This is a genomic window from Pseudomonas sp. WJP1, assembly GCF_028471945.1.
In the GTDB taxonomy this organism is placed as follows: Bacteria; Pseudomonadota; Gammaproteobacteria; order Pseudomonadales; family Pseudomonadaceae; genus Aquipseudomonas.
Genome location: NZ_CP110128.1, coordinates 4,428,216 through 4,542,505, shown reverse-complemented (window position 1 = coordinate 4,542,505; position 114,290 = coordinate 4,428,216). Strand labels below are relative to the sequence as shown.

At 61.6% G+C, this 114,290-nt stretch carries 99 protein-coding genes and 1 tRNA gene (2 of these 100 cut by a window edge); 47 read left to right on the top strand and 53 right to left on the bottom strand.

Translation table 11 applies throughout. The features are described 5' to 3' along the window. Positions 1-273, bottom strand: the 5' portion of a protein-coding gene (locus OH720_RS20290) for an NUDIX hydrolase (protein ID WP_272602649.1). Its footprint begins 90 nt before the window's first position; only the first 273 of its 363 coding nucleotides appear in the window; its start codon is at positions 271-273; its stop codon lies beyond the left edge, outside the window. Positions 274-488: 215 nt separating this feature from the next. On the opposite strand from OH720_RS20290, the gene OH720_RS20285 reads away from it, so the two are divergent. Continuing rightward, positions 489-686, top strand: a complete 198-nt coding sequence (locus OH720_RS20285; protein WP_272602648.1) for a DUF2188 domain-containing protein — start codon at positions 489-491, stop codon at positions 684-686. A 323-nt stretch (positions 687-1,009) separates the two neighbouring features. Here OH720_RS20285 and OH720_RS20280 read toward each other — a convergent pair whose 3' ends face one another. Then, the gene (locus OH720_RS20280) at positions 1,010-2,068 is read right to left on the bottom strand and encodes an IS110 family transposase (protein WP_272606494.1); all 1,059 of its coding nucleotides are present in this window, start codon (positions 2,066-2,068) and stop codon (positions 1,010-1,012) included. Between the two features lie 948 nt (positions 2,069-3,016). Here OH720_RS20280 and OH720_RS20275 point away from each other — a divergent pair. From OH720_RS20275 to OH720_RS20260, 4 genes are all read left to right on the top strand, one after another. Then, the gene (locus OH720_RS20275) at positions 3,017-3,958 is read left to right on the top strand and encodes a fatty acid desaturase (protein WP_272602647.1); all 942 of its coding nucleotides are present in this window, start codon (positions 3,017-3,019) and stop codon (positions 3,956-3,958) included. Positions 3,959-3,966: 8 nt separating this feature from the next. Then, positions 3,967-4,758, top strand: coding sequence for a phosphate/phosphite/phosphonate ABC transporter substrate-binding protein (locus OH720_RS20270; RefSeq protein WP_272602646.1), 792 nt, complete (start codon positions 3,967-3,969; stop codon positions 4,756-4,758). A gap of 117 nt (positions 4,759-4,875) precedes the next feature. After that, the gene (locus OH720_RS20265) at positions 4,876-5,418 is read left to right on the top strand and encodes a sigma-70 family RNA polymerase sigma factor (protein WP_272602645.1); all 543 of its coding nucleotides are present in this window, start codon (positions 4,876-4,878) and stop codon (positions 5,416-5,418) included. Further along, entirely contained in the window at positions 5,415-6,440 is a 1,026-nt protein-coding gene (locus OH720_RS20260; RefSeq protein WP_272602644.1) for an ABC transporter substrate-binding protein, read from the top strand. The genes OH720_RS20265 and OH720_RS20260 overlap by 4 nt, the downstream gene beginning before the upstream one ends. Here OH720_RS20260 and osmE read toward each other — a convergent pair. Beyond that, positions 6,434-6,784: an osmotically-inducible lipoprotein OsmE gene (osmE, locus tag OH720_RS20255; protein ID WP_272602643.1), complete on the bottom strand. Its 351-nt coding sequence runs from the start codon at positions 6,782-6,784 to the stop codon at positions 6,434-6,436. The genes OH720_RS20260 and osmE overlap by 7 nt on opposite strands. A gap of 13 nt (positions 6,785-6,797) precedes the next feature. Continuing rightward, positions 6,798-7,037 carry a hypothetical protein gene (locus OH720_RS20250; RefSeq protein ID WP_008066717.1) on the bottom strand — a complete coding sequence of 80 codons (240 nt, stop codon included), beginning with the start codon at positions 7,035-7,037 and terminating at the stop codon, positions 6,798-6,800. A 169-nt stretch (positions 7,038-7,206) separates the two neighbouring features. Between OH720_RS20250 and OH720_RS20245 the strand changes: the two genes are divergently transcribed. Continuing rightward, positions 7,207-7,425: a hypothetical protein gene (locus OH720_RS20245; RefSeq protein WP_272602642.1), complete on the top strand. Its 219-nt coding sequence runs from the start codon at positions 7,207-7,209 to the stop codon at positions 7,423-7,425. Between the two features lie 73 nt (positions 7,426-7,498). Further along, on the top strand, positions 7,499-7,837 hold the full coding sequence (locus tag OH720_RS20240; protein ID WP_272602641.1) for a hypothetical protein: 339 nt from the start codon (positions 7,499-7,501) through the stop codon (positions 7,835-7,837). A gap of 3 nt (positions 7,838-7,840) precedes the next feature. Here the strand turns inward: OH720_RS20240 and OH720_RS20235 are convergent, their stop codons facing one another. Continuing rightward, positions 7,841-8,404, bottom strand: a complete 564-nt coding sequence (locus tag OH720_RS20235; protein ID WP_272602640.1) for an RrF2 family transcriptional regulator — start codon at positions 8,402-8,404, stop codon at positions 7,841-7,843. 300 nt (positions 8,405-8,704) lie between these two features. Here OH720_RS20235 and OH720_RS20230 point away from each other — a divergent pair, with 300 nt between their 5' ends. Continuing rightward, complete coding sequence (locus tag OH720_RS20230) at positions 8,705-9,907, top strand: NAD(P)/FAD-dependent oxidoreductase (protein WP_272602639.1); 1,203 nt, start codon at positions 8,705-8,707, stop codon at positions 9,905-9,907. A gap of 199 nt (positions 9,908-10,106) precedes the next feature. Further along, the gene (locus tag OH720_RS20225; protein WP_272602638.1) at positions 10,107-11,192 is read left to right on the top strand and encodes an RHS repeat-associated core domain-containing protein; all 1,086 of its coding nucleotides are present in this window, start codon (positions 10,107-10,109) and stop codon (positions 11,190-11,192) included. A 36-nt stretch (positions 11,193-11,228) separates the two neighbouring features. Here OH720_RS20225 and OH720_RS20220 read toward each other — a convergent pair whose 3' ends face one another. After that, positions 11,229-11,834 (bottom strand): helix-turn-helix domain-containing protein, encoded by a 606-nt coding sequence (locus OH720_RS20220; RefSeq protein ID WP_442967206.1) that lies wholly within the window; start codon positions 11,832-11,834, stop codon positions 11,229-11,231. A gap of 267 nt (positions 11,835-12,101) precedes the next feature. On the opposite strand from OH720_RS20220, the gene glnT reads away from it, so the two are divergent. The 5 genes from glnT (at position 12,102) to OH720_RS20195 (ending at position 18,028) form a co-directional block, all read left to right on the top strand. Further along, complete coding sequence (glnT, locus tag OH720_RS20215; protein ID WP_272602636.1) at positions 12,102-13,436, top strand: type III glutamate--ammonia ligase; 1,335 nt, start codon at positions 12,102-12,104, stop codon at positions 13,434-13,436. A gap of 75 nt (positions 13,437-13,511) precedes the next feature. Next, a complete protein-coding gene (locus OH720_RS20210; protein WP_272602635.1) occupies positions 13,512-14,417 on the top strand; it encodes a class II glutamine amidotransferase in 906 nt (301 codons plus the stop codon). Between the two features lie 11 nt (positions 14,418-14,428). Continuing rightward, a complete protein-coding gene (locus tag OH720_RS20205; protein ID WP_272602634.1) occupies positions 14,429-15,112 on the top strand; it encodes a protein glxC in 684 nt (227 codons plus the stop codon). A gap of 20 nt (positions 15,113-15,132) precedes the next feature. Beyond that, entirely contained in the window at positions 15,133-16,455 is a 1,323-nt protein-coding gene (locus OH720_RS20200) for an FMN-binding glutamate synthase family protein (protein ID WP_180206324.1), read from the top strand. Between the two features lie 247 nt (positions 16,456-16,702). Beyond that, a complete protein-coding gene (locus OH720_RS20195; RefSeq protein WP_272602633.1) occupies positions 16,703-18,028 on the top strand; it encodes an ammonium transporter in 1,326 nt (441 codons plus the stop codon). Positions 18,029-18,159: 131 nt separating this feature from the next. Here OH720_RS20195 and OH720_RS20190 read toward each other — a convergent pair whose 3' ends face one another. From OH720_RS20190 to OH720_RS20165, 6 genes are all read right to left on the bottom strand, one after another. After that, a complete protein-coding gene (locus tag OH720_RS20190; protein WP_272602632.1) occupies positions 18,160-19,110 on the bottom strand; it encodes a bifunctional 5,10-methylenetetrahydrofolate dehydrogenase/5,10-methenyltetrahydrofolate cyclohydrolase in 951 nt (316 codons plus the stop codon). 183 nt (positions 19,111-19,293) lie between these two features. Next, complete coding sequence (locus OH720_RS20185) at positions 19,294-20,655, bottom strand: purine-cytosine permease family protein (protein WP_272602631.1); 1,362 nt, start codon at positions 20,653-20,655, stop codon at positions 19,294-19,296. Positions 20,656-20,660: 5 nt separating this feature from the next. Beyond that, positions 20,661-21,338: an isochorismatase family cysteine hydrolase gene (locus OH720_RS20180; RefSeq protein ID WP_272602630.1), complete on the bottom strand. Its 678-nt coding sequence runs from the start codon at positions 21,336-21,338 to the stop codon at positions 20,661-20,663. A gap of 95 nt (positions 21,339-21,433) precedes the next feature. Continuing rightward, positions 21,434-21,583 carry a hypothetical protein gene (locus tag OH720_RS20175; RefSeq protein ID WP_272602629.1) on the bottom strand — a complete coding sequence of 50 codons (150 nt, stop codon included), beginning with the start codon at positions 21,581-21,583 and terminating at the stop codon, positions 21,434-21,436. Between the two features lie 63 nt (positions 21,584-21,646). Beyond that, entirely contained in the window at positions 21,647-22,690 is a 1,044-nt protein-coding gene (locus OH720_RS20170) for an LLM class flavin-dependent oxidoreductase (RefSeq protein WP_272602628.1), read from the bottom strand. A 222-nt stretch (positions 22,691-22,912) separates the two neighbouring features. Beyond that, positions 22,913-23,398, bottom strand: a complete 486-nt coding sequence (locus tag OH720_RS20165) for a flavin reductase family protein (protein ID WP_008061453.1) — start codon at positions 23,396-23,398, stop codon at positions 22,913-22,915. Between the two features lie 322 nt (positions 23,399-23,720). On the opposite strand from OH720_RS20165, the gene OH720_RS20160 reads away from it, so the two are divergent. Next, a complete protein-coding gene (locus OH720_RS20160; protein WP_272602627.1) occupies positions 23,721-25,127 on the top strand; it encodes a purine-cytosine permease family protein in 1,407 nt (468 codons plus the stop codon). Positions 25,128-26,166: 1,039 nt separating this feature from the next. On the opposite strand, the gene OH720_RS20155 is transcribed toward OH720_RS20160, so the two are convergent. The 5 genes from OH720_RS20155 to ribBA all read right to left on the bottom strand — a co-directional run bounded on the left by OH720_RS20155 (position 26,167) and on the right by ribBA (position 31,544). Beyond that, the gene (locus OH720_RS20155; protein ID WP_272602626.1) at positions 26,167-27,321 is read right to left on the bottom strand and encodes an ABC transporter ATP-binding protein; all 1,155 of its coding nucleotides are present in this window, start codon (positions 27,319-27,321) and stop codon (positions 26,167-26,169) included. A 15-nt stretch (positions 27,322-27,336) separates the two neighbouring features. Next, positions 27,337-28,146 carry an ABC transporter permease gene (locus tag OH720_RS20150; protein WP_008059566.1) on the bottom strand — a complete coding sequence of 270 codons (810 nt, stop codon included), beginning with the start codon at positions 28,144-28,146 and terminating at the stop codon, positions 27,337-27,339. 6 nt (positions 28,147-28,152) lie between these two features. Beyond that, positions 28,153-29,085 carry an ABC transporter permease gene (locus tag OH720_RS20145; protein ID WP_272602625.1) on the bottom strand — a complete coding sequence of 311 codons (933 nt, stop codon included), beginning with the start codon at positions 29,083-29,085 and terminating at the stop codon, positions 28,153-28,155. Beyond that, positions 29,082-30,107: an ABC transporter substrate-binding protein gene (locus OH720_RS20140; RefSeq protein ID WP_272602624.1), complete on the bottom strand. Its 1,026-nt coding sequence runs from the start codon at positions 30,105-30,107 to the stop codon at positions 29,082-29,084. Before OH720_RS20140 ends, OH720_RS20145 begins: the two co-directional genes overlap by 4 nt. A 327-nt stretch (positions 30,108-30,434) precedes the next feature. Further along, positions 30,435-31,544, bottom strand: a complete 1,110-nt coding sequence (gene ribBA, locus OH720_RS20135) for a bifunctional 3,4-dihydroxy-2-butanone-4-phosphate synthase/GTP cyclohydrolase II (protein WP_272602623.1) — start codon at positions 31,542-31,544, stop codon at positions 30,435-30,437. A gap of 71 nt (positions 31,545-31,615) precedes the next feature. On the opposite strand from ribBA, the gene OH720_RS20130 reads away from it, so the two are divergent. Further along, positions 31,616-31,912, top strand: a complete 297-nt coding sequence (locus tag OH720_RS20130) for a DUF1330 domain-containing protein (RefSeq protein WP_272602622.1) — start codon at positions 31,616-31,618, stop codon at positions 31,910-31,912. A gap of 155 nt (positions 31,913-32,067) precedes the next feature. Here the strand turns inward: OH720_RS20130 and OH720_RS20125 are convergent, their stop codons facing one another. From OH720_RS20125 to OH720_RS20085, 9 genes are all read right to left on the bottom strand, one after another. Further along, on the bottom strand, positions 32,068-32,631 hold the full coding sequence (locus tag OH720_RS20125) for an NUDIX hydrolase (protein WP_272602621.1): 564 nt from the start codon (positions 32,629-32,631) through the stop codon (positions 32,068-32,070). A 2-nt stretch (positions 32,632-32,633) separates the two neighbouring features. Further along, the gene (locus OH720_RS20120; RefSeq protein ID WP_046817510.1) at positions 32,634-33,386 is read right to left on the bottom strand and encodes a GntR family transcriptional regulator; all 753 of its coding nucleotides are present in this window, start codon (positions 33,384-33,386) and stop codon (positions 32,634-32,636) included. Between the two features lie 87 nt (positions 33,387-33,473). Further along, positions 33,474-33,863, bottom strand: coding sequence for a carboxymuconolactone decarboxylase family protein (locus OH720_RS20115; protein WP_008059553.1), 390 nt, complete (start codon positions 33,861-33,863; stop codon positions 33,474-33,476). Positions 33,864-33,973: 110 nt separating this feature from the next. After that, entirely contained in the window at positions 33,974-35,425 is a 1,452-nt protein-coding gene (locus tag OH720_RS20110; protein ID WP_272602620.1) for an NAD-dependent succinate-semialdehyde dehydrogenase, read from the bottom strand. Positions 35,426-35,537: 112 nt separating this feature from the next. Then, positions 35,538-36,023, bottom strand: coding sequence for a flavin reductase family protein (locus OH720_RS20105; RefSeq protein WP_180204215.1), 486 nt, complete (start codon positions 36,021-36,023; stop codon positions 35,538-35,540). Between the two features lie 12 nt (positions 36,024-36,035). Next, positions 36,036-37,517, bottom strand: coding sequence for an aldehyde dehydrogenase (locus OH720_RS20100; RefSeq protein ID WP_272602619.1), 1,482 nt, complete (start codon positions 37,515-37,517; stop codon positions 36,036-36,038). Next, on the bottom strand, positions 37,514-38,347 hold the full coding sequence (locus OH720_RS20095; RefSeq protein ID WP_272602618.1) for an alpha/beta fold hydrolase: 834 nt from the start codon (positions 38,345-38,347) through the stop codon (positions 37,514-37,516). Before OH720_RS20095 ends, OH720_RS20100 begins: the two co-directional genes overlap by 4 nt. Positions 38,348-38,389: 42 nt before the next feature. Further along, positions 38,390-38,980: an amino acid synthesis family protein gene (locus OH720_RS20090; protein WP_007978708.1), complete on the bottom strand. Its 591-nt coding sequence runs from the start codon at positions 38,978-38,980 to the stop codon at positions 38,390-38,392. A 470-nt stretch (positions 38,981-39,450) separates the two neighbouring features. Continuing rightward, complete coding sequence (locus OH720_RS20085; protein WP_272606462.1) at positions 39,451-40,509, bottom strand: IS110 family transposase; 1,059 nt, start codon at positions 40,507-40,509, stop codon at positions 39,451-39,453. A 911-nt stretch (positions 40,510-41,420) separates the two neighbouring features. Between OH720_RS20085 and OH720_RS20080 the strand changes: the two genes are divergently transcribed. Then, entirely contained in the window at positions 41,421-42,479 is a 1,059-nt protein-coding gene (locus OH720_RS20080; protein ID WP_272606420.1) for an IS110 family transposase, read from the top strand. Positions 42,480-42,895: 416 nt separating this feature from the next. On the opposite strand, the gene OH720_RS20075 is transcribed toward OH720_RS20080, so the two are convergent. From OH720_RS20075 to pdxR, 4 genes are all read right to left on the bottom strand, one after another. Next, a complete protein-coding gene (locus tag OH720_RS20075) occupies positions 42,896-43,963 on the bottom strand; it encodes an alpha/beta fold hydrolase (protein ID WP_272602617.1) in 1,068 nt (355 codons plus the stop codon). A 167-nt stretch (positions 43,964-44,130) separates the two neighbouring features. Next, complete coding sequence (locus tag OH720_RS20070) at positions 44,131-45,396, bottom strand: MFS transporter (protein ID WP_272602616.1); 1,266 nt, start codon at positions 45,394-45,396, stop codon at positions 44,131-44,133. 38 nt (positions 45,397-45,434) lie between these two features. Further along, positions 45,435-46,505 carry a sugar phosphate isomerase/epimerase family protein gene (locus OH720_RS20065; RefSeq protein WP_272602615.1) on the bottom strand — a complete coding sequence of 357 codons (1,071 nt, stop codon included), beginning with the start codon at positions 46,503-46,505 and terminating at the stop codon, positions 45,435-45,437. A gap of 111 nt (positions 46,506-46,616) precedes the next feature. Further along, positions 46,617-48,125, bottom strand: coding sequence for a MocR-like pyridoxine biosynthesis transcription factor PdxR (gene pdxR / locus OH720_RS20060; protein ID WP_272602614.1), 1,509 nt, complete (start codon positions 48,123-48,125; stop codon positions 46,617-46,619). 210 nt (positions 48,126-48,335) lie between these two features. On the opposite strand from pdxR, the gene OH720_RS20055 reads away from it, so the two are divergent. The 7 genes from OH720_RS20055 to OH720_RS20025 all read left to right on the top strand — a co-directional run bounded on the left by OH720_RS20055 (position 48,336) and on the right by OH720_RS20025 (position 54,711). Continuing rightward, entirely contained in the window at positions 48,336-49,316 is a 981-nt protein-coding gene (locus OH720_RS20055) for a quinone oxidoreductase family protein (RefSeq protein WP_272602613.1), read from the top strand. Between the two features lie 13 nt (positions 49,317-49,329). Next, on the top strand, positions 49,330-50,178 hold the full coding sequence (locus tag OH720_RS20050; RefSeq protein WP_180207010.1) for a TauD/TfdA dioxygenase family protein: 849 nt from the start codon (positions 49,330-49,332) through the stop codon (positions 50,176-50,178). An 86-nt stretch (positions 50,179-50,264) separates the two neighbouring features. After that, positions 50,265-51,317: a 3-keto-5-aminohexanoate cleavage protein gene (locus tag OH720_RS20045; RefSeq protein ID WP_180207009.1), complete on the top strand. Its 1,053-nt coding sequence runs from the start codon at positions 50,265-50,267 to the stop codon at positions 51,315-51,317. Between the two features lie 88 nt (positions 51,318-51,405). Beyond that, positions 51,406-52,722, top strand: a complete 1,317-nt coding sequence (locus tag OH720_RS20040; RefSeq protein WP_272602612.1) for an MFS transporter — start codon at positions 51,406-51,408, stop codon at positions 52,720-52,722. Beyond that, a complete protein-coding gene (locus OH720_RS20035) occupies positions 52,719-53,381 on the top strand; it encodes a DsbA family oxidoreductase (protein ID WP_272602611.1) in 663 nt (220 codons plus the stop codon). The genes OH720_RS20040 and OH720_RS20035 overlap by 4 nt, the downstream gene beginning before the upstream one ends. Continuing rightward, on the top strand, positions 53,378-53,704 hold the full coding sequence (locus OH720_RS20030) for a Rieske (2Fe-2S) protein (RefSeq protein WP_008066685.1): 327 nt from the start codon (positions 53,378-53,380) through the stop codon (positions 53,702-53,704). Before OH720_RS20035 ends, OH720_RS20030 begins: the two co-directional genes overlap by 4 nt. Then, positions 53,701-54,711, top strand: a complete 1,011-nt coding sequence (locus OH720_RS20025; RefSeq protein WP_272602610.1) for a YeiH family protein — start codon at positions 53,701-53,703, stop codon at positions 54,709-54,711. The genes OH720_RS20030 and OH720_RS20025 overlap by 4 nt, the downstream gene beginning before the upstream one ends. 986 nt (positions 54,712-55,697) lie before the next feature. On the opposite strand, the gene OH720_RS20020 is transcribed toward OH720_RS20025, so the two are convergent. Continuing rightward, positions 55,698-56,741 (bottom strand): AraC family transcriptional regulator, encoded by a 1,044-nt coding sequence (locus OH720_RS20020; RefSeq protein WP_272602609.1) that lies wholly within the window; start codon positions 56,739-56,741, stop codon positions 55,698-55,700. A 356-nt stretch (positions 56,742-57,097) separates the two neighbouring features. Between OH720_RS20020 and OH720_RS20015 the strand changes: the two genes are divergently transcribed. The 9 genes from OH720_RS20015 (at position 57,098) to OH720_RS19975 (ending at position 72,019) form a co-directional block, all read left to right on the top strand. Then, a complete protein-coding gene (locus OH720_RS20015; RefSeq protein ID WP_008064052.1) occupies positions 57,098-57,664 on the top strand; it encodes an RBBP9/YdeN family alpha/beta hydrolase in 567 nt (188 codons plus the stop codon). A 126-nt stretch (positions 57,665-57,790) separates the two neighbouring features. Next, on the top strand, positions 57,791-59,794 hold the full coding sequence (locus tag OH720_RS20010) for a DUF1302 domain-containing protein (RefSeq protein ID WP_272602608.1): 2,004 nt from the start codon (positions 57,791-57,793) through the stop codon (positions 59,792-59,794). A gap of 41 nt (positions 59,795-59,835) precedes the next feature. Continuing rightward, entirely contained in the window at positions 59,836-61,194 is a 1,359-nt protein-coding gene (locus tag OH720_RS20005) for a DUF1329 domain-containing protein (protein ID WP_272602607.1), read from the top strand. Between the two features lie 209 nt (positions 61,195-61,403). Further along, on the top strand, positions 61,404-62,492 hold the full coding sequence (locus tag OH720_RS20000; RefSeq protein WP_272602606.1) for a WD40/YVTN/BNR-like repeat-containing protein: 1,089 nt from the start codon (positions 61,404-61,406) through the stop codon (positions 62,490-62,492). A 16-nt stretch (positions 62,493-62,508) separates the two neighbouring features. Beyond that, positions 62,509-65,028 carry an efflux RND transporter permease subunit gene (locus tag OH720_RS19995; protein ID WP_272602605.1) on the top strand — a complete coding sequence of 840 codons (2,520 nt, stop codon included), beginning with the start codon at positions 62,509-62,511 and terminating at the stop codon, positions 65,026-65,028. Between the two features lie 6 nt (positions 65,029-65,034). Beyond that, positions 65,035-66,813 carry an acyl-CoA dehydrogenase C-terminal domain-containing protein gene (locus OH720_RS19990; RefSeq protein WP_272602604.1) on the top strand — a complete coding sequence of 593 codons (1,779 nt, stop codon included), beginning with the start codon at positions 65,035-65,037 and terminating at the stop codon, positions 66,811-66,813. A gap of 19 nt (positions 66,814-66,832) precedes the next feature. Further along, positions 66,833-68,476 carry a fatty acid--CoA ligase gene (locus OH720_RS19985; RefSeq protein ID WP_272602603.1) on the top strand — a complete coding sequence of 548 codons (1,644 nt, stop codon included), beginning with the start codon at positions 66,833-66,835 and terminating at the stop codon, positions 68,474-68,476. 238 nt (positions 68,477-68,714) lie between these two features. Further along, positions 68,715-70,040 (top strand): OprD family porin, encoded by a 1,326-nt coding sequence (locus OH720_RS19980; protein WP_272602602.1) that lies wholly within the window; start codon positions 68,715-68,717, stop codon positions 70,038-70,040. 920 nt (positions 70,041-70,960) lie between these two features. Further along, positions 70,961-72,019 (top strand): IS110 family transposase, encoded by a 1,059-nt coding sequence (locus OH720_RS19975; protein ID WP_272606470.1) that lies wholly within the window; start codon positions 70,961-70,963, stop codon positions 72,017-72,019. Positions 72,020-72,425: 406 nt separating this feature from the next. Here OH720_RS19975 and OH720_RS19970 read toward each other — a convergent pair whose 3' ends face one another. From OH720_RS19970 to lldD, 5 genes are all read right to left on the bottom strand, one after another. Further along, positions 72,426-76,520 carry a bifunctional nitrate reductase/sulfite reductase flavoprotein subunit alpha gene (locus OH720_RS19970; RefSeq protein ID WP_272602601.1) on the bottom strand — a complete coding sequence of 1,365 codons (4,095 nt, stop codon included), beginning with the start codon at positions 76,518-76,520 and terminating at the stop codon, positions 72,426-72,428. Between the two features lie 399 nt (positions 76,521-76,919). After that, positions 76,920-78,626, bottom strand: coding sequence for an amidase (locus tag OH720_RS19965; protein WP_272602600.1), 1,707 nt, complete (start codon positions 78,624-78,626; stop codon positions 76,920-76,922). 84 nt (positions 78,627-78,710) lie between these two features. Next, on the bottom strand, positions 78,711-79,229 hold the full coding sequence (locus OH720_RS19960; RefSeq protein WP_272602599.1) for an HIT family protein: 519 nt from the start codon (positions 79,227-79,229) through the stop codon (positions 78,711-78,713). Positions 79,230-79,449: 220 nt separating this feature from the next. Continuing rightward, a complete protein-coding gene (locus OH720_RS19955; RefSeq protein ID WP_272602598.1) occupies positions 79,450-80,217 on the bottom strand; it encodes a metallophosphoesterase in 768 nt (255 codons plus the stop codon). Positions 80,218-80,254: 37 nt separating this feature from the next. Further along, positions 80,255-81,400, bottom strand: coding sequence for an FMN-dependent L-lactate dehydrogenase LldD (gene lldD, locus OH720_RS19950; RefSeq protein ID WP_272602597.1), 1,146 nt, complete (start codon positions 81,398-81,400; stop codon positions 80,255-80,257). Between the two features lie 172 nt (positions 81,401-81,572). Here lldD and OH720_RS19945 point away from each other — a divergent pair, with 172 nt between their 5' ends. Then, on the top strand, positions 81,573-81,788 hold the full coding sequence (locus tag OH720_RS19945; RefSeq protein WP_180207137.1) for a hypothetical protein: 216 nt from the start codon (positions 81,573-81,575) through the stop codon (positions 81,786-81,788). A 39-nt stretch (positions 81,789-81,827) separates the two neighbouring features. Here the strand turns inward: OH720_RS19945 and OH720_RS19940 are convergent, their stop codons facing one another. Next, on the bottom strand, positions 81,828-82,046 hold the full coding sequence (locus OH720_RS19940; protein ID WP_272602596.1) for a DUF4287 domain-containing protein: 219 nt from the start codon (positions 82,044-82,046) through the stop codon (positions 81,828-81,830). Between the two features lie 1,186 nt (positions 82,047-83,232). Between OH720_RS19940 and OH720_RS19935 the strand changes: the two genes are divergently transcribed. Together OH720_RS19935 and OH720_RS19930 are read left to right on the top strand one after the other, a co-directional pair. Then, the gene (locus tag OH720_RS19935; RefSeq protein WP_272602595.1) at positions 83,233-83,643 is read left to right on the top strand and encodes an NUDIX hydrolase; all 411 of its coding nucleotides are present in this window, start codon (positions 83,233-83,235) and stop codon (positions 83,641-83,643) included. Positions 83,644-83,662: 19 nt separating this feature from the next. Continuing rightward, on the top strand, positions 83,663-84,184 hold the full coding sequence (locus OH720_RS19930) for a GNAT family N-acetyltransferase (RefSeq protein WP_272602594.1): 522 nt from the start codon (positions 83,663-83,665) through the stop codon (positions 84,182-84,184). Here the strand turns inward: OH720_RS19930 and OH720_RS19925 are convergent. Genes OH720_RS19925 through OH720_RS19910 form a run of 4 tightly spaced genes read right to left on the bottom strand, consistent with a single transcriptional unit; the run spans position 84,171 to position 87,759 of the window. Further along, positions 84,171-84,506, bottom strand: coding sequence for a hypothetical protein (locus OH720_RS19925; protein WP_272602593.1), 336 nt, complete (start codon positions 84,504-84,506; stop codon positions 84,171-84,173). The genes OH720_RS19930 and OH720_RS19925 overlap by 14 nt on opposite strands. A gap of 1 nt (position 84,507) precedes the next feature. After that, positions 84,508-85,074 (bottom strand): SCO family protein, encoded by a 567-nt coding sequence (locus tag OH720_RS19920; protein WP_272602592.1) that lies wholly within the window; start codon positions 85,072-85,074, stop codon positions 84,508-84,510. Between the two features lie 3 nt (positions 85,075-85,077). Continuing rightward, entirely contained in the window at positions 85,078-86,214 is a 1,137-nt protein-coding gene (locus OH720_RS19915) for a hypothetical protein (RefSeq protein WP_272602591.1), read from the bottom strand. Between the two features lie 12 nt (positions 86,215-86,226). After that, a complete protein-coding gene (locus tag OH720_RS19910) occupies positions 86,227-87,759 on the bottom strand; it encodes a multicopper oxidase family protein (RefSeq protein ID WP_272602590.1) in 1,533 nt (510 codons plus the stop codon). Between the two features lie 363 nt (positions 87,760-88,122). On the opposite strand from OH720_RS19910, the gene OH720_RS19905 reads away from it, so the two are divergent. Continuing rightward, positions 88,123-88,527, top strand: a complete 405-nt coding sequence (locus tag OH720_RS19905) for a DUF488 domain-containing protein (RefSeq protein WP_272602589.1) — start codon at positions 88,123-88,125, stop codon at positions 88,525-88,527. 9 nt (positions 88,528-88,536) lie between these two features. On the opposite strand, the gene OH720_RS19900 is transcribed toward OH720_RS19905, so the two are convergent. The 6 genes from OH720_RS19900 to OH720_RS19875 all read right to left on the bottom strand — a co-directional run bounded on the left by OH720_RS19900 (position 88,537) and on the right by OH720_RS19875 (position 95,868). Further along, positions 88,537-89,706, bottom strand: a complete 1,170-nt coding sequence (locus OH720_RS19900; protein WP_272602588.1) for a GGDEF domain-containing protein — start codon at positions 89,704-89,706, stop codon at positions 88,537-88,539. A 124-nt stretch (positions 89,707-89,830) separates the two neighbouring features. Further along, on the bottom strand, positions 89,831-90,616 hold the full coding sequence (otnI, locus tag OH720_RS19895; protein ID WP_272602587.1) for a 2-oxo-tetronate isomerase: 786 nt from the start codon (positions 90,614-90,616) through the stop codon (positions 89,831-89,833). Between the two features lie 1,013 nt (positions 90,617-91,629). Beyond that, a complete protein-coding gene (otnC, locus tag OH720_RS19890) occupies positions 91,630-92,268 on the bottom strand; it encodes a 3-oxo-tetronate 4-phosphate decarboxylase (protein ID WP_272602586.1) in 639 nt (212 codons plus the stop codon). Continuing rightward, positions 92,265-93,557, bottom strand: coding sequence for a 3-oxo-tetronate kinase (otnK, locus tag OH720_RS19885; protein ID WP_272602585.1), 1,293 nt, complete (start codon positions 93,555-93,557; stop codon positions 92,265-92,267). The genes otnC and otnK overlap by 4 nt, the downstream gene beginning before the upstream one ends. 10 nt (positions 93,558-93,567) lie before the next feature. Next, positions 93,568-94,542, bottom strand: coding sequence for a D-erythronate dehydrogenase (gene denD / locus OH720_RS19880; protein WP_272602584.1), 975 nt, complete (start codon positions 94,540-94,542; stop codon positions 93,568-93,570). A 15-nt stretch (positions 94,543-94,557) separates the two neighbouring features. Continuing rightward, a complete protein-coding gene (locus OH720_RS19875; RefSeq protein ID WP_272602583.1) occupies positions 94,558-95,868 on the bottom strand; it encodes an MFS transporter in 1,311 nt (436 codons plus the stop codon). A gap of 162 nt (positions 95,869-96,030) precedes the next feature. Here OH720_RS19875 and OH720_RS19870 point away from each other — a divergent pair, with 162 nt between their 5' ends. Continuing rightward, complete coding sequence (locus OH720_RS19870; RefSeq protein ID WP_033043139.1) at positions 96,031-96,816, top strand: FadR/GntR family transcriptional regulator; 786 nt, start codon at positions 96,031-96,033, stop codon at positions 96,814-96,816. 158 nt (positions 96,817-96,974) lie between these two features. Here the strand turns inward: OH720_RS19870 and OH720_RS19865 are convergent, their stop codons facing one another. Further along, positions 96,975-99,101: a TonB-dependent receptor family protein gene (locus tag OH720_RS19865; RefSeq protein ID WP_272602582.1), complete on the bottom strand. Its 2,127-nt coding sequence runs from the start codon at positions 99,099-99,101 to the stop codon at positions 96,975-96,977. A 180-nt stretch (positions 99,102-99,281) separates the two neighbouring features. Next, the gene (locus tag OH720_RS19860) at positions 99,282-100,235 is read right to left on the bottom strand and encodes a LysR family transcriptional regulator (protein ID WP_272602581.1); all 954 of its coding nucleotides are present in this window, start codon (positions 100,233-100,235) and stop codon (positions 99,282-99,284) included. A gap of 150 nt (positions 100,236-100,385) precedes the next feature. Between OH720_RS19860 and OH720_RS19855 the strand changes: the two genes are divergently transcribed. The 5 genes from OH720_RS19855 to OH720_RS19835 all read left to right on the top strand — a co-directional run bounded on the left by OH720_RS19855 (position 100,386) and on the right by OH720_RS19835 (position 105,531). Then, positions 100,386-101,219, top strand: a complete 834-nt coding sequence (locus OH720_RS19855) for an amidohydrolase family protein (protein ID WP_272602580.1) — start codon at positions 100,386-100,388, stop codon at positions 101,217-101,219. 61 nt (positions 101,220-101,280) lie between these two features. After that, the gene (locus tag OH720_RS19850) at positions 101,281-102,627 is read left to right on the top strand and encodes an MFS transporter (protein WP_272602579.1); all 1,347 of its coding nucleotides are present in this window, start codon (positions 101,281-101,283) and stop codon (positions 102,625-102,627) included. Beyond that, entirely contained in the window at positions 102,627-103,367 is a 741-nt protein-coding gene (locus OH720_RS19845) for an SDR family NAD(P)-dependent oxidoreductase (RefSeq protein WP_272602578.1), read from the top strand. Before OH720_RS19850 ends, OH720_RS19845 begins: the two co-directional genes overlap by 1 nt. Continuing rightward, complete coding sequence (locus OH720_RS19840) at positions 103,364-104,170, top strand: sugar phosphate isomerase/epimerase family protein (RefSeq protein WP_272602577.1); 807 nt, start codon at positions 103,364-103,366, stop codon at positions 104,168-104,170. Before OH720_RS19845 ends, OH720_RS19840 begins: the two co-directional genes overlap by 4 nt. A 323-nt stretch (positions 104,171-104,493) precedes the next feature. Beyond that, entirely contained in the window at positions 104,494-105,531 is a 1,038-nt protein-coding gene (locus OH720_RS19835; protein ID WP_272602576.1) for an RHS repeat-associated core domain-containing protein, read from the top strand. Between the two features lie 435 nt (positions 105,532-105,966). Here OH720_RS19835 and OH720_RS19830 read toward each other — a convergent pair whose 3' ends face one another. The 4 genes from OH720_RS19830 to OH720_RS19815 all read right to left on the bottom strand — a co-directional run bounded on the left by OH720_RS19830 (position 105,967) and on the right by OH720_RS19815 (position 111,670). Continuing rightward, entirely contained in the window at positions 105,967-107,520 is a 1,554-nt protein-coding gene (locus OH720_RS19830; RefSeq protein ID WP_180204645.1) for an amino acid permease, read from the bottom strand. Between the two features lie 210 nt (positions 107,521-107,730). Then, on the bottom strand, positions 107,731-108,894 hold the full coding sequence (locus OH720_RS19825; protein ID WP_272602575.1) for an iron-containing alcohol dehydrogenase: 1,164 nt from the start codon (positions 108,892-108,894) through the stop codon (positions 107,731-107,733). Between the two features lie 3 nt (positions 108,895-108,897). Continuing rightward, complete coding sequence (locus OH720_RS19820; protein ID WP_272602574.1) at positions 108,898-110,289, bottom strand: aldehyde dehydrogenase family protein; 1,392 nt, start codon at positions 110,287-110,289, stop codon at positions 108,898-108,900. 7 nt (positions 110,290-110,296) lie between these two features. Then, complete coding sequence (locus OH720_RS19815; RefSeq protein ID WP_272602573.1) at positions 110,297-111,670, bottom strand: glutamine synthetase family protein; 1,374 nt, start codon at positions 111,668-111,670, stop codon at positions 110,297-110,299. Positions 111,671-111,886: 216 nt separating this feature from the next. Between OH720_RS19815 and OH720_RS19810 the strand changes: the two genes are divergently transcribed. The 4 genes from OH720_RS19810 to OH720_RS19795 form a co-directional block, all read left to right on the top strand. Then, complete coding sequence (locus OH720_RS19810) at positions 111,887-112,279, top strand: GFA family protein (protein WP_272602572.1); 393 nt, start codon at positions 111,887-111,889, stop codon at positions 112,277-112,279. A 108-nt stretch (positions 112,280-112,387) separates the two neighbouring features. Beyond that, positions 112,388-113,386, top strand: a complete 999-nt coding sequence (locus tag OH720_RS19805) for a bile acid:sodium symporter family protein (protein ID WP_272602571.1) — start codon at positions 112,388-112,390, stop codon at positions 113,384-113,386. Between the two features lie 122 nt (positions 113,387-113,508). Beyond that, positions 113,509-113,583: transfer RNA gene (locus OH720_RS19800), tRNA-Gln, on the top strand. A 327-nt stretch (positions 113,584-113,910) separates the two neighbouring features. Beyond that, positions 113,911-114,290: the start of an MFS transporter gene (locus OH720_RS19795; protein WP_272602570.1), read on the top strand. It continues 1,297 nt past the right edge of the window; the window shows 380 of its 1,677 coding nt (coding positions 1-380); the start codon lies at positions 113,911-113,913; the stop codon falls past the right edge of the window.

Here is a 114,290-nt window from a genome sequence, read left to right as displayed (position 1 = left end):
ATCGAAAATCTCGTTCTGCGGCCGCGCCTGATCGGGATCCGGCAACGATGCTTCGTAGACATGGTGTCGGGTGCTCCCTGTTTCCAGCTCCATCAGGTACAGCATGTCGTCGGCGCCCAGTCCGGTTTCTTCCTGTAACTCGCGCAGGGCGGCATCCTGCGCGGTTTCGCCGCGTTCCACCTTGCCGCCGGGCAACATCCAGCGGCTCCTGGTCTTGCGTACCAGGAGGACGTGCCGGTCGTGCTCGCAAATGACGGTTGCGCGTACTTTCATGGGTCTTTCAATCCAGGTTGTCACAAGACTGTAACAAAAATGCAATATTCGGGCCGCAACCCATTGCAGGTTTCCTGGACATTTTGAACAGCACAGGTGTCTAAAAGTGCAATCCCGCTGCGCCAGCCCGACTCGACGTCCGGTCGGCATCTTCACGGCAGGGGGTGTAAGGTAGGCAAGTCAACCCTGTGATCACTGCCAAGATGGAGGTGACTATGAGCGTTCCGATGTTGAACAAGATGCACATGAACGGTTATGACGTACTCAGTGTGAACAACGGCCCGTGGCGGGTCTGCACCCAAGGAGACCGGCTTGGCTCATTTGCCAGTCGTGAGGAGGCGTTGGCCTTTGCGGCGGCGTTGCCTGGTTACAAGGCCCGTGCTGGCAAGCCTCGTAATCAGCAAGCCACTTGAAGGCACGTTCAACAGGATTGGGTGTATATCCATTGCTGTGGTAACGGCGTCTGGCGGTTTCGCTCTTATGTATGGACTCGCCCCCACTGGCCACCTGTTTTTCAAACACTGCTACCCGGTTGCATCTATGTATAAGGCCTGTTCGAGGAAGCCCTGTCTGCGGCTTCTGGCCGACATTGGTTGAGCTCGCGGTATGCCGATTACATGCAGGCCTCGAAGGCCGGTAAGAGCGCAGGCATCGATCCGCGACGGTCTGACCTGGGGTCAATGTTTTCTAGCAGGGGCTGAAGCGCCGTGGCGCCCCGGTGGCAGAACGCTTTTGTTCAGTGACTTGGCGCAGCTGGCCGGCCATGGGCCGGTTGGCTGCGGTAAGTCTGCTCATTTTGTAGCAGCACCCAAACGATTCGCAGGTTGCGGTTCGCCAAGCGTATCGCCGCTTCCTTGCGCCCCAGCCGGGCCTGCCACCGTTGCAAGCGACGATCGTCGGGCAGCTCCGAATCCGCGCGCAAATGCCTCAATACCGCGTGAGCACCTTGAACCATCAGGCTGCGCACATAGCTGTCGCCGCGTTTGCTTATCCGGCCCAGGCGAATTTTCTGCCCACTGCTTTTCTGCTCAGGCACCATGCCGAAGTAGGCGGCGAACTGGCGTGCATTGGCGAAGCGCTCAGGGTCGGTCTGCTTGGCCAAAAGCGCAGTGGCGATGATCGGGCCGATCCCGCGCACGGTCATCAGCCGTCGGGCCGTTTTGTCCTCGTTCGCGGCCTTCTCCAGGCGACCGGTCAGGACGTTGACCCGTTCGCCCAGTTGGCGCCACTCACCCAGCAGCTCGTCGATCAGTTCACGCAACATCTCCGGCAACGGTTGAGTGGCATCTTCCAGCACCCGAGGCAGGGTCTGGTTGATCGCCGCATCACCCTGTGCCAGGACAACGCCATGCTCCATCAGCAAACCGCGCATCTGGTTACTCATGGCTGTGCGCCGACGGACATAACCCTGGCGGGCCCGGTGCAAGGCCTGCATGGCCAGTGCGGTGGCGCTTTTGATGGGGACCGCGGCAATTTTGCTGTCGCGCCCGGCACGCAATATGGCCAGTGCATCATTTCGATCATTTTTGGCGCCGCTGCGGTGCAGGGCCACAAGCTGTGCCGGAAGAATCCGCGCCAGATTGCCCTGAGCCTGTAGTTGGCGCGCCCATGCTTGAGCGCCTGGACCTGTTTCCACGAGCACTACTATGCTTGGCGGCAGTTGGCGCAGAAAGGCATGAAAGGCTTCACGCGACTTGATGCGTTCTTCGTAAAGCACTTGGCCAAGAGCGTCTTCGCCTGCCACCTGAAAGACCTGCTTGGCCAAATCGACCGCCACTGTCGTGCAGGCCGACAGATCGCTGGAAGACAAAGACTGTTTAACCGTCGTATGCTTTTTCATGGATTCGCCCTCGCTGTCGGTGGCTTCTTAGACTGCCCCCGTGGCGCATTGACGCCTCGGCGCGGGCGAGTCCATCCAATTACAGCGAGTCACTTGGAAAAGCCCCAAGTAACCAAGGGCTCTTGCCCCTGGCGTTCGGTGGCTCGCTAAGGCTCGCCATACCCTCGCTCCGGTCCTGCTCCGTGGGTCGCCGCGATGGGCCATCCATGGCCCAGCGCGGCTAAACCGGCATCCATGCCGGTTTACCCACTGCGCAGAACCTCCTCTCGGCCTCTCGATGGGGCAAGAAAATCAAAAGCAAAGCAAAAGCGAGGCGGCCTTAAAGCCGACCTGATCGGAAGCCGTACGCATTCCCCTTGTAGGAGCCAGCGGTGCGGCGATCCGACTTGCCGGCGAAGAACGATAACGCGGTACAACAGACACACCGCAGCGCCTGGTTCGCCGGCAAGTCGGATCGCCGCACCGCTGGCTCCTACAGAGGATTGGGGGTATGTGCAAAAGTCAGGTCGGCTTTAAGGCCGCCTCGCTTTTGTTTTTGATCTGGGTGCCCCGTTAACCACGATGGCCGAACGCAGGCATTGCGCAGTGGGGAAACCGGCAGGACGCCGGTTTAGCCGCGCTGGGCCATGGATGGCCCATCGCGGCGACCCACGGAGCAATGCCGGAGAGAGGGCATGCCGAGCCCTAGCGAGGCACCGAGTGGTGGGGCAAGAGCGCTTTGGTTACTTTCGCGCTTTTCGAAAGTGACTCGCCGTAAGGGCGAAACCCTAGGTGGCCGTTACCGCAGCAATGGATATCCCCCCAATCCAGTCGCCACTAGGCCAGTTCGACAAACAAAATAATCTGCAAGAAAACCCGACGCCGTTGCACAGAAGGGGACTGGTCCCCGATCCGAGCAACGCCATGCCCCATTACTTCGATACCGCCCACCGTGTAGAAATCGAAACCTTGCGCCAACGCCTGACCGCTCGCACCGAGTGGCCGACCTGGTTGTTGCTGGTCAGCGTGTATGCCGGCTGGTTCGGCATCGTACTGGGCAGTGACGGGTTGGGCCTGTGGTGGAGCACATTGCTGTTGATCCCACTGGTGGTGCTCTGGTTGTCGCTGCAGCACGAATTGCTGCACGGTCATCCCACCCGCTGGGCGTCGCTGAACAAGCTCCTCGGCTACGCACCGTTCGCCGTCTGGTATCCCTACACCCTGTATCGCGACAGCCATTTGCTGCATCACCGCGATGAAGACCTGACGCTGCCGGGTCGCGATCCGGAAAGCCGTTACCTGAGCGCCGAGCAATGGCAGGGCAGTTCACTGTTCGAACAAGGCCTGCACTGGCTGAACAAAACCGTGCTGGGTCGTTTCATCCTTGGCGCTCCGCTGGCCTTGCTGGCGCTGGCCCAGGAAGAGCTGCAGCGCCTGAAAACCGGTGAGCGACAGGCCTGGTTGATGTGGCTGAGCCACGGCACCTTGACCCTGCTGATGCTGCTGTTTATCGCCCGCTACAGCGTCGTGCCCGTCTGGCATTACCTGTTGCTGATCAGCGTGCCGGCGCTATCGATTGCCATGATCCGCTCCTACTATGAACACCGTCCCCATGCCCAACCCGAGCAAAGGACGGTCATCAATGAAGCCGCCTGGCCGTGGCGCTGGCTCTTCCTGAACCTCAACCTGCACCTGGTGCATCACGACTTGCCGGGGCTGCCTTGGTATGACTTGCCCCGCGCTTACCGCGCGCGTCGCGAGCAATGGCTGGCGCGCAGCGGCGGGTTTTTGGTGCAGGGTTATGGCCAGTTATGGCGCCGGCACGGGGTGAAGGCCATCGATAGCCCGCGGCATCCGTTCAGTTGAGAGAACCCATGACTTCAGCCTACGCAGAGCTTTTGATGTACGTCGCCCCCGAACCGGTCCGCCAGGCCAACGAGCGCTGGCTGAGCCGCATCCTCGAGCGCCTTGGAGCTACACGCCGCAACGCCGAAGGACTTTCGCTGATGGACCTGTGGTTGTCCCCGCACTTGCTGCTGACGCAGACCTGCGGTTATCCGCTGATGACGGCATTGCGCGGTCGGGTGCGGATCATCGGCCGTCCTCGTTATGAATTGCCGGACGCCAGCGGCGGCAACCATTGCAGCCTGTTGCTGAGTCGCGCCGATGACCCACGGCGCAGCTTGTCGGCCTTCGGAGGCAGCCGCGGTGTGATCAATGGCGAAGATTCCAACAGCGGCATGAATCTGCTGCGGCACCGACTGGCGCCGCTGCAGCGAGAGGGGCAGTTTTTTGCCAGTGTCGGTATCAGCGGCAGTCACCGCGAAAGTCTTCGCTGGTTGCGTGAAGATAAAGCGGACCTGGCGGCCATCGACAGCGTGACCTTTGCCTACCTGGCGCGACACGCCGAAGACGAAGTGGCCAACCTGCGGATCATCGGTCGCAGCGCCTTCAGTCCGACGTTGCCCTACATCATCGCGGCTACCGTCACCGAACAGCAGGCCAGGCACCTTCGGCAGGTGATGAATCAGACGTTGCAGGAGCTGCCGGACGTCGCCGAAATCCTCGGTTTGCAAGAGATCCTGCCGGCTAGCGAAAGCGACTATCAAATCGTTCTCGACTACCAGCGAGAGGCCGAGGATCTGGGGTTCGGACGATTACGTTAAAATTTCTTATTGGAATATAAAAATGCTTTATAAGTATTATTAATGAATAAGGCTCCTTGCTAGGATCGCGTCACCGGATCACCGGACATTCAGCGACCCCTGACCTTTGGAGCCTCTATGTCCGGCACCGACTTTTCCCATCGCAACGACGTGGGCGGATTATTCCGCGCGCATTACCCCTGGCTCTGCACTCGGTTACGCCGGTATCTGGGGGCCAGCCCCAGCGTCGAAGACATTGCTGCCGAGACCTTTGTGCAGTTGCTCGAATCGCCGGGGCTGACCCCGATCCGAGAACCTCGCGCCTTGCTCACCACCATTGCCCATCGGTTGATCTATCAGCTCTGGCGCCGTCGTGACCTGGAACGTCAGTACCTCGAACATTTGCAGAACGTTGATCGGCATCAAGCGATCTCGCCCGAAGAACAGGTGCAACTGACCCAGGCGTTGCATGGCCTGGCGCGCACGCTCGAACGCTTGCCGGGCAAGGTCCGGGCAACCTTCCTGTTGTCGCGGATCGACGGCCTGACCTACCCGCAAATTGCCGCCCGACTGGGCATTTCCCAACGTTCGGTGAGCGATTACATGACTCGCTCCCAAGCCCTGTGTGCACGGCACAGCGCCAATCAATCCCTGAATTCCCTGACCTGGAGGTCCGCATGAGATCGTTGAAAACCCTGCTCGGCAGTTCGCTGCTGGCCCTGAGCCTTGTGGCGACTCAGGCTCCCGCTGCAGAAAAAGTCGCGCCGATCCACTTCGGCGACATCACCTGGGAAAGCGGTAGCCTCATCACCGAAATCCTTCGGGTGATTGTCGAGAAAGGTTACGGTTACCCGACAGACACCTTGCCGGGCAGCACCGTCAGCCTCGAAGCAGCGTTGGCCAAAAACGATATCCAGGTGATCGGCGAGGAGTGGGCAGGGCGCAGTCCGGGGTGGGTCAAGGCCGCTTCCGAAGGCAAAGTGTTTGGCCTAGGCGACACGGTCAAGGGCGCCACCGAAGGCTGGTGGGTGCCGGAATACGTGATCAAGGGCGACCCGGAACGAGGCATCAAGCCCGTGGCCCCGGAACTGAAATCCGTCGCCGACCTGGCCCGCTACAAGGACGTGTTTCGCGACCCGGAAGACCCAAGCCGTGGGCGCTTCCTCAACAGCCCGACCGGCTGGACCTCGGAGATCGTCAACAGTCAGAAACTCAAGGCTTACGAGCTAACCGACAGCTTCGTCAACTTCCGCACGGGATCGGGTGCGGCACTGGATGCCGAAGTGGCTTCCTCGATCCGCCGTGGCAAGCCGGTGCTGTTCTACTACTGGTCGCCGACGCCGCTGCTGGGGCGTTTCAAACTGGTGAAACTTGACGAGCCGGCGTTTGACGCCGAAGCCTGGAAGACCCTGGCCGACGCCAACAACCCGCACCCAAAGGGCACCCGGTCGATGCCGGCCAGCCTGGCGATCGGCGTGTCCGCACCGTTCAAGGCGCAGTACCCGGACCTGGTGGCGTTCTTCGAAAAGGTCGACTTGCCGATCGACCTGCTCAACCATACCCTCGGCCAGATGAGCGAAAAGCGCCTGCAGCCGCGTCAGGTGGCGGAAGCTTTCCTGCGTGACCAGCCGCAGATCTGGAAGGGTTGGGTGCCGGGGGAGGTGGCTGAGCGTGTCGCCACGCAATTGTTAGCGGCTCAGTAGCCTCCACCGCCGCTGCGGGTCGGTTCCCTGGCCTTTTGCTGCGCGTTACTCCATTCGGCACAGGTCATGAAGCTTGTATGATCGACCCTGCCCCGGCTATCGAAGCTGACGTTGTACCGTTGCTGATGACCAGGCTGGGTCAGGTTGTAGTCAAAACAGGTGCCGGGCTCGACCGTGCGGTTGGAGATCGACAGGGGTGGGCCGCCGATTTTCTCGACTTGCTCCTTGCTCATCCCGGTCTCGACTTTTGCCACCAGTGGTTGATCCCGATAAATCTGTGAGTCGGTGCTGCAGCCCGCCAGCACCATGATCAGGGTGGCAAGCGTGTAGAGGGACTTGTTCACGGCTCGACTCCCGCTATTCAGGCTTGTTTCGACTGATGATCTTGGCCTTCACTTCCTCGGCATAACCCGCCAGCCGTTGTTCATCGCCCTGGAACAGATCGCACAGCCGCCTCACGGCCTCTGCATCGACATCGTTCCCCGACAGGCGCAATTGTTCGGCGATGCGCAATAGCTCTACCGCCGACCATCGCAGGTCCGATGCAAGCCCTTGCAGGTCACGTCGAAGCGTCTGTTCATGTTCGTTAAGCCACATGATGATCTCCCGTAACTTCGTGCTACGAAATTTTAGACCCATTCGCGTGATGCGGCGTTGTGTTCGTCTGATGCCAAAGGGCTTCCATTGGTCGGGAAATTTGCGCGTTTCGCAAAATTCGCTGTCGTAGTGAAGTGCCGAAATTTCAGCAGGGCAGGGTGCGTTCAAAATGACCACAACCGATGACTTCAGGGCGCATGCCCAGGAACTGATCGCCGATCTGGATGCCGCCACCAGCGAAATGATGAAACTCATCTCCGAGCATCAGCTCAGCGGGCCGGAATGGGAGCGGGTCAGTCAATGGCAACACGAAGCCTACGAGCGATGGACGACTTATCTGAACGAGCGCTCCTACCCCGGTCCCGGCGATCACAACATCAGCCCTTGAGGCTCGATGCAACAAAATGGCTGTCAGTGCGGCAACAGGCTACATTTTATTTTTTCAGGTTTAAGGATGCTTCATGAGTCGAATGTTGATGGGGGGAGTGGTGATGGCGTTGTTGGCGGGGTGTTCGTTGCCTGCGTCCCTGGTACCGGGAGAGCCGAACTACAACAAACCGAGCGACAAAATACCCAAGGATGTGGCGGCGTGTGTATTGCCGGCCTGGCAAAAGGAGATCGCCAAGACCACCCAGACTTCGATTTCCAACGGCTACCGGATCACCGCGCCGAGTGTCATAACCGCCGATGAAGTGCTGGATATCGTGAAGTACAAGGAAGGCAGCCGGGTCTCGCTGTACCAGGGGCCGCCCTGGGCAAAATCAGGGGCCATGCGCCAGGCCGTACGCGACTGCCTGTAGGGCTCAGCCTTCGATCTCGGTGACCTGGATCAGTTGATCGACCTGGGCACTGGCGGTGCCTTTTTTCTCCCGGCGATCACTCATCCAGCTGTCGACCTGCGCATTGAACTGCGCAGGCGCCTTGCGCCCGACCTTTCTGGCGATGTCCAGGATGGTCTGCTGGGCCAGGGCTTCCTCCATGCGCTTCTGCGCAGTCAGCATGGCCCCATGCACCGAGCAATGGCCGTCCAGCGCCCACTCAGGCACCTCGCCTTCGAACAATGCACAGCGACCGCGGATTTCCCGGCATTCGAAAATGGCCTTGCGCCCGTCGATGGCGTTGACGATGTCCAGCAGGCTGATCTCATCGGCCGGCCGCGCCAGCTTGAAACCCCCACGCACACCTTCGGTGGCAACCACCAGTTTTGCCTTGGCCAGTTTGGTGAAGATTTTTGCCAGATAGTCCAACGGCACGCCTTGCAGCTCTGCCAGGTCACGCACGCTCGCCTCGCGGGTCTCGCCACCATTGCCCACCAGGAAAATCAGGCAGTGAATGCCGTACTCGACGCCCGCGCTATAAAGAGACATATCAATCTCCGACTAATGTTGTCGTAAATATTAGCAGCTGACCCTTAGCCAGGCAACGATTGCGATTTTTCCCAACGCGCTGGAAAGGCCTTGAAAACATCGGATTTGGCAGGGTTTGGCCGGTCTATCGATGGCATCGATTCGAACCATTGAGAAAAATACCTTGCTCGAATTAACTACGATCAATAAAGTCGTAGTTGTCAGGTCGGGAGCGGAAGGCCCTTTCAGCAGAGAGCGAGTGCCGACCTCCTGACTCCTTAACCCAATTCACTGCCTGGTTTTTTTCCCCTGGAGTTAAAAATGAAACAACGCATCCTGGTAATTGGCGCAGGTTTCGGTGGCATGTGGAGCGCTTTGAGCGCCACCCGCCTGTTCGATATCCATGGTCACAATGACGTTGACGTAACGGTACTGGCGCCCCAGGCCGAACTGCGCGTGCGTCCACGCTTCTACGAGCCGAATGCCCACCAGCTGGCGGCGCCCATCGGCGAGCTGTTCGATGCGGTCGGCGTCAAGTTCATCAAGGGGGCTGCCGAGACCATCGACGTCGAGCAAAAGCGTGTGGGTTACCTCGACGCTTCGGGCGAAAAACAAGTGTGCATCTACGACAAACTCGTTCTGGCCACCGGTAGCGGTCTCGCGCTGCCGGACACCCCGGGTGTGGCTGAACATGCGTTCGACGTCGATCAGATCGAACAGGCCATACGCCTGGAAGCCCACCTCAAATCCCTGGCCAACCAGCCGCAGAGCCAGGCACGCAACACGGTGGTGGTGGCCGGTGGAGGCTTCACGGGTATCGAAACCGCCACTGAAATGCCCACCCGTTTGCGCGCCATCCTCGGCGAGGGTGCGGACATCAAGGTGATCATCGTCGATCGTGGCGCTGAGGTAGGCGGCTCCATGGGCCCGCAAATCGCCGAGAAGATTGCCGAAGCCAGTGAGGAAACCGGGGTCACATGGCACCTTAACGCCTCGGTTGTCGCCGTCGATGAAAACGGCGTGAGCTTGTCTGACGGCCAGCGCATCGACGCCAAAACCGTCATCTGGACCACCGGCGTGCGTGCCAGCTCGCTGACCGAACAGATCCCGGCCGAACGCGACCACCTGGGCCGCCTGCATGTCGACGCGCACCTGCAAGTCATTGGCCAGCCAGACATCTTCGCCACCGGCGACGTTGCCTATGCGGCCAGCGATGACATTGGCAACCATGCGCTGATGACCTGCCAGCACGCGATTGTGCTGGGTCGTCATGCCGGTAACAACGTTGCCGCGCAGATCCTCGGGGTGGACCCGACGCCGTATAGCCAGCCGAAATACGTGACCTGCCTGGACCTGGGAGCCTGGGGCGCGGTCTACACCGAAGGTTGGGATCGCCAGGTCAAGCTGACCCGTCAGGAAGGCAAGTCGCTGAAGACCCAGATCAACACGGTGTGGATCTACCCGCCGGCGGCCAATCGTGAAAGCGCGTGGGCGGCAGCGGATCCGTTGATTCCGATTGCCTGAATGGGCTGAGGTTGTGTGATTCAACAAATCCTGCCCGGAGAATTCCGGGCGGGATTTTTTTTAGGCCAATTCGACGTCAATCCGGCTGAGTTGAATCGTGGTGAGGACTGTGTACCTAACAGTTCTGCTAGTAGGCAAGAACTGAAAAACAGCCGAAGCTCAAGATCCGGCTTTATGGACCTTGCTCGGAGCGCAACCCATGCCTACGTCACCTCGCGAAACCGTATTATGTCGCTATCACTACGATCCACTGGATCGCTCGATCGAATGGACGCCAGACGAGCAGGCCGGCATTCAGCGCTTTTACTGCAAAACCCGCCTGGCGACTGAAATCCAGGGTGCCACGAAGCGCAACGTCTTCCAGCATGACGACCAGCTATTGGCGCAACTGCGGCACGAGGATTTAACAGTCGACACCCTCCTGCTGGCGACCGATCAGCAGCGTTCGATATTGAATGCGCTCGACGCAAACCAACCTCATCCCTTCGCCTACACACCCTACGGCCACCGCTCACCAGGAAATGGCTTGTCCAGCTTGCTCGGCTTCAACGGCGAACGACCGGACCCGGTGACCGGGCATTATCATTTGGGTAACGGGTATCGGCAGTTCAACCCGATGTTGATGCGGTTCAACAGTCCTGACAGCTTGAGCCCGTTTGGCGAAGGTGGGGTGAATGCCTATGCGTACTGCCAGGGCAACCCGGTGAATCAAGATGATCCAACAGGACATAGGGTGCGTCGGGTTGCTCTCTTGGGAGGGGCATCCGGAGGCCTTATCATGATAGGAGTAGGAGTTCTTGCCTGGGCTATTGAGTCTGATAATGGACCATTAATGGCATTGGGAGCCATACCCATAGTTGTTGGAGGCGCCTTGGGATTCGGAGCTTACAAGATCGCCAAACGGGGCTTGCGAACGTCGCGAAATCCGCAAATTCATGCGCCGGGTGCGCAAATACAGGGGCGGGGGACGAGATTTCTTAATCCTAATCTTGATAATGGTATCGGTTTTTCGACGCAACGAAGTCTTAACAGTAGGTTTAATGAGTTTGAGTTTGAACTGGCAGTACGTGAATTTGAGCAATTCCAGACGCGTCGCGCTTTTAGTTTTTCCGAATCAGTTCAATCATCAAGACCGACAACACCTCCACCATCAAGATCGATGAGCCCTTCACAATCAGGATCGGAATCGTCTCTATCGGCATATCAATCAGGATCGGAATCGCCCCCACCGTCATATTATGAAGCGATTGATGAAGCGACTAGAATTCGCCGACAAAGTCATTGATCGCATGGCTTGGACAGGTAGGCAGATCCTTCTGAATCATTCCTTGTCGCTACCGTAATTCATGATCGACAACAACCGGATCGGCACCTGCACCAACTCCTCGGGCCCATGGGGTATTTCCCCTTCGAAGGTCAGGCTGTCGCCGGCTTCCATGCGATACAGCTGGTTGCCATGCCGGTAAATCAGCTCGCCTTCAAGCAAATGCAAAAACTCGGTGCCGGGGTGGGAGAAGGTCGGGAATTCTTCGCTGGCGTCATCCATGCTGACCATGTAGGCCTCGAAACTCTTCTTCGGGCCGCGGGTGTGATTGAGCAAATGGTAGGTATGGCCTTTCTCTGTGCCCCGGCGCACCACCTCCATGCCCTGGTCGGCCTTGACCAGTAGTGCGCTACCGTCCTGCTGGTCGTACTCACTGAACAACTTCGACAGCGGCAGGCCCAGCACGTCACACAGGCGGCTGAGGGTGTCGAGGCTGGTGGAGACCTGGGCGTTTTCGATCTTGCTCAACATGCCCTGGCTGATATCGGCGATCTTGGCCACGTCAGACAGTTTCAAGTCCTGGGCCAGGCGCTGGCGCTTGATCTGCAAACCCAGGTATTGCTCGAGCTTGAGGCGTGGGGCGGTTTCGGTCGGCATAGTCATCGGATCCTGCACACTTTCCGTTCAGTAATATTAGTTTCGCACTGAGAAAGTGCAAGTCGCGGCGTCAGGCGCGTGTCCATTGAGCAATATTCCCATGGGGAAAAGATTTTTCCCATATAAACAGCACCCCAGGTGTTTTTCACGCGTCACTCGCGAAGCTGGCAAGGGCCTTGCATTCCTATTGGGAAACAAACTTTCTTTTCAGGAATAAAAAGAAAGTCAGGGCCAACCCACAACAGATTTGCCTTTCGCGAGGAGTGACGAGCAATGTTGCCAGCAGAAACCCAGCGCATCATCGACAAGCACGGGATCAAGTACGTGCTTGCGCAGTTTGTCGATATCCATGGTGCGGCCAAGACCAAATCGGTGCCGATCTGTGGGCTCAAGACCGTGGCCGAAGAGGGCGCCGGTTTTGCCGGGTTCGCGATCAGTGGCATGGGCATGGAGCCCCACGGTCCGGACTTCATGGCCCGCGGCGACCTGGCCACGCTGACGCCCGTGCCCTGGCAGCCGGGGTATGGCCGGGTGGTGTGCGTCGGTCATGTCGATGGCAAGCCGCATCCCTATGACAGCCGTTATGTCTTGCAGCAGCAGGTCCGGCGCCTGGAGGACAAGGGCTGGACCCTCAATACCGGTCTGGAGCCGGAGTTCAACCTGATGCGTCGCGACGAGCAGGGCAAGTTGCAACTGGTCGACCTCAGCGACAACCTGGACAAGCCTTGCTACGACTACAAGGGCCTGTCGCGCTCCCGGGTGTTCCTCGAACGCTTGACCGAAGCCTTGCAGGCGGTGGATTTCGAGGTCTATCAAATCGATCACGAGGACGCCAACGGCCAGTTCGAGATCAACTACACCTACAGCGATGCCATGACCTCGGCGGATCGCTTCACCTTCTTTCGCATGGCCGCCGGCGAGATCGCCAATGACCTGGGCATGATCTGTTCGTTCATGCCCAAGCCCGACCCGAAACGCGCCGGCAACGGCATGCACTTTCACCTGTCGATCAGCAGCTCAGAGAACAAGAACCTGTTCCATGATGCCAGCGACCCCAGCGGCATGGGCCTGTCGAAAATGGCCTATCACTTCGCTGCCGGTTTGCTGGCCCATGGCCCGGCGCTGTGTGCCTTCGCCGCGCCCACGGTCAACTCCTACAAGCGGCTGGTGGTGGGCAACTCGTTGTCCGGCGCGACCTGGGCGCCGGCGTTTATCGCCTTCGGTGCCAACAACCGTTCGGCGATGGTCCGGGTGCCTTACGGCCGCCTCGAATTCCGTCTGCCGGACGCCGGTTGCAATCCCTATCTGGTCAGCGCCGCGATCATCGCCGCCGGCCTTGACGGCATCGACCGCCAACTGGAAATCGACCACGTCTGCAACGAAAACCTCTACAGCCTGAGTCTTGCGCAGATCGCCGCGCGCGGCATCAAGACCCTGCCGCAATCGCTCAAGGAAGCCTGCGACGCGCTGGAGGCCGATCCGTTGTTCGCTGAAGTGCTGGGCCCGCAGATCGTCGGCGAATTCATCAAGCTCAAGCGCATGGAGTGGGTGGAGTACAGCCGCCACGTCTCCGACTGGGAAGTGCAGCGCTACACCGAGTTTTTCTAAGCGCCATCGGGCGCGCTCAAACGAACCATTTCGCCGCTGAAACTGGCGGCTGCCGAACGTAGTGAGGACTGTTTTATGTGTGGAATCGTAGGTCTTTACCTGAAAAACCCGCAGCTGGAATCCCGGCTCGGCCAGCTTTTCGAGCCAATGCTGCAGGCCATGACCGACCGTGGCCCGGACAGTGCCGGCTTTGCCATCTATGGCGATGAAGTGGCCGATGGCTGGGTCAAGCTGACCCTGCAGGCAACCACCGAAAGCTTCGACTGGACAGCCCTGATGGGTGAACTGGAAGGTCGTCTGGGCTGCTCGCTGGATTGGTTCCAGAACGCGAGCGCCGCCGTATTGAAGATCCACGCGCAGGAGGCGCCGGTACGCCTGGCCCTTGCCGAACTGGCGCCGGGCGTACGCATCATGAGCGCCGGGCAGAGCATCGAGATCCTCAAGGGCATGGGCTTGCCTCAGGAGATTTCCCAACGCTTCGGCCTGGCCGGCATGCAGGGCAGCCACATCATCGGCCATACCCGTATGGCCACCGAAAGCGCGGTGACCATGGAAGGCAGCCACCCGTTTTCCACCGGTGCCGACCTGTGCCTGGTGCACAACGGCTCACTGTCCAACCACTTCCGCCTGCGCCAGGAGCTCAAGCGCGAAGGCATCCAGTTCGAAACCGACAACGACACCGAAGTGGCCGCCGGTTACCTGACCTGGCGCCTGCAGCAGGGCGACTCCCTCAAGGACGCGCTGGACCATGCGCTGGAGGACCTCGACGGTTTCTTCACCTTTGCCATCGGCACCCGCAACGGCTTTGCGGTGATCCGCGACCCGATCGCCTGCAAGCCGGCGATCCTCGCCGAGACCGACGACTACGTCGCCATGGCCTCGGAATACCAGGCGCTGTCGAGCCTGCCGGGCATTGAAAACGCCAGAATCTGGGAGCCGGCACCGGCCACCTTGTACATCTGGGAACGCGAGTCAGCTTAAGGAGCGCACACATGAAAACCATCGATCTTTCCACTGCCACTGTGCGCGACCTCAATCAGGCGCTGCATGACCAGGTGCATACCGTAGAAGACCGCGAATGGGTGGTGACCCATTCCAACGGCAAGCACAACCTCGCCGTCGGGGTGAACCAGGCCGTGTCCATCGATATCCAGGGGCACGCCGGTTACTACTGCGCGGGCATGAACCAGAAAGCCAGCATCACCGTGCACGGCAACGCCGGTGTCGGTGTCGCGGAAAACATGATGTCAGGCTACGTGCGGATCAAGGGCAGTGCGTCCCAGGCTGCGGGCGCCACCGCCCATGGCGGGTTGCTGGTGATTGAAGGGGATGCCGGGGCCCGTTGCGGGATTTCCATGAAAGGCATCGACATCGTGGTCGGCGGCAGCATTGGCCACATGAGCTGCTTCATGGGCCAGGCCGGGCGTTTGGTCGTCTGCGGCGATGCCGGTGATGCCCTGGGCGATTCGCTGTACGAAACGCACATTTACGTGAAGGGCAGCGTCGCGTCGCTGGGGTCGGACTGCATCGAGAAAGAGATGCGCGCCGAACACCTGGAGGAACTGCAAGTGCTGCTCAACCGCGCCGGATTCGAGCATAAGGCAGCTGACTTCAAGCGCTATGGCTCGGCCCGTCAGTTGTACAACTTCAAAGTCGATAACGCGTCCGCGTACTGATCCACGCAAGGAGAATAGCTATGAGTGAGAAGAATCCTCCGGTACTGCGCGAGTCCGCGACCTTCGACCGCCTGACCATCCAGGAAATCCAGCGCGCCGCCGAGACCGGCATCTATGACATTCGCGGCGGTGGCACCAAACGCAAGGTCCCGCACTTCGATGACTTGCTGCTGCTCGGCGCCAGCGTGTCGCGCTACCCGCTGGAAGGCTATCGGGAAAAGTGCGGCACCGATGTGATCCTCGGCAACCGCTTCGCCAAGAAGCCGATCCACCTGAAGATTCCGGTGACCATCGCCGGCATGAGCTTCGGTGCGTTGTCGGCCAATGCCAAGGAAGCCCTGGGCCGCGGCGCGACCATCGCCGGTACCAGCACCACCACCGGTGACGGCGGCATGACCCCGGAAGAGCGCGGGCAGTCGCAGCATCTGGTCTATCAGTACCTGCCATCGCGCTACGGCATGAACCCGGATGACCTGCGCAAGGCCGACGCCATCGAAATCGTCCTGGGGCAGGGCGCCAAACCCGGTGGTGGCGGCATGTTGCTGGGCATGAAAGTCACCGAGCGAGTCGCTGGCATGCGCACGCTGCCGATCGGTGTCGACCAGCGCAGCGCCTGCCGGCACCCGGACTGGACCGGTCCGGATGACCTGGCGATCAAGATCGCCGAGATCCGCGAAATCACCGATTGGGAGAAGCCGATCTACGTGAAGATCGGCGCCAGCCGCCCGTACTACGACGTCAAGCTGGCGGTGAAGGCCGGGGCCGACGTGATCGTGCTCGATGGCATGCAAGGGGGCACGGCAGCGACCCAGGAGGTGTTTATCGAACACGTGGGGATTCCGATTTTGCCGGCCATCCCGCAAGCGGTACAGGCTTTGCAAGAGATGGGCATGCATCGCAAGGTTCAACTGATCGTTTCGGGAGGGATTCGCAACGGTGCCGACGTGGCCAAGGCCATGGCGCTGGGCGCGGACGCGGTGGCCATTGGCACGGCGGCGCTGATTGCGCTGGGGGACAACCATCCGCGCCTGGACGAAGAGCTGCACAAGATTGGTTCAGCCGCAGGCTTTTATGACGACTGGCAGAACGGCCGCGACCCGGCCGGGATCACCACCCAGGACCCGGAGCTGTCCAAGCGTCTGGACCCGGTGGAAGGCGGTCGCCGCCTGGCCAACTACCTGCGGGTGTTGGTGCTGGAAGCACAAACCATGGCCCGGGCGTGCGGCAAGTCGCACCTGCACAACCTGGATCCGGAGGATCTGGTGGCGTTGACTGTGGAATCGGCGGCCATGGCGCGGGTGCCGCTGGCGGGAACCAGCTGGATTCCGGGTTCAGGTTACTGACACCTGTCGGACGCAGTGACCTCTGTAGCAGCCAGGCTTGCCGGCGAACAAGACGACGCGGTGTTCCAGATAGAACGCGTCATCGTTCTTCGCCGGCAAGCCTGGCTCCTACAGGCGAAGGCGTCCGAAGATCGTTTTCGCCGGCAGGAGCCAGGCGTTCAGATATTTGAAGAGGCCACCAAGGCCCGTTGATTTGCTACTTGCTTGCTGCCCGACACTTCCGATTTCCATTGCAGGAGCTTTGAACATGGTCAATCGTCTTCTCGGCAAATCCCTTGTTGGCTTACTGGCGAGCGGTGCGCTGGTGCCCTTGGCGCAGGCAGCCGATGCACCAGTATTGAACACCGGCAGCACGGCCTGGATGGTCATGGCGGCGGTGCTGGTGTTGTTCATGTGCCTGCCGGGCCTTGCGCTGTTTTATGGCGGCCTGGTGCGGGCGAAAAACATGTTGTCGCTGTTCACCCAGTGCTTCGGCATCGCCGGATTGGTGGGCGTGTTGTGGGTGATCTATGGCTACAGCATGGTGGTCGACACCACGGGCATGGTCGAGGGCGAGGTGACCTTCAACAGTTTTGTCGGCGGCATGAGTCGGGCCTTCCTGGCCGGGATGACGCCGGAAAGCCTGGTCGGCGAGATTCCGGAAGGGGTGTTCGTGACCTTCCAGATGACCTTCGCCATCATCACCCCGGCGCTGATCGCCGGTGCCTTCGCCGAACGCATGAAATTCTCGGCGGCGCTGCTGTTCATGGCGCTGTGGTTCACCCTGGTGTATGCCCCGGTGGCGCACATGGTCTGGGGTGGTGCGGGGGCCTTGATGCATAACTGGGGTGTGCTCGATTTTGCCGGCGGCACCGCCGTGCACATCAATGCTGGCGTTGCCGCGCTGGCCGCGTGCCTGATCCTGGGCAAGCGCAAGGGTTATGAAAACACCCCGATGCCGGCGCACAACCTGAGCCTGACCATGGTCGGTGCAGCGATGCTCTGGGTCGGCTGGTTCGGTTTCAACATCGGCTCCGGCGGCGGCCTCAGTGGCACGTCCGGCATCGTCATGCTCAATACCCAACTGGGGGCGTGCGCCGGGATTCTTGGCTGGATGTTCACCGAGTGGTTCAAGGTCGGCAAGCCGAGTGCGCTGGGCCTGGCCAGCGGTGCGTTGGCAGGGCTGGTGGGGATCACGCCAGCGTGCGCCTATGTGGGCGTGGGCGGTGCCCTGGCCATCGGCTTGTTGTGCGGGGTGTTCTGCTACTTGAGCGTCACCGTGCTCAAGCGCCGCTTCGGTTATGACGACAGCCTGGATGTGTTCGGCCTTCACGGCATCGGCGGGATGATCGGCGCGGTGTTGACCGGTGTGTTTTGCGTGCCGTCCCTGGGCGGGCTGGTGGAAGGCGTGAGCATGGGTGGTCAGGTGCTGGCGCAGATCAAGGGTGTAGCGCTGACGACGGTGTACTGCTTCGTCATCAGCTGGCTCATTCTCAAAGTGGTGAATGTCGTGGTTGGCCTGCGTGCCGATGAGTCGGTAGAGGAGATGGGCCTGGACATGGGCGAGCACAATGAGCGTGCCTACAACCATTGATCGACAGTGATCTACCTGTAGGAGCGAGCCTGCTCGCGATGGTCTCAATAGCGCCGTGTTCAGCCAGATTGCACGCGTTATCGTTGACGTCCATCGTCGGAACGCCGCCCGGAGCCTGCTCGCTCCTACAGTTACAGGGGCATCGGTTGGCCAGTCAGGGCCGCACGCTGCAACTGGCTGGCAATCAGGGTGTTCTTCAGCAGATAGGCAATGGTCATCGGCCCGACACCACCGGGCACCGGTGTGATTGCCCTGGCGACGGTGCGTGCACTGGTGTAATCGACATCGCCGACCAATCGATCTCCCGACTCGCTGGTAATACGATTAATCCCCACATCAATCACCACCGCTCCAGGCTTGAGCCAGCTGGCATCGATCAGCTGTGGACGACCTACCGCTGCCACCACGATGTCCGCCAGCCTGCACAATGCCGGCGCATCGACGCTGCGCGAATGCACCACGCTGACCGAACAGTCGGCCTGCAACAACAGCGTCGCCATGGGTTTACCGACAATGTTCGAACGGCCGATGACGACTGCGTGCAAGCCACTCAAGTCACCGCAGGTTTCGTGCAGCAGGCGCATGCAGCCGCTGGGGGTGCAGGGTGTCAGTACTTCGATGCCCTGGACCAGCCCACCGACGTTTTCCCGATGAAAACCGTCCACGTCCTTGATCGGGTCAATGGCATGGATCACCGCGGCTTCATCGATGTGGTCCGGCAGTGGCAATTGCACCAGGATCCCGTTCACCGTGACGTCGGCGTTCAGTTGCGCGATCAGTTCCAGCACCTCGTCCTGGCTGGCACTTTCCGCCAGGCGGTACTCCAGTGAACGGATGCCGACCTCCTTGGCCCGCAGCAGCTTGTTGCGTACATACACCTCGCTGGCCGGGTCTTCACCCACAAGCAGTACGGCCAGGACGGGGTAGATCTGTTGTCGGGCCAGGACCTGAACCTCTTCTCGAACCTCGTCGAGCACTCGGGCCGAGATGGCTTTGCCGTCGATATCGCGGGCAAGTGCGGGGGTGGCGTTGAGCAAAATAGTCACCGTTGTCTGGATTGAGTGGAGAGCTGAAGCGATCATCGAGGCACCATTGCGCCCCGATGATTGATCAGGTACCTGCGGGCAAGGAAGCTCAGGCTACCAGTTGATGGCAGCCATATACCACCAGTACGCCGGCGATCAGCGTCGCATAGGGCAACCAGCCTGAACCTTGCACGAGAAACGCCGGGCATTGCGCCCGACGTTGTGCTGTCCAGGGATGGATCAGGACAGTTCGCCGACTCGCTCGGCCCGCTTGCCGAGTTTCATCAGCCAGTAATAACTCAAGGCCGGCACCAGCAAGCCGACCAGCCAGGCCAGGTCCACGCCATCGAGCGCCGTGGCGACCGGACCGACATAGAACGTGGTGTTCATGAACGGAATCTCCAGGGCAATCGCCAGCACGAAACTGCCGCAGGCGATCCAGTTGACCCGCCCATATATCCCGTTGAGGTCGAAGATGTCGTCGATCCGGTATTCACCTTTGCGCAGGCAATAGAAGTCCACCAGATTGATCGCCGTCCAGGGGATCAGGAAGTAGCTCATGAAGAAAATGAAGTTGAGGAAGAAGGTGATGAAGTCGTCCTGGTTGATGGTGCACAGGCCGGTCGCTACCACGCTGATCACCAGCATGAACAGGCCGCGTACCCGTGGCGTCACCTTCAATCGAGCGAAAGGCTCGATCACTGTGATGGTCGACATGAACGCCCCGTACAGGTTGAACACGTTGATCGACACCTGTCCGTAGACGATGAAGGCGAACAGCAGGACCGCGCCGCTGCCGAACAGCCCGGCGACATGGCCGCCGACATTGCTGGAAAAGTCGCCGATGCCGACGCTCAGGATCGCCCCGAGAATCATCATCCATGCACCGCCGCTGACCGTGCCGGCGTAGCTGTACCAGAACACCTGTGCGGCGCTCGTGCGGCTCGGCAGGTAACGTGAATAATCGGCAACGTACGGTGCATAGGACAGCTGCCAGGTCACGGCAATGCTCACCGCCACCAGGAATTTCGACAGCGAGAAGCCCGTCGGCAGCCATTGCTCGGCCGGGATCGGCAGTTGCAAGGCCAGCAGCGTGGCGGCGGCGAATATCAGCAGCGAAAGGATCGACAGCAGTTTCTGCAAACGGTGAATCAGGCGGTAGCCATACAGCGCCACCACGAAGCACAGGGCGCCGATCAGGTAGATGTTGCCGCTGGCCGGCAACGGGCTGACCGACTCCAGCGCCTGGGCCGCCAGCAGGGTGTTGCTGACGAAGAACCCCAGGTAGATCAGCATCACGAACAACAGCGGCAACACCGCCCCGAGCACGCCGAACTGCGCGCGGCTCTGGATCATCTGCGGGATGCCCAGCTTCGGCCCCTGGGCGGAATGGGAGGCCATGAATATCGCGCCCAGCAACGAGCCGACGAAAATTGCCAGGGCGCTCCAGAACAGGTTGAGCCCCATCACCACCGGCAGCACTCCGGAGGCGATGGTGGTGATGTTCATGTTGGCGCCGAACCAGATGAAGAACAGCGACCCCGGCCGGCCATGGCGTTCGGCTTCAGGGATGAAATCGATGCTTCTTTTTTCGACTTGCATGGCGATTACTCCTGAGTCCGCACGAGGTGGGTGTGCAGCCGGGCGATGGTGCCTGGCAGCTCATGGGGCTGGTGGGCGAACAGGTCCGGGTGCTCCGGATTGAGGCTCAGGTAGTCAAGGTTTTGCAGGGCGCGCTGGCATTCGCCGCTGGTGAGGATTTCCAGGGAGTAGACCCAGTTGGCCATGATCAACAGCGCCGAGTAGTGTCCGGCCTGGGTGGTCGTGGTGCAGGCGTCGCTGACCAGGCGAATGTGATAACCCAGGGCGAAGGCATCGAACACCGTGGTCAGCACGCAGACATCGGTGAGCACGCCGCAGATGATCAGTGTGTGGACGTCCAGCGCCTTGAGCCGGGCATCCAGAGCGGTACGGTGGAAGGCGCTGTAGCGGCCTTTGTCGACGATGGCTTCATCGGGCCGCGGCGCCAGGCTGTCGATGATCTCCACCTGGCGGGTGCCGGCGCGGTAGCCGCTCGGGCCGCCGTCGCACGCGCGGGGTTCGCCGCGTGGCAGGTCGCTGCCATCGGCTTGATTGATATGGCGGGTATAGAGGATCGGGACCCGTTGCTGGCGAGCGGTGTCGAGCAGTGCGGCGGTGTTGGCCAGCACCGATTCGAAGTGTTCGAGGACGAAACCGTCCTCCTGTTGCATGTCGATGATCAACAGAGCGTTTTTATTGTTCATGGGGCAAACCTGATCATGAGCCGAAGCACAATGCACAGTGCATACCGCGCAATGAAGCGGTATGGCGTGCGTGACTTTCTATTCGGGCAGGCTCATTAAACGGGTTGCCAGAAGCCATTCTGCTTGGCGGAAACGCTGGCGCGCAGGCGCTTGAAATGGATATGCGAAGCGGTCCATTCGCCGCGCAGGTAAGCCTGCTCGGCGCCGGACGGAGGGGCAAGTGATGGGCGGCGATCGTTCAGCATGGGAATCGACCCTACACATGAATCAACCCCTCGGCTTCGCATCCGAGGGGCAGGGAAGTGGGCTCAGCGGAACGCCGGCACCACGTGCTTGATAAACAACTCCAGGGACTTTTTCTTCTCGGCATGCGGCAGGCTGTTGTCGCACCAGAAGCTGAACTCGTCGACACCCAGCTCCTGATAGTACTTGATGCGCGGGATGATTTCTTCCGGGGTGCCGATCATGGCGGTCTTGTGCAGGCTCTCCAGTTCGAACTCTGGACGGCCGGCGAATTTCTCTTCCGGACTTGGTGCCAGGAAGCCGTTGACCGGGGTTTCCTTGTTGCCGAACCAGGCATCGAAGGTGCGGTAGAATTTGGCGATCGCCTTGGCCCCGACTTTCCAGCCTTCGGGATTGTCGACCGAGTGCACGTGGGTATGACGCAGCACCATCAATTGCGGGCGTGGCACGTCCGGGTTGTTGTCCAGGGCGGCCTGGAATTTGTTCTTCAGGTCGAGGACTTCTTCGTCGCCTTTCATCAGCGGCGTGACCATCACGTTGCAGCCGTTGGCGACGGCGAAGTTGTGCGAGTCCGGGTCACGGGCTGCGATCCACATCGGTGGATTCGGTTTCTGGATCGGCTTGGGCACGCTGGTGGAGGTCGGGAATTTCCAGATGTCGCCGTCATGGGCGTAGTCGCCTTGCCATAGGGCGCGAACCACCGGAACCATTTCCCGCAAGGCCTGGCCGCCGGAGGAGGCTGGCATGCCGCCGGCCATGCGGTCGAATTCAACCTGATAGGCGCCACGGGCCAGGCCCACTTCCATGCGACCGTTGCTGATCACATCGAGCAGGGCGCATTCACCGGCGACCCGGATGGGGTGCCAGAACGGCGCGATGATGGTGCCGGCGCCGAGGTGAATGGTGGTGGTCTTGCCGGCGAGGTACGCCAGCAGCGGCATCGGGCTTGGCGAAATGGTGTATTCCATGGCGTGGTGTTCACCGATCCATACGGTGCTGAAACCACCGGCCTCGGCCATCAGCGTCAGTTCGGTCAGGTCCTCGAACAGCTGGCGGTGGCTGACGCTTTCGTCCCAACGTTCCATGTGTACGAACAGGGAAAATTTCATGACGCTACCTCGAATCTCTTGTGGTCGACCCGTCGACTGCGGGGCTGTTGATTATTGGTATACCATAATACGATAAATCTGCAAATATTTTCGATTTGCTGCTTTTCTGTAGGAGCGAGCCTGCTCGCGATGGTCGTTAACGATAACGCGTAGAACCTGATGCCCAGCGGTGCCTGGTTTTTTTCGCGAGCATTCGAGCGTCGACCGGCTGCTCCTACAGGGTCAGGCCAGGACGGGCAGGGCGCCCATCTTGCCGTGGCAATACACCAGTGGCCCGGCATTGTGCTGGGGCACGATCAGGTTCTTCACCGCGCCGACCATGATCGCGTGGTCGCCCCCTTCATACTCGCGCCACAGCTCGCATTCGATGACCGCCGTGGCGTTGGCCAGGATCGGGTTGCCCAGCTCGCTCAACGTCCACTCGATGCCTTGCGCCTTGTCCTTGCCCTTGCGTGCGAAGGCATAGGCTTCGCTCTGCTGGCCGCCGGACAGCACATGAATGGCAAAGCGCTTGTTCCTGATCAGGACCGGGTAGGAGTCCGAGCTGTAGTTGGGGCAGAACAACACCAGGGCCGGGTCCATCGACAGCGAGCTGAAGGCGCTGGCGGTCAGGCCGACGACCTGCCCGTCGTCATCGAGCGTGGTGATGACGCAGACGCCGGACGGGAACGAGCCCATGACTTGTTTGTAGATGGCGGCATCGATCATTGGACTGTCCTCGGGAGTGGAACGTGGTTTTTATGAGTTTGTAGGTCTGATGGTATACCGTAATACATCGTTTGCAAGAGCTTTTTTGGTCGTCCGATAAACGTATGCCTTTGGTCTGTAAGTCAGTGTTTACGGGGCTTTCAGCTAGGCACTGGGTGCAGGTTTGCGGCAGGATGCCGGATCAGATGGGCTCGCAAAGACCGAATCAGTCTTGTGGAAATGTTGGAATACCATAATATGGTGCGCATCTGAGGGGCGGCCAGAAAGTCCCCCGGTTTGACTTCATACAAAGATAAGAACAGACAAACTCGAGTTCATGCATATGTCCCAGATGTCCCGGCAAGACCCGTTGATCGAGAATCACACGGTCGACTACGTTCCACTCGCAGAGCGCCACGGGAAGGCCCGCGATCTTTTCACCCTGTGGTTCAGTACCAACATTGCGCCGCTGCCGATCGTCACCGGTGCCATGGTGGTCCAGGTGTTCCATCTCGACCTGTTGTGGGGGTTGCTGGCGATTGCCCTCGGGCACATGGTCGGCGGGCTGGTGATTGCCCTGGCGTCGGCCCAGGGCCCGCGCATGGGCATTCCACAAATGGTCCAGAGCCGCGGCCAGTTCGGCCGCTATGGCGCGTTGCTGATCGTGTTTTTTGCCGCACTGATCTACGTCGGCTTCTTCATCTCCAACATCGTGCTGGCGGGCAAGTCGATTGTCGGCATCGCACCCTCGGTGCCAGTGCCGGCGAGCATCCTGATCGGTGCCCTGAGCGCCACGGCGATCGGCGTGATCGGTTACCGCTTCATCCATTCCCTCAACCGCATCGGCACCTGGGTCATGGGCAGCGCCTTGCTCGCCGGGTTCCTCTACATCTTCGCCCACGACCTGCCGGCGGACTTTTTCACCCGCGGTGGTTTTAACCTGACCGGCTGGTTGGCCACCGTGTCCCTGGGGATCATCTGGCAGATCAGCTTTTCGCCCTACGTGTCGGACTATTCGCGCTACCTGCCGGCCGATATCGGCATAGCCAAACCGTTCTGGGCCACCTACCTGGGGGCAACCCTGGGCACGATCCTGTCCTTCACCTTCGGCGCGGTCGCGGTACTGGCGACCCCGGAAGGCACTGAGGCGATGGCCGCGGTGAAGCAATCCACCGGCTGGCTGGGACCGATCCTGATGGTGCTGTTCCTGCTCAACATCATCAGCCACAACGCCTTGAACCTGTATGGCGCGGTGCTGTCGATCATCACCTCGATCCAGACCTTCGCCAGCCAGTGGACGCCGAGCATCAAGGTGCGCGTGGTGCTGTCGAGCGTGGTGCTGGCGGGCTGCTGTGTGGTGGCGCTGGGCGCTTCGGCGGACTTCATCTCGCAGTTCATCGGGCTGATCCTGGCATTGCTGCTGGTGCTGGTGCCATGGGCGTCGATCAACTTGATCGACTTCTATGTGATCAAGCGTGGGTTTTATGACATTGCCTCGATCTTTCGTGCGGATGGCGGGATCTATGGGCGTTTCAACCTGCATGCGATCGTGGCGTATTTCATCGGGATCATCGTGCAGCTGCCGTTTGCCAATACGTCGTTGTATGTGGGGCCTTATGCCAACCTGGTCGAGGGGGCGGACCTGTCGTGGCTGGTGGGGTTGGTGGTGACTTGTCCTCTCTATTACTGCCTGGCTACGCGTGGACGGACTCAGGAGGGCAGGGCTTCGGGGTTGAGTTATACCGACTGACTTTTTGAGCGATGGTGTTTGTCTTTAATGCCCGGCTTTTGCCGGGCATTTTTGTTTGTGCGGTAATGGTGTGTACATATCCATTGCTGCGGTAACGGCCACTTATGGTTTCGCCCTTACGGCGACTCACTTTTTCAAACACCAAAAAGTAAGCAAAAGGCTTTGCCCCACCACTTGGTGCCTCGCTTAGGCTCGGCATGCCCTCTCTCCGGCATTGCTCCGTGGGTCGCCGCGATGGGCCATCCCTGGCCCAGCGCGGCTAAACCGGCGTCCTGCCGGTTTACCCACTGCGCAATGCCTGCGTTCGGCCATCGTGGTTAACGGGGCACCCGGATCAAAAACAAAAGCGAGGCGGCCTTAAAGCCGACCTGATCTTTTCCAGACACCCCAATACCCTGTGGGAGCCAGCCTGCTGGCGATGAACGTCCAGACAACGCGATCATCCAGACGGGACGCGTTATCGTTGACGACCATCGCCAGCAGGCTGGCTCCCACAGGGGAATGCGGATAGACCTGCAATCAGGTCGGCTTTAAGGCCGCCTCGCTTTTGCGTTTGATCTTGATCTGGCTTTTGATTTTCTTGCCACATCGAGAGGCCGAGTGGAGGTTCTGCGCAGTGGGTAAACCGGCAGGACGCCGGTTTAGCCGCGCTGGGCCAAGGATGGCCCATCGCGGCGGGCCCACGGAGCAGGGCCGGAGCGAGGGCATGCCGAGCCTTAGCGAGGCACCGAACGTCAGGGGCAAGAGCCCTTGGTTACTTGGGGCGTTTCCAAGTGACTCGCCGTAAGGGCGAAACCCTAAGTCGCCGTTACCGCAGGAATGGATATGTACACCTGAAAGACAATCATCGGCAGCGACAACGACCGTCCAACATTTGGGGGGCAGTTCAGGATTTTCACCCGCCGTCATGAGTGGCCGTTACCGAAGAAACGGATATGCCCCCATTCAAAAAGCAAAAAAAAGGCCACCGCAACCCGACGTTGCGGCGACCCGAGGGTGATACTTAACTAGCAATCCACTGGCACGAACCTCAAAAAAATCAATGCGCCCCAGCAGCCTTGTTCAAATCGCTCTCAGCCCATTCGGTATAAACACAGGCATCGGCCGTCGCCCAGCGCACCCGCACCGGATCCCCCGCCTTCATAGGCATGCCCGCCGCAGAAAGCGCCTTGACGGTCATCGACGTTCCGCCCGAAGTCACCACACTGCACGTCTGGCTTTCACCCAGGAACAACACTTCCACGACCTTGGCGGTCACTTCATTCCACCCCGCGGCCAACGGTTCCTGGGCGGCTTGCTCGATGCTCAAGGCCAAGGCCTTTTCCGGGCGCACCATCAACAGTACATCCTGATTGGTTTGCAGGCCGGCCGTCAGGCGGATCGACAGCGACTGCCCCTCAAACGAAGCGACCGCATTGCCCTGGGCCTTGAGCTTGAGGAAGTTGGAGTTGCCGAGGAACGAGGCGACGAAGGCATTCGGCGGGTTCTGGTACAGGTCATAGCCGCTGCCCAGGCCGACGATCTTGCCGTGGCTGAAGATCGCAATGCGTTGGGACAGGCGCATGGCTTCTTCCTGGTCGTGGGTCACGTAGACGATGGTGATGCCCAGGCGCCGATGCAGTTGGCGCAGTTCGTCCTGCAAATCTTCACGCAGTTTTTTGTCCAGTGCGCCCAGCGGTTCATCCATCAGCAGGATGCGTGGCTCGTAGACCAGCGCCCGGGCGATCGCGACGCGTTGCTGCTGGCCGCCGGAGAGTTGCGAAGGGCGGCGATGGGCGAATTGTTCAAGTTGCACCAGCTTGAGCATCGCATCGACCCGGCGATCACGCTCGGCCGCGGCCAGCTTGCGGATGGCCAGCGGGAAGGCGATGTTGTCGCGCACTGACAGGTGCGGGAACAGCGAGTAGCGCTGGAACACCATGCCGATGTCGCGTTTGTGCGGCGGCACGTTCACCAGCGACTGGCCGTTGACCAGGATCTCGCCGCTGCTGGGTGTTTCGAAGCCGGCGAGCATCGACAGCGTGGTGCTTTTGCCCGAGCCGCTGGAGCCGAGGAAGGTGAGGAACTCACCGTCCTTGATGTCCAGCGAGATGTCGTCCACGGCGGCAAAGTCGCCGTAGTATTTGTTCAGGTTGCGCAGGCTCACCAGGGGCTTGTCATTTTGCTGCGCGGCATCTTTGATCACTGCACTCATGTCGTACTCCTGCGCTTAGGCGCTGATTTCATTGCGCCGGCGCAGTGCGGCGGCGATCACCATGACCAAGACCGAGAGGCCGATCAGCAACGTCGAGGCGACGGCGATCACGGGCGTCAGGTCCTGGCGCAGGGTGGTCCACATTTTCACGGGAAGGGTTTGCAGGGTCGGGCTGGCCATCATCACGCTCAGTACCACTTCATCCCACGAGACGAGGAAGGCGAAGAGGGCGCCTGCCACCATGCCCGGACGAATCGCCGGGAAGGTCACCTTGAACACCGCCTGCAGGCGCGAGGCACCACAGATCACCGCGGCATCTTCGATCGACTGGTCGAACAGCTTCAGCGAGTTGATGATCGAGATGATGGTGAACGGTAGCGCGACGATGACGTGGCTGACGACGAAGGCGAACATGGTCCCGGTGTAGCCCAGTTTCAGGAACAGCGCGTACACCGCCACGGCAATGATCACCAGCGGCACGATCATCGGCAGGGTGAACAGGCCGTAGAGCATTTCCCGGCCCGGGAAGCGCCCACGTACCAGGGCAAACGCAGTCGGCAGGCCCAGGGCCACGGCAAAGAACGTGGTCAGTACCGCGACCTTGAGGCTGGCCATGGCCGCGTTCATCCAGTCGGCATTGGAGAAGAACTGGCCGTACCATTTCAGTGTCCAGCCCGGTGGCGGGAACACCAGCCACTGGGACGAGCCGAACGACAGCAGCACGATGAACACGATCGGCAACAACAGGAACAGCCCGATCAGCCCGGTGGTGGCATACAGGCCAAGGCGCATCCGGCGGCTCATGGCATTGGGGGTCAGGAGCATGACGGCTTACCTCGCGTTGCTGGCGCCAACCGGGGATTCCGGCTGGAGCTTCAGGTAGAAGTAGAACAGCACCAGCGTGATGACGATCAGCAACGCGGCGCCGGCGCTGGCCAGGCCCCAATTGAGGAACGACTGCACCTGCTGGATGATGAACTCCGGCAGCATCATGTTCTGCGCCCCACCCAGCAGCGCCGGGGTGACGTAGTAACCGAGCGACATCACGAACACCATCAGGCCGCCGGAGAACAGCCCCGGCCGGCACAGCGGCAGGAACACCCGGAAGAAGTTGGTCCACGGACTGGCGCCGCAGATGGAACCGGCCTGCAGGATCATCGGGTCGATGGCCTGCATGGTCGCCTGCAGCGGCAGCACGATGAACGGGATCATGATGTAGCTCATGCCGATCACCACGCCGGTGAGGTTATGCACCATCTCCAGCGGCTGGTCGATGATGCCCATGGCCATCAGCGCCTTGTTGATCACTCCGGAGGCTTGCAGCAACACCAGCCAGGAGTAGGTACGCGCCAGGAGACTGGTCCACATCGACAGCAGCACGATGTTCAGGATCCAGCGACCCCAGCCACGTGGCACCAGCGTGATCGCCCAGGCCAGCGGGAAACCCAGCAGCAGGCTGAACAGCGTTACCAGGCCGGCCACCGAGAAGGTGTTGAGCAAGACCCGGGCATACGCCGAGTTGGCGAACAGCTGCTCGTAGTTGCTTAAGCCCGGGGTCGGTTCCAGCACACCGCGCAGCAGCAAACCGATCAATGGCCCGAGGAAGAACAGGCCGAGGAACAGCAGGGCGGGGATCAGGTTGCTCGATCCGCGCCAGCGTTGCGCCAGGGTCGGGGTTTGGGTCATCGCAGCCGCCTTGCCGGCAGCGCCGGTGGCGCTCCCGACGGGCGTGGATGGACGGGACGCGGTTGCCGTCATTTTCATTTGACCAGCCATTCGTTCCACCGTGTGGCGATAGCAGGACCGTTCTTGGCCCAGTACGCGAAATCAAGCGTGATTTGGTCCTTGGCGTAGGCCGTCGGCAGGTTTGGCGCCAGCTCCGAGTCCAGGCGCGCCACGCTGTCGACGTTGACCGGGGCGTAGGCGGTCAGATTGGAGAAGTCGGCCTGGCCTTTGGCGCTGCTGGCATTGGCCAGGAACTTCATCGCCGCGTCCTTGTTTTTCGAACCCTTGGGAATGACCAGGATGTCGGCCATCACCAGGTTCTGCTTCCAGCTTACGCCCACCGGAGCGCCGTCTTCCTGCAGGGCATGGATCCGGCCGTTCCAGAACTGGCCCATGCTCGCTTCACCGGAGGCCAGCAGCTGCTGCGACTGGGCGCCGCCGCCCCACCAGACGATGTCTTTCTTGATGGTGTCGAGTTTCTTGAAGGCGCGGTCCAGGTCCAGCGGGTAGAGCTTGTCGGCGCTCACGCCATCGGCCAGCAGCGCCAGTTCCAGCACGCCGGGGCTTGGCCATTTATAGAGGGCGCGTTTACCGGGGTAGGTCTTGGTGTCGAACAGCGCGGACCAGTCCTGGGGTTTGTTGGCACCGAGCTTGCCTTCGTTGTAGCCGAGGACGAAGGAGAAGAAGAACGAGCCGACGCCGTGATCGGAGACGAAGCGCGGGTCGATCTTGTCGCGCTCGATGACCTTGAAGTCGAGGGGTTCGAGCAGGCCTTCGGAGGCGGCGCGCAAGGCGAAGTCGGCCTCGACGTCGACCACGTCCCACTGCACGTTGCCGCTTTCGACCATGGCCTTGAGCTTGCCGTAGTCGGTGGGGCCATCCTGGACCACGGTGATGCCGCTGGCCTTGCTGAACGGATCGGCCCAGGCCTGCTTCTGCGCATCCTGGGTGCTACCGCCCCAGCTGACGAAGTTGACGCTTTCAGCCGCCAGGGCCACATGACTGACCGTGGCCAATAAGCCGGCGAACAGTACTGCGGATGCACGTTTGTTCAACACCATTTTCACGCCCTCATTTGTTGTGTTTTTGAGCGGGCTTGGTAATGCCCGCCTATCGGGAGCAGTAGGTCCATCTGGCCTTGAAAGGCGACCGTGCCAAGGGCTGTTGTGGGTGCTTTCCCTGTCGGGTGCGCTTGGCTAAATCGTCCGGTCTATGGAATATCATATTATGGTATTCCAAACTTTGTGCAAGCACTTTGCCTTACCGGCTATCAGCCAAAAATGCTTTTTTTATTGCCGGTGGAGGACTTGTAGGAGCCAGGCTTGCCGGCGAAGGCGATCTTGCGGACGCCTTCGCCGGCAAGCCTGGCTCCTACAAAAAGCGGTGGGTCACTGGGGGAACGGAATGCTCTCCACCACTTCCAGGTCATAACCGGTCAACCCCGCGTATTTCAGCGGCGGCCCGAGATGCCGCAGCTTGCCGACGCCAAGGTTCTGCAGGATCTGTGCCCCGGTGCCGACTTCCGAATAGATCCGCGACTGCGAACGGCTGAACTGCCGGGGTGCCTGGGTCAACTGCGGCACCCGCTCCAGCAACGCTTGCGAGGATTCGTGGTTGGCCAGCACCACCACCACGCCGCGACCTTCGTCAGCCACGCGCTGCAACGCCGCCCACAGCGTCCAGTTGGAAGGGCCGCTGTATTCGGCACCGACCAGGTCGCGCAACGGGTCGATGACGTGCACGCGCACCAGCGTCGCTTCATCGCGGCGCAGGTCACCCATGACCATTGCCATGTGGACACCGCCTTCGATGCGATCCTCAAAGGTGATCAGACGAAAGGTGCCATGCACCGTCGGCAGCTCGCGCTCGCCGATGCGCACCACCGTGTGCTCGGTACTCAAGCGATAGTGGATCAGGTCGGCGATGGTGCCGATCTTGATCCCGTGTTTGCGCGCGAACACTTCCAGGTCCGGGCGGCGCGCCATGGTGCCGTCATCGTTCATCACTTCGACGATCACCGAGGCCGGGGTAAAGCCGGCCAGGCGCGCCAGGTCGCAACCGGCTTCGGTATGACCGGCACGGGTCAATACGCCGCCCTCACGGGCGCGCAAGGGAAAAATGTGACCGGGCTGCACGATATCGGCGGCACTCGCGCCGTGGGCGACGGCGGCGGCCACGGTGCGCGCGCGGTCGGCGGCGGAGATGCCGGTGGTCACGCCAACAGCCGCTTCGATCGACACCGTGAACGCGGTGCTGAACACGCTGCCATTGCTCGGCACCATCTGCTCAAGGCCCAGGCGCTGGCAATGCTCGTCGGTCAGGGTCAGGCAGATCAGGCCGCGCGCCTCACGGGCCATGAAGCTGATGGCTTCGGCGCTGCAGCGGTCGGCGGCCAACAACAGGTCGCCTTCGTTTTCCCGGTCCTCGTCGTCGACCAGGAGCACCATCTTGCCTTGGCGGTAGTCTTCGATGATTTCTTCGATGCTGTTGAAGGCCATGTCGGGATTCTCGGTGTTTGATGGAGGTATAATGTGGTATACCATAATACAAAACAAGCACAGAGGTCACTATGAAGGCGTACTGGATTGCTCACGTGGATATCACCGACCCCGATCAATACAGCCAATACACCCAGCGGGCACCGCAGGCCTTTGCCCGATACGGTGGTCGGATACTGGCGCGCGGTGGGCGCAGCGAAGCGATGGAAGGGCGGCCGACGCCGCAACGCAGCGTGGTGATCGAGTTCGATTCCTACGAGCAGGCGCTGGCCTGTTATCGGTCAGAGCTGTATCAGGAGGCCAAAGGGCATCGCGAGGGTGTGGCGAGCGCTGAAGTGATCATCGTCGAAGGTGTGGCCCCGCTCTAAAGGACACTATTGCCCCCTGTGGGAGCGAGCCTGCTCGCGATGGCGGCGTATCAATCAACTCAAGTGTCGACTGACACTCCCTCATCGCGAGCAGGCTCGCTCCCACAGGAGATGGCTGCACCCAGAGATTATGCGGTGATGATTGATGTGAATCGTCAGCGGATGAAGTGGATCTTGCCGCTGTCGTCGTTGCCGATGTAGATACCGTAGACCCCGGCCTGCCGCTCCTCGATGTAGCGTTCGAGGATCTGCCGGATCGCCGGGTAGTAGATGCTGTCCCAGGGAATGTCCTCGGGCGCGAAGAATTTGTAGTCGAGGGTTTCCGGTCCGTACTGCCCGGTGATCTCCAGGGCGATGGCGCGGAAGATGATGTACACCTCGCTAATCTTCGGCACGCTGAAGATCGAGTAGGGCGAGAGGATTTCGGCGCGCACGCCGCTCTCTTCCCAGACTTCGCGCAACGCCGCCTGCTCGGTGGTTTCGCCAGCTTCCATGAAGCCTGCGGGCAAGGTCCAGGTGCCGGGGCGCGGCGGGATGGCGCGTTGGCACAGCAGGTACTTGCCGTCCTGCTCGATGATGCAACCGGCGATGATTTTAGGATTGATGTAGTGGATGTAGCCGCAGCCGCGGCACATCAGGCGCTCGTGCGTATCGCCCGGTGGCAGCTGTGACTTGAGGTCATTGCTGCCGCATTTTGGACAATAGCTCGGGCTGAACATGATCAACGTCCTATGCGCGGTTCTTTGAGGGCGATGGGCTGGGTGATCTCGGGGATCGCCCCGGTCTCTTCCTGCTTGCGCTTGAGGTAATCGAGGGCGACGGTGGCGGCGGCGCGGACGTGGTCGACGCAAGCCTGATGAGCGGCCAGCGGATCACCGCTCTTGATCGCTTCGACCATGCGTTCCATTTCCTGGTTGCTGGCACCGCGACGGTTCTGCTGGGACACGGAAGTTGCGCGCAGGTAGCTGATGCGCGCCTGCAGCTGACGCAGCTGGGTTGCGGCGACATGGTTGCCGGAGCCTTCGAGCAGCACGTCGTAGAAACCCTGCACGGAATCGATGACCTGTTGCAGTTCACCTTCCTTCAAGGCCTGGCGGTTTTCTTCCAGGGCCTTTTCCAAGGCCTTGATGTCCTTGGCCTTGGCCCGCAGGGTGAACAGCTGGACGATCAGGCCTTCGAGGACGCAACGCAGCTCATAGATATCGACGGCATCGGCCAGGGTGATGATCGCGACCCGTGGGCCCTTGGCATCGGCGAATTCCACCAGGCCTTCGGATTCCAGGTGACGCAAGGCTTCGCGCACCGAGGTGCGGCTCACGCCCAGGCGATCGCACAGATCGCGTTCGACCAGTCGATCTCCCGGCAGAAGCTGGAAGTTCATGATGGCGCTTCGCAGTTTATCCAGCACGATTTCGCGCAGGGTAACGGGGTTGCGATTGACCTTGAAGCTGTCGTCGAGTGGCAGGCGTTTCATGGGGTCCGCTCTGAATGTGGCTGTCCATGCAAAAAGAGCACTTCGATTGCAATAATCCTGGTGCTCGTTCAGTCAGATAGCCAAGGGTTAACTGGAGGCCTCGGCATCGGCTTCGGCGAACGCTTCACGGGCGAGCCGGAAGCTGTCTACGGCCGCGGGAACCCCGCAATAAATACCGACCTGAAGCAGAATTTCGCGTATTTGTTCACGACTCAGTCCGTTACGCAAGGCACCACGCACGTGCAACTTGAGTTCGTGAGGCCGATTGAGGGCCGAAATCATCGCCAAGTTTATCATGCTGCGCTCTTTAAGCGACAAACCCTCACGGCCCCAGACGTGGCCCCAGCAGTACTCGGTGACCATCTCCTGCAGGGGACGGGTGAAGTCGTCGGCGTTCTCGATGGAGCGGTTCACATAAGCTTCGCCTAGCACCTGGGTGCGGATTTTCAGGCCTTTTTCGTATTTCTCGTTGCTCATTTCAATGATCTCCCACACCCTCTGTAGGAGCTGCCGAAGGCTGCGATCTTTTGATCTTAAAAACGAAAATCAAAAGATCGCAGCCTGCGGCAGCTCCTACAGGTATTGATTCACAGTCCGCCCATCAGGGTGTATTTGAGTTCCAGGTAATCCTCGATGCCGTACTTGGAGCCTTCACGGCCCAGGCCTGAGGATTTGATCCCGCCAAAAGGTGCGACTTCGGTGGAAATCAGCCCTTCGTTGATCCCGACCATGCCGTACTCCAGCGCCTCGCTCATGCGCCAGGCGCGGCCCAGGTCGCGGGTGTAGCAGTAGGCGGCGAGGCCGAATTCGGTATCGTTGGCCATGTGCACGGCCTGCGCTTCACTGTCGAAACGGAACACCGCGGCGAGCGGGCCGAAGGTTTCTTCCCGGGCGACTTTCATCTGCGTGGTGATGCCGGCCAAGACCGTTGGCTGGAAGAAGCCGTGGCCCAGCGCATGACGTTCGCCGCCGCACAGCAAGCGGGCGCCTTGCGCCAGTGCGTCCTGCACATGGTCTTCAACCTTGGCCACGGCGCGCTCGTTGATCAGCGGACCCTGGGTGACACCGTCAGCGAAACCGCTGCCGACCTTGAGTTGCGACACCCGTTCGGCCAGGCGCGCGACAAAGGTGTCGTGAATGCCGTCCTGCACCAGGAAGCGATTGACGCAGACGCAGGTCTGGCCGGCATTGCGAAACTTGGCAATCAGCGCGCCTTCCACCGCACGCTCAAGGTCGGCGTCGTCGAAGACAATGAACGGCGCGTTACCGCCCAGTTCCAGCGAAACTTTCTTCAGCGTCGGCGCGCACTGCGCCATCAGCAACTTGCCGATGGCCGTGGAACCGGTGAACGACAATTTGCGCACCAATGGGCTTGCGGTCAGTTCGGCGCCGATGGCGATGGCATCGCCGGTGATCACGTTGAAAATACCCGCAGGCATGCCGGCCTGTTCGGCCAACGCCGCCATGGCCAGTGCCGAGAAGGGCGTCTCCGGTGCCGGCTTGACGATGCACGGGCAACCGGCGGCCAGCGCCGGGCCGGCCTTGCGAGTGATCATCGCCGCCGGGAAGTTCCAGGGGGTGATCGCCGCGACGACACCGATCGGCTCCTTGCTGACGACAATCCGCGCATCGCCCTTGTGGCTGGGAATGGTGTCGCCGTAGATGCGTTTGGCTTCTTCGGCGAACCACTCGATGAAGCTGGCGGCGTAGAGGATTTCACCCTTGGCTTCGGCCAACGGTTTGCCTTGTTCGAGGGTCAGGATTTCGGCGAGGGCATCGGCATTTTCCAGCATCAGCGCGTGCCAGCGCTTGAGGGTGTTGCTGCGCTCTTTGGCGGTCAGCGCGCGCCAGGCCGGCCACGCGTTGTTGGCGGCGACGATGGCCTGCCGGGCGTGCTCGGCACCAAGGTTCGGCACGCTACCGATGCGTTCACCGGTGGCCGGGTTGAAGATGTCCTGTCGGGCACCGTCGGGCGCATCCAGCCATTGGCCGTTGATGTACGCCTGCTGGCGGAACAGTTGCGAGGCTGCTGGGCTCATGCCGGCTCCTGGAGAATAAGGTGATTACCTGTAGGAGCCGGCTTGCCGGCGAAGGCGTCCGCAAGTACGCCTTCGCCGGCAAGCCGGGCTCCTACAGAGGCTGGTGAAGCCATCAGGCCAGGGCGGGCAGGGGGCCCAGCTTGCCTTTGTGGTAGATCATCGGCGTCACCGGTTGCTCGGGCAGGATCAGGTTCTTCACCGCGCCGACGATGATGGCGTGGTCGCCGCCATCGTATTCACGCCACAGTTCGCACTCGATGATCGCCGTGGCTTTTCGCAGCAACGGGTTACCCCGTTCGCTCAAGTGCCAATCGATGCCGTTGGCCTTGTCCTTGCCCTTGCCGGCGAACGCATAGGCTTCGGCGGTCTGGTCGGCGGACAGCAGGTGAATCGCGAACTGCTTGCTGTCGCGCAGCACCGGGTAAGTGTCCGAGGCGTAGTTGGGGCAGAACAGCACCAGTGCCGGATCAATCGACAGCGCACTGAAGGCGCTGGCGGTAATGCCGACGATGCCACCGTCCGGGTCCAGGGTGGTGACCACCGTGACCCCGGAAGGGAACGAGCTCATGACGTCTTTGTAAATGCCGGGTTCGATCATTTCTCAGGACTCCTAGCGCATCACGAACGGATCAGGCATCGGTGCCTGGGAAAGATTGATCCACACCGTTTTCAGCTCGGTGTAGGCCAGCACGGAATCGATGCCGCTTTCGCGTCCATAGCCACTGTTCTTGAAGCCGCCGATCGGCGCCATGGCCGAAACGGCACGGTAGGTGTTGACCCAGATGATCCCCGAGCGCACGTCCCGGGCCAGGCGATGGGCACGGCCCAGGTCGCGGGTCCAGATGCCGGCGGCGAGGCCGAACTGCGAGTCGTTGGCGATCGCCAGGGCTTCGGCTTCGTCCTTGAAACGGATGACAGAGGCCACCGGGCCGAACACTTCTTCCTGCATGATCTTCATCGAGTTGCGGTCGCACTCGAACAGGGTCGGCTCATAGAACCAGCCTTCGCCCAGATTCTCTGGACGCTTGCCACCCAGACGCAAACGCGCACCTTCGGCAATGGCATCCGACACCAGCCCCTCTACAACAGCAAGCTGCTGCGCGGTGGCCATCGGGCCCATTTCGCTGCTGTCTTCCTGCGGGTTGCCGATGCGGATGCGCTGGGCGCGTTCCACCAGGCGGGCGACGAATTCGTCGTAGATTTCGTCCTGCACCAGCAGGCGCGAACCCGACACACAGCTTTGCCCGGACGCCGCATAGATCCCGGCGATGGCACCGTTGATCGCGCTGTCGAGGTCGGCGTCGGCGAAAATGATGTTCGGCGATTTGCCACCCAGTTCCAGCGACAGCTTGGCGAAGTTCTCTGCGCTGCTGCGCACCACATGCCGCGCCGTGGCCGCGCCGCCGGTGAAGGCGATCTTGCGCACCAGCGGATGGCGGGTCAGGGCGGCGCCGGTGCTTGGGCCGTAACCGGTGACGACGTTGACCACCCCCGGTGGAATCCCGGCTTCCAGCGCCAGGCGCGCCAGCTCGAGAATGGTCGCCGAGGCGTGCTCGGACGGCTTGATCACGATGGTGTTGCCTGCCGCCAGCGCCGGCGCCAGCTTGATCGCGGTCAGGTACAGCGGACTGTTCCATGGAATGATCGCGGCGACCACGCCCATGGCTTCGTGCACGGTGTAGGCAAACAGATCCGGTTTGTCCAGCGGCAGGGTGCCGCCTTCGAGCTTGTCCGCAAGGCCCGCGGTGTAATGGAAAAACTCTGGCAGGTAGCCGACCTGGCCGCGGGTCTCGCGGATCAGCTTGCCGTTGTCGCGGCTTTCCAGCTGCGCCAGTTGTTCCTTGTTTTCGGCGATCAGGTCACCCAGGCGCCGCAGCAACTTGCCCCGGGCGGTGGCGGTCAGGCCGCGCCAGGCCGGGCTGTCGAAGGCAGTCTGCGCAGCCTGTACGGCGCGTTCGACGTCGGCTTCGTCGGCATCGGGCAGTTCGGCCCACGGTTCGGCCAGGGCCGGGTTGAGGCTTTCAAAAGTCTTGCCGGAGAGGGCATCGACCCATTCACCGCCGATGCACATCTGGAAGCGTGCGAGAGTCATGCAACGATCCCCTTGATCTGGTTTTGTCGGGTGTGCGCCGTGTCGAGAAACTCCAGCAACAGCTGGTTGACCAGGCGCGGCGATTCTACGGGCATCATATGCCGCTGCTCGGCGAGTACGGCAACCTGCGCACCGGGAATGCGCTGGGCCAGTTGCTCGGCCATTTCCGGGGTCGACCCCGGGTCGAGTTCACCGGTAGCGACCAGCGTCGGCACCTGGATGCTGGCCAGGTCATCGGCGCGGTACATGTCCTGGGTGGCGAACAGTTCATAAGTGGTCAGGTAACCCTGCGGATCATTCTGCGCGAGGGTCTGGCGCAATGCGGCGATCTGCGCCGGATTGGCCGCCTGGTACTCGCGGCTGAACCAGCGCGACAGTGCGGCTTCGGCGTTGGCATCCGGCCCGTGTTCGGCGGCCTGGGCCGTGCGGGCGATGACACCGGCGCGTTGCTCGGCGGTGCGATTGAACACACTGTTGAGCACCACCAGGCTTTGCAGGCGCTGCGGGTAATGCAGGGCAAAAGCCCGCGCCACCAGCCCACCCATGGAAAAACCGATCACAGCAGCCTTGGGCAATTGCAGATGATCGAGCAGCTCCAGCAGTTGATCGGCATAGCCGAGCAGCGGCGTGCCGCTTTGCGGGCGCGGGCTGGCGCCATGACCGAGCATGTCGTAGGCAATGACGCGGTATTTCGTGGCCAGGCCAACGATCTGGCCGCCCCACATTTCTTTGTTCAGGCCCACGCCGTGGATCAAGACCACGGGCTGGCCTTGGCCGGTCGCCAGGTAACTGGTGCCAGCCGGGGTGCGTTCAGCGGTGAGCCGAATCATGGAGCGCTCCTGCATACCTTTTTGTTTTAGTGACCGACCGGCTTACTGGGCTTTTTCGGCTGCCAGTTCTTCCAGGTCGATGTAGCGATTGCCGATGCGTGGGTGCAGGCGGCCGCCATCGGCGCAACCCAGGACCACGACGATTTCGTCGGCGCGCGGGGCGTCTTCGATCTGCATTTCCAGGGTGATGTAGTGCGAACGCAGGCCTTCATCGTCCTTGTGCATCATGGGGATCTGGATCGAAGTGCCCGGGCCGCCGCGCTTGTTGGTGAAGCTCAGGTAGCTCTTGGCTTTCACCGCTTCGCGGTAGTGGTTGCCGAAGCGCAGGGTGTGGATCACCGCGGAGGCGTGTTCGATTTCACCGTCGGCACCGACCACGGCGGCCTTGCCATACGCTTCGATCTTCTCGGCACCACCGATGATGCCCACCAGGCGCTCGACCATCAGGGCGCCGAGGTCGGAGCAGTTGGCGCGGATCTGCGGCTTGAGGTCTTCAACGAAACCGTTGCCCAGCCAGGGGTTCTTCATCACCACGGCCAGGCCGACCATGGTTACGGGCTTGTCGGTGGCCTTGCCGCCTTCAATGAAGGTTTCTTCGACATAGCTGACGATCTTGCGGATTTCGAAACTCATGAGCTGCTCCGTATCAGGGTGAAAGGTGTCTGTGCGTATGATGGTATACCATAATACCGGATGCGCAATAGCCGAATAGGAGTTTCTGGTCGGATGGTGATAAAAACTGTAGGAGCGAGGCTTGCCCGCGAAGGCGGCCTGACAGCCGACCCATGCTTTGTTGACTGCGTACATATCCATTGCTGCGGTAACGGCCACCTATGGTTTCGCTCTTATGTATGGACTCGCCCCCACTGGCCACCTGTTTTTCAAACACTGCTACCCGGTTGCATCTATGTATAAGGCCTGTTCGAGGAAGCCCTGTCTGCGGCTTCTGGCCGACATTGGTTGAGCTCGCGGTATGCCGATTACATGCAGGCCTCGAAGGCCGGTAAGAGCGCAGGCATCGATCCGCGACGGTCTGACCTGGGGTCAATGTTTTCTAGCAGGGGCTGAAGCGCCGTGGCGCCCCGGTGGCAGAACGCTTATGTTCAGTGACTTGGCGCAGCTGGCCGGCCATGGGCCGGTTGGCTGCGGTAAGTCTGCTCATTTTGTAGCAGCACCCAAACGATTCGCAGGTTGCGGTTCGCCAAGCGTATCGCCGCTTCCTTGCGCCCCAGCCGGGCCTGCCACCGTTGCAAGCGACGATCGTCGGGCAGCTCCGAATCCGCGCGCAAATGCCTCAATACCGCGTGAGCGCCTTGAACCATCAGGCTGCGCACATAGCTGTCGCCGCGTTTGCTTATCCGGCCCAGGCGAATTTTCTGCCCACTGCTTTTCTGCTCAGGCACCATGCCGAAGTAGGCGGCGAACTGGCGTGCATTGGCGAAGCGCTCAGGGTCGGTCTGCTTGGCCAAAAGCGCAGTGGCGATGATCGGGCCGATCCCGCGCACGGTCATCAGCCGTCGGGCCGTTTTGTCCTCGTTCGCGGCCTTCTCCAGGCGACCGGTCAGGACGTTGACCCGTTCGCCCAGTTGGCGCCACTCACCCAGCAGCTCGTCGATCAGTTCACGCAACATCTCCGGCAACGGTTGAGTGGCATCTTCCAGCACCCGAGGCAGGGTCTGGTTGATCGCCGCATCACCCTGTGCCAGGACAACGCCATGCTCCATCAGCAAACCGCGCATCTGGTTACTCATGGCTGTGCGCCGACGGACATAACCCTGGCGGGCCCGGTGCAAGGCCTGCATGGCCAGTGCGGTGGCGCTTTTGATGGGGACCGCGGCAATTTTGCTGTCGCGCCCGGCACGCAATATGGCCAGTGCATCATTTCGATCATTTTTGGCGCCGCTGCGGTGCTGGGCCACAAGCTGTGCCGGAAGAATCCGCGCCAGATTGCCCTGGGCCTGTAGTTGGCGCGCCCATGCTTGAGCGCCTGGACCTGTTTCCACGAGCACTACTATGCTTGGCGGCAGTTGGCGCAGAAAGGCATGAAAGGCTTCACGCGACTTGATGCGTTCTTCGTAAAGCACTTGGCCAAGAGCGTCTTCGCCTGCCACCTGAAAGACCTGCTTGGCCAAATCGACCGCCACTGTCGTGCAGGCCGACAGATCGCTGGAAGACAAAGACTGTTTAACCGTCGTATGCTTTTTCATGGATTCGCCCTCGCTGTCGGTGGCTTCTTAGACTGCCCCCGTGGCGCATTGACGCCTCGGCGCGGGCGAGTCCATCCAATTACAGCGACTCACTTTTTCAAACGCCAAAAAGTAAGCAAAAGGCTTTGCCCCACCACTCGGTGCCTCGCTTAGGCTCGGCATGCCCTCACTCCGGCATTGCTCCGTGGGTCGCCGCGATGGGCCATCCCTGGCCCAGCGCGGCTAAACCGGCGTCCTGCCGGTTTCCCCACTGCGCAATGCCTGCGTTCGGCCATCGTGGTTAACGGGGCACCCAGATCAAAAACAAAAGCGAGGCGGCCTTAAAGCCGACCTGATCTTTTCCAGACACCCCTCAAATCCCCTGTAGGAGCCAGGCTTGCCGGCGAACCAGGCGCCGCGGTGTATCTGTTGTACCGCGTTATCGTTCTTCGCCGGCAAGCCTGGCTCCTACAGGGAATTGCGTACGGCTCCCGATCAGGTCGGCTTTAAGGCCGCCTCGCTTTTGCGTTTGATCTTGATCTGGCTTTTGATTTTCTTGCCCCATCGAGAGGCCGAGTGGAGGTTCTGCGCAGTGGGTAAACCGGCAAGGATGCCGGTTTAGCCGCGCTGGGCCATGGATGGCCCATCGCGGCGACCCACGGAGCAGGACCGGAGCGAGGGTATGCCGAGCCTTAGCGAGGCACCGAACGCCAGGGGCAAGAGCCCTTGGTTACTTGGGGCTCTTCCAAGTGACTCGCTGTAATTGGATGGACTCGCCCGCGCCGAGGCGTCAATGCGCCACGGGGGCAGTCTAAGAAGCCACCGACAGCGAGGGCGAATCCATGAAAAAGCATACGACGGTTAAACAGTCTTTGTCTTCCAGCGATCTGTCGGCCTGCACGACAGTGGCGGTCGATTTGGCCAAGCAGGTCTTTCAGGTGGCAGGCGAAGACGCCCTTGGCCAGGTGCTTTACGAAGAACGTATCAAGTCGCGTGAAGCCTTTCACGCCTTTCTGCGCCAACTGCCGCCAAGCGTAGTAGTGCTGGTGGAAACAGGTCCAGGCGCTCAAGCATGGGCGCGCCAGCTACAGGCTCAGGGCAATCTGGCGCGGATTCTTCCGGCACAGCTGGTGGCCCAGCACCGCAGCGGCGCCAAAAATGATCGAAATGATGCACTGGCCATATTGCGTGCGGGACGGGACAGCAAAATTGCCGCGGTCCCCATCAAAAGCGCCACCGCGCTGGCCATGCAGGCCTTGCACCGGGCCCGCCAGGGTTATGTCCGTCGGCGCACAGCCATGAGTAACCAGATGCGCGGTTTGCTGATGGAGCATGGCGTTGTCCTGGCTCAGGGTGATGCGGCGATCAACCAGACCCTGCCTCGGGTGCTCGAAGACGCCACCCAACCGTTGCCGGAGATGTTGCGTGAACTGATCGACGAGCTGCTGGGCGAATGGCGCCAACTGGGCGAACGGGTCAACGTCCTGACCGGTCGCCTGGAGAAGGCCGCGAACGAGGACAAAACGGCCCGGCGGCTGATGACCGTGCGCGGGATCGGCCCGATCATCGCCACTGCGCTTTTGGCCAAGCAGACCGACCCTGAGCGCTTCGCCAATGCACGCCAGTTCGCCGCCTACTTCGGCATGGTGCCTGAGCAGAAAAGCAGTGGGCAGAAAATTCGCCTGGGCCGGATAAGCAAACGCGGCGACAGCTATGTGCGCAGCCTGATGGTTCAAGGCGCTCACGCGGTATTGAGGCATTTGCGCGCGGATTCGGAGCTGCCCGACGATCGTCGCTTGCAACGGTGGCAGGCCCGGCTGGGGCGCAAGGAAGCGGCGATACGCTTGGCGAACCGCAACCTGCGAATCGTTTGGGTGCTGCTACAAAATGAGCAGACTTACCGCAGCCAACCGGCCCATGGCCGGCCAGCTGCGCCAAGTCACTGAACATAAGCGTTCTGCCACCGGGGCGCCACGGCGCTTCAGCCCCTGCTAGAAAACATTGACCCCAGGTCAGACCGTCGCGGATCGATGCCTGCGCTCTTACCGGCCTTCGAGGCCTGCATGTAATCGGCATACCGCGAGCTCAACCAATGTCGGCCAGAAGCCGCAGACAGGGCTTCCTCGAACAGGCCTTATACATAGATGCAACCGGGTAGCAGTGTTTGAAAAACAGGTGGCCAGTGGGGGCGAGTCCATACATAAGAGCGAAACCATAAGCAGCCGTTACCGCAGGAACGGATATGTACTCCTGAAAGACAATCATCGAATGTCAGGACGCCTTCGCCGGCAAGCCGGGCTCCTACAGTAGATCGGGTACAGCCGCGAGCAATTGGTCGGCTGCCAGCCCCTATCGCTGGGCCTCAAAGATGATCCGCATCGATCACCGCCTTGGCGAACGCCTGCGGGTCTTCCTGCGGCAGGTTGTGGCCGATACCGCCGCTGATCAGGCGGAATTCGTATTTGCCGGTAAAGCGCTTGGCGTAATCCTCGGGGGCCGGGTGTGGCGCGCCGTTGGCATCGCCCTCCATCGTGATGGTCGGCACGCTGATGGAAGGCGCGGTGGCCAGTTTCTGCTCCAGCGCTTCGTATCGGCTCTCGCCCTGAACCAGGCCCAGGCGCCAGCGATAGTTGAACACGGTGATGTCGACATGGTCGGGGTTTTCCAGCGCCTTGGCGCTGCGGTCGAAGGTGGCGTCGTCGAAGGCCCATTTTGGCGAGGCCGTTTGCCAGATCAGCTTGGCGAAGTCATGGGTGTTTTTCTCGTAGCCGGCGCGGCCGCGGTCGGTGGCGAAGTAGAACTGGTACCACCACTGCAGCTCGGCCTTGGGCGGCAGCGGGTTCTTGCCGGCGGCCTGGTTGCCGATCAGGTAGCCACTGACCGAGACCAGTGCCTTGACCCGTTCTGGCCATAGCGCCGAAACGATGCCGGCGGAACGTGCGCCCCAATCATAGCCACCGAGCACGGCTTGCTTGATCTTCAGGGCGTCCATGAAGTCGATGACGTCGCTGGCCAGCGCGGCCGGCTGGCCATTGCGCAGGGTTTTGTCGGAGAGGAAATGCGTGTCGCCGTAGCCTCGCGCATAGGGCATCAACACGCGATAACCCTTGGCCGCCAACAAGGGCGCGACCTCGTCATAGCTGTGGATGTCGTACGGCCAGCCGTGCAGCAGGATCACCACCGGTCCGTCGGCCGGGCCCGTTTCGGCGTATGCCACGTTCAGCAGGCCGGCGTTGACATGCTTGAGCGGACCGAACGGCGAAGTGGCCGCCTGCGTGGCACCCGCCGCTGTCGCGCCAGGCTGCGCGGTCGCGGACGTTTGCCCGTGGGCGGCACCCAGCACGCCGAACAGACTCAGCGCGAGGATCGAAGCGCTGATCAGACTGCGACGGGGTTTACCGGTGTTGTCGTTCTGCTGTGCCATCTTCATGGTGATGCTCCTTTGCAAGCCGCTGGCCAGGGGATCCGGCCGATCCCCTTCAAACCCTGCCTGCATTTGAGCGCGGTGACGTATCTGGCCTGTGTCCAAAGAGCGGGACCGGTGCAAGCACCTGTATCCCGCCGTTGTCCAGATACACAGTGATACACAGCGTCGGATCAGGCCTGCGCTGCACTCACCTGGCCGCTGGCCGTGGACTTCCTGCGCACCGATTGATACAGCAGGCTGGACACCATGAAGCCAATGATCGCCAACCCGCTCATCAGGCTGAATACATAGTTATAGCCCTGCTGGCCGGGGAAGTGGTCGAGGATGGCGCCATAGATCACGTAGGCGAACATGCCCGGTGCATAGCCGATCAGGCAGCCGATGCCGAAGGCCGAGCCGGTGATGTGCGGGGGAATGCCGACTTCACCCATGGGCGCCCAGAACACGCCGCGCATGGAGAACACGATCAGCGCAAAGGACAGGGTGGCGGCCATGCCGGCATAGATGAAGCTCGGGCTCTTGGGAATCAGCAGGATGACGCCCATCAGCGGCAGCAATGCGAGGAACGCCCACTTGAGGTAGCGGCTGGTGCTCTTGAACTGCTTGTCGGCGATGAAACCGCCGGCAGGGCCGCCGAGGATCTTGAGGAAGTACTGGTTGATGATGCCGTAGGCGCCCACCAGTGCCACGGGCAGGCCGTACATTTCCTTGAGGTAGGGAATGAAATAGGTCAGGCCGCAGTAGACGATGTAGACCATGAACACATTGAGGCTGACCAGCCAGATGCCCGGCACCTTGATCGCTTCGAACAGGTTGGCCAGGCCATTCCCGGGCTTGGCGGTCGTCTGTGTGCCACCGCTCTTGAGCAGGAACCAGGTCAGGGTCCCGGCGAGGATGTCGATCACCGAGTAGAACAGGATCGCCGATTTCAGGCCGGCTTCGCCCGAACCCATGGCGACGAACACGCCCAGCGCGCAGAAGGCCACCAGGGTATCGACGACGCCACGTCCGCCTTCCAGCAGGCCGAACAGCCGGCCCTGTTCCTGATCGTCGCCCAGGTTGCGGATGGCCTTGAGCAGCGAGGGCCAGAAGATGCAGTCGGCACACACCGCCAGCAGGCTGAACACGATCAACAAGTTGCTGAAGGGCGGAAAGGTGGCCAGGTACAGCCCCAGGCTGCCGGTTCCGATCAGGCCGATGGGGATCAGCTTGCGGGTGTCGTAGCGATCGGCGAGCAGGCCGCCGACCACGAACAACGCGGTGGCGATGATTGCGTTGGCGCTCAGCAGCAGGCCGATTTCAGTGTGGCTCAAGCCCATGAATTCTTGCATGGGCACATAGAAGGCGTCCTTGAGGTTGGCCAGCTTGTAGATGGTGCCGCCACCGAGGATGAGTATCAGGAATCTGAGCCATTTGGCCTTGTTTTGCGTTGTCATTATTGTTCTCCGGGCGTATTTGGTTCGTAGCGTCGGGTTCAGGCTTGAGGACTGTGAGCAAGGGTCAGTTCAGCCAGGGTGCGCAACTCGGCCAGCACGCCGCGCACGTAGGCCACCTGGTTGTTCGCCCAGCGGTGTTCGTCGGCCAGCATTTGCTCCAGCGTGAAGCCGTCGGGCAGTGGCGTGTCACTCATTTCCCGATAGGCGATGAAGGGGTCGGCCGCCTCGAGGGTCTGGCGGAACGCCGGGGCCACGTAGTGGTTTTCCTGCTCGAGGATGAAGGCGATCACCTGCGGGCTTGTTTCGCCAAGCATCAACAGCTCGAACAGCAGGCGAGCGCTGGGCAGGTGGTCTTCGGCGCTGCCCTGCAGCACGCCGTAGTGCCCGAAGCCGTTTTGCTCGGGGACCACGCGCACGCCCTTGAGGTGCGCCTGGCGGATGTGCGGCGCCAGGTTACGCAGCGCCTGCAGGGGTTGTTCGCAGGCATTGATCATGTTGCCGAAGTCAAACAGGGCATGCAGGCGAGGGTGGTCGAGGCGGTTCAGCAGTTGCGCGATCTCGTCGCTCTTGAGCTCTTCATGCTGCTCGAAGTCGAAGTACAGGTCGTGCGCGTCTGCCTGCTGTGCGAGGTAGCGCAGGTCGGTTTCGATCAGGTCCATGACCCGCGACAGCGTTCCCTCGTAGCGCGAGTAGACGCGGATGTTGCGCACGCCCAGGGCCAGGGCGATGGCGATCACCTGGTCGACATCTTTTTTTCGCGTGCTGCTGATTTCCAGATGCACATCCAGTCCCAGGGCACGGGCCTTGTCGGCAAACACCTGCAGTTGCGCAGGCGTCATCTGGCTCAGGCTGTTGGCCTCGCCGTCGAGCAAGTGCAGGCTCAGGCCTTGCAGCTCGTGGCGATAGGCGAAGTCGAGGAGGTCGGCGGGGGTGACGCGACCGTGGGTGAGGTTGGTCAGCAGCGGGTAGGCGTGGGCAAACAGGCGCAGTTGCGCCAGTCGTTCGAGCAACTGCCGGGCCAGTGCGTCCGTCAGCACGGGCGCCGTGCCGTCCTCGACCACGTTGTGGCAAAGCAAGGCGTTGAATCGTTCCTGGATCTTATTGTTCATTCGAGTCGTTCCTGGTTCAGACACGGGTCTTGCGACGCAGCCTTTATCGCGCCAGCCAGGAACTCTCGATAGATCCATTATCAGTTAATTGTTAAGACCACTTGCCGTGCTTCAAGTGGTTTGCGTCAGGCACCCCATGGCGTCCAGGGCCCGGGCCAGCGCCTCGACGCGTTCCCGGGCCTGGTGTTCGGGGGTGCCGGCAAAACCGATCAGCAGGGCGGGCGGCTGGACGTGCCCGATGCAGTAGTCGGAGAGGGCGTAGGTGTGAATGTTGTGTCGCGCCAGTTGCTTGGCAATCGCGTCGCCATCGAGCGTGGGGGGTAGCCAGGCGATCAGGTGCATGCCGGCGTCCACCGGGGTGATCCGCAAGAAGCCGCCGAGCTGTTGTTGCAGCTGCTCGACCAGGGCCTGCTGGCGCGCCTGGTACAGTGCGCGCAGGCGGCGGATGTGCCCCAGGAAGTGGCCTTCGACCATGAAGTCCGCCGTCGTCGCCTGCAGCAGGGTGGGCGGGCTGCGATCCATGACCGCGCGCAAGGTGCAGAAGGGCTCGACCAGGGCCTGGGGCAATATCACGTAGCCCAGTCGCAGCGAGGGAAACAGCACTTTGCTGAACGTCCCGACGTAGATCACCCGTGCCATCTGGTCCATGGCATAGAGCGCGGGAAGGAGGCGGCCGCTGTAGCGCAATTCACTGTCGCAATCGTCTTCGATGATCCAGCTCTGCTGGCGTGCCGCCCAATCGATCAGTGCCTGGCGTCGCGCATAACTGAGGGTCACGCCCAGGGGATGCTGGCGCGAGGGCGTAGTGAACACCAGGCGCGCATCCGGGCATTGGGCCAGGCCTTGCTCGACATCGATCCCCTGTTCATCGACAGGCAGCGGCACCACCTGCGCGCCCTGGGCCTGCAGGGCGATGCGCGCCGCGATGTGCCCCGGGTCCTCCATCCACACGCGGTCCTGCGGGTTGAGCAGCAGCATGCCCAGCAGGTTGAAGGCTTGCTGCGCACCGGAAACGATCACCACTTGCCCGGCATCACAGTCGATGCCCCGGGCGTCGAAGACGTACTCGGCAATGGCCGTGCGCAACGCCTGCAAGCCTTGCAGTTCGCCGTAACCGAGCATGGCCTTGGTCGGCTTGAGCAGGTGACGGTTCATCAGGCGCCGCCAGATCGCGTGCGGGAAGGCGTCGTAGGTGCTGTGGCTGGGCAGGAAGGAGGTCGGGGTGGCAGGGTCCCAGTCGGCATAGGACACCCCGCGAAAATGATCGCTGCGCAGCGACAGCATCGACTGGCTCAGGTCGGACAGGCGAGGGGGCTGGCGTGCCTGCCCGTCGTCGACAGCCGTGCGGTGCTCCCATTCGGTGCCGACGTAGGTGCCAGCGCCGGTGCGCGAGGCCAGGAAACCCTCGGCGATCAACTGATCGAAGGCATTGAGGATGGTGATCCGCGACAACGCCAGTTCCTTGCTCAAGGTGCGGGTCGATGGTAAGCGCACGCCGCCCTGGATCCGCCCTCCGAGGATCTGTTTGCGGATCTGCAAATACAGTTGGCGGTACAAGGGGATGGCGCTGGCACGGTCCAGCTCGATGGCCGACAGCAACAAACCTGCGGGGGATTTCATGAAGCACTCGTCTGGACGGTGTGTCGTGGTGTGCAGGGTAGCGAGCGGCACGGGATAAGTCATCTACCGCCATGAACGCCATGGCGAGCACTGTCATGAAATGAAAAGCCATTGTCGTCTGATGAGAAGCGGCTCAACAGGCAGCGTCCTACAGTCCAATCAGCGCAAATCGACGCAACAGCCAATATTGCAGACTGGAGAATAAGAAAAATGGCCAAGGCCGTACGCTTCTACGAAACTGGTGGTCCTGAAGTCCTTCGTTATGAGGATGTCGAAGTCGGCGATCCAGGCCCGGGCCAGGTTCGTCTGCGTCATGTGGCGGTCGGCCTGAACTATGCCGACACCTACTTTCGCAATGGCACCTACCCGATCCCGATGCCCAACGGCATGGGCGTCGAGGCCTCCGGCGTGGTCCAGGCCATCGGCGAAGGGGTGACCAATGTCCAGGTGGGTGACCGCGTCACCTATACCGGTTTCCTCAACACCCTGGGTGCCTACAGCACCGAACGACTGATCGCCGCCGCGCCGCTGATCAAGCTGCCGGAAACCATCAGTTTCGAAGCGGCAGCGGCCATGACCATGCGCGGCCTGACGTCTTCGTACCTGATGCGTCGCATCTACGACTTCAAGGAAGGCGACAGCATCCTGCTGCACGCCGCCGCCGGTGGCGTCGGCCTGATCGTCTCGCAGTGGGCCAAATTGCTCGGCCTGAACGTGATCGGCACGGTCTCGACCGAGGAAAAGGCCGAAATCGCCCGGGCCCACGGTTGCGACCATACGATCAATTACAGCCATGAAGACGTCGCCGCACGCGTTCGTGAATTGACCGACGGTGTCGGCGTCAACGTGGTGTTCGACAGCGTCGGCAAGAACACCTTCATGGGCTCGCTGGATTCGTTGAAACCCCGTGGCCTGATGGTGTGCGTGGGTACCGCCTCCGGACCGATCCCGGCGTTCGACCCGGTGATGCTGGCGATGAAAGGTTCGCTGTTCCTGACCCGTCCGGCCCTGGCCAACTACATCGCCGACCCTGCGGAAAAAGCCGCCCTGGCCGGTGAGTTGTTCGACCACGTCGGCAGCGGCCGGATCAAGATCGAGATCAACCAGCACTACGCCTTGCAGGATGCGGTGCAGGCTCATCGCGATCTTGAGTCGCGCAAGACCACCGGTTCATCGATTTTCGTCATTTAAGGAGCAGCCAGCCATGAAAGTCGAACAATTGACCTGCAGCATCGGCGCCGAACTGATCGGCGTGAACCTCGCCGACGCGGTGCATGATGACGGTCTGTTTGCCGAGATTCGTGCCCAGTTGCTCAAGCACCGGGTGGTGTTCCTGCGCGACCAGGACATCACGCGCGCCGAACACGTGGCCTTTGCCCGGCGCTTCGGCGAGCTGGAGGACCATCCGGTGGCCGGCAGCGATCCGGAGCACCCGGGACTGGTGCGCATCTACAAGAACCCGGACCAGCCGATGGACCGCTACGAAAACGCCTGGCATACCGATGCGACCTGGCGCGATGCACCGCCGATGGGTTGCGTGCTGCGCTGCGTGGAGTGTCCACCGGTGGGCGGCGACACCATGTGGGCCAACATGGTCCAGGCCTATGCGAACTTGCCGGAAGACGTAAAGGTCAAGATCGCCGACCTGCGCGCCCGCCACAGCATCGAAGCGAGCTTCGGTGCCGCCATGCCGATTGAAAAACGCCTGGCACTCAAGGCGATGTACCCGGACGCCGAACACCCGGTGGTGCGCACTCACCCGGAAACCGGCGAGAAGGTGCTGTTCGTCAACGCTTTCACCACCCATTTCAGCAACTACCACACCGCTGAACGGGTGCGCTTCGGCCAGGACGCCAACCCGGGCGCGAGCGAGTTGCTGCGCTACCTGATCAGCCAGGCGTACATCCCCGAGTATCAAGTGCGCTGGCGCTGGAAGCCCAACAGCATCGCCATCTGGGACAACCGCAGCACGCAGCATTACGCCGTCATGGACTACCCGCCGTGCCATCGCAAGATGGAGCGCGCCGGGATCATCGGCGACAAGACCTACTGATCGACCCTCTCTGCATACGCACTCGTAGACACGCCTGCCCGGCTCGAACCCGGGTGGGCGCGACAAACATAAAAATGGAGTAAACCATGCAATTCTTCGACGATTCCCTGCACCCCGAAAACATGGAAAAAGTGGTCATCACCGTGGCCCCGTATGGCCCGGAATGGATGCCTGAAGATTTCCCTGAAGACATCCCGTTGACCATGGACGAGCAAGTCCAGAAAGCGGTCGATTGCTATGAAGCCGGCGCCACGGTCCTGCACCTGCATGTGCGTGAACTGGACGGCAAGGGCTCCAAGCGCCTGTCCAAGTTCAACGAGCTGATCGCCGGTGTACGCGAAGCCGTGCCGGACATGATCATCCAGGTCGGTGGCTCGATTTCCTTCGCCCCGGAAAGCGATGGCGAAGCCGCCAAGTGGCTGTCCGACGATACCCGCCACATGCTGGCCGAGCTGACGCCAAAACCGGACCAGGTCACGGTGGCGATCAACACCACCCAGATGAACATCATGGAGCTGCTGTACCCGGAATACCTGGAAGGCACTTCCCTGGCCAACCCGCTGGTCCAGGCGGCCTACAGCGAAATGACCGTGCCGGCAGGTCCAGCCTGGGTCGCCGAACACCTCAAGCGCCTGATGGACAACGGCATCCAGCCGCACTTCCAGCTGACTGGCATTCATGCCTACGAAACCCTGGAGCGCCTGGTACGCAAGGGCATCTACAAGGGGCCGATGAACCTGACCTGGATCGGCATCGGCGGTGGTTTCGATGGTCCGAACCCGTTCAACTTCTTCAACTTCATCCACCGTGTTCCGGACGGCTGCACCCTGACCTCCGAATCGCTGCTCAAGAACGTTCTGCCGTTCAATACCATGGCGATGTCCATGGGGCTGCACCCGCGTGTTGGCAACGAAGACACTATCATTGATCACAAGGGCGAGCGTTTCGGCTCGGTTGCGCAGATCAAGCAAACCGTACGCATTGCCCACGAACTGGGTCGCGAAATCGCCACTGGCAAAGAAGCCCGTGAGATCTACCGCATCGGTGTGCAGTACGACAGCATCGAAGAAACCCTGTTGGCCAACGGCATGTCCCCCAACCGCAAGGCTGGGCAGAAGGGTGTGCCGCAACGCGGCTGACCCGTGGTGCGCACGAGAGGCCGTGACCACTCGTGCGCACTGCAAAACGCTTGATAACAAAAATAAATAAAAGCTTTGAGGAGGCTGCATGGCCTTTCACCCAATCGCCGACGATGACGACGCTGGTGGCGTCAACGTTGCGCGTAAATATGCCTGGATTGTTTTTGCACTGACGTTCAGCCTGTTGATTTCCGATTACATGTCACGCCAGGTGCTGAACGCGGTATTCCCGCTGCTCAAGAGCGAATGGGCCCTGAGCGACGGCCAGCTTGGCCTGCTCAGTGGCATTGTCGCGCTGATGGTCGGCTTGCTGACATTCCCGCTGTCGCTGATGGCCGACCGCTTTGGTCGGGTCAAGAGCCTGGCGCTGATGGCGATGCTGTGGAGCCTGGCCACCCTGGGTTGTGCGTTGGCGCAGGACTATCAGCAAATGTTCATCGCCCGCTTCATGGTCGGCGTCGGCGAAGCGGCCTACGGCAGCGTTGGCATCGCGGTGGTGATTTCGGTGTTTCCGAAACACATGCGGGCAACCCTGGCCAGCGCCTTCATGGCGGGCGGGATGTTCGGTTCGGTGTTGGGCATGGCGTTGGGCGGTGCTATCGCCGCCAAGCTCGGCTGGCGCTGGTCGTTCGCCGGCATGGCGCTGTTCGGCCTGCTGCTGGCAATCCTTTACCCGATCATCGTCAAGGAAGCGCGCATCGCACCGCAACGGGTTGCCAAGGCTGTCGCGGGGGCCAAGCGCCCGCTGCGTACGCTGTGGTCCAGCCGTTCGGTGGTGGCGACCTACGTCGCCAGCGGCTTGCAGCTGTTCGTCGGTGGCACGGTGATGGTGTGGATTCCCAGCTACCTCAATCGCTATTACGACATGCCCACGGACAAGGCCGGTGGCATGGCTGCGATCATCGTGCTGTGCAGCGGTGCGGGGATGATTGTGTGCGGCATGCTCAGCGATCGGTTGTGTCGCAACTCGCCGGAACGCAAGGTCAGCCTGGCCATCGCTTTTTGCCTGGGCAGTTGCCTGTTGTTGTCGGCGGCCTTCGCACTGACGGCAGGGCCTCTGCAACTGGCACTGATCTGCCTGGGCATGCTGATTGCCACCGGTACCACCGGCCCAGCTGGCGCGATGGTTGCCAACCTGACCCATTACTCGGTCCATGGCACGGCCTTCGCCACGCTGACATTGGCCAACAACATGCTGGGACTGGCGCCGGGGCCGTTCATCACCGGAAGGGTGTCGGACCTCATCGGCCTGCATGCCGCTTTCCAGCTGGTGCCACTGGTCAGCCTCGCTGCAGCGGCCGTGTTCTTTTACGCCAAGTGTCATTACCACAAAGATATTGCCCGTCTTCAGGGTCAGAGCGTGCCTGACCCCGTCAGCCAAGCCGGGTTAGAGGTGAAGTTGTGAGTCGTCGTCTAGAGATTGATGTGTTTTTCGATTTTATCTGCCCCTGGTGCCTGATCGGCAAACGCCAGCTGGAGCATGCGCAGGTACAGTTTCGCAATCGCCATCCGGATGTGCAGATCAGTACGCGGTGGCATGGCGTGCAGTTGCTGCCGCAGTTGCCGTTGGAAGGTGAGCCCTTCGCCGATTTCTACCGCAAGCGCCTGGGCAATGCCGATGCCATGACCATGCGCCAGGCCCAGGTACAAAAGGCTGCCGCGGCAGTTGGACTGACCATCGACCTCAGCGACATCGAGACGATGCCCAACACCGCGGACGCCCATCGTCTGTTCGAGCGGGTCAGCGCGCTGGGCAATGCTGCCCAGCGTGAAATGTTGCTCGAGCGGATGTTCGCCGCTTATTTCCGCAAACGCGAAAACCTTGGTTGCCGCGAGACTTTGCTCGCCATTGCCCGCTCCTGCGGCGTCGATACCGCCGCCGTGCTCGATTGCCTGAAGGGCGACGCCACGCCATTTGCCGGAGCCCCCGGAGCGACAAGTGGCGTGCCGAGTTTCCAGTTTGACGGTCGCCTGACGGTGATCGGTGCCCAACCTGCCCAAGCGCTGCTGACGGCCATGAACCAAGCCCTCAAGGAAGGTGAGCGCGAGCAGGCGCCGGCATGACCCGGCGCATTCCCGTACCTGCCGGCAAACACCCGCAGGCCGGTGGCCGGGCGTTGTTCGAGTTCGAAGACAAAAGCCTGGCGTTGTTCAACGTCGACGGGCAACTGTTCGCCATCGACGACAGTTGCCCGCACCAGGGCGCCTCGCTGTGTGGCGGGCGTCTTGAGGGGCGGGTGATTCAATGTTGCGCCCATGGTTTGCGCTTCGATCTGCACAGCGGCTACCTGCTCAATTCCAGGCAGGTCAAGGTCAACAACTACCCGGTCGAGATCATCGACGGCCAGGCGTTCATCGTCATCGTTCCTGAGGAGTCCGCGCCATGAGCGCCATCGCCCTTACCCGTATCCATAGCCGCACGCGCGAACTGGCCCCGGGGTTTATCGTCAGCTTGATCGTGGCCGCCGCCGCGTCGTTCCTGTCCGAGCACTACGGTGCGCCCGTCATGCTGTTTGCCCTGCTGCTGGGTATGGCCCTGAATTTCCTCTCCGGTGACGGCGCCTGCAAGGCCGGCATCGAGTTCACCGCGCGCACCGTGTTGCGCATCGGCGTAGCGCTGCTGGGCATGCGTATCACCCTCGAACAGATGGCGGCGCTGGGCTGGAAGCCCGTGGCCCTGGTGGTGATTTTGGTGGTGGTGACGATCGGTGTGTCGGTGATCGCGGCCAAGGCGCTGGGCTTTCAGCGCTTGTTCGGGATGCTCACTGGAGGGGCTACTGCGATCTGTGGTGCCTCGGCCGCGCTGGCGCTGGCGGCCGCGCTGCCGAATCACCCGCAGAAAGAACGCGCGACCCTGTTCACGGTAATCGGTGTCTCGGCGCTGTCGACGATGGCGATGATCGTCTACCCGATGATCGCCAACTGGCTGCAACTGTCGCCGCAGGTGGCCGGGGTGTTTCTCGGGGCGACCATCCACGACGTGGCCCAGGTGGTTGGCGCCGGCTACAGCATGTCTACCGAGACCGGTGACACGGCTACGGTGGTCAAGCTGATGCGGGTCGCCATGCTGCTGCCGGTGATCGTCACCGCCGCAATGATCACCCGTATGCAGGGCGCCGATCCGACTGGCAAGCGTCCACCGTTGCTACCGTGGTTCGCCGTGGGTTTCCTGATTCTGGCGTGCATCAACAGCACCGGGTGGATCGCCCCGGGGGTGCAGGGTTCGGTCAATGAGCTGTCGCGCTGGTGCCTGGTGGTGTCCATCAGTGCCCTGGGCATGAAGACCCAGCTCAAGGAGCTGGCGGCGGTGGGTATCAAGCCGATCCTGCTGATGGTGGGGGAGACGGTGTTCCTCGTCGTGCTGGTGCTGTTGTTGCTGCACTGGGGGCTTTGACGCCCGACGCATAAGCTTTCTGGCAGAGGACTGCACCGTGGTTGGCTCCTAGCTGCGGTGGTGTTCTCGACCGGTGTGGACAGCACCGGTTTTTTCACGGCGACTGTACCAGCAGTCGCCGTTTTTTTTTGTTCGGTGCGGCTGTGGGAGGTTGTTGTCTGAGTACATATCCATTGCTGCGGTAACGGCCTCCTATGGTTTCGCCCTTACGGCGACTCCCTTTTTCAAACGCCAAAAAGGAAGCAAAAGGCTTTGCCCCACCACTCGGTGCCTCGCTGTGGCTCGGCATGCCCTCACTCCGGCATTGCTCCGTGGGTCGCCGCGATGGGCCGTCCCTGGCCCAGCGCGGCTAAACCGGCGTCCTGCCGGTTTCCCCACTGCGCAATGCCTGCGTTCGGCCATCGTGGTTAACGGGGCACCCAGATCAAAAACAAAAGCGAGGCGGCCTGACAGCCGACCTGATCTTTTCAGATACCCCAATCCCTTGTAGCCAGGCTTGCCGGCGAAGAACGATAACGCGGTACAACAGACACACCGCAGCGTCTGATTCGCCGGCAAGCCTGGCTCCTACAGGGGAACGCGTACGGCTCCCGATCAGGTCGGCTGTCAGGCCGCCTCGCTTTTGCGTTTGATCTTGATCTGGCTTTTGATTTTCTTGCCCCATCGAGAGGCCGAGTGGAGGTTCTGCGCAGTGGGTAAACCGGCAAGGATGCCGGTTTAGCCGCGCTGGGCCATGGATGGCCCATCGCGGCGGGCCCACGGAGCAGGACCGGAGCGAGGGCATGCCGAGCCTTAGCGAGGCACCGAACGCCGGGGGCAAGAGCCCTTGGTTACTTGGGGCTCTTCCAAGTGACTCGCCGTAAGGGCGAAACCATAGGTGGCCGTTACCGCAGGAATGGATATGTACTCATTCAACAAACAACAAACAACAAATCGGCTGTTAGGCCGCCATCGCGAGCAGGCTCAATCCCACAACAGGCGCGATATCAGTAGGGCTTGGGCGGGACAGCATCCGTCGGGACTTTTGCCGAACCCTGCTTCTGCGCGCGCCACGTCGCCGGTGGCATGCCGAACTGGCTGATGAACCAGCGCGTAAACGAACTCGCCATCGAGTAACCCAGCATGTCGGCAATGCGACTGAGCGAGTAATTCGGGTTGTCCAGGTAACGCAGCACCAGGTCGCGGCGCACGTCGTTGATCACATCGTTGAACGCACAGCCATCATCCTTGAGGCGACGTTGCAGCGTGCGTACGTTCATGCCCTGGCTCTGCGCGACTTGCTCGATGGTGGCGCGGCCCATGGGCAGCAGCAGGTAGATGGCCTTGCGCACTTCGAACAGCATCGAAGTGCTTTGGTTGCTCTGCAGCGAATCGAGGTAGCCCTGGGCGTAGCGGGCCATGGCCGGGTCGGCGTTGGGGTTGGTCATGTCCAGGCTGGCGCCTGCGCAGACGATGCCGTTGAACTCACTGCCGAACTCCAGGGTACAGCCGAACAGGCGACGGTGCAGCTGCAGGTTGTCAGGAGGCTGGTGGGTGAAATTGACGCTGTAGGGATGCCAGTGTGAGCCGAGGAGGGCGGCGCACAGGCGGAACATCACGCCGATGGCAAGCTCTGTGGCCTGTCGGCTAGGCAGCGGCGATTCGGTGACCACCTCTTCGCGAATGATCACCATCTTGCCGGCCTCTTCGATGAAGATGGCCAGCGAATCATTCATCAAGTGCCGGTAATGCACCACCACCTGCAAGGCATCGCGCAACGTGCGCTGGTGGCTGAGCAGCAGGCTGACCACGCCGAAGTCCGAGAGCTGGCGTGATTCGGCCATGCTCAGGCCGAAGGTCTGGCAGCCGCTGGCGGCGGCTGAATCTTCCAGCAGGCGCACGGCGGAATCGATGGGGATGCGGTGTTCCGGCGCCTGCAGCAAGGTCTTGGTCAGCCCGACGCCGGCCAGCACATCGCGTGGGTTGAACCCCAGGTATTGAGTGACCTCCAGATAGTTGGTCAAGACGGCGGCGCGAACAAGCTTGGTCATGCGAAGGTCTTTCCTGGGCCGATTGCGATTCAAAAAAAAGCGTGGCGACTATATCCAGCACATCAGCAATTGAACAGTTGTGAAGTGAGCGGAGTCACTCGCCCATTGCTGTCCGATTTACCACTCTTGCGCAAACCTCGTCTAGGCTCACCCATTGATTACAGTGACCCGCACAGAACCTGCCGGGATTTTAGACCGGTGGTCGCACCGCGCCACCAGCGGAGCATTTGTCATGAAAAGAAAAGTGCATGACGTCCAATGAAAAGCACCTCGGGTGGCCGCTCTTTAATGTCAGTCCTACAAAAAGCCCCTGGCGACAGAGCCAGTCGAGTCATCGAGAAAGCGTAGGTGTTGAAGTGAACAAACTGCAAACTGCCGCAACCATTCTGATCGTACCGGGCCTGCGCGAGCACGTTGCCGAACATTGGCAGACGTTGCTTGAAGCCAGGCTCAGCAAGGTACGTAGTGTACCGCCGCAGGAGACCGACAAGCTCGATTGCAACAAGCGCGTGCAAGCGATCCAGCACGCGCTGGAGCAGATCGACGGGCCGGTGATCCTGGTCGCCCATAGCGCCGGCGTACTGATGGTCGCGCACTGGGCCGCGCAGCATAGCCGGCCGATCAAGGGCGCGCTGCTGGCCGCTCCACCTGACCTCGATGCCCCTTGGCCGTCAGGCTATCCATCGCCTGAAACCCTGCGTAGCCAGGGTTGGGATCCTCTACCCAAAGGCCCGCTGCCATTTCGCAGCCTGGTGGCCGCCAGTACCAACGACCACCTCGCCAGCCTGCAAGCCGTTACGCACTTGGCCGAAGGCTGGGGCAGCGAACTGCTCAACCTGGGCGACGTCGGTCATCTCAATCCTGCTGCCGGGTACGGGCACTGGCCACAAGCCGAAGCCCTCATCCTCGAGCTGGATCGCTGATTCAGGCGCCGGTTGGCCCGCGCCATCCGGCATTCACCCCCACCCCTGAAAACGTAAATCCCTGGAACAAGGGGTTACGCGGGGACTGCTGCGCTTAAAACAAATACAAAAAGGCGGAGAAACACAATGCACAACAACAAGAGTCACGGGTTCACCGCTTCACGCTACACCTTGCTGGCTTCGGCCATTCTCGCGGCAACGGTGCCGATGGCCCATGCGGTAGAGATCGAGACAGGTAGCCCGGACTGGACCGTTCGCCTGGATAACACTATCAAGTACAACTATGGCGTACGTACTGAAAGCGCTGACAAGCGCATGTTGGGCACGCCCAACAACAACGACGGCGACTACAACTTCCGCAAGTCCGGCACCAACATCACCAACCGTGTCGACCTGCTGACCGAGATGGACGTGGTCTACCAGAACCACATGGGCTTTCGCGTCAGCGCCGCCAGCTGGTACGACAAGGCCTACGAGAACACCGGTTCCAATTCCAACCCGTTCGTCAACGGCAACGGTTCGACCTCGGGCCTGATCGCCAACGACCCGCGCCTGGCCGGGGTCACCAATGACAACGTCGGCAACGGCAGCCCGCACCTGAGCAACTATGCCCAGCGCTACTACACCGGTCCGTCCGGTGAAATTCTCGACGCCTTCGTGTTCTACAGCACCGAAGTGGGCGAGGAGTCGATGCTGAGCTTCAAGGCTGGCCAGCACAACGTGTTCTGGGGCGAGACCATTCTCAACCCGGTGCATTCGATCAGCTACGGCCAGTCCGGCCTGGACCTGGCCAAGCTGGCCGCGTCGCCGGGCACCGAAGCCAAGGAACTGTTCGTTCCGCGTAACCAGCTGTCGATGTCGTTCACTGTCAACCCTGAGTTGACCCTGGCCGCCCAGTACTTTCTCGACTGGGACGCCGCACGCCTACCAGAAGCCGGCACCTACTACGGCGGCTCCGACCTGGTCGGTTTCGGCGCACAGTCGTTCCTGCTGGGTAACACTAATGCTGTCGTGCCTGGCAGTCCTCTGGGTTGCGGCCTGGCACCGTGCAACGGCTTGACCAACGTGCGTCGCGGGCATGACCTGACGCCGGACAAGCGTGGCGACTGGGGCCTCATGGCCAAGTGGTCGCCCGCCTGGCTGGACGGCACCCTGGGCGTTTACTACCGCGAAACCTCGGAAATCCTCCCGCAAGCCTGGCTGGATGCCCGGGGCCTGAGCTCGGCCAACCCGAACGGCACCCGGCCAGCCGGCCAGGTGCCCGCGGTGATCAATACGCTCAACTCGCTGAGCACCGCCACCTATCAAATGGCTTATGCCGACAACATCAAGATCGTTGGCCTGAGCCTGTCCAAGGACGTGGGCGGGGTGAGCGTCGGCTCCGACCTGAACGTGCGGCACAACATGCCGCTGGCCAGTATTCCGGCCGTCGTCAGCTCCACCAGTCCGTTGGGCCTGGGCCAGGGTCTCGGCCTGTTGCCGGCGCGCACGCCCGGCACCGGCGTGATCTATGACACCCCGGGGAAGGGCGACAGCATGGCCGCCACCGGCGACACCCTGCACTGGACGATCAACGGTCTGATGACCATGCCGAAAACCCCGGTGTTCGATTCGGCGACCCTGCTCGCCGAGGTGTACTACAGCAACTTGCTCAAGCTCGATAGCAAGAACGAGGCGCTCTACAAAGGCAAGGACACCTACCGCGGCATCGACCAGCCGACCCGGGACAACTGGGGTATTGCGGTCAACTTCACACCGACCTGGTACCAGGTGTTTCCCGGTGTCGACCTCAACGCGCCGATGTCCATCAACCTCGGTCTCGATGGCGTGTCACCGGTCTCCGGTGGCGGTGCCAAGGATACCGGTAACTACGCCGTCGGCCTCGGGGCCGTTGTGTACAACAAATACTTCGTCGACCTGAAGTACGTGGACTCTTTCGGCAAGGCCGACAAGTGCAATGTCAGCGGTGTGAGTACTGGCCCGAAAGGCGGTGACGGTGCTGCGCCGAACGCCTTCAGCGGCAACGAAAACTACGCCTGTTACGCCGGTGGCTATTCGTCCTTTTCCGGAGGGGGTGCCACGACTGAGGACCGTGGCGCCGTGTACCTGACGATGAAAACAACCTTTTGATCCAACACTGATTTGCTCAATGCAAGCAGGAGAATAACAAGATGAAATTCGTGAAAACCGTGTTGGCCGCTTCGCTGGCCATGGTCCTTGCCGCCCAGGTACAGGCCGCTGTTTCAACCCAGGACGCTGCCAAGCTGGGCAGCAGCCTGACCCTGGTAGGCGCCGAAAAAGCCGCGAACGCCGATGGTTCCATTCCGGCCTACAACGGTGGCCTGACCACGCCGCCGGCCAGTTTCAAATCCGGCGACAGCATGCGCCCGGATCCGTTTGCCAGCGAAAAACCCTTGCTGGTGATCGACGGCAAGAACGTCGACCAGTACAAGGGCTTGCTCAGCGCCACCACGGTGGAACTGGCCAAGCGCTTCCCGACGTTCCGTGTCGACGTGTTTCCGACCCACCGCACCGTTTCGCTGCCCAAGGCCATCCTCGATAACGGCGTGAAGAACGCCAGTGGTGCCAAGTCCCTGGAAGGCGGGTTGGCCATCGACAACGTGCTGCCGGGCGTGCCGTTCCCGATTCCGCAATCGGGTAACGAAGCGATGTGGAACTTCCTGTTGCGTTACCAGGGCGTGAGCATCAACTCCAAGTACGACTCCTGGAACGTTGACTCCGCCGGTGTGCCAAGCCTGGCCACCACCGGGCAGGCGTTCATTTCCTACCCGATCTACGAAAACCTTTCGCAGCCGATCAGCAGCGCCGACGTGTACTACCAGATGAAGCTGTCGTACACCGGCCCAGCACGTCGAGCCGGCGAAGCGGTGATGCTCAAGGACGCCGCCAACCCGCTGCAGCAACCACGTCGCGCCTGGCAATACCTGCCTGGCCAGCGTCGGGTCAAGCTGGCGCCGAACCTGGCGTACGACACGCCGAACCCGGGCACCGCGGGTGCGGGCACCTACGATGACGTGTTCGTGTTCAACGGTGCGCTGGATCGCTTCGACTGGAAGCTGGTGGGCAAACAGGAAATGATCGTGCCCTACAACACCTACAAGCTGACCTACGCCCAGGATCCGAAGTCGCTGACCACCGCCAATCACCTGGCACCGGACTTCGTACGTTGGGAAAAACACCGTGTCTGGGTCGTCGAAGGCACCCTCAAGGCCGGTGCCCGGCACATCTACGCCAAGCGCCGCTTCTACCTCGACGAAGACAGCTGGACCGCTCTGGCCTCGGATCAATATGACGCCCGTGGTCAGCTCTATCGTGGTTCCTTCGCCTTCCTCAGCCAGAGCTATGACAAGCAGATCCCGGACTCCACGCCCTTCATGATCTACGACCTGGTCGGTGGCTCCTACAACATCAACGGTGTAGTCGGCCCTTACGGCGGCATCAAGTACATCGATCCGCTCTCCAAGGCGCAGTGGTCGTCGGAATCCCTGGCCGGCAGCGGCATTCGCTAAGCCAACCGCAAGCAGACGCTCGCTCGATCCACTGTGGGAGCGAGCCTGCTCGCGATGGACCAGAGGGCGACGCGGGCATCCAGACAGAACGCGTCATCGTTAACGTCCATCGCGAGCAGGCTCGCTCCCACATGACCTGCGCGGCACAAGGTTCGAACGTCGGGCACACGGCTGTGTGTCCCGGCGCGGTTTTCCGAAGAGGATGCGGTATGTGTTCATACAAGAATTTCAAGCACGTGGCGTTTGGCCTGGCGCTCGGCCTGTTGCAGGGCGTCACCCACGCAGCCGATTACGTCGATGTGCTGGACCTGCCGGCCAGGGTCAGTGCCTTGGCCAGCAACAGCCCGTTGTCCGGCATGGCCCGCGCCGGTGAGCGCGTGATCGCCGTTGGCCAGCGCGGCCATATCCTGTTTTCCGATGACGCCGGCAAGCACTGGCAACAGGCTGCCGTGCCGGTCAGTGCCGACCTCACCGCCGTGAGTTTTCCCAACGCCAGTCAAGGCTGGGCGGTCGGCAATGACGGCGTGGTGCTGCACACAAGCGACGCTGGCGTGACCTGGAACAAGCAACTTGACGGTCGCCAGATCGGGACCTTGCTGGTCAAGCATTACACGGCGCTGGCCAGTGCCGAACCGGGCAACGAGCAATGGCCACTGCTGGTCGCCGAAGGCCAGCGCCTGGCCGAGCAGGGCGCCGACAAACCGTTGCTCGACGTCTGGTTCGCCAATGACAAAGTCGGCTATGTGGTCGGCGTGTTCAACCTGATCCTGCGCACTGACGATGGCGGCCTGAGCTGGACACCGTTCCAGGATCGCACCGACAACCCGCAAGGCTTGCACCTCAACGCCATCGCCTCCACCGGCGACGGTCTGTACATCGCCGGCGAGCAAGGCCTGTTGCTCAAATGGGATGACCAAACCCAACGCTTCGCCACCGTGCCGACGCCCTATCAGGGCAGCTTCTTCGGCGTGCTCGGCAAGCCTGGCGAAGTGCTCGTCTACGGCTTGCGCGGCAACGTGCTGCGCAGTACCGACGGCGGCCAGAACTGGACCGCGCTGGACAGTGGCCTGCACGTCAGCATCACCGCCGGCCTCGTCGATGCCCGGGGCCATTACCGCCTGTTCACCCAAGGCGGGCAGATGCTGGTCAGCCAGGGCACTGGCGCGCAATTGCATCTGGTGCAGCAACCGGCACGCACCCCGGTCGCCGGTGCCACCCAGGCCGCCGACGGCGCGTTGGTGGTAGCGGGCAGCCGTGGCGCCCAGGTGCTAGCCGCCGATCCAGCCCTCGAACTTTAATAGCGAGAACCCAGACATGGGCAATATCAAACAAGACGCCATGCCGGTGATCCGCGAGCTGCGCGATTTCGACCGCCGCTCTGGCAACCTGCTCGAACGCCTGGTGTTCAACTATCGGCCGCTGTTCATGCTGCTGATGGCCCTGGCCACCGTGGTCCTGGGCTTCATGGCCGTGACCCGCCTGGAACTGCGCCCCAGCTTCGAGAAGATGATTCCGCAGAGCCAGCCGTACATCCAGAATTTCCTCGAGAACCGCCAGTCGTTGCGCGGCCTGGGTAACTCGGTGCGGGTGGTGGTGGAGAACACTCAGGGCGATATTTTCGACCCTCAATACCTGGACGTGCTCAAGCAGGTCAACGACCAGCTGTTCCTCACCGAAGGCGTCGACCGTGCGTGGATGAAGTCGCTGTGGAGCCCGGCTGTGCGCTGGACCGAAGTCACCGAGCAAGGTTTCCAGGGTGGCCCGGTGATGCCCGATACCTATGAGGGCAAACCCGAACAAATCGAACAGCTGCGGCAGAACATTGGCCGTGCCGGCATCGTCGGCAGCCTGGTGGCTAGCGACTACAAGTCGAGCATGCTGATCGTGCCGCTGCTGGACAAGTCCGCCGCGGGTGGCCAGCGCATCAACTACCACGCCTTTTCGCAGATGCTCGAAGAGCAGTTGCGCGACAAGATCGAATTCGCCGGCGACAGCGCCGCGCGTAAATCCGGGGAAGAGGGCAAGGGCCCGTACAAGGTGCGGGTGATCGGTTTCGCCAAGCTGATGGGCGACCTGATCGACGGCCTGATCCAGGTGATGATGTTCTTCGGCCTGGCCGTGGTCACCTCGCTGGTCATCATCTACGCCTACACCCGTTGTGTGCGCAGCACCCTGTTGGTGGTCGGCTGTTCGCTGATCGCCGTCGTTTGGCAACTGGGCATCGTCGCCTGGCTGGGTTACGCCATCGATCCGTACTCGGTGCTGGTGCCGTTCCTGATCTTCGCCATCGGCGTGTCCCACGCGGCGCAAAAGATGAACGGCATCATGCAGGACATCGCCCGTGGCACTCACAAGCTGATCGCGGCGCGCTATACCTTCCGCCGTCTGTTCATCGCTGGCGTCACCGCCTTGCTGGCTGACGCCGTGGGCTTTGCCGTGCTGATGCTGATCGACATCCCGGTGATCCAGGACCTGGCGATCACCGCCAGCATCGGTGTTGCGGTGCTGATCTTCACCTCGCTGTTGCTGATGCCGGTGGCGCTGTCCTACATCGGCGTTGGTGCCAAGGCCGCCGAGCGCGCGCTGAAAATCGACACCCGTGCCGAGCACCACAAAGGCTTCGGCAAACTCTGGGACCTGCTCGACCGCTTCACCACGCGCCGCTGGGCCACGGGCGCCGTGCTGGTCGCGGTGCTGATGGGCATCGGCGGCTTCATGGTCAGCCTGCAGTTAAAGATCGGTGACCTTGAAAGCGGGGCGCCGGAGTTGCGCGCCGACTCGCGCTACAACCGCGACAACGCCTACATCACCAGCCACTATGCGCTGTCCAGCGACCTGTTCGCGGTGATGATCAAGACCGCGCCGGAAGGCTGCCTGAACTACAAGACCCTGGTCCTCGCTGATCGCCTGGCCTGGGAACTGCAGCAGTATCCGGGTGTGCAGGCGACGTCCTCGCTGGTCAACGCGGTACGCCAGATCACCGCCGGCACCTATGAAGGCAACCCCAAGCTCAACAGCATCCAGCGCAACCAGGACGTGCTGAACTACGCCGCGCAGCAAGCCTCGGTCAACTCGCCGGAGCTGTTTAACAACAACTGCTCGCTGATGCCGGTGATTGCCTTCCTCAAGGACCACAAGGCCGAGACCCTCGACGCCGTGGTGGCGATTGCCGACAAGTTCGCCAAGGAAAACAGCACCCAGGATCGTCAGTTCCTGCTGGCCGCCGGCAGCGCCGGTATCGAGGCTGCGACCAACATCGTGGTGCGCGAGGCCAACCGCACCATGCTGCTGTACGTCTACCTGGCGGTGACGCTGTTCTGCCTGATCACTTTCCGCAGCTGGCGGGCCACGCTGGTAGCGCTGCTGCCACTGGTGCTGACCTCGATCCTGTGCGAAGCGCTGATGGTAGCCATGGGTATTGGCGTGAAAGTCGCGACCCTGCCGGTGATCGCCCTGGGCGTGGGGATTGGCGTCGACTACGCCTTGTATCTGCTCAGCGTGCAATTGCACTTCCAGCGCCAGGGCTTGCCGCTGTCCCAGGCCTACCGCAACGCCGTGTCGTTCACCGGCCGGGTGGTCGGGCTGGTCGGTATCACCCTGGCCGCTGGCGTGGTGTGCTGGGTCTGGTCGCCGATCAAGTTCCAGGCCGACATGGGCATCCTGCTGACCTTCATGTTCCTGTGGAACATGCTCGGTGCGCTGATCCTGATTCCCGCCCTGTCGTACTTCCTGCTGCGTGAACGGGCACCACAGCCCGGCACTGTCGCGGCAAGCGAAATCACTGAATCCACTGAACGTCCCGGCATGCCCCATGCCGTGACCACTTCCGAGTAAGTCAAGATGTCTGATTACAAAGCTCCCCTGCGCGACATGCGCTTCGTACTCAACGAGGTTTTTCAGGTGTCCCGGCTGTGGGCCCAATTGCCTGGCCTGGCCGAGGTGATCGATGAAGATACCGCTGCCGCCATCCTCGAAGAAGCCGGCAAGATCAGTGGCGAAGTCATCGCACCCTTGAACCGCGCCACCGACGAGCAGGGTTGTACCTGGAGCAATGGTTCGGTCACCGCGCCAGACGGTTTTGCCGAGGCTTATCAAGCCTTCGCCGAAGGCGGCTGGGTCGGTGTCGGCGGTGATCCGCAGTACGGCGGTATGGGCATGCCCAAGGCCATTTCCGCCCAGGTCGAAGAGATGGTCAACGCAGCCAGCCTGTCGTTCGGTCTGTACCCGATGCTGACCGCCGGCGCCTGCCTGTCGATCAAGGCGCACGCCAGTGAAGAACTCAAGGAACGTTACCTGCCCAACATGTACGCCGGCACCTGGACCGGTTCGATGTGCCTGACCGAAGCCCATGCCGGCACCGACCTGGGCCTGATTCGCACCAAGGCCGAACCCCAGGCGGATGGCAGCTACAAGGTCAGCGGCAGCAAGATCTTCATCACCGGCGGCGACCACGACCTGACCGAGAACATCATCCACCTGGTACTGGCGCGACTGCCGGATGCACCGGCCGGCCCCAAAGGCATTTCGCTGTTCCTGGTGCCCAAGGTGCTGGTCAATGCCGACGGTTCCCTGGGCGAGCGTAACTCGCTGTCCTGCGGTTCGATCGAACACAAGATGGGCATCAAGGCCTCGGCTACCTGTGTGATGAACTTCGACGGCGCCACCGGCTGGATCATCGATGCGCCGAACAAGGGCCTGGCAGCGATGTTCACCATGATGAACTACGAGCGTCTGGGCGTGGGTATCCAGGGCCTGGCGCAGGGCGAACGCTCCTACCAGAACGCACTGGCGTACGCCCGTGACCGCCTGCAAAGCCGTGCGCCAACCGGCGCGCAGTGCAAGGACAAGGCGGCCGACCCGATCATCGTCCACCCCGACGTGCGCCGCATGCTGTTGACCATGAAAGCCCTGAACGAAGGTGGCCGAGCGTTCTCCAGCTACGTGGCCCTGCAACTGGACATCGCCAAGTTCAGCGAAGACCCGACCGAGCGCTCCCGCGCCCAGGAACTGGTGGCCTTGCTGACCCCGGTGGCCAAGGCGTTCCTCACCGACATGGGCCTGGAAACCACCCTGCACGGGCAGATGGTGTTCGGCGGCCATGGCTACATCCGCGAGTGGGGCCAGGAGCAACTGGTGCGCGATGTGCGCATCACGCAGATCTACGAAGGCACCAACGGCATCCAGTCCCTGGACCTGGCCGGGCGCAAGATCGTCGGCAGCGGCGGGGCGCTCTACCGCCTGTTCGCTTCGGAGATCCGCAACTTCATCGCCAACGCCCGCACTGAGCTTGGCGAGTTCACCCAACCGCTGAGCGCCGCGGTGGACACCCTCGACGAGCTGACGGCGTGGTTGCTGGACCGGGCCCAGGGCAACCCGAATGAAATCGGCGCAGCCTCCGTCGAGTACCTGCATGTGTTCGGCTACACCGCGTACGCCTACATGTGGGCGCGCATGGCCGAGGCCGTCGTCAGCGGCGATGCCGAGGACGATTTCTACACCAGCAAACTGGCCACCGCGCGTTTCTACTTCGCCCGGTTGCTGCCGCGTATCCACTCGTTGAGCGCATCGGCCAAGGCCGGTAGCGACTGCCTCTACGAGCTGCAAGCCGACCAGTTCTAAAGGACAAGGAACCTTAATCATGATGGCGACAAAAATAATTCCACCCGCCGATGGCGCCTACGCCTATCCCTTGCTGATCAAGCAATTGCTGCTGTCCGGGGTGCGCTACGAACCGGGCCGGGAAATCGTCTACGCCGACAAACTGCGCTACAGCTACCAGACCCTCAACCAGCGCATCCGCCGCCTGGCCAATGCGCTGACCGCGGCCGGGGTCAAGGCCGGGGACACCGTGGCCCTGCTCGACTGGGACAGCCATCGCTACCTGGAATGCTTCTTCGCCGTGCCGATGATCGGCGCGGTGCTGCACACGGTGAACATTCGCCTGTCGCCGGAGCAGGTGCTGTTTACCATGAACCACGCCGAGGACGACCTGGTGCTGGTACATGACGATTTCCTGCCGCTGGTGGAGCAGATCCAGGGGCGGCTGACCACGGTCAAAGGCTTTGTGCAGCTCACCGATGACCAGGCATCCGCCACTTCATTGCCGGTGCAGGGCGAGTACGAGCAGTTGCTGTCGCAGTGCCCGGACCAGTACGACTTTCCCGATTTCGACGAGAACTCGGTGGCGACGCTGTTCTACACCACCGGCACCACCGGCGACCCCAAGGGCGTGTATTTCACCCATCGCCAGCTGGTCCTGCACACCTTGAATGCCGTGGGCACTTTGGGCGTTTACCAGGGGACACCCCTGCTGCGTTCCGACGACGTGTACATGCCGATCACGCCGATGTTCCACGTGCATGCCTGGGGCGTGCCCTACGTCGCTACCCTGATGGGCATCAAGCAGGTGTACCCCGGCCGCTACGAACCCAACAGCCTGGTCCGCCTGTACCAGGAGGAGAAGGTGACCTTTTCCCACTGTGTGCCGACCATCCTGCAAATGCTCCTCACCTGTGAGCAAGGCAAGTCTGCCCGTTTCGACGGCTGGAAAATGCTCCTGGGCGGCAGCGCGTTCCCATTGGGCCTTGCCAGCGAAGCCAGTGCCAAGGGCATGGTGGTGCACGCCGGCTACGGCATGTCGGAAACCTGCCCGCTGTTGTGCCTGACTTACCTGCGCGATGAAGACCGCCAGCTACCGCTCCAGGCCCAACTGCCGACGCGCATCAAGACCGGCACCCCGGTGCCGATGGTCGACCTGAAAATCATCGATGCCAGTGGCAATGACGTCGCCCATGACGGCGAATCCCTGGGCGAGATCGTGGTGCGCGCACCCTGGCTGACCCAAGGCTATTTGAAGGAGCCGCAAAAAGGCGCCGAGCTGTGGCAGGACGGTTGGCTGCACACCGGCGACATGGCTTCCATCGACTCGTTGGGCGGCGTGGAAATCAAGGATCGCATCAAGGACGTGATCAAGACCGGCGGCGAGTGGATCAGCTCCCTGGAGCTGGAAAGCCTGATCAGCGAACACGAGGCGGTGTTGTCGGTCGCGGTGGTGGGCATTGCCGACGAGCAATGGGGCGAACGACCCATGGCCCTGGTGGTGTGCCAGCCGGGGCAGTACCTGGACCGCAAGATCCTGGAGGCGCACCTGCAAGGGTTTGTCGAGCTCGGCCGGATCAATAAATGGGCGATCCCCAAGCAGTTCAAGTTCGTCGCCGAGATTCCCAAGACCAGCGTCGGCAAGATCAACAAGAAGCTGATCCGGGAACAGGCGCTTGCCTAAGCTGTGACGTTCAACCACTGTAGGAGCGAGCATGCTCGCTCCTACAGGGGGCCTTCGGCACGCCCGATTCCAATGAAAATCCCCCCGCACTTTTTGCAAAAACCATGAGGTCGCGTACCTCATTGCGACAACTCTTATCCCTCTACGGAAATTACTTTCATCTCGTTTGAAGTTCGTGCCTCGAAATGTTCTAAGAGTTTCACAAATATTTCGACGTGACCCTCTTGAGGAGTACCGCATGTTCAAACGAGCAATACCCGCCGCCATCCTGTTGTTCGGCGGTTCGATGGGCGCACAGGCAGCAGAGCCTGGCACGCGCGGCTTTCTGGAAGACAGCAAGGCCAGCCTTTCCATGCGTACCCTGTACTTCAACAGCGATAACCGCGACGGCAGCGCCGACCCTTCCAAAACCGAAGAGGCCGCCCAGGGTTTCGTGCTGCGTTATGAATCGGGGTTCACCCAGGGCACCCTGGGGTTCGGGCTCGATGCCCAGGCATTGCAGGGAATTACCCTGGACAGCGGCGCCGGCCGCCACGTCGGCAGCGGCATGATCCCCTCGAAGGGCGACGGTGCGGCCGATGCCTGGAGCAGCTTCGGGCCCACGGCGAAGATGCGCATCGCCAAGACCGAATTGCGCTACGGCACGCTGCTGCCGAAGTTGCCGATCCTGCTTTCCAACGATGCCCGTGTGCTGCCGCAGTCCTTCACCGGCGGCCAGGTCACGTCCAAAGACATCGATGGCCTGACCATGACCGGTGGGGTGCTGGAGCACGCGGTCGGTCGTGCCTCGACCGATCGCACCGGCCTGTCGGTTGCCGGCGGCACCCAGGACAGCAACAAGTTCTACTTCGCCGGTGGCGACTACCAGGTGACCCAGGCGCTGAAGGCGCAGTACTACTTCGCGCAACTGGAGGATTTCTACAACCAGAACTTCATTGGCCTGACCCACAGCCTGCCCATCGACAGTGCCAGCGCCATCACCACTGACCTGCGTTATTTCCGCACTACCTCCAGCGGTGCCAACAGCTCCGCCGCAGGCCGGGCGCAAGGCTATCGCGTGTCGGGTTACACCGAGGACAACAACGGTGAGATCGACAACGACACCTGGGCCGCGATGATCACCTATACCAACGGTGGCCATGCCGTTGCGCTCGGCTACCAGCAAGTGGGCGATGGCAGCAACTTTGTCCAGCCCAACCAGGGCAGTCTGGTGGACAAAGGCGCGGGCGGCGGCAGCGTCTACCTGCCCACCGACCGCATGATCCAGAGCTTTGCCCGCGCCGGGGAGCAAACCGCTTTCGGTCAGTACTCCTATGACTTCGCGCCTCTGGGAATCCCGGGGCTGAAAGCGTCAGTGGCGTATCTGAAGGGCACGGGGATCAAGGTGCAAAACGCAGCGGACCAGTCCGAGTGGGAGCGTGATATGACGCTGGACTATGTGATTCAGTCGGGTTCGCTCAGGGGGCTTGCGTTCAGTGTGCGTAACGGCAAGTCGAACACTGATGCCGGGCGCAACGTTGACCAGAATCGGTTCATCATCAACTACACCCTGTCGCTGTTGTAATTGCCATTCCACCCTCGCGACGAATGAAACCCTTGTAGGAGCCAGGCTTGCCGGCGAAGGCGGCCTGACAGCCGATCTATTGTTTGTTGACCGCGTACATATCCATTCCTGCGGTAACGGCCACTTAGGGTTTCGCTCTTACAGCGAGTCACTTGGAAGAGCCCCAAGTAACCAAGGGCTCTTGCCCCTGGCGTTCGGTGCCTCGCTAAGGCTCGGCATACCCTCGCTCCGGTCCTGCTCCGTGGGTCGCCGCGATGGGCCATCCTTGGCCCAGCGCAGCTAAACCGGCATCCTTGCCGGTTTACCCACTGCGCAGAACCTCCACTCGGCCTCTCGAGGGGGCAAGAAAATCAAAAGCCAAAGCAGATCAAAAGCGCGCGAGGCGGCCTTAAAGCCGACCTGATCGGGAGCCGTACGCGTTTCCCCTGTAGGAGCCAGGCTTGCCGGCGAAGAACGATAACGCGGTGTAACAGACACACCGCAGCGCCTGGTTCGCCGGCAAGCCTGGCTCCTACAGGAAATCAGGTACATCCGTAAAAGTCAGGTCGGCTTTAAGGCCGCCTCGCTTTTGTTTTTGATCTGGGTGCCCCGTTAACCACGATGGCCGAACGCAGGCATTGCGCAGTGGGGAAACCGGCAGGACGCCGGTTTAGCCGCGCTGGGCCAGGGATGGCCCATCGCGGCGACCCACGGAGCAATGCCGGAGTGAGGGCATGCCGAGCCTAGGCGAGGCACCGAGTGGTGGGGCAAAGCCTTTTGCTTCCTTTTTGGCGTTTGAAAAAGGGAGTCGCTGTAATTGGATGGACTCGCCCGCGCCGAGGCGTCAATGCGCCACGGGGGCAGTCTAAGAAGCCACCGACAGCGAGGGCGAATCCATGAAAAAGCATACGACGGTTAAACAGTCTTTGTCTTCCAGCGATCTGTCGGCCTGCACGACAGTGGCGGTCGATCTGGCCAAGCAGGTCTTTCAGGTGGCTGGCGAAGACGCCCTTGGCCAGGTGCTTTACGAAGAACGTATCAAGTCGCGTGAAGCCTTTCACGCCTTTCTGCGCCAACTGCCGCCAAGCGTAGTAGTGCTGGTGGAAACAGGTCCAGGCGCTCAAGCATGGGCGCGCCAGCTACAGGCTCAGGGCAATCTGGCGCGGATTCTTCCGGCACAGCTGGTGGCCCAGCACCGCAGCGGCGCCAAAAATGATCGAAATGATGCACTGGCCATATTGCGTGCGGGACGGGACAGCAAAATTGCCGCGGTCCCCATCAAAAGCGCCACCGCGCTGGCCATGCAGGCCTTGCACCGGGCCCGCCAGGGTTATGTCCGTCGGCGCACAGCCATGAGTAACCAGATGCGCGGTTTGCTGATGGAGCATGGCGTTGTCCTGGCTCAGGGTGATGCGGCGATCAACCAGACCCTGCCTCGGGTGCTCGAAGACGCCACCCAACCGTTGCCGGAGATGTTGCGTGAACTGATCGACGAGCTGCTGGGCGAATGGCGCCAACTGGGCGAACGGGTCAACGTCCTGACCGGTCGCCTGGAGAAGGCCGCGAACGAGGACAAAACGGCCCGGCGGCTGATGACCGTGCGCGGGATCGGCCCGATCATCGCCACTGCGCTTTTGGCCAAGCAGACCGACCCTGAGCGCTTCGCCAATGCACGCCAGTTCGCCGCCTACTTCGGCATGGTGCCTGAGCAGAAAAGCAGTGGGCAGAAAATTCGCCTGGGCCGGATAAGCAAACGCGGCGACAGCTATGTGCGCAGCCTGATGGTTCAAGGCGCTCACGCGGTATTGAGGCATTTGCGCGCGGATTCGGAGCAGCCCGACGATCGTCGCCTGCAACGGTGGCAGGCCCGGCTGGGGCGCAAGGAAGCGGCGATACGCTTGGCGAACCGCAACCTGCGAATCATTTGGGTGCTGCTACAAAATGAGCAGACTTACCGCAGCCAACCGGCCCATGGCCGGCCAGCTGCGCCAAGTCACTGAACATAAGCGTTCTGCCACCGGGGCGCCACGGCGCTTCAGCCCCTGCTAGAAAACATTGACCCCAGGTCAGACCGTCGCGGATCGATGCCTGCGCTCTTACCGGCCTTCGAGGCCTGCATGTAATCGGCATACCGCGAGCTCAACCAATGTCGGCCAGAAGCCGCAGACAGGGCTTCCTCGAACAGGCCTTATACATAGATGCAACCGGGTAGCAGTGTTTGAAAAACAGGTGGCCAGTGGGGGCGAGTCCATACATAAGAGCGAAACCATAGGTGGCCGTTACCGCAGCAATGGATATGTACTCAGAACAATCTCCCACAAGCTTCGACGCGGCATGGATCAACCAACGCAACGCTCAAGGCCACCATCGCCGGCAACTCGGCTGTCACCGACTCCCACCAACCACTCAATAAACATCCCGCAAATAACGCTTCTGCTCACTCATCTGCCGCCAGTAATCAGCCGCGCCTTGCGGGTCCAGCCCGCCGTGGTGCTGGGCGACCTGGCGCAAGGCCTGGTCGACATCCTTGGCCATGCAGCTGGCATCGCCACAGATGTACAACCTGGCGCCGTCCTGCAGCCAGCGCCAGAGTTCGGCGCCTTGTTCGCGAATGCGGTCCTGCACGTAAATTTTTTCGGCCTGGTCGCGGGAAAAGGCCAGGCTCAGTTGTGTCAGCAGGCCATCGTGTTGCATGCCTTGCAGTTCGTCGCGATAGTAGAAATCACTGGCGGCGTGCTGTTCGCCGAAGAACAGCCAGTTCTTGCCCTGGTCGCCCCGCGCCCGGCGCTCCTGCAGGAAGGCGCGGAAGGGCGCGACCCCGGTGCCGGGGCCGATCATGATCATCGGCACATCGCCGTCGTTCGGCACACGAAAGTGTTTCGACGGCTGGACGAATACCGGTACTTCGGCGTCCTGGGCGCGGTCGGCGAGGAAGGTCGAGGACACGCCCTTGCGTTTGCCGTAGCGCACCGCGGCCACGGTGAGATGGACTTCCCGTGGATGCGCCTTGGCGCTCGAAGCGATTGAATACAGGCGCGGTTGCAGGCGCTTGAAGGTGCCCAGGAGCTCGCTCGCCGAGCAGTCCAGCGGATACTCCTGCAGCACGTCCGCCAGTTGCCGCCCCCACATCCAGTCTTTCAACTGAGCCTTGTGCTCATTGCCCAGCAGCTGTTTCAAACCAGGGTTGGCGCTGCGCTCGGCGATGAAGGCCAGGGTGTCGCTGTTGGGCCGGGCGATTTCGAAGTGTTCGGTCAGCGCCTGACGCAACGACAGCTCGCCGTATTTATCGACGCTCACCGGCGTCTCGCCATGCAACCGGGTCAGCTCGAGCAGCTCGTCGACCAGTTCCGGGCAGTTGCGCGGATGGACACCCAGCGCGTCTCCCGCTTCATAGCCCAGTCCGGAATCCGCCAGGTCCAGGGAAAACATGCGGGTTTCCTTGTGCGGGCTCTGGCGGTTCAGGTGAAGGTTTGCCAACAGCCGCGAAGCATGGGGCTTGGACTTGCCGGGTGTCTCGGCGGCACTGTTGTTAGGCGCCGGAGCGGCGACCACAGCCTCGGGCTTGAGGGTCTTTTGCAATTGCGCCAGCCAGGTATCGGCGCGCTCCTCGAACTCGGTGTCGCAATCGACCCGTTCCAGCAGGCGGGTGGCGCCCAGTTCCTGCAGGCGTTGATCGAGTTGCTTGCCATGCTGGCAGAACCGGTCGTAGGCCGGATCACCCAGGGCCAGCACGGCAAAGCGCAGCGATTCCAGGCGCGTCTGGGCGGTGCTGAGGGTGTGCCAGAAACCTTCGCCATTGTCCGGCGGATCGCCATCGCCGAAGGTGCTGCTGATCAGGGCCAGGTTCTGCGTGCTGGCCAATTTGCTGGCGGGGAAGTCGGCCATCGCGCTCAGCTCCACGGCGAAACCGCCGTCGCGCAGGCGCGCGGCCATACGCTCGGCGAGGGTCTCGGCATTGCCGGTTTGCGACGCCCAGAGCAAGGTCACGGCGGGGGCATTTTCTGCAATGGCGGGGGACAGGGTTCCAGCCTGATCAGCTACACCCGCATCGACCCGACTGAACAAGCCACCCAGGAGCCCGTCCAGCCACAGCCGAGTCTCGGTGGCCAGGGGCGCGCTGGCCGGCAGCACCGGTACACCGGCGGCCTGGCGACCGGCCGGGGATTGCAGGCCACTGAGGAAACCGGCGAGGTAGGTGCGTTCACTGTCGTTCAATTGCGGGGAGGGCAGGCGACGGATGCCCGCGAGATCGGCGAAGGTCTCGATGCTCGACATGGCGAGTTCCTCTGGTAAGGGGGATGAGTCGACGGTGGCAGGCGCTGGTGTTTGCAGGAACTGATGGTCGATCAGTTCGACACGTTGCAGGGCGACCGCACAGAATTTGAATTCGGGCTGCTGCGAGATCGGGTCGACGGCATCGTTGGTCACGGCATTGATCGCCAGGTTCTCGCCGAACACATCGTTCCAGTGAAAGGGCGCAAAGCAGTTGCCCTGGCGCACGCGGTCGCTCACCACCGCCGGCAACACGGCCCGACCGCGCACCGAGCGCACCTCGACCGGGTCCTTGTCCTCGATGCCCAACGCGCTGGCATCCTCGGGATGGATCTCGACGAAGGGGCCCGGGTTGAGCTTGTTCAGGGTCGCCACCTTGCCGGTCTTGGTCAGGGTGTGCCACTGGTGCTGCAGGCGTCCGGTGTTGAGCACGAAGGGAAAGGTTTCGTCCGGCATTTCGGCGGGTGCCATGTGCGGCCGGGCGAGGAAGATGCCTTTGCCGCGCTCGGTGGCAAAGACGATCGCCGGCTGGCTGCCATCGGCTTCGATCCTGAGCGTCTGGCTGACGCCATTGTTGAGGTAGCGAATCGGATTGCGGTCCGCCGCGGTATCGCTGGCGCAGGGCCATTGCAGGGGTTTATCACGCAGGCGCGGGTAGCTGGCGCCGCGAATGTCATAACCGGTCTTGGGGTTCCAGGCGCGCTTGATCTCTTCGAATACCTCATCGGCAGTGCTGTAGGTGAACGCCGCGGCGAAGCCCATCTCGCAGGCCACCCGGGCGATGATCTGCCAGTCAGGCAGCGTCTCGCCCGGGGGCTCCACGGCTTTTTGCATCAGCGTCAGGTTGCGCTCGGAGTTGATCATCACGCCCTCGGCTTCGGCCCAGAGCGCGCCGGGCAGCAGGATGTCGGCGTAACGGTTGGTCTCGGTGTCGAGGTAGGCGTCCTGGGTAATGACCAGCTCGGCCGCCTGCAGGCCGTCGATCACTTTCTGGCGGTTGGGGCCCGACGCGACCGGGTTGGTGCAGATGATCCAGCAGGCCTTGATCCGTCCGGCGCTCATGTCTTCGAACATGGCCACGGTGCCGCCACCGGCGCTGCGCGGCAGGCGGTCGCGCGGGATGCCCCACAAATCCTCGATGAATTCGCGGTCCGCCTCCACCAGCATCGACCGCTGGCCGGGCAGGCCTGGGCCCATGTAGCCCATCTCGCGACCGCCCATGGCGTTCGGTTGCCCGGTCAGGGAAAACGGCCCGCTGCCGGGCCGGCAGATCGTCCCGGTGGCCAGGTGCAGGTTGCACAGGGCGTTGGTGTTCCAGGTGCCGTGGGTGCTCTGGTTGAGCCCCATGGTCCAGCAGCTCATCCACTGCGCGGCTTCGCCGATCCATTGCGCGGCCTGGCGAATGTCCGCCTCGGGCAGGCCGGTGAGGTGCGCGACCCGGGCTGACGGATAGTCCTCGAGAAACTCCGGCATGGCGTCCCAGCCTTCGGTGAACGCCGCGATGAAGGCTGGGTCGGTGTGGCCGTTTTTCACCAGCAGGTGCAGCAAGCCATTGAGCAATGCCAGGTCGGTCCCAGGCTTGATCGGCAGGAACAGGTCGGCCTTGTCCGCGGTGGCGCTGCGCCGTGGGTCGACCACGATCAGCTTCGCCCCGGCCTTGACCCGGTCCATCATGCGCAGGAACAGGATCGGGTGACAGTCGGCCATGTTGGCGCCGATGACGAAAAACAGGTCCGCCTGATCGAAGTCCTGATACGAACCCGGAGGGCCGTCAGAACCGAGGGAGAGCTTGTAGCCGCTGCCGGCGCTGGCCATGCACAGGCGGGAATTGGATTCGATGTTGTGGGTACCGACAAAACCCTTGGCCAGTTTGTTGATCAGGTATTGGGCTTCCAGCGACATTTGCCCGGACACGTAGAACGACAACGCATCGGGGCCGTGGCGCTCGAGGGTGTCTCGCAGCCGGCTGGCCGTCTCGCTGATGGCCTTGTCCATGGCGATGCGCACCGGGTCGCGGCGGCGTTCGTGGCGCAGGTAGGCATGCTCCATCCGGCCCGACTCGGCGATGGCCTGGCCGCAGGTGGTGCCTTTGGTGCAGAGCCTGCCGGCGTTGGTCGGGTGGGCCTTGTCGCCGCTGACCTTGACGACCCGGTTGTTTTCGACCTGCATGACGATGCCGCAGCCCACACCACAATAGGGACATACACTGCGTACGGTTTTGCTTGCCATCCTCGCCCCTCGAATCTCTTGCCGGCCGTTGCCGAAGCCGGAAACAAAAAAGGCGCCATGCGGCCCACCGTCAGTAAAAACGGGGGACACACGGCGCCTTTGTCGTATGCATGCAATCAGCGTTGACTGCAGGGTTGAGGTGTTACTAGCAAGTCACGCGCCAGAAATGCGCTTGAGGTCGTGATCGAAGCCAATACACAGGTGGGGGCACGGCTTTACCGGGTGAAAACCGCAGTTTTGTGCGGTTCTGGGGCGAGGGGAGACCATCGAACGTCGGTGCCAAAGAACGGCGCCGCATCCGCTGTCTGCACTTTTATAAAGCGCCACGTGCACCCGGGTGCACCAGTCGGTGGCGGTGGCGGGACTGGCGCCTGAAACGCTCCAGTCCCGCCCGTACGATCACTCGCCCAGCGGTGGGGTACGCGGCGGGATCAAGCGCTTGGAGCCTGTGGCTTCGAACGCCGACGCCAGGCGCAGCAGGCTCGAGTCGTCATAGGCGCGACCGGCAAAGGTCAGCCCCACGGGCATGCCGATGTCTGGCATTATCCCCATCGGCACGGTAACCGTTGGTACACCTAGATGGCGTATCGCGAGGTTGCCGTTGGCCACCCAGACACCGTTGCTCCAGGCGATGTCCGCCGCCGCCGGATCGACGTCGGCATTGGCCGGGCCGACGTCGGCGACCGTCGGGAAAATCACCGCATCGAGCCCCAAACCATCCATCCACTGCTCAAGATCGATATTGCGGGTGTGTTCGAGGCCGCGCAGGCCGTCCGGCACCGTGGGGATCTGGTCCCACGGGGTAATGCCGCGCTCGGCCATGCGCACGTACTCGTCCATGCCGGCGGCAAGGTCGCCCTCGCGGTTGGGCAGGGTGCCCGGGTCGTGGGGGAAAATCAGCGGCCCGTCGACATCGACCAGGCGGTTCAATTTCGGATCGCCGTTGGCCTGCAGGAAGTCGTCGAACGCCCAGGCCGTCAGGTCCCACAACTCGTGATGCAGGAACTCCTTGGACACGATCCCGCGATTGAACACGGTCGGCGCACCGGGGCGATCGCCCTCGCAGTTGGAGACGAGGGGGAAATCGACCTCGATGACCTCGGCGCCAGCGGCTTGCAAGGCTTGGCGTGCCTGTTCCCAGAGCCCGATCACCGACGGCCGGGTGTGAATGCGCTGCCCGGTCGGGCCGCCGATGCCAGGGGACTCGCTGGTACCGGCCTCGGGATCGGCGTTGATGTACATGCGCGGAACGCCCAGGCGCTTGCCGGCCAGTGCAGCGGCGTTGACCGCCAGGTCTTGGTAAGAAGCGGGGCGCACCGAATCGACAGCCGGAATCGGCACCCAGGGTTGCAGGCGCCACAGGTCGCCGCGGGTGTCCGGGTCCTCGGCCACCACCACGTCGAGCACCTCGAGCAGGTCGGCCATGGTCCTGGCAAACGGCACGACCACGTCCATGGTCGGCGTCAACGGCCAGTTGCCGCGCACCGAGATCACGCCGCGTGACGGCGTGTAGGCACACAAGCCATTGTTGGACGCAGGGCCGCGACCGCTCGACCAGGTTTCTTCAGCCAGGCCGAAGGCGGCAAAACTCGCGGCCGTGGCCGTCCCGGCACCGTTCGAAGAGCCCGAGGCGAAGGGGGCGGTGAGGTAGTCGGCGTTGTACGGGCTTTCTGCGCGGCCGTAGACGCCACGCTGCATACCGCCATTGGCCATCGGCGGCATGTTGGTCTTGCCCAGGCAGATGGCACCGCCGGCGCGCAAGCGTTCGACGGTGAATGCATCGCGATAGGCGACCAGGTCCTTGAAGGCCGGACTGCCGGAGGCGGCGGTGAGGCCCTTGACCAGGTAACTGTCCTTGGCCGTGTAAGGGATGCCATCAAGCGGGCCCAATGTCTGGCCCTTGGCTCGACGAGCATCGCTGGCCTGCGCCTCTTGCAACGCATCGGGGTTGCGCACCACCACCGCGTTGAGCGCAGTGGGCGTCTGGGGCGTGTCGTAGGCATCGATCCTGGCCAGATAAGCCTGGACCAGCGCAACGGCGGTGGTCTGGCCGGATTCGAGCGCAGCGCGCAGTTGGGCAATGGAAACTTCGGTGACTTCGATCATGCGGTGACTGCCGGCTGTTGATGGGGGATGCGCTGGGTGAGGCATCCGGGTACGCCCGTCATGTTAGCACCGCGATCGCCGAAGTCAGCTGTCGACTTGAACAAGCAGGCGCTGGCTCACCGGACTGAAGGCTGTGCGCAAACGGTCGATGACCTGGTCGATCGACGGCCCTTCAATGGCCGGAGGTAACGGGTTCTCGCCAAATTCACGCCAGATGAACAGGGTCATTTCCGCGCCATCGGTCAGCGTATGCGCAGCGGCACTGGCGCCGAAGTTTTCCAGCAGCCTGTAGCGCTCATCCTGCCAGAACAGGTCTTCGACCCACTGATACACCGGTATGTAATGGAAATGGATGGGGAAGCGCGGATCATGGCCGAATCGGCTGATGTAGAGCCACTTGGGCTTCAACTCCACTTGCAGGGTTTTCTGGACTCTGGCGAGCAGTACGCCCATCTCGGCCAGGGCCTGCTCGGGAAGGTCGGACAGCGAATTGGCGTTGTGCCGGGTTCCCAGGACCAGGTAGCCGGGCAGCGCCGAAGACATATGGTGGTTGAGGATCCAGTGGGCGGTTTCATGAATGATGAAACGGGGGGCGATGTCCATGGGTCAATGTCCGTTGGCGAAGTTGCCGAAAGGGGCGATCTGGTTGGCCATGACAGATACTAAATCCAGCAAAGGGCCATGCGATACGATTTTTGTGCTGAGGCCATGGGCAAGGCCCGAAGGGCTGTTCCCTTTGGGCGCGGGCAATGTAGGGGCAAACCCTGCCACCGACCACTAGACAAGGGTGTGGCCGGTTAACGCTTTGGTATGAGAGCAGGGATCATGGATTCAGCTCAATCACATGGGCGGAGTTGAATTGAGCATTTTCATTGACACCCCCCTTGGCATAGCCCCGGGCGTTGCACATGACCCGGGTCTTGCCGATCCGGTAATCGAAGCTGCCATGGGTGTGCCCGTGCAGCCAAAGTGCGGGCTGCCACGTCTCGATCCGTTCCCGGAGGTCTGAAACGAAACTCGCGTTGATCGGCGAATCGGCGAAACCCGGGCTGATGCTCAAGCGTGTCGGCGCGAAATGCGAGATCACCACCGTGGGGATGTCGGGGTCGGTGGCAAAGCAGTCTTCCAGCCAGGCGACCGTCTGCATGAACAGCATCTGGGAAATGGCCGGCGTGAACAGGTCTGGAAAATCCGGCGAAACCTTGATGCGGCTGAAGTCGCGGATGAGCCGGGTGGCCATGTCGATCCCCTGCGCCCGCTCTTCTGCCTGATCAAAGAGGCGATAATCGGACCACAGGGTACAACCGAGGAACCGTACGCCGTCGTGAATATGCGCCGTGCGTTCCAGCACGCGGATCGGTGTGCCTTGCGCCAACCTGTGCAACTGATCGTAGGTCGAGATCAGGTCACTGCCATAGAACTCGTGATTGCCGGCCACGTACAGCACCGGTATCGGGCATGCCCTGGCCCACTCGATGGCCGCGGCCGGTCGGGATATGTCGCCGGCCAGGATCAGGATATCGGCGTCCACAGCCGGAAAAGGCAGGGTATCGACGGACAAGTGGATATCGGAAAGCAGGGCGATGCGCATGGAACGGTTCCTGGCAGTCATGAAGGTTGGTGGCCACTTACTTGAGGGGATGGCGCACCAGAATCGATTCGTTGATCTGATCAATAGAGGTGACCCCCGTCAAGGTCATGGCCACGCGCATTTCCTTGGCGAAAATATCCAGCATGTTTTCCACCCCGCGTTGCCCATCGGCCGCCAGTGCATAGGCCATGGAGCGTCCCAGGAGCACCCCTTTTGCGCCCAGGGCCAACATGCGCACCACATCCAGCCCCGAGCGGATCCCCGAATCGACCAGCACCTTTAGGTCATTGCCGACCGCTTGCATGATCGGCGGCAACGCTTGGGCCGTGGAGAGCACGCCGTCCAGCTGGCGGCCGCCGTGGTTGGAGACGATAATGCCGTCGGCGCCAAAAGTGACCGCATCCCTGGCGTCTTCGGGGTCGAGAATGCCCTTGATGATCATCGGGCCTTTCCAGAAGTCGCGAATCCACTCCAGGTCGCTCCAGCTGATCGAGGGGTCGAAGTTGTTGGCCAGCCAGCCGATGTAGTCTTCGAGGGTAACGGCCTTGCCGAGGTACTTCGAGACGTTGCCCAGGTCATGTGGACGGCCCAGCAGGCCGACGTTTAAGGCCCAGTCGGGTCTGGTCATAGCCTGCAGCATCCGCCGCGACGATGCATAGGGACCGGACATGCCCGAATGGGCATCGCGATAACGGGCGCCAGGCGTGGGCATATCCACCGTGAACACCAGGTTCTGCACACCGGCGGCCTTGGCGCGTTCCAGGGCGTTTTTCATGAAGCCCCGGTCCTTGAGCACATACAGCTGAAACCAGATGGGTTGTTGAGTGTTGGCGCAGACTTCTTCGATCGAGCACACCGACACGGTGGACAGGCACAACGGGATGCCCTTGTTTTCGGCGGCCTTGACCGCCTGCACCTCACCGCGGCGGGCGAACATGCCCGTCAGGCCTACCGGTGCCAACACGATGGGCATCGACAGTCGTTGATCGAACAGGGTGGTTTGCAGGCTCAACGCTTCGACGTTCTTGAGGATCCGCTGGCGCAGGCTGACCTGCGTCAAGTCGGCGCTGTTGGCCTTCAGCGTATGCTCGGCATAGGCTCCGCCATCGATGTAGTCGAACAAAAAACGCGGGAGCTTGCGACGCGCTGCCTCGCGATAATCGGATGCGGACGAAATGATCATATTGCCGATGCCTCGGGCTGATGAGGGACGGTGACGTCTGTCGAGCGTGAAGGCAGATTAGCCCATGCCATCGCAACCCTGTTGAAAAGCCGTTCAAACCTTTTGTGGCTGCAACATGGCCGCAACAATGCGCGCCTATGATCCGCCTCAACCAAAACTCAGGGAACGACCCATGAATCGGCCATCAAGAAGCCTGCGCAAACTGCTCGACTCCGTCGCCGCCAACAATGAAAGCGCGGCGCTGGACGTGATGCGCGCCGCTGAACAGCTCAAGGATGAAGTGTTGCGTCAACGCTTGCTCAACCTGATTCATCGGCTCAACCAGGACGCCATCGATTTGCGGATTGCGCGGGATGAGATTCAGGGGGGTGGGATCAAGCTGGCGTGAGGGGCGCCCTTCAACCTGCTGAAAGGGCGCCAGGCGCTGTCACTGGTTTTTCGCGCTGGCCAGGTAATGGGCGACCAGAGCATTGGCGTGGCCATGACCCAAGCCGTGCTCGGTCTTGAGCCAGGCCACCATTTCCATGTGCTTCTTGGTGTTGACGGTCTTGAGCAGGTCAAGCCAGTGGGTGACCGGGTGTCCGTACTTTTTTTCGATAGAGGGGAAGTACGAGGCGGGTCCTTTTGTTTGTGTCTCTTCAGTCACGTTGCAAACTCCTTTTTTTGCCGGGTTATCAGGGGGGCGTGCCGGGCGCTCTGGAAAGTCGGGTAATGCTCCGAATGCAGTACCGGTGACGTTACTTTTTAGCCTGCACTGAATCCGGTGTCCACTCTTGGTGGGTCCTGCTTTAGATGGCCGATGATTGTCTTTCAGGTGTACATATCCATTCCTGCGGTAACGGCCACCTATGGTTTCGCCCTTACGGCGAGTCACTTGGAAGAGCCCCAAGTAACCAAGGGCTCTTGCCCCTGGCGTTCGGCCCCTCGCTGGGGCTCGGGGTACCCTCGCTCCGGTCCTGCTCCGTGGGTCGCCGCGATGGGCCATCCATGGCCCAGCGCGGCTAAACCGGCATCCATGCCGGTTTACCCACTGCGCAGAACCTCCACTCGGCCTCTCGAGGGGGCAAGAAAATCAAAAGCCAAAGCAAAGCGAGGCGGCCTGACAGCCGACCTGATCGGGAGCCGTACGCAATTCCCTTGTAGGAGCCAGGCTTGCCGGCGAACCAGGCGCTGCGGTGTGTCTGTTGTACCGCGTTATCGTTCTTCGCCGGCAAGCCTGGCTCCTACAGGGGATTGGGGTATCTGCAAAAGTCAGGTCGGCTGTCAGGCCGCCTCGCTTTGCTTTGGATTTGGGTGCCCCGTTAACCATGCTGGCCGAACGCAGGCATTGCGCAGTGGGGAAACCGGCAGGACGCCGGTTTAGCCGCGCTGGGCCATGGATGGCCCATCGCGGCGACCCACGGAGCAATGCCGGAGTGAGGGCATGCCGAGCCTAAGCGAGGCACCAAGTGGTGGGGCAAAGCCTTTTGCTTACTTTTCGGCGTTTGGAAAAGTGAGTCGCCGTAAGGGCGAAACCATAAGTGGTCGTTACCGCAGCAATGGATATGTACTCAGATAACAATCTCCCACACAACATCTCCCACAGACTTTGACGCGGCATGGATCAACGTTGCTAGAGGCTCCGAAGGAGGTCGTCAGAAGTTGACGGACAGGCTCAGGGTGTGAGGGGGCAAAAAAATTGATGTGAACTTCTGTAGGAGCCCGGCTTGCCGGCGAAGGCGCCCGAAAGACCGACGCAGCATTCAAGGCCGCCTTCGCCGGCAAGCCTGGCTCCTACAAATGCATGTCAAACGCCGTATGATGCTGGCTTCATTGTCGATAAGGACGTCGCCATGTCCCCCAACAAGGCTTGCCCCGTCATCCTCTCCAGCATTGCCGGGCCCCGCATCCTTCTGTTCCGCCATCCCCTCGCAGGCGTGCAACTGGTCAAAGGCACCATCGAGTCAGGTGAAACACCCGCCGAGGCCGCTCTTCGGGAATTGAGCGAGGAGTCCGGCATTGACGACGCCACGGTTGTCATTGACCTGGGTTGCTGGAACGCCGAACACCTCGAGCAGGTATGGTCATTTCAACTGTGCCACACACCGGCGTCGCTGCCGGAGCAATGGACCCACCAGACGCGCGATGACCATGGCCACGTCTTCAGCTTCTTCTGGGCACCGCTTGATGAATTGCCGTTTGCTGATTGTCATCCGGTCTTCCGCCGGGCATTACGGTACCTGACGGTCACGCTTTCGGCCTGAAGTACAGGAGAGTTGATGCATGAAGCCATTTAGAATTCGCGAGCTGAAAAGTACAGACGCTCAAGCCTTGCTGGCATTCGAAACCCGCAACCGCGAATGGTTCGAATCGCATATCGATGCGCGCGACCCTTCTTTTTACTCATTGCAAGGTGTCGCCGAACATATCGAAGTCTATTTATCCGGTTATGCCATCGGCACCTGGCACCCGTTCGTTATTGAAGACAGCAGTGAACGGATCGTAGGGCGGGCAAACTTGAAAGGCATAGACCCATCGACGAGATCTGCAGAGGTGGGCTATCGAATCGGTCGTGACGCTTGCGGCCAGGGACTGGCGACGCAGGCACTCAAACATCTGATCGAGGAGGCACAGGCGCGTTGGCAACTCACGCAACTGGTGGCTTATGTATTCAAGGACAATGCCGGCTCGCGAAAAGTACTGACCCGGTGCGGATTCGTGCTTGAACAACCCTCCAGCAATGAAGCGTCGGAAGCCGAATGCCGATTCGTCCGTGTGCTCAATCCAGACCCTAATGCACGGTGATCGCCCAAGTGATGAACCCTGCAATGGCCGTGGTACAGGTCAAGGCGATAAGGAAAAGAACGTCGACCAGTTTTTCCAGAAAATGATTGCGGTTCACGTTGCTGGTGCGCAATGCCCAGTAGGACAGAAGTGTCGTAATTAAATACAGGATGGCGTTCATCGCAAGAAAGTCGTCACCCAGGGAGTCTTCACTTCTCAGCGTGGTCACCACCTGGAAAATTCCAATGACCGTAATGCACACGCCCACCATGGCCGCCGAAGCGGTAAAGACATGCACGCAGATATCTTCATTCAAGCTGATCGACGATTTTTTTTCGTTCATGTCATGCCCCGTCAGCCAGCGCAGTGACCACCTGTTGCTCTATGTCCTGCTCATCCATCCCTCGCCCGAAGTGCTTGAGGTAGCGGCCCTGGCTGTCGAGTAAAAACAGGATGGTCGAGTGGTCCATCATGTACTGGTCCGGTTTGTCGCCCGACGGCACTTTCTTGTAGTACACGTGATAGGCATCGGTGATCCGGGCGATCTCTTGCGCCGTGCCGGTCAGGCCGACGAAATCGCTGGCGAAGTATTTCACGTAGGCCTTGAGTTTGCCGGGGGTGTCACGCTCCGGGTCGATGGTGACGAAGACCGGCCGCACCTTGATGCCTTGCCGTTGTTGCAACTGCCGGCTGATGCGGGCCATTTTCGCAAGGTCGGTGGGGCAGATGGCCGGGCAGGTCATGAAGCCGAAGTAGAGCAGCACCGGCTCACCGAAGCTGCGCTCGTTGACCCGCTGGCCATTCTGATTGGTCAGCTGGAACGGCCCGCCGATGTCGCTGCGGGTGGCGGCGCCGGTACTGGTTACCAAGCCCATCAACAGCAGGGCGAAAACCGCACAAAGCCACCTCATCGATCAATACCCTCCGGAATACGTCAGCGCCAGGCCGACGAGTTCGGACATCTGGCCATCCTCTTTCTGGGTGCCGGCGGACAGCCCGAGCTTGATCTGCCCGGTGATGTTGTAGGTCAGACTCAGCTCGTTCAGATAATCCTGCCGATCGGCGCCCCCCGTCGATTGGCGATGCTTGTCGGTGCGGGTCGCGCCGAAGGACCAGTCACCGAAATCGAACGTCAGCGATGTGGTGAGGTAGCGGGTGTCGTTGCCCTTGATGCCATCTTCATTGTCGACATCGGCGAATTCGATGAAGGGCACGATATCGAAGTAACGCCCCTCCAGCGTCGGCTCAAGATCCGTGCTCGGTTCATAGGCCCAGATGTAGCGGGCGGAGGCGATCTTGATGGTTTCGTCGTCTTCCCCCGGCGGATCGGGTTGCGTCTGGTCCTCGGCCTTTTTGTTGAACATATAGCCGGCCTGCATTTCCAGATAAGGCACCGCCGGGATCGCAATCCAGTTCACCATCAGCGCCCAGGAATCGAGCTTGCCGGTATTCGAGGGGCCGCCGTCGCTTCGCTGCAGCTTCTCGCCATGGCGCAGATACGGTCGGCCGAGGAACGAATTGTCCGCGGTGTACAGGCTCAGGTTGGGCTCTATCATGCCCAGTTTCTGGTCGAAAAAACGGTACGCCACGGTGCCGCCGAGCATGCCGTCGAGGTCGTAGGTGCTGACGTAATCATTGGTGTAGAGGCCCGGCGCCTGATCCTGCGCACGTCCGAACGGCACGTGGAACTTGCCGACCGAGAACGCCGAGTTGGCGTTGTTCTGGTAGTAGTTGAGGTCGTTGATCACCAGGCCCACGTCTTCGAAAAAACGCTTTTGCCCGGGCTCGGGCCCGGCTATGGGATTGATCTCGGTGGACAGCTGGATCTGCTGGTCGTGGGTGAAGCGAAAGTAGAACGTGGTGTTGATGTCCGGGTAGGCGTCCGTGCTGTTGCGATTGCCGCCCTGGGGCGAGTCGGCATGCACATGGTCATATTGAAAGGTCGCGTCGTAATCCATGCCGACGTTGGGGTACTGCCCGTCATCGGCCAGCGTCGCCTCGACGCCGCACACCGATCCCAGCAACAACACAGCCAAGCGATAGTTGCTCATGGCGCCCCCCCTTTATTTGATAAGCGGGCTGGACGCTTTCGGGTCCTGTCCGGTGTTGCGCAGGTAGGAGCACAACTGGTTGTTTTCACCGTACAGGCCGCCCAGGGGTTCGAGCTTGACCGCCTGCTCGTAGTCCTCGGGCTTGACCACCTGGATCGCTTGCATCATGCCGCCGTCCTCGTGTTCGAGGATGTGGCAGTGATAGACGAACTTGCCGAGGATCACCGGATCGCGGAAGGGGATGCGCACGGTGATCGAGCCCGTGGCGGGAATGAACACGTTGTCCCGGTAGCCACTGAACTGCACCGCCTTGCCATTGATTTCGGTGACCTGGAAGTCCACCTGGTGGATATGGAACTGGTGCAATTCCTGGGACGGGTTGAACAGCCGCCATTCCTCGACGTCACCGAGTTTCACCGTGGTATTGACCCGGTCCAGCTCGAAGCGCGTGCCGTTGATCAGGAATGCATTGGGGTCGGTGTCCGAGTCCTGGAAGGCGAACTGGCGGGTCTTGTTCACCGCGATCTTGCTGAAGTCCTCGGCGGGCGGGTAGGGGCTGGTGATCTGCTTCGTCGCCACCTGTTGACCGCTGGAGCGCAGGACTGCCAGTTTGGCCGAAGGGTAATCATCGCCTGCCGGCCCGGTATTGCCCGAACCCGCTTCAACTTCGTAGGTGCCCGCTGGCGGCCCGACAACCAGCACGCTGAAGCGCGCCGATGGCCCGATCAGCACCTGTTTGGTCTCGACCCGACGGGTCACGGTATTGCCGTCTCGGGACAGCACCTGCATCGTCTGGCCGTTGAGGCGGATGCGAAAGTACTGGTTGGCGGCAATGTTGATGAAGTGCCAGAGCTGGGTTTCGCCCGGCTTGATGTCGATGGTGGGGACTTCCTGGCCGTTGATCGTGCGGATCGACGGGGCGCTGGTGATGATCTCGCTGGCGACTTTACCGGTCAGGGTTTTCTGGAAGTTGCGCAGCACCAGCACCTGTTCCTTGATGCCCCTGAGTTCGGGGAACGGGTCGAGCATGCCGTCGACCAGGATCGGCCCGGCAATGCCCGCCGACACCTGGCGCTGGGAACCGCCATGGAAATGACTGTGATACCAATAGGCGCCGGGGCTGTGAGCGAGCGGCAGCTTGACGTTGTACTCACCGACTTGATGCGGGCGGGTCACGCGGAAAATATTGTCGCCCTGGTCCAAGGGCGAGACCTGCATGCCATGGAAATGCAGGTTGGTGATTTCGTCCATGCGGTTATCCAGGCGGATCGCCATGGTGCCGCCGGGTCGCGTTCGAATCAGCGGCGAGTCGTAATCGCCGTTGAATACCAGGGACACATAACGCTCGTTGCCCACATTGACCTGTTGCTCGGCCGCCGTCAGCGTGGCGTGGGTCACGCCGCTGGCATCGTAGGTGAATTCGGGATTCTGCCGCAGGGGTGGGGACGCAGGTTCAGTGGAGCGCTGGGTCGCACAACCGCTCAATGCCAGAGCGAACACGCTCGCGCAGAGTGCAAAGGAACGGACGCTGAGAGCTCTGGGCATGATCGCGACCTTCGTTGGCTTGGCGAGGAACGACCTGCGTGGTCCGACCATGCGTTGCCGAAGGTGACCAGAAGACACACCGGGCAATGCGCACGGCCACGTCCGGTGTGGCGCACAGTGTAATTGCGAACTTTTCGCAGTTTAGAACACGTCCGGCCGCTCGCAAGTTTTTTGGATCCAGCGTCACCCTGAAGCGATGAAAGGCGATTTTCTACCGTCATTCGGCGATCTTCGACCGTCAGAGATGCTCAGGTTTTTCGCGAGCAGGCTCGCTCCTACAATAAATCGTACCCAACCTAAAGATACGAGCCTTCCCTGGACTGGGGCATCATAAAGCGACCTCGCAGCGAGGAGCATACCGCCATGATTCAGTGCAAGAGTGCCTATGCAGATGCGACTGACGGAGACGGAAACCGTGTGCTGGTTGACCGCCTGTGGCCGCGCAATTGTCCAAAGGGCAGTCTTCAATTGACGGCATGGCTTCCCGATGTCGCCCCCTCGACGGAATTACGCAAAGCCTTCAACAGCAAAAAAATCAGCTTTGCGCAGTTCACCGTTGCCTATCGGCGCGAGCTGGCGGCCAAACCGCAGGGCTGGTGGCAATTGTTGCTGCTCGGCGAAAGGGGCACGCTTACCCTGGTTTTTGCGGCCAGGGATCTGCAGGCGAACAATGCAATTGTCCTGGCTCATTGGCTGGAAGATGAGTTGGAGCGGTTCGCGGAACCCAGCTCGCCAGTATGCTATCTGAGCGATTTTCCTGATTATTAGACCCGGTAATCAAAGCGGTTCATTGCTGGCAAAGGTCTGATCAACCAAACGTATGCTGTCGCGTCCGCCACGCTTGGACTGGTAGAGCGCCGCATCGCCTTGCTCGATCAATGCCGCCAGGCTCGCTGGCGGATGGTCGAACAGGTTGGCGCCGATGCTCAGGGTCACCGCTGCAGGTGTGGCGAATGTCTGTGCGGCGGCGTGGTGAAACTGCTCACGCAGGGCGTTGCCCAACCCGACGATTTGCTCATTCGATGCGTTGCGCAGCAGGATCACGAATTCGTCACCGCCCAGCCGCGCCGCCAGTGCGCCCTCAGGCAGGACCGAACGGATCAACCCGCTCAGCGTGACCAGCAGTCGGTCGCCTGCGGTATGGCCGTACAGGTCGTTGACCTGTTTGAAGTTGTCGATATCGATCAGCAGCAGGGCGCCGGGTCGTGCGGTGGAGACGTCATCGAGCAGGCGCGGTGCCCGCACTTCGAGGGCGCGGCGGTTGTACAAAGAGGTCAGCGGATCACGTGCGGCCAGCCGGGCGATGCGTTTCTCGCGCCTGTAGCGTTCGGTACCGGTCATGGATAGGGCGATCAGCATGATCGCCATCGCGCCCTCGACCAGGGAAATCTGAATGATCTCGCCACGAAACGCGGCAAGGTCGATCAGCGTGCCGGGAACGATGGCGGTGATCGACTTGGCCAGATAGAACAGCCCATGGACCAGCAGTACATAACGCAGTTGCACCGCTCCCACGCTCAACGACTTGCCATGGGGGCGCAGGAGGAAACTGGCCCTGAGCGTCACCAGGGCCACCAGTAGCGAATTGGCCAGCAGCATGACCTTCGACCACGACGGCTCGTCCGGCAACAACAGCAAGGCCACCCAGGCGACGAAGATCAGGTACCAGGCACGCGACAGCCGCGTCTGCGTGAAGCGCGCGACACCCAGCAGGAAACACCAGTGGGCCACCACCAGCAGGCCATTGGCGAACCATATGCCGACCAGCAGAAGGCCGGCCCCGCGCAGCAAGGCGAGTGTCGACCCCAGGGTGATGGTTGCGAAACCCGCGCTCCAGAACAGCAGCGAGGGCTCGCGAATGCTCCGCCATTCGATCGCCAGGTACAGCGCGGCGGCGGCTGCGAGGGCGGTCGAAATGGTCAACATCGTGGGTGGGTCGAGCGCCATAGCCTGTAGAACCTTTCTGATCTGCGATGAAAGGTGTGATTGTAAATGCTGGGCCGGTTTTTCGCAGATCCCGGTGCATTGAAAAAAGGTCGTGCCAGGATTGATAGGGCTGCTCGCTATTGATTCAGCGCGCCTGCCAATCGCGCAACCATCGCAACCCCTCGCTCGTGTTGCCGCGCGGCCGGTACTCGCAACCCACCCAGCCGCGGTAGCCCAGTTGATCGATCAGCTCGAACAGGTAGGGGTAGTTCAACTCGTTGTGCAGGTCCGGTTCGTGGCGATCCGGCACGCCCGCGATCTGGATATGACCGATGCCGGCGAAATCCCGACGCAGCTTCGTCGCCACGTCACCCTCGACGATCTGGCAGTGGTAGATGTCGAACTGGACCTTGAGATTGTCCTTGCCGACGGCTTTGCAGACGGCCTGGGCCTGATCCTGGCGGTTGAGGAAAAAGCCCGGCATGTCACGGGTGTTGATCGGCTCCAGCAACACGGTGATCCCGACCTTGGCCGCTTGCGTCGCCGCGTGGCTGAGGTTTTCCAGGTAGGTTTCGTGGTGTCGGGCTCGGTCCGCTTCGCTCGCCAGCAGCCCGGCCATGACGTGGATGCGGTCATTGCCCAGGATCGCGGCGTATTCCAGGGCCTGGTCGAAACCAGCGCGAAACTCCGCTTCGCGCCCAGGCAAGGATACGATGCCTCTTTCACCTGCCGCCCAATTGCCGGGCGGCGCGTTGAACAGGGCCTGGACCAGGCCGTTGTCGTCCAGTCGCTGTTTGATTTGTTGCGCGCTGAAGTCGTAGGGGAACAGGTATTCCACCGCCTGGAAACCATCGGCGGCGGCTGCGGCGAAGCGCTCGAGAAAATCGTGTTCCGGGTAGAGCATGCTGAGGTTGGCAGCGAAACGAGGCATGGTGACTCCTGAAATTAAAAATACCAGCGTAGGTTCAGTTAAGCGAAAAAGTCCTTGTAGAAGCGTAATTTGTTGACGGAGTGCATATCCATTCCTGCGGTAACGGCCACCTATGGTTTCGCTCTTACAGCGAGTCACTTGGAAGAGCCCCAGGTAACCAAGGGCTCTTGCCCCTGACGTTCGGTGCCTCGCTAGGGCTCGGCATGCCCTCGCTCCGGTCCTGCTCCGTGGGTCGCCGCGATGGGCCATCCATGGCCCAGCGCGGCTAAACCGGCATCCATGCCGGTTTACCCACTGCGCAGAACCGGAACGAAGCCTCTCGATGGGGCAAGAAAATCAAAAGCCAAAGCAGATCAAAAGCAAAGCGAGGCGGCCTTAAAGCCGACCTGATCGGGAGCCGTACGCGTTCCCCCTGTAGGAGCCAGGCTTGCCGGCGAAGAACGATAACGCGGTACAACAGACACACCGCAGCGCCTGGTTCGCCGGCAAGCCTGGCTCCTACAAGGGATCGGGGGTATCTGCAAAAGTCAGGTCGGCTTTAAGGCCGCCTCGCTTTTGTTTTTGATCTGGGGCGCCCCGTTAACCACGATGGCCGAACGCAGGCATTGCGCAGTGGGGAAACCGGCAGGACGCCGGTTTAGCCGCGCTGGGCCAGGGATGGCCCATCGCGGCGACCCACGGAGCAATGCCGGAGAGAGGGCATGCCGAGCCCTGGCGAGGCACCGAGTGGTGGGGCAAAGCCTTTTGGTTCCTTTTTGGCGTTTGAAAAAGGGACTCGCCGTAAGGGCGAAACCGCCAGTCGCCATCACCGAAGAAACGGATAAGCTCCCAATCCAATCCAATCCAATCCATACATATAACGTCAAGCTTAAGTGAACAGCATTGTTTGTAGGAGCGAGCCTGCTCGCGAAAAACCTGAGAGCGCCGCAGGGTGTCAGGCTTCCAGCGTTATCGTTGTCGTCCATCGCGAGCAGGCTCGCTCCTACAAATGCATTTAGCGTAAGGCCCGGTGGTTACCACTGCACGCCAAAAACCTCGTGCAGTTCATCCAGTGCGGCCTGGTCAAGCGGGGCCGGCTTGGGGTTGCTCATCAGCCAGAGGCGTGCCGTTTCTTCCAGCTCCTCCAGGGCATAACTCGCCTTCGACACCGAGCTTTCCCACACCACCGGACCCAGGCGCTCGAGCATCACCCCGCGCACGCTGTTGGCCAGTTGCGCAACCCGCTCGGCGACCTTCGGCGAGCCGGGACGCTCATAGGCGATCAACGGGATGTGCCCGACCTTCATCACCTGGTAGGGCGTCAGCGGCGGCAGGATGTCATCCTGCTGCCAGACCCCGGCCAGCGTCAACGCCACCAGGTGCGTGGAGTGGGTGTGCACCACGCCGCCGACACCCGGGTTGCGGTCATAGACCTCTCGGTGCAAGGCCAGGGTCTTCGACGGTTTGTCGCCGCTGACCCATTCCCCTGCCAGGTTGACCTTGGAGAGGGCGGCCGGATCCAGGCGGCCCAGGCACGCGTCCGTGGGCGTGATCAGCCAGCCATCGTCGAGCCGGGCGCTGATGTTGCCGGCACTGCCTACCGTGTAGCCACGGCTGTACAACTGGCCGCCGACGTCACAGATTTCTTCGCGCAGGGCATTTTCATTGCTCATGCTTGAACTCCCGCCAGGTGTTTCAGCGCCTTGGAGAAAAAGTCAGGGCCACCGAAGTTGCCGGACTTGAGCGCCAGGGCCAGTGGTTCCCCAGGTGTGCTGACACAAGCGGGCACGCCCGGATCAATTTGCGCACCGATCTGCAAGAGCTGGATCCCCAGCGCTTGCACCACGGCTCCGGAGGTTTCCCCGCCTGCGACCACAAAGCGTCGCACACCGGCCTGGCGCAGCCCGCTGGCTATCCGGCCCATGGCCTGCTCAACCATGTTCCCCGCGCGCTCGGTGCCCAGTTCACGTTGTACGGTCTTGACCTCATCCGGGGAGCTGGTGGCGTAGATCAGCACCGTTTCTGCCGAGTCAGCGGCGAAGGCCAGTGCCTGTTCGATCACCGGCGCTCCCGCAGCCAAGGCCAACGGGTCGATCCGAAAGGCCGGACGACCTGCCTGCAGCCAGCTCGCCACTTGCCCGTTGGTGGCTTGCGAAGCGCTGCCCGCGAGCACCACTTCGCCGCCGTCGACTGCGGGTACCTCGGCTGCATTCAGCTCGCGCAGTTTACCGGCCCGACGGAAGTTCTCCGGCAAGCCCAGCGCCAGTCCCGAACCACCCGTCAGCAGGGCAAGCCCGGCGCAGGCTTCGCCCAACAGATGCAGGTCGGCATCGGACACGGCATCGGCGATCGCCATGCGCACACCTTCGGCGCGAAGCTGCGTCATGCGGGCGCGAATGCTCTCCACGCCCTTGGACACCGTGTCATGGCGCAACAGGCCGACTTTGCCCTGGCTCTGCGCTTGCAACACCCGAACCAGGTTAGCGTCGGTCATCGGCGTCAGCGGGTGATGCTGCATGCCCGACTCGCTGAGCAACTGGTCCTGAACGAACAAATGCCCGCGAAACACCGTGCGCCCGTTTTCCGGGAAGGCGGGGCACGCCAGGGTGAAATCACTGTCCAGCGCGTCCAACAGCGCTTCGCTGACCGGGCCGATGTTGCCGGCAGCGGTAGAGTCGAACGTCGAGCAGTACTTGAAGAAAATCTGTTCGCAGCCACGCTCACGCAACCAGCGCAGCGCTTCGAGCGAGGCCTGCACAGCGTCGGCGGCCGGCACGGTCCGCGACTTCAGGGCGATGACGATCGCGTCGGCATCGAGTCGTTCAGCAACCTCGGCGCCGGGTATGCCGATGCTTTGCACGGTGCGCATACCGCCGCGCACCAGCATGTTGGCAAGGTCGGTGGCACCGGTGAAATCGTCAGCGATGCAGCCCAGCAGAGGGCGGGCAGGGGCATTCAACATGTCGGGCTCCTCATCCGGGCAGATAATCAGTCATGTACTGCTTGATCACGGCGCGGAAATCCTCATCCGCGGTGAATCCCAGGTCCCGGGAGTAGGTGGCGCAAAAGGACCCTGGCCACGAACCGACGATGCGCTCGATCGCCGGATTGCGCTCCAGGCTGATCCGCGCGGCCACGTGTTCACCGGCGACCTGGCGCAGGGCATCGATCATCTGTTCGACGGTAATCGACAGGCCTGGCATGTTGATCACCCGACCCTCGGTCATCTGCTCGCCGGCCAGTTCATGACCATGGATCAGGTTGGCGATCGCCTGCGCTGGCGACATCAGCCAGAGCCGCGTATCGAGCGGCACTGGGCACACGCTTGGCTGGCCGTTGAGCGGTTCGCGGATGATCCCGCTGGCAAAGCTGGAAGCGGCCAGGTTGGGTTTGCCCGGGCGCACCACGATGGTCGGCATGCGCAGGCTGCGACCATCCACAAAACCGCGCCGGCTGTAGTCGGCGAGCAGCAGGTCGTTCATGGCCTTTTGCGTGCCATAGGAACTCTGCGGTGCCCACACCTGATCATCACGCACGCGTTCCGGCAGTTGCCCACCGAATACCGCGACGGAGCTGGTCATCACCCATTTCGGGCAGGTGCCGAGCTGGCGAATGCGTTCGAGCATGTTCTGGGTCGCGGTGAAGTTGATGCGCATGCCCAGTTCGAAGTCGGCCTCCGCCTGGCTGGAAACCACCGCGGCCAAGTGGAAGATGCTGTCGGTGCTGGCGTCGATCAGGCTGTCCAGCACTTCAGGGTTGGCGATATCGCCACACACCACCGTTACCCGCGGATCATCGATGCCCTCGAGCGCGACCATGTCGAAGGCGACGATTTGCCCGATGGGCTGGGACTGGCCTGCACGGTCGGTGAGCGAGCCGCGCAGCAGCAGGGCTTCGATCAGACGGCGGCCAAGGAAGCCGGCTGCACCGGTCACGAGAATTTTCATGAGTTGCTCCAAACGTCAGCGGTTGACGAGTTTTCCGGGAATTTTGAAGACCAGCAGGGCGCCGAGGAACAACGCGCTCGCCATCACATACATGCCGATCGTGGTGCTGTGGGTGGTGTCCTTGAGGAAGCCCATCAGGTACGGCGAGACGAAGCCCGCCAGGTTGCCCCAGGAGTTGATCAGGGCGATGCCGGCTGCCGCGGCGGTGCCGCCGAGGAAGGCCGTTGGCAGGCTCCAGAACAGCGGCAGGGTGCTCATGGCGCCCATGGAGCCCAGGGTCAGGCCGATCATCGAAATGGTGAAGTTGTCGCTCCAGGTGGCGGAGATGAACAGCCCGATACCGCCCAGCACTGCGGTCAGTGCCAGGTGCCAGCGACGCTCGCGCAGCCGGTCGGCGCTGCGCGACACCAGGATCATGGTCATTGCGGCGGCGGCATAAGGGATGGCGGTGAGCATGCCGACCTGCAACACATCGCTGACGCCGGCCTGGCGGATCAGCGTCGGCAACCAGAAGCCCACGGTATAGAAGCCGGCGATCATGCAGAAATAGATGGCCGTCAGCAGCCAGATGCGCGGCTGCAGGAACACTTCTTTCAGGCTGTGTTTCTGGTGGCCGGCGGATTCCGCGTCGATGCGCGTCTGCAGCAGGGTTTTCTCTTCCCGGGTGAGCCAGCCGGCACTGGAGATGCGGTCGCTGAGGCAGAAGATCACCAGGATGCCGACGGCGATCGAAGGCAGCCCTTCGAGAAAGAACAGCCATTGCCAGCCGGCAAACCCATGGTCACCGTTGAAGGCGCTCATGATCCAGCCGGACAGGGGCGCACCGATCAGACCCGAGAGTGGCACGGCCGTGGCGAACAGGGCGTACATCTTGCCGCGGCGATGGGTCGGGAACCAGTAGGACAGGTAGAGGATGACGCCCGGGTAGAACCCGGCTTCGGCGATGCCCAGCAGGAAACGCATGATGTAGAAGGACATCGGCGTACTGACCAGCGCCATGGCCGAGGAGATGATGCCCCAGGTGATCATGATGCGCGCGATCCACAACCGCGCACCGACGCGATGCAGGATCAGGTTGCTGGGAATTTCCACGAGGAAGTAGGCAATGAAGAAAATCCCTGCGCCAAGGCCGTAGACGGCTTCGGAAAACTGCAGATCGTCGGACATCTGCAATTTGGCGAAACCCACGTTCACCCGATCCAGATAGGCGACGAGGTAGCACAGCAGCAACAACGGCAGGATACGCCACGCGGCTTTGCGATACGCAAGGTCCTCGAAGCGATCGGCGGGCGCGATGGCACCGGTTTGAATCACTGATTCAGTCATGTGTTTCCCCCATCCTTATTTTTGTAGTGGGTGACGTTGTTTTTATCGGACTTACATGAAGATCGGTTTTTTATCATAATACGTCATACGAATTCAAGGCGCAGAATCCAAAGAGGACGACGGGTCTAAAATGCAGTACCGTTCACCGATTTGAGCCCAGAGATGCCTATGCCCACTCCTGACAAATCCCCCTGTTCCGCCGAGGCGCTGGCCGTTTTGAAGGACTCCGCCAAGGGCACGTTGTCCGATCAGGTGACGGCGGCCCTGAAGGCCTACATCGCCAATGGTGAAGTGCTGCCGGGCGCGCGCCTGCCCACCGAGCCCGTGCTCTCGGAGCGTTTCGGGGTGAGCAGGACGGTCATCCGCGAGGCAATCTCGCGCCTTAAATCAGCCGGTTTGGTCGAGGTCCGTCAAGGCAGCGGCACCGTCGTCAGCGAAGGCGCGCACATCAAGGCGTTCACCATCGACCTGGATGTCAGCGGCTCGATCGAGGCGGTGTTGCGGGTCACCGAACTGCGCCGCGGTATCGAAGGGGAGGCGGCGGCACTGGCGGCGCAGCGGCACTCGCCGGCGCAACTGGAGGCCATCCACCAGGCGCTCAAGGCCATCGATGCCGCCGAGCAGGCGGGGCGCGATGGCGTCGAGGAAGACCTGGCGTTCCATCACTCCATTTCCAGGGCAACGGGCAATCCGCTGTACCCGTCACTGCACGAGTTCATCGCGCAGTACATCAAGGAAGCGATCCGCATCACCCGCTCCAACGAGGAACGCCGCCATGACCTGGCCAGGACGGTGCATGTCGAACACTCCGCCGTGTACGAAGCCATCGCCGCACGTGACCCTGAAGGCGCGCGCCATGCTGCCCTTAACCACATCAATAATGCGGTCGAGCGGCTCAAGAGTGCCGATCCCGCGTTCTGGCAGAATCCGGGGGCGAGAACCTCGTAGCACCGCGCGCGCCGGGCATCGCCGCTGACCTGTAGGAGCCCGGCTTGCCGGCGAAGGCGTCCTCGGATGTTGCGTTGACCTTTCAGGCCTCTTCGCCGGCAAGCCTGGCTCCTACGATATTTGTGCAGGGCGTGGAACCTCTGCTGCACACCAGAACCTCACAGCAGACTCCACGACACCCCGACATACACTCCCATACCTTCACCCGGCGTCGACCGCGCCGCGTCCAGCCCTTTGTCGTCGTAGCCTGGTGTGACGGTGGCGGCGTAGTGCTTGTCGGTCAGGTTGCGCATGTCCACCCACGTCTGCCAGTCACCCTTGGGTGCGTTGTAGCCCAGGGTCGCGCCGAACAGCGCGTAAGGATCGGCGTAGTAGCTGTTGGCGTAATCGACCGCCACCTTGGACACCCATTGCGTGTTGAGCGCGGCGAAGAAGCCCTGGGGCCAGTCGTAGCGCAGTTCGCCCTGGTAGTAGTGCATCGGCAGGCCCGGCAGGCGGTTGTCGCCGAAGCGCTCGTCGTCCTGGTAGTGGAAGTCACTGAAGGTATAGCTCTGGCGCAGGCTCAGTTGACCGCCATCGGCGCCGGACCACAGATTGCTCTGCAGGCTGGCTTCCACGCCCTGGTGCACGGTAGGGCTGGCATTGAGCTCGTAGGGCGTGGTGGCGTTGGCATCCGGCAACACCGAAAGCAATTCGTGGCGTACCTGGGCGTAGTACCAGGCCAGGCTCCATTGGCCCATCGCGCTGTCGCCGCGACCGCCGAGCTCCAGGGTGGTCGCGGTCTGGTTCTGCAGCTCGATTGGGTCACGCTGGGTGCCGGTGGCGGGGCCGCTGCCGGCCGGGAATCGAATGTTGGAGCTGTAGATCAGCGACCAGGGGTGCGGCGCCTCGACCGAGCGGCTGAGGTTGCCGAACAGTTGCAGGTCGGGTGTCAGTTGGTAGCGCAGGCCAAGGCGCGGGGCATAGTCCCAGTCGCCCTGGCTGGTCTTGCCACCGCCTTGCGGGTAAGTCACCGCGCTTTCCCTGCGAGTGTAGATAGCGGCGAGGCCCGTGGTCAGCCACAGGTCGTCGGCGATCTCCAGGTCATTGCCCACATGCAGGACGCTGTCCGAACCCTGGTAGGTGAAATTGCGCATGGGTGTGCCCGGCGCATAACCGGCCGTGTTGCCGGTGGGGATGCGCACCTGCTCGCTGGCGCCGGCGTTGGGCAGGTGCTTGGTCACGCGCAGGCCCAGGGTGCTCTGGCTCTGCAGGCCCCAGAGCGTGTCGCGACGCTTGTAGTCGAGGGTGCCGCTGACATCCGTGTACGCGACTTTCAGGCGGTTGGGCCCCTCGCGCAAGTCCATGGGGTAGTCATGGTAGGCAAGGCCGGCCTGGATGCTCGAGTCGTCATCGATGAACCAGGTGGTCTTGTTGCCGATGAAGGTGCTGCCCGGCTGTTCACGGCGATCGTCGCGCGCCACGTAGGCGGGGTTGGCCGCGCGCGGGTCGTGCTCGATGGAGTGCTTGGTGACCCGGCCGGCGAGGTCGTTGTCGGTCTGGCGGTAGCGCAGATAGAAGCGCGTTTCCAGGTTCGGGTTGAAGCGATAGCCGAAGTTGGCGATGACGCCCTGGCTCTCGCTGGCGGTGTGATCCTGATAGCCGTCGGCGCGTGCGTCGGTCAGGGCCAGGTAGTAGTCGAAGTCGCCCAGCACCTGCCCGGAGCTGACCTGGCGTTGCTGATAACCGTGGCTGCCCGTGGCATAGCGCATCTGCAAGCGCGGTGCGGTGTAGCCGGTATGGCTGACGTAGTCGATGGCCCCGCCCAAGGCCAGGGCACCGCGGTCGAAACCGTTGGCGCCGCGCAGCACTTCCACATGGTCAAGCCATAGCGGCTCCAGCAGCTCATAGGGCGTGCCGCCGGGGCCGGTCAGCGGCAGGCCGTCGAGCATGGCGTACAGGCCCGAGGCATGGGCGCCCGGCGCACGGTTGATGCCCGATCCGCGGATCGAGATCTTCACCCCTTCGTTGCCCGCCGACTGGGCATAGATGCCTGGCTGATAAGCCAGCACATCCTGATTGCTCGCCACCCGGCCCTGCAGGGGGCGGCGCATGTCGACCACGTTGGTGCCGCCAGGCACCTGGTCGAGCCGCGCCTTGGCGTCCTCGATCCCCTGGTCTTCGTCACTCTGCTCCTCGGCCCCGATCAGCACTTGCCCCAACTCCAGGCCCTGGGCCTCGGCCATCGCCGGACAAACAAGGGCCAGGCCCAGCAACGCGGCGGACAGGGATTGGGGCGAGGGCATTGAGAAAACTCCAGACAGGGGAAAACGGGCAGTGAAGTCTGCGACGTATGAAAGAACGAAGGGAACACATCACGATTTGGCTATTTTGCCAGGAACAGGCTCATCGGCAGGGGCGAGCCTGCCGTGAAATTGCGACCGCCGATGTCTGCGCGCCAAGCGCTTCAAGCGGGCCTGCGCTGATCAGTCGAAGCTCGGCAACTCGACCCCGGGGATCACCCGCCCCAGTTTGACCGCCTGGCCATGCAGCACCTGCATGAGCTGCGCGGCAGACTGGGACAGCGGCTCGAACCGCGAGTAGACGAAACTGATGTCGAAGTGAATCGCCTCAACCAGCGGTACCACGACCAGGCCGCTGTCCTGGGCCACGAACTCATCGATGATGGTCAGGCCCATGCCTTGCTTGACCAGGGCCACTGCTTCGTTGGCATTGGTGAAGTTGAGCATCGAGTGCAGGTTCAGGCCCTGGCGTTCGATCTCCTCGGCCAGCAATCGGCCAAAGGGCATGTCGGGGCGAAACAGCAGCAACGGCTGGTCGACCAACTCGTGCAGTGACAATGAAGCGCTGTCGGCCAAGGGGTGATCAGCCGGCATCACGCAGACCATGCGTGCGCGCATGAAGGCCAGTGAGTGAAGGTGGTCGTGGATCAGCGGCAGGGCGGAAATGGCCAGGTCGACTTTCTTCGAGAGGATCTGGTTGGGCATGTCGCCCATCAAGGTCGTTTGCCATTCGATGTTCAGCGACGGCATTTCCCGCTTGAGCCGGGCCAGGGCGACCGGGATGACCACCGTCGACAGCGATGCACTGCAGCAGATGCGCAACTGGCGGTTCGGGCCGCTGGCCAGGGCCCGGGCACATTCGTTGACCGCCAGCGCGGCCTGGTAGACACGCTCGACTTCGCGGTAAAGGGTCAGCGCCTCGGCGGTGGGCACCAGGCGATTGTTGATGCGCTGGAACAGGCGGTAGACCAGCCGGCTCTCGATATAGGCGATCAGCTTGCTGACCGCCGGCTGCGACACGTAGAGCATTTTCGCCGCACCGCTGATCGAGCCGGTGAGCATCACCGCCCGGAACACTTCCATGTGCCGCAGCTTGAACACCATCGAGGTGGCGTCGGGGCCTTCGCCGTTGGGCATGGGTCATTAACCTTTGGTTATTGTTCGAGCGATCTGTGTATGAGCGCTATTTACCGCCTGGTCGTATCGTCACTGCAACGCATCGCCCAAAGCGGCGAAACAATAACAAAGTTCAGTGAGCAAGCGCAGTGACGCTTGGCAGGAGCAGCCTTGAGCATCTACGACGAACCCAAGATCGATTGCCATAACCACCTGTTCGACCCCGCGCGGTTTCCCTATCGCGCCGACACCATCTATGCACCCTCCGGGCAGGAGGTCGCGACCCTGGAGCAGTTCGGTCGGGTGATGGACGCCTATGGCGTGCAGCACGCGTTGCTGGTGGGGCCAACCAGTGGCTACCGCACGGACAACCGTTGCCTGCTGCATGCGCTGGCGCAAGGCGAGGGCCGGTTCAAGGGCATCGCCGTGGTCGAGCATGCCATCGGCCTGGAAGAACTGGCAGCGCTCAAGGAACAGGGCGTGGTGGGCGTCGCCTTCAATCCGGCGCTGGAAGGTTTGGCCAGCATGAATGGCGTCGCAGGTCTCTTCGGCCGGCTGGCCGAGCTGGATCTGTTCGCTCAGATCCAGGTGCAGGGCAACCAACTGGTCGAGCTGCTGGGCTTGATTGAATCTACTGCGCCGCGGCTGCTCATCGACCACTGCGGCCGCCCTGAGGCCCGAGCAGGTGTGGGCCAGCCAGGGTTCCAGGCACTACTGGGTCTGGCTGGCAGCGGCCGGGCCTGCGTGAAAATTTCCGGCATGCATAAGTTCGTCGCCCACGATCATTTTCAGGAGCAAGCCGGTGCATACGTACGTGAACTGCTTCAGGCCTTTGGCCCGGATGCTTGTGTGTGGGGCTCGGACTGGCCGTTCATTCGCGAACAATCGCGCCTGGACTACGGGCCGCTGCTCAAGCTGGCCGAGCAGTTGATGGCCGATGCCAGTGTGCGCAGGAAGGTGATGTGGGACACGCCGCGCCGACTGTTCGGCTTCGGCGAGCGTTGAATCCGCCCCCGGGCGGGCTGTGTTGGCGCAATACCCCCGATAACAACAAGGAACAAAAACAATGACGACCGACAATCGATTCGTAGCGGCAACGCTCGCCTGTCCGGCGGCGCAAACCGTCAGGACCCGCACCCGGTTCATGATCCTGGCGCTGATTTCCGGCGGCACCATGATCAACTACCTGGACCGCAGCGTGATGGGCATCGCCGCGCCCAGCATCAGTGCCGACCTGGGCCTGAACGCGGTCATGATGGGGCTGATCTTTTCCGCATTTTCCTGGACCTACGCCGCCGCGCAGATTCCTGGCGGCATCCTGATCGACCGCTTGGGCACCAAGTTCACCTACTGGCTGGCGCTGACCTTATGGTCGGTGTTCACCGGCCTGCAGGGCCTCGCCCAGGGCTTTCTTTCGCTGCTGGGCTTTCGCTTGCTGGTGGGCGCCACCGAGGCACCGTGCTTTCCCACCAACAGTCGGGTGGTCGCGACCTGGTTCCCGCAAAGCGAGCGGGCGCGGGCGACCGGCATCTATACCTTCGCCGAGTACGTCGGGCTGGCGTTCCTCACGCCACTGCTGTTCTGGGTACTGCACGCCTATGGCTGGCGTGTGTTGCTGGTGGCCGTGGGCATCCTGGGTGTGCTCTATGGCCTGGTGTGGTGGCGCAAGTACCACGAGCCCCATGAGTCGACCACGGCCAATCAGGCGGAGCTGGACTACATTGCCGCCGGCGGCGGGGTGGTCGATGGCGGGCAGAAGGCCACGCGCTTTCGTTGGTCGCAGATACCCGCGTTGCTCAAGCATCGCAACATGCTGGGGATCTGCCTGGGGCAGTTTGCCTGCAACTCGACGAACGTGTTCTTCCTGACCTGGTTCCCGACCTACCTGGTCACCGAGCGGCACATGCCCTGGCTCAAGGTGGGTTGGGTGGCGGTGCTGCCATTCATTGCCGCGTCCCTCGGCACCCTGGCCGGTGGCTGGCTGTCGGACGCCTTGCTGCGTCGCGGCTACTCGCTGAATGTCGCGCGCAAATTGCCGGTGATTGCAGGACTCCTGACCGCATCGGTGATCGTGCTGGCCAACTACGTGGACTCCGACGCGCTGGTGATCGCCATTCTGTGCGTGGCCTATTTCGCCCAGGGCATGTCCGCACTGGCCTGGATGATCGTGTCCGATATCGCCCCCAAAGGCCTGCTCGGTTTGAGCGGTGGCGTGTTCAACCTGTTCGCCAATGCGGCCGGCATCGTCACCCCGCTGACCATCGGCGTGATTGTCACCACCACGGGCTCGTTCGTCTGGGCCCTGGCGTTCGTGTCCTCGATCACCGTGCTGGGCGCGCTGTGTTACCTGTTCATGGTGCGTGATCTGCGCCGCCTGCCTGAAATCCAATCCGTACAACAAGGAGCAGTTTGATGACTCGATACCTGGAAGGCCAGACGGCCATCGTCACCGGCGGCATGCGTGGCATCGGCCTGGGCATCGCCCGTCGCTTGCACAGCGCTGGCGCGCAGATCGTCATCTGGGACCTGGCGGTCGATGGCTGGGACAGCATCGCCAACGGCTTTGAACCGGTGTTGCGCCAGGCCGTCAACGTCGCCTCGCTGGCATCCGTGGAGGCGGCCTTCAAGGAGGTCGTTGAGCAACAGGGGCGCGTCGATATCCTGGTCAACAATGCCGGGATCAACGGGCCGGTGATGCCTTCCTGGGAGTACCCGCCAGAGGCCTGGGACCAGGTCATCGCCATCGACCTGACGGGGGTGTTCTATTGCTGTCGCACCGTCATCCCGCATATGCGTGAGCGTGGTTACGGGCGCATCGTCAATGTCGCCTCGATGGCTGGCAAGGACGGCGTGCAATACATCTCCGGTTATTCGGCGGCGAAGGCCGGTGTGATCGCATTTACCAAGGCGGCGGCCAAGGAATTGGCCCAGGACGGCGTGCTGCTCAATTGCATTGCCCCGGCCATGGTGGAAACCGGGCTGATGGCGGAAATGACCCCCGAGCATATTGTCGCCAGCAAGGCGAAGATTCCCATGGGGCGTTTCCTGCAAATCGAAGAGATCGCCAACATGGTGACCTGGATCGCCGGGCCCGAATGCAGCTTCACCACGGGGTTTGTGTTCGACCTCAGCGGCGGCAGGGCCACCTATTGAGCGGCCTTGGTGTAGCGCACCTGACTGCGCTGGAACTGGCGCCCATCGAGTGGGTACGCGAGGCGGCACGCGCCGGTTTCAGTTCAGTCGGGCTGCGTCTGCACCCGGCCATGGCGGGAGGCATTGCCTACCCGCTGTTGCCGGGCAGCCAGGCGCTGCAGCAGTTGAAGACTGCGCTGGATGCCGAAGGAGTGGCGGTCAACGAGATCGAATTCGTCGAGCTCACGCCGCAGGTGGACGTCGCCGCGCTCGCACCGCTGCTGGAGTCCGGGGCGCAACTGGGCGCGCGTTGCCTCACGGTATCGGGGGACGATCCGCAGCATTCCCGGCTCACGGATAATTTCGCTGCAGTGTGCGAGTTGGCAGCAGGTTATGGCTTGCGTGTCGATCTGGAGTTCATGCGCTGGCGTCACATTGCCAACCTGCAACAGGCCGTCGCGTTGATCGTGGCGGCGGGTCAGGTTAACGGCGGCGTGCTGCTCGATACGTTGCACCTGTTCCGCTCCGGCGGCGACGTCGCTGCCGTGGCCGAACTGGACCGGCGCTATATCCATGGCGTGCAGTGGTGCGACGCGCCGGCGCAGGCACCTACGGGGGAGGGCATCATCCGCGAAGCCCGCGAGGGTCGCTTGCCGGCGGGGCAGGGGCAACTGGCCTTGGCGGGATTGCTCGAGGTGCTGGCGCCTCAGGTGCACTGGAGTGTGGAGGTGCCGTGCTCCGAGATTTGTGCACCTGAGCGGTTGGCGCAGGCGTTCACGATGACCCGGGCGTGGTTGGACGGTCATCGCAACCCACTACTGTAGGAGCCAGGCTTGCCGGCGAACCAGACGCTGCGGTGCATCTGTCACACCGCGTCATCGTTCTTCGCCTGTAGGAGCGAGCGGGCAGCGATCCGACTTGCCCGCGAACCAGACGCCGCGATGTATCTGCTGGACCGCGTCATCGTTTTTCGCCGGCAAGCCTGGCTCCTACGGGCGAACCAGACGCTGCGGTGTATCTGTCACACCGCGTTATCGTTCTTCGCAGGCAAGCCGGATTGCCGCCCGCTTTGGACTATCAGTTCTGCTAGTTCCAATGCCAGGCAGGGGCGTCAATACTGAGCTCCAATACTTCGGAGCTCAGTATCATGACTGACCTGCCCAAAACACTGCTATGCCAATATCACTACGACGCCCTCGACCGACTGACCCGTCACGCGCTGCCGGATATCCCGCAGCGCCAGCGTTTCTACTGCAAACGCCGGCTGGCAACCGAAATACAGGGCGGGGTGGGCTTATCGATTTTCCAGAACGACGACCAGCTGTTGGCTCAGCGTCAACATGAGAAAGATACAGCACCCGCTACCACGCTGCTGGCTACCGATCAGCAACGTTCGGTGCTGCATTCGCTCAAGGCGGATCATCCAGGGCAGTCCGGTAGTTATTCACCTTACGGGCACCGCGCGGCTGAAAACGGATTGCTCAGCCTGCTGGGCTTTAATGGAGAACGGCCGGATCCCGTTACCGGGTGCTATCTGTTGGGTAATGGGTATCGCGCGTTTAATCCGGTACTTATGCGGTTCAATAGCCCGGATAGCTTGAGTCCGTTCGGCAAAGGAGGGTTGAACGCTTATGCTTATTGTGTGGGGGATCCTGTCAACAGGGTCGATCCATCGGGGCATATGGTGAAGGAAATGATTGCAGCCATGGCGGCGACGACTCGTAAAAAACCGCCTCCCGGCTTAAAAGATGCGATGCGTCAAGTGAAAAGAAATCTGGGCGGTGAGAAGGGTTTAAAGGCATTTGCAAGTATAAACAATGAAACCCCCGAGCAATATTTAGTGAGAAAAACTAGTGAAAAAAGCAGTTCGAACGCAATAGAAATTATGGATGAAATAGGCGGTTTACTCCCTGCGAAGAAAAGTATGGCTGAGCTAGAAGAATTAGAGAGCTCCTACCTCCCCCGGCTGTACGCAGAGTTCGATAATATTAAATTTATTGATCGCCAGGCCACTTATGAAATTAAGGGGCTGAATGCAAAAATTCATGATCTCCAGCAAAAGATTTGGGACCTACAGGTCGATATAACCACCAGAGCGAATGCGCTACCAAAACCCAGTAAAAAAGCTGCGAAGAAATCTTCTGATTTGCCAGGAACTTCCAGCGAACTACGGAAGAAAAAGTAAATCATCATTAGTCAATGAGGGAGGGCCATCCCCCCCATGTGATTATCCCAAGGCTTCGCAAGTTTTTACGAAGTTGGTCGAGGTGGATATAGGGCGTTTCTGATGGGGCGTAGGGCAATGTTGATCGTCCTCGTCTTTGTCAGATGGTCCTTCGCAAAAGCCACGGCGCCTTGGGGCCGCTCGGTAACTTGATTCGTGTCACTGCCCATCACTGATCGGGTTTAGCAGCCCGCGATAACCTAAGTCGCATGACGCTTCCATCAGTCAGGTTTTACGCCTGCATTTTGAATCCGCCGGAATAGAAGCGCAGAGATCGCGGGACGCAAAACTTGTAGGTGCCCGGCTTGCCGGCGAAGGCGTATTTGAAATCGCCTACGCCGGCAAGCCTGGCGCCTACGGGTGAATCATGTTCCGCGGTGTGTCAGGTCGGTCGCTTCAGCGCTTGTCCAACGCCGCTTCCGCCGCCGCAATTTCAGCCTGGCGCTTGACGATCATGTCGCCCACCGGCGGTCCCTGGAAACGTCGCGCTTCGAAACCGAACCAGACGATGGCCGTCAACACCAGGAAGCCGATGGTGATGTACAACGCCCAGTCGTTCGGTGGCTGGATGCCGATGACGAAGATGATCACCATCGACAGGACCGAGAGCAGGGCGAACACCGTGTACCAGAAGCGCCCCATGTTCCATGGCCCCATGGTCGGCCACTTCGAGGTGCCATAGGCAAACAGGCCCAGCACGATGGGGATGACGAAGGAGAAGAACAGGAAGATCACCGTGCAGGAGACCACGATGGTGTAGACCGGCGTCTCGCCAATCGATATCACCGACGATCCCCAGACGAACAGCACCGCGAGTGTGGCACCGGTCCAGATGGCTGCCACCGGGCTGCGAAAGGTTGGCGAAACCGAGGCCAGGGCTTTCGAGCAAGGCAGGCCGCCGTCGCGGGAGAACGCGAAAATCATGCGCGAAACCGAGGTCACGGTCGCCAGGCCACAGAGCACCTGGGAGATGAAGATCGCCACGTACAAGCCGTCTTTGAGCAGCGGATTGACCTGGGTGTTCATGGCCCAGAAGAACACGCTCCAGCCTTGCTTGGCCGCTTCGTCCATGCTCGGCAGCATCAGCACGAACGCACTGAGCATCACCCAGCCAAACAGCAGCGACCAGACCACCGACATGACCATGCCCCGGGGCACCGACATGGCCGCGTTGCGGGTTTCCTCCGAGGTGTGGGCGGAGGCGTCGTAGCCGGTGATGGTGTAGATCGGCAGCAGCAGGCCGAGCATGAAGATCCAGCCGTTGGAGACTTCCGGCCAGACGCCGCCACCTGCCGCGCCGGAGTAGTTGCCGAAGGTCACCAGCCGCGAAAACTCGAAACTGGGGGCGGAGATCAGGCAGACGATGGTCAGCGCCAGTGCGGTGGCGAAGATCAGGTAGCCGGAGAAATCGGTGAGCTTGGCGGTCAGGCCGATCCCCAGGTGATTGCACAGGGCCTGGAGACCGGTAAGGATCGCCAGGAAAATCACCCGTGTCGTGGTGGTGTCTTCCATGCCCAGCGTGGGGCCGAAGGCGCCAAAAAAGAAGTAATAGGTGCCGACGTTGATCGCCCCGAGCACCGTGACCAGCCCCAGCAGGTTGAACCAGGCCGTTAGCCAACCGGTGAAACGGTTGCCGAGGATCGAGCCCCAGTGATACAGGCCGCCAGCGGTGGGGTAGGCCGAGGAAATCTGCGCCATGGCCAGGGCGAACACCCCGGAAATCAGGCAACCGATCGGCCAGCCGATGCCGATCGACGCACCGCCGGCGCCTGAGGTGCCCTGGGCGAGTGAGTTGATGCCACCGGAGAGGATGCAGATGATCGAAAAGGAAATCGCGAAGTTGGAGAAAACCCCCATTCGTCGCGAGAGCTGCTGGGCATAGCCCATGCTGTGCAGCACCTTGACGTCATCGTCGTGAGCGTCGGTGCCGGGCTGGCTTGCTGGGTTCATTGATGTGTGCCCCTTCAGGTTTTGATACGCAGCCATCCGGCGCTCCGGATGGATTGGCTTTCAACCCCTTGTCGTACTGCTCCTGTTTGCAACCGGTGAAACCTGCCTGCTTTTCTGTAGGAGTGAGCCTGCTCGCGATGGAGTTGAGGACAACGCAGGGTGTCAGGTTCCCCGCGTAATCGTTGACGTCCATCGCGAGCAGGCTCGCTCCTACAAAAGGCGGCCGTGGAAGGCCGCCTGGAAAATTTCCGCCACGCCAGCCCGGGTCAGGGGCAACGGGTTGCCGCCGGCCGACGGGTCGACCACTGCCATGTCGGCGATCAGGTCGGCCTGCTTGTCATCCACCCCCAGCTCGAACAGCGTATGCGGCACGGCGATGTCCTTGCGCAATTTGAGGACGAAGGCCAGGAAGCTGTCGAAGCCCGGGGAGGGCAGGTGCAGGTACGCGGCCAGGCGCGTGATGCGTTCCTCGATGGCCGGGCGATTGAACTTCAGCACATAGGGCATCAGGGTGGCGTTGGTCATGCCGTGGTGGGTGTCGTACAGCGCGCCGATCGGGTGCGCGAGCGCGTGCATCCCGCCAAGGCCTTTCTGGAACGCGGTGGCGCCCATCGCCGCCGCTGCCAGCATTTGCCCACGTGCGTCGAGGTCTGAAGGGGTATGAACCGCACGCACCAGGGCATTGCTCACCAGGCGCATGCCTTCGACCGCGATGCCGTCGGCCATGGGGTGGAAACCGGGGGCACAGTACGATTCCAGGCAGTGCGCCAGGGCGTCCATGCCCGTGCCGGCGGTGACTTTGGCCGGCATGCCGACGGTCAGGGCCGGGTCGCTGATGACCACCCGCGGCATCATTTTCGGGTGGAAGATGATGCGCTTGGTGTGGGTGCGATCGTCGATGATCACCGCCGCGCGGCCCACTTCGGAGCCCGTGCCCGCGGTGGTCGGCACCGCGATGACCGGGGCTATACGGCTTTCATCGGCGCGGGTCCAGTAGTCGCCGATGTCTTCGAAATCCCAGACCGGGCGGGTCTGGCCACTCATGAAGGCGATGAGCTTGCCCATGTCCAGGCCGCTGCCCCCGCCAAAGGCCACCACGCCATCGTGGTTGCCCGCACGCCAAGCGTCGAGCCCGCCTGCCAGGTTGGCTTCGACCGGGTTGGGCTTGAGGTCGCAGAACAGCGCAGCGCCCAGCCCTGCGTTACGTAAAGCGTCCAGCGCAGCAGTGGTGATCGACGCTCGCCCCAGGCCGCTGTCGGTGACCAGCAGCGGGCGCTGGATACCCTGGCTGCGACAGGCCTCGGCCAGTTCCGCAATGCGGCCGATACCAAAGCGGATGCTCGTGGGGTAGTTCCAGTTTCCAGTCAGGCTCATGGTTCAGGTCTCGTGGCGCAGATGGAAGGATTTGGCGCGGGTCAGGTGTTCATAACCCAGGGCCGACAGCGTGACGCCGCGCCCACTGTTCTTGACCCCGGTCCAGGCCAGGGCCGGGTCCAGGTAATCGCAGCGATTCATGAACAGGGTGCCGGTGTCGATCGCGTCCCCCAGGCGTTCGGCGGCGGCCAGGTCCCGGGTCCAGATCGACGCGCTGAGGCCGAACTCGCTGTCGTTCATCAAGGCCACGGCTTCGTCGTCGCTAGCTACCGGCATGATGCCGACCACCGGGCCGAAGCTTTCATCGCGCATGACCGACATTTGATGATTGACCTCGACCAACACTTGCGGGGCGAGGTAGGCGCTGCCCGGCGCGTCGGCGGCAAATGCTCGCGGGTCGATCAACGCCTTCGCGCCTTGGGCCTGCGCATCGGCAATCTGTTCGCGGACGAAATCCGCCGCGCCCGGGCTCACCATCGGGCCGAGCGTGGTGGCTTCGTCCAGCGGGTTGCCCAGCACGTACTGGCGGGTCAGTTCGGCGAAGCGTTCGACAAACGCCGGGTAGATTTTCTGGTCGACGTAGATGCGTTCCACGGCGCAGCAACTTTGTCCGGAGTTGAAGAAACTGCCGTCCACCAGGTTCTCCACCGCATGCTCGAGGTTGGCGTCTGCCCGGACATAGGCCGGGTCCTTGCCGCCGAGCTCCAGGCCCACGCGCAGGAAACCGTCGACCGCAGAGCGTTGCATTTCCAGGCCGGCCGCCACTGAGCCGGTGAAGTTCACCTGCTGCACCTGGTCGGAGCCGATGACCACACCGGTATGGATGTGACTGAGCAACAGGTTCTGGAACAACCCTTCCGGCAGATTGGCCTGGCGCATGGCCTGGGCAAAACGTTCGCCCACCAGCAGCGTTTGCGAAGCGTGCTTGAGGATCACGCTGTTGCCGGCCATCAGTGCCGGAATGATCGTGTTGACCGCCGTCAGGTACGGGTAATTCCACGGCGCGACAACCAGCACGGTGCCCATCGGCTCACGCTTGATGTACCGGCGAAAACCCGCGACCGGATCGGCTTCGAGCGCCGCCAAGGCTTGCGGCGCAATGGCGATCATGTGCCGGGCACGCTCTTCGAAACCGCGCAGCTCGCCGGCGCCATAGCGCACCGGGCGGCCCATTTGCCAGGCCAGTTCCGGGACGATTTCATCCTTCATGGCCAACATCGCGTCCACGGCGGCGCTGCAAAACGCCGCGCGTTCGCTCAGTGGCCGGCGCTTCCATTGCGCCTGGGCGCGGGCCGCCGCCGCCAATGCCTGTTCGATCTGCACGATATCGGCGTACTGACGTTCGGCGACGAGTCGGCCATCGACCGGCGAGATGAGTTGGACAATGTTGGTCATGGTGCTCTCAATAGCGCTCGAAGCCGCGCTGCAGTTCCCAGTCGGTGATTCGCCGGTCGTACTCTTTCTGTTCCCATTCGGCGGTATGCACGTAGTGGTCGATCACCTCGTCGCCGAAGGCCTCGCGCAACATGCTCGACTTCTGCAAGGCGGCGCTGGCCTCACGCAAGGTCTTGGAGACCTCGGGCAAATGCTCGTCCACATAGGCATCACCCTCGAAGGGCGCGGCGAGCTCGAGTTTTTCATCGATGCCCGCCAGCCCCGCAGCGATCAGCGCGGCGAAGGCCAGGTAAGGGTTGAGGTCGGCACCGCCGATGCGGCATTCGATACGGATCGATTTGCTGCCCTCGGCGCACAAGCGAAAGCCTGCGGTGCGATTGTCCCGGCTCCACACCGCGCGGGTAGGGGCGAAGGTGCCGGCCTGGAAGCGCTTGTAGGAGTTGATATAGGGCGCGAGAAAACAGGTGATGTCGTTGGCGTACTTGAGCTGCCCGGCGACCCAGGCGCGCATCAGTTTCGACATGCCGAACTCGGCCTTGGCATCGAAGAACAGCGGCTTCTTGGCGTTCTTGTCCCACAGCGAATTGTGGATGTGGCTGCTGGAACCGGCGGCGTCATAGCGCCACTTGGCCATGAAGGTGATCGCCTTGCCCTGCAGCTGGGCGATCTCCTTGCACGCGTGCTTGATGATGACGTGATGGTCGGCCATGGTCATGGCGTCGGCGTAACGGATGTTGATTTCTTCCTGGCCCGGGCCCCATTCGCCCTTGGAGTTTTCCACGGGGATGCCGCTGGCCTGCAGATGCTTGCGAATCGCCCGCAGCACCGGCTCTTCGCGGGTGGTCTGCAGGATGTTGTAATCCTCGATGTAGTGCCCGGCGGTTTTCGGCTTGAGGTAGTTGCGCTTGTGGATGCTCTCGTAGCTCTCGTCGAACAGGTAGAACTCCAGTTCCGAGGCGAACATGCCGGTGTAGCCGCGTTCACGCAGGCGCTCGACCTGTTTTTTCAGGATCGCCCGCGGGCTGTGGGGCAGGTCCTGGCGATGGTGATGGTCCAGCACGTCGCACAGCACCAGCGCCGTGCATTCAAGCCAGGGCACCTTGCGCAAGGTGCGCATGTCGGGCTTGAGCACAAAGTCGCCGTAGCCTTTGCTCCAACTGGCGGCGGCATAACCCGGCACCGGCTCCATGTCGATGTCGTCGGCCAGCAGGTAGTTGCAGCAGTGGGTTTCTTCATGGCCGCTGTCGATGAAAAACTCGACCTGGAAGCGCTTGCCCACCAGGCGGCCCTGCATGTCGACCATGCACACCAGTACGGTATCTATCTCGCCGGAGGCGGCAGCACGCTTGAGTTGGTCAAAACTGAGTAACGGCTCGGTCATCACGGCAATCCTGCGCAAGTTGTTTGGGCCTGTCTGAGATAGCTGTTGCAGACGCTCTCCAGAAAAACCAACAACTGCCGCCGCGAGCATCGTAGGCAATAAGCTGAGCGTAAGCTTAGCCTACTGTCGCTTTTCGCAAGTTTTTGCTGCGCAGGGTGTGTGACCCTCTACAGTCGTCGAACGGCGACTTGCAAACCCTTGGAGAGGAGGTGCGGCATGCAACGATTTACGGGCGGTTGCCTGTGCGGCAATGTGCGGATCGTGGCGTCGGGGCAGCCCTATCGGGTCGGCCTCTGTCACTGCCTGGATTGCCGCAAGCACCACGGTGCGCTGTTTCACGCCTCGGCGATTTTTCCTGAGGACGCGGTGACGATCGAGGGCGAAACCCGGGATTACGCGGGGCGTTATTTCTGTCCGCGTTGTGGCTCGTCGGTGTTTGCCCGTACCGACGATGAAATCGAAGTGAACCTGGGCTCACTTGATGCCCCTGACCAGTTGAAGCCAACCTATGAAAGCTGGACCGTACGGCGAGAATCCTGGTTGCCGGCATTTGCGCTCGCGCGGCGTTATGAGCGTGATCGAGAGGGCAGCGGTCGTTTTGAGGGATAGATGAAGGTCCTGTCCGTTAGGCGATATCTCCTGGCTTGTTAGCGTTAGCCGGCAATCAGCAGGCGCGCTAGAGTGGTCGCAACGTTCCCGGCAGCCTGGATGACCCCGATGACCCGCCCCCGTTTCTTGCCCGACAACTTCACCCTGACCCTGATCGGTGTGGTCCTTCTCGCCAGCCTGCTGCCTGCCAGTGGCCAGGTGGCGGTGGGCTTCGGCTGGTTGACCAACAGCGCCATCGCGCTGCTGTTTTTCCTCCACGGTGCAAAACTGTCCCGCGAGTCGATCATTGCCGGTGCCGGGCACTGGCGCCTGCACTTGCTGGTGTTCGGCCTGACGTTCGTCCTGTTCCCGCTGCTGGGCCTGGCGCTCAAGCCTTTGTTGTCGCCAATGATCGGCGCGGACCTGTACATGGGCATGCTCTACCTTTGCGCGTTGCCGGCCACGGTGCAGTCGGCGATTGCCTTTACCTCGTTGGCGCGAGGCAATATCCCGGCGGCGATTTGCAGTGCGGCAGCGTCCAGCCTGTTCGGGATCTTTCTCACGCCGTTGCTGGTGACCCTGCTGCTGGACGTGCACGGCGAGGGCGGCTCGACCCTCGACGCCATCGTGAAGATCAGCGTGCAGTTGTTGCTGCCGTTCATTGCCGGGCAGATCGCTCGCCGCTGGATCGGCGCCTGGGTCGCGCGCAACAAGGGCTGGCTGAAATTTGTCGATCAGGGCTCGATCCTGCTGGTGGTGTACGGTGCTTTCAGCGAAGCGGTGATCGAAGGCATCTGGCACCAGATTCCGTTGCTCGACCTGGCCGGGCTGGTGGTCGCCTGTTGTGTGGTGCTGGGGCTGGTGTTGCTGGCTTCCACGGTGCTGGGCAAGGCCTTGGGTTTCAACCAGCAAGATCGCATCACCATCCTCTTCTGTGGCTCGAAGAAAAGCCTGGCCACGGGCGTGCCGATGGCCCAGGTATTGTTCGCCGGCAGCACCATCGGCGTGTTGATCCTGCCGCTGATGCTGTTCCACCAGATCCAGTTGATGGTCTGCGCGGTGCTTGCCCAGCGGTTCGCCAATCGCCCGGAATCGGTGCCTGAACTGATGGGACAGGTCGATCCTTGAGGGTAAGTCGCTGTTTTAAAATAAAATAATGATGCGTGGGGGGTTCCCAGGCGGCAAGAAAGTTGATAAATTGCCGCCCATTGTTGCAGAGGGCCTTCCCCGGCTCTCCACGCAGCAGCTACAGGGGCGTCGCCAAGCGGTAAGGCAGCAGGTTTTGATCCTGCCATGCGTTGGTTCGAATCCAGCCGCCCCTGCCATTTTCTTCAGGTCATCTGCAATCACTCGTTCGGCAGGCATTGCCCGAGTGCAGATGATTTTCTTCTGTTTATCCCCTCTCAAAAAACACCTGCTCAGGGCTCAATCTCTCGTAACCTTCGTGTGCACTCCTGTTGGCGCATGATGGCGAGTGGATATCTGCAAGAAGCCGATTATGCTTCTAGAAACCTTGCAGCGATGCGAGGCCGTCAGCCTGTGTGCATGCTTTGCGCAATCCGTAATCCGACGACTTCAGCCCCAGGGCCTGGGTGCGGCAACAAGAAAGTGGGGTACTCCGGCCTATAACAAGAGAAAGACGGAGAAGACTCATGGCCGCAATCGACAACACTACCACGGGCAGCACGCCCAACCGCGGGATCACCAAGGAGGAGCGCAAGGTCATTTTCGCCTCGTCCCTGGGCACGGTGTTCGAATGGTACGACTTCTACCTCTACGGCTCCCTTGCCGCGATTATCGCCAAGCACTTCTTCGCCGGCGTCAATGAGACAACCTCCTTCATCTTTGCCTTGCTCGCGTTCGCCGCAGGTTTTGCCGTACGCCCCTTCGGCGCCATAGTGTTCGGCCGACTGGGTGACATGATCGGGCGCAAGCACACCTTCCTGATCACCATCGTGATCATGGGTATCTCTACCGCCGTCGTGGGCTTTTTGCCGGGTTACGCGACCATTGGCGTGGCGGCGCCGATCAT

What these genes read in the sequence shown, in the direction of transcription:
- OH720_RS20285 (WP_272602648.1), top strand. Translation starts at nt 489, where the DNA reads ATGAGCGTTCCGATGTTGAACAAGATGCACATGAACGGTTATGACGTA.
- OH720_RS20275 (WP_272602647.1), top strand. Translation starts at nt 3,017, where the DNA reads ATGCCCCATTACTTCGATACCGCCCACCGTGTAGAAATCGAAACCTTG.
- OH720_RS20270 (WP_272602646.1), top strand. Translation starts at nt 3,967, where the DNA reads ATGACTTCAGCCTACGCAGAGCTTTTGATGTACGTCGCCCCCGAACCG.
- OH720_RS20265 (WP_272602645.1), top strand. Translation starts at nt 4,876, where the DNA reads ATGTCCGGCACCGACTTTTCCCATCGCAACGACGTGGGCGGATTATTC.
- OH720_RS20260 (WP_272602644.1), top strand. Translation starts at nt 5,415, where the DNA reads ATGAGATCGTTGAAAACCCTGCTCGGCAGTTCGCTGCTGGCCCTGAGC.
- OH720_RS20250 (WP_008066717.1), bottom strand. Translation starts at nt 7,037, where the DNA reads ATGTGGCTTAACGAACATGAACAGACGCTTCGACGTGACCTGCAAGGG.
- OH720_RS20245 (WP_272602642.1), top strand. Translation starts at nt 7,207, where the DNA reads ATGACCACAACCGATGACTTCAGGGCGCATGCCCAGGAACTGATCGCC.
- OH720_RS20240 (WP_272602641.1), top strand. Translation starts at nt 7,499, where the DNA reads ATGAGTCGAATGTTGATGGGGGGAGTGGTGATGGCGTTGTTGGCGGGG.
- OH720_RS20235 (WP_272602640.1), bottom strand. Translation starts at nt 8,404, where the DNA reads ATGTCTCTTTATAGCGCGGGCGTCGAGTACGGCATTCACTGCCTGATT.
- OH720_RS20230 (WP_272602639.1), top strand. Translation starts at nt 8,705, where the DNA reads ATGAAACAACGCATCCTGGTAATTGGCGCAGGTTTCGGTGGCATGTGG.
- OH720_RS20225 (WP_272602638.1), top strand. Translation starts at nt 10,107, where the DNA reads ATGCCTACGTCACCTCGCGAAACCGTATTATGTCGCTATCACTACGAT.
- OH720_RS20220 (WP_442967206.1), bottom strand. Translation starts at nt 11,834, where the DNA reads ATGACTATGCCGACCGAAACCGCCCCACGCCTCAAGCTCGAGCAATAC.
- glnT (WP_272602636.1), top strand. Translation starts at nt 12,102, where the DNA reads ATGTTGCCAGCAGAAACCCAGCGCATCATCGACAAGCACGGGATCAAG.
- OH720_RS20210 (WP_272602635.1), top strand. Translation starts at nt 13,512, where the DNA reads ATGTGTGGAATCGTAGGTCTTTACCTGAAAAACCCGCAGCTGGAATCC.
- OH720_RS20205 (WP_272602634.1), top strand. Translation starts at nt 14,429, where the DNA reads ATGAAAACCATCGATCTTTCCACTGCCACTGTGCGCGACCTCAATCAG.
- OH720_RS20200 (WP_180206324.1), top strand. Translation starts at nt 15,133, where the DNA reads ATGAGTGAGAAGAATCCTCCGGTACTGCGCGAGTCCGCGACCTTCGAC.
- OH720_RS20195 (WP_272602633.1), top strand. Translation starts at nt 16,703, where the DNA reads ATGGTCAATCGTCTTCTCGGCAAATCCCTTGTTGGCTTACTGGCGAGC.
- OH720_RS20190 (WP_272602632.1), bottom strand. Translation starts at nt 19,110, where the DNA reads ATGATCGCTTCAGCTCTCCACTCAATCCAGACAACGGTGACTATTTTG.
- OH720_RS20185 (WP_272602631.1), bottom strand. Translation starts at nt 20,655, where the DNA reads ATGCAAGTCGAAAAAAGAAGCATCGATTTCATCCCTGAAGCCGAACGC.
- OH720_RS20180 (WP_272602630.1), bottom strand. Translation starts at nt 21,338, where the DNA reads ATGAACAATAAAAACGCTCTGTTGATCATCGACATGCAACAGGAGGAC.
- OH720_RS20175 (WP_272602629.1), bottom strand. Translation starts at nt 21,583, where the DNA reads ATGCTGAACGATCGCCGCCCATCACTTGCCCCTCCGTCCGGCGCCGAG.
- OH720_RS20170 (WP_272602628.1), bottom strand. Translation starts at nt 22,690, where the DNA reads ATGAAATTTTCCCTGTTCGTACACATGGAACGTTGGGACGAAAGCGTC.
- OH720_RS20165 (WP_008061453.1), bottom strand. Translation starts at nt 23,398, where the DNA reads ATGATCGATGCCGCCATCTACAAACAAGTCATGGGCTCGTTCCCGTCC.
- OH720_RS20160 (WP_272602627.1), top strand. Translation starts at nt 23,721, where the DNA reads ATGTCCCAGATGTCCCGGCAAGACCCGTTGATCGAGAATCACACGGTC.
- OH720_RS20155 (WP_272602626.1), bottom strand. Translation starts at nt 27,321, where the DNA reads ATGAGTGCAGTGATCAAAGATGCCGCGCAGCAAAATGACAAGCCCCTG.
- OH720_RS20150 (WP_008059566.1), bottom strand. Translation starts at nt 28,146, where the DNA reads ATGCTCCTGACCCCCAATGCCATGAGCCGCCGGATGCGCCTTGGCCTG.
- OH720_RS20145 (WP_272602625.1), bottom strand. Translation starts at nt 29,085, where the DNA reads ATGAAAATGACGGCAACCGCGTCCCGTCCATCCACGCCCGTCGGGAGC.
- OH720_RS20140 (WP_272602624.1), bottom strand. Translation starts at nt 30,107, where the DNA reads ATGGTGTTGAACAAACGTGCATCCGCAGTACTGTTCGCCGGCTTATTG.
- ribBA (WP_272602623.1), bottom strand. Translation starts at nt 31,544, where the DNA reads ATGGCCTTCAACAGCATCGAAGAAATCATCGAAGACTACCGCCAAGGC.
- OH720_RS20130 (WP_272602622.1), top strand. Translation starts at nt 31,616, where the DNA reads ATGAAGGCGTACTGGATTGCTCACGTGGATATCACCGACCCCGATCAA.
- OH720_RS20125 (WP_272602621.1), bottom strand. Translation starts at nt 32,631, where the DNA reads ATGTTCAGCCCGAGCTATTGTCCAAAATGCGGCAGCAATGACCTCAAG.
- OH720_RS20120 (WP_046817510.1), bottom strand. Translation starts at nt 33,386, where the DNA reads ATGAAACGCCTGCCACTCGACGACAGCTTCAAGGTCAATCGCAACCCC.
- OH720_RS20115 (WP_008059553.1), bottom strand. Translation starts at nt 33,863, where the DNA reads ATGAGCAACGAGAAATACGAAAAAGGCCTGAAAATCCGCACCCAGGTG.
- OH720_RS20110 (WP_272602620.1), bottom strand. Translation starts at nt 35,425, where the DNA reads ATGAGCCCAGCAGCCTCGCAACTGTTCCGCCAGCAGGCGTACATCAAC.
- OH720_RS20105 (WP_180204215.1), bottom strand. Translation starts at nt 36,023, where the DNA reads ATGATCGAACCCGGCATTTACAAAGACGTCATGAGCTCGTTCCCTTCC.
- OH720_RS20100 (WP_272602619.1), bottom strand. Translation starts at nt 37,517, where the DNA reads ATGACTCTCGCACGCTTCCAGATGTGCATCGGCGGTGAATGGGTCGAT.
- OH720_RS20095 (WP_272602618.1), bottom strand. Translation starts at nt 38,347, where the DNA reads ATGATTCGGCTCACCGCTGAACGCACCCCGGCTGGCACCAGTTACCTG.
- OH720_RS20090 (WP_007978708.1), bottom strand. Translation starts at nt 38,980, where the DNA reads ATGAGTTTCGAAATCCGCAAGATCGTCAGCTATGTCGAAGAAACCTTC.
- OH720_RS20075 (WP_272602617.1), bottom strand. Translation starts at nt 43,963, where the DNA reads ATGAAGATGGCACAGCAGAACGACAACACCGGTAAACCCCGTCGCAGT.
- OH720_RS20070 (WP_272602616.1), bottom strand. Translation starts at nt 45,396, where the DNA reads ATGACAACGCAAAACAAGGCCAAATGGCTCAGATTCCTGATACTCATC.
- OH720_RS20065 (WP_272602615.1), bottom strand. Translation starts at nt 46,505, where the DNA reads ATGAACAATAAGATCCAGGAACGATTCAACGCCTTGCTTTGCCACAAC.
- pdxR (WP_272602614.1), bottom strand. Translation starts at nt 48,125, where the DNA reads ATGAAATCCCCCGCAGGTTTGTTGCTGTCGGCCATCGAGCTGGACCGT.
- OH720_RS20055 (WP_272602613.1), top strand. Translation starts at nt 48,336, where the DNA reads ATGGCCAAGGCCGTACGCTTCTACGAAACTGGTGGTCCTGAAGTCCTT.
- OH720_RS20050 (WP_180207010.1), top strand. Translation starts at nt 49,330, where the DNA reads ATGAAAGTCGAACAATTGACCTGCAGCATCGGCGCCGAACTGATCGGC.
- OH720_RS20045 (WP_180207009.1), top strand. Translation starts at nt 50,265, where the DNA reads ATGCAATTCTTCGACGATTCCCTGCACCCCGAAAACATGGAAAAAGTG.
- OH720_RS20040 (WP_272602612.1), top strand. Translation starts at nt 51,406, where the DNA reads ATGGCCTTTCACCCAATCGCCGACGATGACGACGCTGGTGGCGTCAAC.
- OH720_RS20030 (WP_008066685.1), top strand. Translation starts at nt 53,378, where the DNA reads ATGACCCGGCGCATTCCCGTACCTGCCGGCAAACACCCGCAGGCCGGT.
- OH720_RS20025 (WP_272602610.1), top strand. Translation starts at nt 53,701, where the DNA reads ATGAGCGCCATCGCCCTTACCCGTATCCATAGCCGCACGCGCGAACTG.
- OH720_RS20020 (WP_272602609.1), bottom strand. Translation starts at nt 56,741, where the DNA reads ATGACCAAGCTTGTTCGCGCCGCCGTCTTGACCAACTATCTGGAGGTC.
- OH720_RS20010 (WP_272602608.1), top strand. Translation starts at nt 57,791, where the DNA reads ATGCACAACAACAAGAGTCACGGGTTCACCGCTTCACGCTACACCTTG.
- OH720_RS20005 (WP_272602607.1), top strand. Translation starts at nt 59,836, where the DNA reads ATGAAATTCGTGAAAACCGTGTTGGCCGCTTCGCTGGCCATGGTCCTT.
- OH720_RS20000 (WP_272602606.1), top strand. Translation starts at nt 61,404, where the DNA reads ATGTGTTCATACAAGAATTTCAAGCACGTGGCGTTTGGCCTGGCGCTC.
- OH720_RS19995 (WP_272602605.1), top strand. Translation starts at nt 62,509, where the DNA reads ATGGGCAATATCAAACAAGACGCCATGCCGGTGATCCGCGAGCTGCGC.
- OH720_RS19990 (WP_272602604.1), top strand. Translation starts at nt 65,035, where the DNA reads ATGTCTGATTACAAAGCTCCCCTGCGCGACATGCGCTTCGTACTCAAC.
- OH720_RS19985 (WP_272602603.1), top strand. Translation starts at nt 66,833, where the DNA reads ATGATGGCGACAAAAATAATTCCACCCGCCGATGGCGCCTACGCCTAT.
- OH720_RS19980 (WP_272602602.1), top strand. Translation starts at nt 68,715, where the DNA reads ATGTTCAAACGAGCAATACCCGCCGCCATCCTGTTGTTCGGCGGTTCG.
- OH720_RS19970 (WP_272602601.1), bottom strand. Translation starts at nt 76,520, where the DNA reads ATGGCAAGCAAAACCGTACGCAGTGTATGTCCCTATTGTGGTGTGGGC.
- OH720_RS19965 (WP_272602600.1), bottom strand. Translation starts at nt 78,626, where the DNA reads ATGATCGAAGTCACCGAAGTTTCCATTGCCCAACTGCGCGCTGCGCTC.
- OH720_RS19960 (WP_272602599.1), bottom strand. Translation starts at nt 79,229, where the DNA reads ATGGACATCGCCCCCCGTTTCATCATTCATGAAACCGCCCACTGGATC.
- OH720_RS19955 (WP_272602598.1), bottom strand. Translation starts at nt 80,217, where the DNA reads ATGCGCATCGCCCTGCTTTCCGATATCCACTTGTCCGTCGATACCCTG.
- lldD (WP_272602597.1), bottom strand. Translation starts at nt 81,400, where the DNA reads ATGATCATTTCGTCCGCATCCGATTATCGCGAGGCAGCGCGTCGCAAG.
- OH720_RS19945 (WP_180207137.1), top strand. Translation starts at nt 81,573, where the DNA reads ATGAATCGGCCATCAAGAAGCCTGCGCAAACTGCTCGACTCCGTCGCC.
- OH720_RS19935 (WP_272602595.1), top strand. Translation starts at nt 83,233, where the DNA reads ATGTCCCCCAACAAGGCTTGCCCCGTCATCCTCTCCAGCATTGCCGGG.
- OH720_RS19930 (WP_272602594.1), top strand. Translation starts at nt 83,663, where the DNA reads ATGAAGCCATTTAGAATTCGCGAGCTGAAAAGTACAGACGCTCAAGCC.
- OH720_RS19925 (WP_272602593.1), bottom strand. Translation starts at nt 84,506, where the DNA reads ATGAACGAAAAAAAATCGTCGATCAGCTTGAATGAAGATATCTGCGTG.
- OH720_RS19920 (WP_272602592.1), bottom strand. Translation starts at nt 85,074, where the DNA reads ATGAGGTGGCTTTGTGCGGTTTTCGCCCTGCTGTTGATGGGCTTGGTA.
- OH720_RS19915 (WP_272602591.1), bottom strand. Translation starts at nt 86,214, where the DNA reads ATGAGCAACTATCGCTTGGCTGTGTTGTTGCTGGGATCGGTGTGCGGC.
- OH720_RS19910 (WP_272602590.1), bottom strand. Translation starts at nt 87,759, where the DNA reads ATGCCCAGAGCTCTCAGCGTCCGTTCCTTTGCACTCTGCGCGAGCGTG.
- OH720_RS19905 (WP_272602589.1), top strand. Translation starts at nt 88,123, where the DNA reads ATGATTCAGTGCAAGAGTGCCTATGCAGATGCGACTGACGGAGACGGA.
- OH720_RS19900 (WP_272602588.1), bottom strand. Translation starts at nt 89,706, where the DNA reads ATGGCGCTCGACCCACCCACGATGTTGACCATTTCGACCGCCCTCGCA.
- otnI (WP_272602587.1), bottom strand. Translation starts at nt 90,616, where the DNA reads ATGCCTCGTTTCGCTGCCAACCTCAGCATGCTCTACCCGGAACACGAT.
- otnC (WP_272602586.1), bottom strand. Translation starts at nt 92,268, where the DNA reads ATGAGCAATGAAAATGCCCTGCGCGAAGAAATCTGTGACGTCGGCGGC.
- otnK (WP_272602585.1), bottom strand. Translation starts at nt 93,557, where the DNA reads ATGTTGAATGCCCCTGCCCGCCCTCTGCTGGGCTGCATCGCTGACGAT.
- denD (WP_272602584.1), bottom strand. Translation starts at nt 94,542, where the DNA reads ATGAAAATTCTCGTGACCGGTGCAGCCGGCTTCCTTGGCCGCCGTCTG.
- OH720_RS19875 (WP_272602583.1), bottom strand. Translation starts at nt 95,868, where the DNA reads ATGACTGAATCAGTGATTCAAACCGGTGCCATCGCGCCCGCCGATCGC.
- OH720_RS19870 (WP_033043139.1), top strand. Translation starts at nt 96,031, where the DNA reads ATGCCTATGCCCACTCCTGACAAATCCCCCTGTTCCGCCGAGGCGCTG.
- OH720_RS19865 (WP_272602582.1), bottom strand. Translation starts at nt 99,101, where the DNA reads ATGCCCTCGCCCCAATCCCTGTCCGCCGCGTTGCTGGGCCTGGCCCTT.
- OH720_RS19860 (WP_272602581.1), bottom strand. Translation starts at nt 100,235, where the DNA reads ATGCCCAACGGCGAAGGCCCCGACGCCACCTCGATGGTGTTCAAGCTG.
- OH720_RS19850 (WP_272602579.1), top strand. Translation starts at nt 101,281, where the DNA reads ATGACGACCGACAATCGATTCGTAGCGGCAACGCTCGCCTGTCCGGCG.
- OH720_RS19845 (WP_272602578.1), top strand. Translation starts at nt 102,627, where the DNA reads ATGACTCGATACCTGGAAGGCCAGACGGCCATCGTCACCGGCGGCATG.
- OH720_RS19835 (WP_272602576.1), top strand. Translation starts at nt 104,494, where the DNA reads ATGACTGACCTGCCCAAAACACTGCTATGCCAATATCACTACGACGCC.
- OH720_RS19830 (WP_180204645.1), bottom strand. Translation starts at nt 107,520, where the DNA reads ATGAACCCAGCAAGCCAGCCCGGCACCGACGCTCACGACGATGACGTC.
- OH720_RS19825 (WP_272602575.1), bottom strand. Translation starts at nt 108,894, where the DNA reads ATGAGCCTGACTGGAAACTGGAACTACCCCACGAGCATCCGCTTTGGT.
- OH720_RS19820 (WP_272602574.1), bottom strand. Translation starts at nt 110,289, where the DNA reads ATGACCAACATTGTCCAACTCATCTCGCCGGTCGATGGCCGACTCGTC.
- OH720_RS19815 (WP_272602573.1), bottom strand. Translation starts at nt 111,670, where the DNA reads ATGACCGAGCCGTTACTCAGTTTTGACCAACTCAAGCGTGCTGCCGCC.
- OH720_RS19810 (WP_272602572.1), top strand. Translation starts at nt 111,887, where the DNA reads ATGCAACGATTTACGGGCGGTTGCCTGTGCGGCAATGTGCGGATCGTG.
- OH720_RS19805 (WP_272602571.1), top strand. Translation starts at nt 112,388, where the DNA reads ATGACCCGCCCCCGTTTCTTGCCCGACAACTTCACCCTGACCCTGATC.